Raw genomic sequence first — 113,688 nt, forward strand, 5'->3', positions numbered from 1 at the left:
GTGCACCCTGGCTGCGCTGGGCACGCTGATGAGTCTGCTGCCGGCGCAGGCGCTGGCCATTGAAGCCTCCGTCAGTGGTGTGTCGGGGGAGTTGAGCAGCAACGTGACCACCTGGCTGCAACCGGTGACGATTCCGAAAGGGGCGGAGACCGAGAGTTATGCCCCGGATGTGCGTCACCGGGTGACCGAGGCCCTTCGTGCGCTGGGGTACTATAACGCCGAAATTGCGCTGGCCTTCCGCAATCGGCAGCATGTTGATGTCACCATCAGGCGTGGCAAGCCGGTGCGCGTCAGGTCGCTTGATATCCGGATTCTGGGTGACGCTTCCACGGACGAAGCCTTTCAACAGGCGGTCGACAACAGTGCCCTGAGCCGCATGAAGGGCAAGGCACTGCATCATGCCGACTATGAAGCCCTGAAGTCACAACTGAGCTCACTGGCCCTGCAGAAGGGGTATTTCGATGCCGGCTACCGCGCCAGCCGCATCGAAGTTCGGCCCTGGGAGAACAGTGCCCGCATAACGCTGGTGTTCGACAGTGGCAGGCGCTACCGTTTCGGCCAGATCCAGTTCTCGGGAAGCCAGATTCGCACCAGCCGACTGCGCAACATGGCCCCCTTTGAGCCCGGCGACTTTTACGATGCCGGCAAGCTGGCCACTTATAACCAGCGCCTGAGCGCCTCGAACTGGTTTCGCAGTATCGGTGTGCAGCCACAGGTCGATCAGACCGGCAGGCAGGCGCCTTCCGGAGATGCTGAAGTAGCCGATCGTGCAGCTACCGGGAGATCGTCTGCGCGACGTGCTGACGGGCCGCCGGCGGATGGAGGGGGCGCAAGGCGCAACGAACCATCGCCGGCGTCCGATGTCTACCATGAGGTGGCCGCACAACAGCCACGGCAGGTGCCGATCAATGTGAATGTCATTCCGGCCGATCGCTACCAGTTCGAAACCGGTATCGGGTATGCCACCGACATAGGCCCCAGACTGCGCTTCTCGATGGATATGCCGTGGCTGAACGATCATGGCGACAGTCTGGTCAACGACCTGATCCTGTCCGGCCCGGAGCAGGAGTTCAGCGGCAAGTACAACATGCCACTGTCCAACCCCGAGCGTGGCAACTACAACATCCAGTACGGTTTCAGCAAAACCGACCAGGATACCAGTGATACCAACAGCTTCGAGAGTTCGGTGCAGTTCGGGCGGCAGTGGAACTTCGAAAACGACTGGACCCAGAACGCCTATCTTCGTACAACCTACGAGGATTTCAAACAGGGCAATGACAGTGGTACGGCGCTGCTGTTCGTACCCGGCATGAGCTGGAGCCATTCCCACACCGATGATCCTACCTTTCCGATGCATGGCAACCGCCAGGATCTTCTGATCGAGGTGTCGGACAAGCGCTGGGGGTCTGACGTTACCTTTGCCCGGACGCGTCTTGATGCCCAGTGGATCGACAGCATCGGCCGCAACAACCGTTTCGTGGTTCGCGGTTCGGCAGGCGCGACCGCCACTTCCGAGTTCCATCAGATGCCACCGTCGTTGCGCTTCTTTACCGGCGGGGATCGTAGCGTGCGGGGCTACTCCTACGAGAGCCTGTCGCCCGAGGACAGTGATGGTGATCAGCTCGGTGGGCGCCAGCTGCTGGTCGGTTCGCTCGAGTACCAGCGCCGTATCGTCGGCCAGTGGTGGGGCGCTACCTTCCTTGATGCAGGTAACGCCTTCAATGACTGGTGGCCCGAATCGCTGAAAAAGAGTGTCGGCGCCGGTGTGCGATGGATTTCACCGGTGGGGCCGATTCGACTGGACATCGCCCATCCGCTTGATGACGAGGAGGAGTCTTGGCGTCTGCATTTCGGCATCGGGCCAGAGTTCTGATGTGGCTACCGCGTTTCATCTTCTGGCTGGTGGCATGGCTGATCGCCGTCGTCATGATCGTATCGGGTCTGGCGCTCTCGCCATGGGGCACCCACTGGCTGCTTGATCAGGCCCAGTCACGCGATCTTGTCCGTTTCGATAGCGTTACGGGGGCCCCGCTGGATGATTTTCACATCCGTGGTCTGCATATCGCACTGCCCAGCCTGACGCTGGACGCTGCAGAGTTCGAACTGAGCTGGGCCAGTGATTGCCTCTATCGGGGGCGACTGTGCATTGATCAGCTTCAGACCAGAGGGGTTCGGGTCAAGCTGCACCAGAGCACGCAGCAGACGCCGCCCGAATCACCGGAAGCAGGCAGTGGCATGCCGCAGATTGCCACGCCTGTGCCGATTGAATTGCGTCATCTGGCGCTGGATGACGTGGCGGTTGTGCTGCCGGATGGCACCCGTGCGGGCTGGCAGAGCCTGCACGGCTCTGCCAGTTTCAGTGGCAACCAGCTGATGCTGGGCAGTACCCGCTGGCAGTCGCCCTGGGTCAGGCTACCGACGATTGCCACGCTGGATATTCCCGATCCGCTGGCCGGCGATGTGGACGTGCGTACGGCACGCCGGGTGACTGACCCCGATATCGTGACGCTGAAGGCCATCGAAGCGGCTCGTGAGGTGGGAGCTTCATCGTCCGATGGTCGGAGCGGTGGCATGATCGACCAGCTGGCCGAGCAGGCGGCACGTGCTTCGATCATCGAGCAGAGTGCACTGGCGCCGGGGATAATCGATCTGGAGACCTCTGAGGGGAGTCGATCGGCTACCCCGGAGAGTCCACTGCTGGCTGCCCTGCTGAAAGGCCAGGGGCCGGCCAACCCGCTGGCAGCCCTGATCGGACAGACCGATGAGCAGGGCCGGGTCGTCATGCCGACGGTTCATCTGCCCCTCGATGTCGAAATTCCCGATTTCGTCATCAATGATTTTCGCCTCACTGGCAGCACGCCGCTGCAGGTTGATCAGCTGCGTCTGTCAGCCCGTGCCCGGGATGATCATGTCGAGCTCTCCGAGCTGAGCATCGATTCTCCTGATGGCCGAGTGCGGCTGTCGGCGGCCGCTACCCTGTCGCAGGACTATCCACTCTCCCTGTCACTGGATGCCGATGTTCAGCGGGGCCCACTTGGCCGGGAGCAGGTCGCGCTCCGCGTGGATGGCTCGCTGAGTCAGCTGGCGCTGCAGCTCAAGGCCTCCGGGAGTATCAAAGCGACCCTGAACGCCAGCGCCGATGTACTGGCCCGCGAACTGCCACTGGAGCTGCATCTGGATTCGCCAGCGCTGCGCTGGCCCCTCGAGGGCAGTGACGCCACGGCCTATCAGCTGCGTGATCTCGATTTCGATGTGACCGGCAGCCTTGCCGATTACCAGCTGCAATTGAGCACCCGGGCACGCGGGCCAGCCTTCCACCCCCTGCAGCTCGCCCTGCAGGGCACGGGAGACATACGGCACTTTCAGTGGTCGACGCTGCGAGTGACCACGAGCCGCGGCGGGACGCTGAGCAGTAACGGCACGCTCAGCTGGGCACCGGATATCAAGGCCCGGCTTGAGCTGGCACTCGATCAGTTCCGTCTGCAGGAGGTAACCGATCAGGTCACGGGCACGCTCAATGGCAAACTCGCCGGGCGCTTTGAGAAATCCGGCAGTGACTGGTCGCTGGCTGTGCCGAATCTGGCCATCACGGGCACGCTGCAGGATCGCCAGCTGTCACTGCAGGCCCGGCTGGACGGTAACAGCGATATGGTCTGGCATATCCGACAGCTGGACCTGCGCCAGGGCCGCAACCGTATTCGGGCCAGTGGCGAGGTGACGGATCGCCTCGCGCTCGGTGCCGAGATCGATGCCCCACAGCTGCACACCATTCTGCCCCAGCTGGGCGGCAGCCTGAGCGGTCGCCTGCGACTGGATGGGACGCTCGAACAGCCCGATGCCGAGATTGACCTGAACGGTCGCAACGTTCACTACGCTGCCAATCGCGTCGGACAGCTTTCATTGCAGGCCGAGAGCAGCGGGCTTGAGGACCCTCGCGTTGATCTGGAGCTGGAGGCCAGTGCCATTGAAGCGGCCGGCCAGCAGATTCAACAACTGGGTGTGACACTGACCGGACGGCTCAGTCAGCATCAGCTGACGCTGGAGGCGGCCGGGGGGGAAGCCCTGCCGCTGCGAGAGGCGAGGTTGGCACTGAATGGCGGCTTTGACCGTGCCACGCAGCGTTACCGGGGGCAACTGACACGTCTGTCCGCGGACACTCGTCAGGCCGGTCTGCTGACGCTGGATGAGGCACTGGCATTCAGCGCCGATGCAGGTGCCGGTCGGATCACGGCGCAGCCGTTCTGCATTGTCCGCCAGCAGGGAGGGCGTCTGTGCTCGACCCGTGAGCTGCAGGCCAGTGCCGAGTCGGGCGAGGCGGCGCTTGCGCTGCAGGACATGCCTCTGGCACCGATCAACGAGTATCTGCCGGAACCATGGCAGCTCAGTGGCAGCAGCGATGCAAACCTCAATGCCGACTGGTCACAGGGAGGGGCACAGTGGCAGGCCGACCTGCAGCTGAACGGCAATGCTGCCATACAGGGCAGAGACGCCCGGGGTAACCCGCTCTCACTGCCACGGCTCGATCTGACCCTCGAAGCACAGGCTTCGCCCGATGCTGCCGAAGCACAGCTCGATCTGGCACTCAATGATGCCGGCACGCTACGTCTGCAGGCCCGGGTCGACAATCCGCTGGGCGACCGTCGGATCAGTGGTCGCCTGCAGGTCAATGATGTGATCCTGTCGCCCTATCGACCGCTGGCTGCGGGGCTGGAGCAGCTCAACGGTGCACTTGACGGTGATATCTCCCTCTCGGGGACCCTGCGCCAGCCGCTGCTGAATGGTAACCTGGTGCTTTCGAATGTACGTGCCAGTGGATCACAGCTTCCCGTCAGTCTGAATGACGCCCGGGTAGCACTGAACCTTCAGGGCAGTCAGGGGGCGCTCGAAGGGTATCTTGATGCCGGAGAGGCTCGCTGGACGCTGGCAGGTAACGCCAGCTGGCCCACCACCGCAGAGTGGCAGGCGCAGCTGGCGCTGAATGGCGGCAACTCCCCGCTTCAGATCGCGTTGCCGGAATATGGCCGGCTGCGGGTGGCGCCGCGCATCAATATCGCCGCTGACCCATCACGGCTCGACATCGGCGGGCGCATTCGGGTCCCATGGGCAAGGCTTGAAATCAGTCAGGTGCCGGCTTCGGCGATCAAGCCATCCTCCGATGCGGTCATCATTACGCGTGAAGAGGATGAGGCCGCCCGTCGCGGGGCAACCGGTGAAAACTCCGAAACGCCGGATTGGGCCACCACCGGCGCCCAGTCGCTGGAAGAGGCCGGCATGGCCGTCAACATCGATGTCGGCGTGGTCATCGGCGATGACGTCCATCTGGAGGCCTATGGTCTGGAAACCAATCTGGAAGGCACACTCAATGTGCGGCAGAATGCCGGAGCACTGCAGGTGTTCGGCGATGTCTCGCTGGTTGATGGCCGCTTCCGTTCCTTCAGTCAGGACCTGGTGATCCGTCAGGGCAAGGTCATCTTCAGTGGCCCGCCAGCACAGCCCTATCTGCAGTTCGAGGCCATTCGCAATCCGGAAAACACCGAGGACGATGTGATTGCCGGGCTTCGTGTCAACGGTGCGGCCACGGCCCCCGAGCTGCAGATCTTCTCCGAGCCGGCCATGGACGAATCCAGCGCGCTTTCGTACCTGCTGCGGGGGCGAGCGCCCGATGCCGAAGGAGGTTCCAGCAGCGATGCCCTGACCTCGGCACTGGTAGGACTGTCACTCTCGCGCAGTGGCAGGGCCATCGGTGCGCTGGGGGAAACCTTCGGCGTGCAGGACCTCTCGCTGGAGAGCAGTGGCAGCGGTGAAGACAGCCAGGTGATGGTCAGTGGTTATCTCTTTGACCGTCTCCGGATCAGCTATGGGGTGGGACTGTTTTCGCCCATTGCCGAGCTGACCCTGCGCTACAAGCTGGTACAGGATCTATATCTGCAGGCAGTCTCCGGGGCCAACCAGGCACTGGACCTTTTGTATACCTTCAGCCTCGGACATACCAGGGCGCGGGATATTCGACAACCTAACCACCAGGATTAGTCATTCTCCGGGAGGACCGAGTTATGCTGGGAAGAGAAAACACTCGATTGCCCGATGCCGATCAGGCACTTCCGGGCCGTGAACGGCCGGTCGAGATCAGCGGCGAACATCATGTCACGGGGCACGCCATCGTGCCGCCGTTCCCTGATGGCAGCGAGGAACTGGTGCTGGGCATGGGCTGCTTCTGGGGCGCCGAACGGTTGTTCTGGTCGCTCCCCGGAGTGCATGCCACTGCCGCGGGTTATGCCGGTGGTACCACGCCCAACCCCACCTACGAAGAGGTCTGCTCGGGCAGGACCGGGCATGCCGAAGTCGTGCGTATCATCTATGACCCGACCGTCATCGGTACCCCGGAGCTGTTGCGCCTGTTCTGGGAGTCGCATGATCCGACCCAGGGCATGCGTCAGGGCAATGATGTCGGCAGCCAGTACCGTTCGATGATCCTGACCACCAGCCCGGCCCAGCGTCAGCTGGTTGAACAGAGCCGGGATGAATACGCTCGGGCGCTTGAAGCCAGTGGTCGCGGCCCCGTCACCACCGAAATTGTCGATCTCGGCAGCTTCTATTACGCGGAGGAGTATCACCAGCAGTATCTGAGCAAGAATCCCGCCGGCTATTGCGGGCTGCGCGGCACCGGGGTCAGCTGCCCGATCTTCTGAATGGCGGCTGGGCTCGAGGAGTCCGCTCAGGCGCGGGGCATGCTGCGATCCAGCGCGGTCAGGGAGGGGACGCAGGACCAGGCCTTGAGCTGCTCGCTCACGCGCCGGGCCAGCCACGATCGCAGCAGGCCGCCGCGCCGCTCCACGAAGCCGACATGACCACCATGCTCGGCTATTTCGACCCGCACGCAGGTGGATGGCGTGGGCAGGCGGGTAAACATCTGGCGTGGCATGAAGGGATCATCCTCGGCATGCAGAACCAGGGTCGGCAGCTCGATCCGATCAAGCCAGCGTCCGGCCGAAGCCCGCTGATAGTAATCGGTGGCTGATTCAAAACCGTTCAGCGGGGCCGTGATCTCATTGTCCCACGCCCAGAAGGTATCCAGGCGGCGATGCCTGGAGTTGGCCAGCTCGACCGGAGAGGATTGGCTCGGTTCGAGAGACGTCAGCCTGTGCCTCAGTCTCGCCAGCATATGACGCTGATAGACCCGGGCAAAACCGATGTTCAGGGCATCGGCGGAGGCAGCCAGATCGAGGGGTGGGCAAATGGCAATGGCGCCCGCCAGATCCAGCCCATCGCCTCCCTGTTCGCCTGCCAGTTTCAGCAGCATGTTGCCACCCAGTGAAACGCCGATGGCGATCTTGAGTGCATTCGGATAGCGCCTGGCCAGCTGACTGATGACCCAGTAGGCGTCGGCTGTTTCACCGGCATGATACGTGCGAGGTCCGCGGTGGGGGACCTTGCCGCATCCCCGGAAATGCATGAGTACGGCGCGCCAGCCCATGCGGGTAACGCTCGACAACAGGGCCCGAATACGCGGAGAGCGTACCGAGGACGCCAGCCCGTGGAAGATGATGCAGATCGGTGCATGCGGGTCTGGCGGGGCAGGCAGCGCCCAGCTCAGTTCGACGAAGTCGCCGTCGGGCAGATTGATCAGCTCGGTTTCACTGCGCAGTGAGGCGCGCGGCATCAGCTGCGGCAGCAGGGTCTGAACATGCGGGTTGCTCAGACCATGAGGGGCGTGAAAATCGGCAGTGAACAGCATGTGGAATCCGGACGACTCTTCAGAGTACCCGATTGCGAAAGGACCCGAACGATTTATTCGTCATGCACCAGCCATGACAGCGATAACGCCTTCCGTTATCGCTGTCCGGCGCTCATGAATCAAGCCTGCCTTTGGTGAAGATCACTCGGTCAGACTCTCGATCTGCCACAACCGTGCCGCCTGCTGCTGATCATGCACGCTGCATTCCAGATCGTGAATGGAGCCATCCGCCAGGCTGTAGCACCAGCCGTGTACAGCGACCGACTGGCCTCGCTGCCAGGCACGCTGCAGGATGCGGGTAGAACACAGGCTGTGTACCTGGGCCTTGACGTTCAGTTCGCACATGCGATCGATACGCTCGTTCATGGGCAGCGGTGACAGCTGTTCATGATGGCGATGGTACAGCGCCCGTATCGAATGCAGCCAGTAGTCCACCAGGCCGTTATCCTGGTCATCGTCGGCCAGCGCGGCCCTTACGCCACCACAGCCGTAATGACCCACGATCATGATGTGACGGACCTTCAGCACATCAACGGCAAACTCCACCACGGAGAGGGCGTTCATGTCATTGTGGTGCAGAATGTTGGCGACATTGCGATGCACGAAGACCTCACCCGGTGGGAGGTCAATGATCTGGTTGGCCGGTACCCGACTGTCGGAGCAGCCGATCCAGAGATAGTCGGGGTTCTGCTGGCTCGACAGGCGACTGAAGAATTCGGGATCTTCGGCCTGCATGGCCTCGGACCAGCGGCGGTTCTGATCCAGCAGCTGTTGGATATCAGGGTCGTCGGAATGATGCATGGGACTGGAACTGTGCTCCGCTACGGCATATGACGTCAGCTACTATCATCCGACCGCATCGATGCGTCAAGGCTGCTCCCGCAACGCGGTGTGCCCTGATAAAATGGTTGTATTGTATTTTGTCTCCGTTTTTGAACGCGACGGAGGCACATCTGTCCATGACTGCATTCAATTTATAGCGGGAGATCAGCGTGTCGGATCATGATTTCGATCTGTTTGTCATCGGTGCGGGCTCCGGAGGAGTGCGTGCAGCCAGAACGGCGGCGCAGCGTGGCAGGCGTGTTGCCATTGCCGAGGATCGCAATCTGGGGGGCACCTGCGTCAATGTCGGCTGTGTCCCCAAGAAGCTGTACTCGCATGCTGCCCATTTTGCCGATGCTTTTCATGACAGCGCCGGCTTCGGCTGGCAGTTCGAGCAGCCCCCGAGCTTCCACTGGCCCACCCTGCGGGATAACAAGACCCGGGAGATCGAGCGTCTCAATGGCATCTACGAGAAACTGCTGGTCAATGCCGATGTCGAGCTGCTCCGGGGGCGGGCACAGATCGTCGGTGCACATGAGGTAGAGGTCAACGGCCAGCGCTACAGTGCCGAGCGGATCCTGATCGCCACCGGTGGCCAGCCCTGGATTCCGGAATTCGAAGGCCGCGATCATCTGCTGGATTCCGATCGCATCTTCAATCTCGAGCAATTCCCCAGGCGGTTTCTGGTGATGGGCGGCGGCTACATTGCTGTCGAGTTTGCCAGCATCTTCAACGGCCTCGGTGCCGAAACCCACCTGGCCTATCGCGGGCCGCTGTTCCTGCGTGGTTTCGATTACGAAATCCGCGAGTTCACCCGCGATGAAATGCTCAAGAAGGGCGTCAACCTGCACTTCGAGACCACCATCGAGCAGGTAGTGGCGCGTGATGATGTCTATGACGTGACGCTCAGCAATGGCGAAACCCTGGAGGTGGATGTCGTGCTCGGGGCCACGGGGCGCCGGCCGCGCTTCAACGGCCTCGGGCTGGAAAATGTCGAGGTGGAGTTCGAAACCAACGGCAAGCTGAAGATCGACGATCATTATCGGACCGCCACGCCCTCGATTCTGGCACTGGGCGATATTACCGAAGGGCCGGAGCTGACGCCGGTGGCGCTCGAGGACGCCATGCGTCTGGTCGAGCTGCATTTCGGGTCCGGGGAAGCCGAGCCCATCGACTATGACAGCGTCGCCACGGCGGTCTTCTGTCATCCCAACATTGGCACGGTAGGGCTGAGCGAAGAAGAAGCGCGTGAACAGCATGAGCAGATCCGCGTCTACACCACCAACTTCCGACCCATGCGCCACACCCTGTCCGGTAGCGATGAGCGCTGCCTGATGAAACTGGTGGTGGATGAGTCCAGTGACCGCGTGCTGGGGGCGCACATGGTCGGCGAGGAGGCCGGCGAGCTCATCCAGGGACTGGCCATTGCCGTGCGTGCCGGACTGACCAAGCGCGACTTCGATGCCACGGTGGGGGTTCATCCTACCAGTGCCGAGGAGTTCGTGACCCTGCGACAGGTCACCCGTACCTGACCCTCGCTGGATCGAACCCCGTGACAAGCAAGGCAGGGCGCATGGCGCCCTGCCTTTTTTGATGCCGAGTCATCGACCTGACACATGATGCCTGAATGATGTGCAGATCATGCGGGTTGCGCCACCCGGAAACGACTATAGTGTCATGTGGCCGGTCATTGAAAAGACTGTCCTGACAAAGTCTGCCAGAGCCTTTTATAAACATGCGTTATAAATTTCGCGGGTTCTGATAAGGCAGGGGTTTGCGCAATGTTCCGGGCGTTGTTATGGTTACTTACTAATTCGCCGATAGCGAAATGTTCATGAGTACACCCAATCAGACATTTACATCGTCCTCGGAGATGGCTCACCAGGTCATGGCCGAGTCCATGGTAGAGGGCGATATCCCGCTGTTCATCCGACCTCCCAGCACGGATGATGGCTGGGGCATTTATGAACTGATCAAGTCCTGCCCACCGCTGGACGTCAATTCGACCTATGCCTATCTGCTACTGGCCACCCAGTTCCGTGATCGCTGTGCAGTGGCCACCACCTCCGATGGTGAAATCGTCGGTTTTGTTTCCGGTTACGTCAAAACCAATGCACCGGATACCTATTTCCTGTGGCAGGTCGCCGTGGGTGAAAAGGCACGCGGCAAGGGCATGGCGCGGCGTCTGGTAGAGGCCGTACTCAAGCGCGAGCATCAGGCCGATGTGCGTCACCTCGAAACCACCATTACTCCGGATAACGAAGCTTCATGGGGACTGTTTCGCCGTCTTGCCACACGCTGGCAGGCGCCGCTCAACAGCCGGGAGTATTTCTCGGAAGAGCAGCTCGGGGGCGAGCACGATCCGGAGAATCTGGTCCGTATCGGGCCTTTCGATCCCCAAAACATCTGAAAACGGGAGCAGTGCGTCAATGGATACCCAGTTTTTCGAACATATTGAATCCGAGGTTCGTACCTATTCCCGATCCTTTCCGACCATCTTCGACCAGGCCAGGGGTGCCAAACTCTGGACCACGAATGGTACCGAGTACATTGACTTTCTCGCCGGCGCCGGCACGCTCAACTACGGTCACAACAATCCCAACCTGAAGGGCAAGCTGCTGGAGTACATCGAGCACGACGGTATTGTCCATGGGCTCGATTTCTGGACGGACGCCAAGCAGGATTTCTATCGGACCCTGGAGCGGCTGATCCTCGAGCCGCGTGGCCTGGATTACAAGATCCAGCTGCCGGGGCCGACGGGCACCAATGCGGTCGAAGCCGCCATTCGGCTGGCGCGCAAGGTCACCGGTCGCCACAACATTCTCTCCTTCACCAATGGCTTCCATGGGGTCACCATGGGCGCACTGGCTACCACCGGCAACGCCAAGTTCCGCAACAATCTTGGCGTGCCGGCGGTAGGGGCCCAGTTCATGCCTTATGACGGCTACATGGGCGAGGGCGTTGATACGCTCGATTACGTCGAGAAGGCGCTTGATGACGGCTCCAGCGGGCTGGATTATCCGGCTGCCGTGATCGTCGAGGTGGTGCAGGGCGAGGGCGGTATCAATACGGCGTCCAATGCCTGGCTCAAGCGGCTGTACGACATCTGCAAGCAGCGCGATATCCTGTTCATCGCCGATGATATCCAGGCAGGCTGCGGGCGGACCGGCAAGTTCTTCAGCTTCGAACATGCCGGCATCAAGCCGGACATGGTCACCAACTCGAAATCGCTCTCCGGCTACGGGTTGCCGTTTGCCATGCTGCTGATGCGGCGTGACCTGGATATCTGGCAGCCCGGCCAGTACAACGGCACCTTCCGGGGGCACAATCTGGCCATGGTGACTGCGGCCGAGGCGCTGCGCCAGTACTGGCGTACCGACGAATTCGAACGTGAAGTGCAGCGCAAGGGCGAGATCGTGCGCGAACGCTTTGCGCAAATGGCGGAGACCCTCAACCAGGCTGGGCACAATGCCAGCGAGCGTGGCCGTGGCCTGATGCGCGGGCTGGATGTCGATGATGGTGCACTGGCTGATCGCATCACCCATGGCGCCTTCGAGCGCGGACTGGTGATCGAGACCAGCGGGCAGGCCGGCGAAGTGGTCAAGTGTCTCTGCCCCCTGACCATTACCGATGAAGAGCTCAATACCGGCCTTGATATGCTCGAAGCCAGCGTCCGGGAAGTGGTCGCCGGCTGAGAAGGCAGGTAATTTCGGGCTGTTGAAGTGCCGGTCGCGCCCGGCACTTTTTTTCTGTTCGCAGCCAACCTGCGAACCTTTCATTCATGCAGTGATCGAGGAAGCAACATGATCGTGCGCAATCTGGAAGAGTGCCGCAAGACGGACCGTTTCGTCGAGGCAGAAAACGGTAACTGGGACAGTACCCGTCTGATGCTGGCCGATGACAACTGCGGCTTTTCCTTCAATATCACCCGGATTCATCCCGGCACCGAAACACATATCTATTACAAGCACCATATCGAAGCGGTTTTCTGCTATGAAGGCGAGGGTGAAGTGGAAACCATCGCCGATGGCAAGAAATACACCATTCGTGCCGGTGACATGTACCTGCTCGATCAGCATGACGAGCACTGGCTGCGCGGCAAGGAGCAGGGCATGACGGTGGCCTGTGTGTTCAATCCGGCGCTGACCGGTCGTGAAGTCCACCAGGCAGACGGCTCCTACGCACCGCCGCAGGATTGATCCGGCAAGCTTGCGAGGTCACGAATCAGGCCGCTTTCATGCGGCCTGATGTCGTCATGACAGGTCAGTTGCCGGGGGTGATCTGATGATCATCTTCATCGGCAAGGAATCCCGACATTTCCTGCTGAATGGTTTCACGCAGTTCGATCAGCCGCACGGCATAGTCGCGCATCGCCTGTTCCCGCTCGGTTCGCGGCTCCCAGCTCGGTACTTCAATCTTGTTGCCGTCTTCATCCAGCGCCACGAATACCACGATACAGTGTGTCGTCAGGCGGCTTTTGGCGCCACGTGGATTGCGTGCCCGTACATCGACACCGATATGCATGCTGCTGCGGCCGGTATAAAGAAGCTGGGCATGAACGTCGACAACATCACCGATGGCAATGGGGGAAAGAAAGCGAATGCCGCTGACATAAACGGTGACGCAGTAATGGCCGCTCCAGCCCGAGGCGCAGGTATAGCCGGCGTGATCAATCCAGCGCATGACGGTACCGCCGTGGACCTTGCCACCGAAATTGACTTCATTCGGTTCGGCAAGAAAGCGGAGAGTGATTTCATGGGAGGCTTCATCATTCCGCGACATACGGTTGCTCCTTGCGGGGTGATTAAACCTTCAGGGTAGATCATGGCTTCAGCGACACCGTAGCCGTGAACCGTGACGTGACAATGCTGGCAATCAGCGCCACACTACTCAATTTAACATAATATATATTATACGAAATAAAGGTTGGGGTTCGCGCTGGGCCCGATATTCCGGCTCATCACGAGCAGGATGTCGTTTCGAGCGCATCGAAGCCGGCGAATGGCTCCTGTATGATGAATCGCATCTTCGCCGCACAGGTAACGGGCGGCCATCTGCGATGAGTGACTATGAGCGATACGGATACCCTGGTTCGAGTGGCCGAGCAGCGTTGCCAGGCCAACGGCACCCGTTTTACGCCGATCCGGCGACGTGTCTTCGAGCTGATCAGCGAGAGCCCGGGCGGCCTCAAGGCCTACGAGCTGCTTGATCAGCTCTCCAGCGAGCACGCCTCCGCCCGTCCTCCCACTGTCTATCGGGCGCTCGAGTTTCTGAGCGAGCAGGGTCTGGTTCATCGGGTTGAATCGCGCAACGCCTATATCGCCTGCCCCTGCCCCGAGCACAGCCGCGGTTTTCAGCTGATGATCTGCCGCAACTGCGGCCGCGTGGAAGAACTGCACGAACAGGAGGTGGTCGATCTGCTCGAACGGATTGCCTCCCGCTACGCCTTTCGAATCGAGCGCCAGACCATCGAACTGTCGGGGCTGTGTCATGAGTGCCGGGATTGAGACCGCAAGTGCCGGATGCTGGGCACGCCCGCTGGTATGTTATAAAATAACCCCACGATGAGGAGAGTCGCGTGCTGGATCTGCTGATTACCAACGCCCGCGTGGTCAATGAAGGACGCATCCGCACACTGGATGTCGGCATTCGGGATGGGCGCATTGCGCGCATGGAATCGCAGCTCGATCAGCCCGCCCGGGAGACACTGGATGCGGCCGGCTGCCACCTGCTGCCGGGCATGATTGATGACCAGGTGCATTTTCGCGAACCGGGATTGACCCACAAGGCGGATATGGCCACCGAATCGGCTGCGGCGGTAGCCGGAGGGATCACCAGTTTCATGGAGATGCCCAACGTCAAGCCGCCTACCCTGGATGCGGCAACCCTCGAGGCCAAATACGAGCTTGCCCGGGGCCGGGCCTGGGCCAATTATGCCTTTTATCACGGTGCCAGCAACGATAACCTGGAAGCCATCAAGGCGCTCGATCCGGCCACGACCTGCGGTATCAAGATCTTCATGGGGGCCTCGACCGGCAACATGCTGGTGGACGCACCTCAAACGCTCGAATCCATTTTTGCCAATGCCGCCATACCGGTGGCAACGCACTGTGAGGATACGCCCATGGTGCAGGCGCGCGAGCAGGCGTATCGCGAGCGTTACGGCGAGGATCTGCCCTTTCGTCTGCATGGTGAAATCCGCTCGCGCGAGGCCTGCCTGACGAGTTCGCGCATGGCCGTGGACCTGGCACGCCGTCATGGGACCCGTCTGCATGTACTGCACCTGACCACGGCCGAGGAGCTGGCGCTGTTCGAGCCGGGCCCCGTGGCAAACAAGCAGATCACGGCCGAAGCCTGCGTGCACCACCTGTGGTTCAGCGACGAGGATTACGATCGGCTGGGCTCCTTCATCAAGTGCAACCCGGCGATCAAGACACCGGCCGATCGTGACGCCATCCGGGCGGCGGTCAACGAGGGCCGCATCGATATCGTGGCTACCGATCATGCCCCTCATACCCTGGCCGAGAAACAGAACCCCTACTTCTCGGCGCCTTCCGGCATGCCGCTGGTCCAGCATGCCATGCTGTCACTGCTGGAACAGGTGCAGCAGGGCCACTTCACGCTCGACACCGTGGTGGAACGAACCAGTCACAATGTGGCCCGCCGTTTCGAAGTAGCCGACCGCGGCTTCATCCGCGAGGGGTTCTTCGCCGATCTGGTGCTGGTCGACATGACGCGTGACACCCGGGTCGACAGGGAGACACTGCTTTACAAGTGCGGCTGGAGTCCGTTTGAGGGCACTGCATTCCGCTCTCGCATCGAAGCCACCCTCGTCAATGGGCAGCGGGTCTGGGATGGTCGACAGCTGAAGGGCGAGCCCGCCGGCCAGCGATTGACCTACCGGCGCGCCTGATTTTCTTCAACAGGCCACAAACCACAAGGCATGAGCGATGATGCCGGTCATCATCGACGGAGAGCAGCATGGAACCCGCCATAGATCTGGAGCATGTCGGTCTCACCCTGGAGGGTCAGTCGATTCTCGAGGATGTCTCGCTGCGCGTGCCTCATCAGCAATTCCTGGGGCTGATCGGCCCCAATGGCGGCGGCAAGAGCACCCTGCTGAGAATGATGCTGGGGCTGATGCGCCCTGATAGCGGTCGAATCCGCATGCTGGGGCGCTCCCCGCGCCATGCGGCCCGCTCGATCGGTTATGTGCCCCAGTTCACCCGCTTTACCCGCTCCTTTCCGATTTCGGTCGAGGATGTCGTGCTGATGGGTCGGCTCGGGAGCGGACGCTGGTGGGGGCCGTGGCGGCGTCAGGACCGGCGCGCCATCGACGGCGTGTTTGAAACCCTGGCAATCGAGGCGCTGCGTCATCGGCGTATCGAGGGGCTCTCCGGCGGCCAGATGCAGCGGGTGCTGATTGCACGAGCACTGGCCTGTCAGCCATCGATCCTGCTGCTGGATGAGCCGACGGCCAGCGTGGATACCGATGGTGAACGCGCCCTCTTCGACCTGTTCGCGCATCTGCGCTGCGACACGACCATCGTGCTGATCTCCCACGATCTCGGCTTCATCAGTGACCACGTGGACCGCGTGGTCTGTCTCAACCGTACCCTGATCGATCATGCCGCCGAACCCGTTACGGCCGATACCATCGCCCAGCTTTACGGTCAGCAGGTGCGCATGGTGCACCATCATCACTGAGTTTCCAGCATGAATTTCATTGCCGCCCTGCTCGAGCAGCCCTTTCTGCAACAGGCCCTGCTGGTCGGCCTGCTGGCCGGCATGGCCAGTGGTCTGATCGGCCCTTACGTGGTAGTCAAGCGTATCGGCTACATGGCCGGAGGTATTGCGCATACGGTACTGGCCGGGATGGGCGTGGCGTTTTTCCTGGGAAGCTCCCCCATGGTGGGCGCCTTCATCTGTGCCATCATCGCGGCACTGCTGATCGGTTGCATCAGCCTCAGTGGCATTGACCAGGAGGATACCCTGATCAGTGCCTTCTGGGCGGTCGGCATGGCCGTGGGACTTTTGTTCATCAGCCAGACGCCGGGCTATCGTACGGATCTGATGAGTCTGCTGTTCGGTAACCTGATGCTCTCGACCCGCACCATGGTGTTCGGTCTCGGTGGCATCGTTGCCGCGCTGGCAATCATTCTCGGGCTGATTCATCGGCCGCTGGTCGCGGTGATCTTTGACGAGGAGTTTACCCGGCTGCGGGGCGTCCCGACCCGGGCACTTTACCTGCTGCTGCTGTGTCTGGTCGCCGTTACCATCGTGGTGCTGCTGCAGGCGGTCGGGCTGATCATGGTCATCGCCCTGCTGACCCTGCCTGCCGCCCTTGCCGGTCATCATGTACGCTCACTGGTCGGCATGATGGTGATGGCCTCACTGATGAGCATGCTCTTTATCGGTGCCGGGCTGGGGGTGGCATGGCAGGCCGACCTGCCCGCCGGTGCCACCATTGTGCTGCTGACCGGCATAGGCTATATCATTTCGCTGACCGGTCATCGCCTGAACCGTCTGTTCAGGCGGCGACAGGCGGCATCCGGAACCGAGCGGAGTCATTCATGAGTCAGGCCAACGATACCTTCCGACAACTGGAAAAGGCCTCGCCGGGCACCCGGCAACCCCTGGACCGGCTGCTGGACGACATGACGTGGAACGAACAGGGGCTGATGCCCGCCATCGCCCAGCAGCACGACAGCGGCGAGGTGCTGATGATGGCATGGATGAATCGCGCCTCGCTGGAGGAGACGCTCGAGACCGGCCGGGTCTGCTACTGGTCGCGCTCACGCAATCGCCCCTGGCGCAAGGGAGAGTCCTCGGGACAGCAGCAGCAGCTGATCGAAGCCCGGCTCGACTGTGATGGTGACACCCTGCTGCTGCTGGTGGATCAGCTGGGAGCCGCCTGTCATACCGGTCGGCGCCACTGCTTCTATACCCGCCTGACCCGGGAACAGGGTGAGGTGATCAGTGCCCCGCTGGTGGATCCCGAGACGCTCTATGGCGCGTCGCAATAGGTCGTTTGGTAACAGGCCGTTCGGATATGACGTCAAGCTGATGCGGCGAGGCACCACGCTGCTCATGGTGGGTCTGCTGCGACTCTATCAGTATGGCATCAGCCCGTTGCTGGGCCCGCGCTGCCGCTTCTGGCCTTCATGCTCGCAGTATGCCATCGAGGCCCTGCAGACCCACGGTGTGCTGCGTGGCAGCTGGCTGGCGCTGCGCCGTATCATACGCTGCCATCCCTGGCACCCCGGTGGATTCGATCCGGTGCCGTCCTGCTGCAGGCAGCACCGTGACAAGTGACCGTGCAACCCGGTGTCAGGCGTAATGCCTGGCCGTGGCATAGATGCGATCGAGCATTGCATGCAGCCCGTTGCTGCGGGTCGATGAAAGGTGCTTGTCCAGCCCCAGCTCGGCCAGAAAATCGGGCGAGGTTTCGACGATCTCGCCGGGTGTGCGGTCATTGTAGATCCGCATCAGTACGGCGATCAGTCCCGAGACGATGGCGGCATCGGACGTGGCCTGAAAGTGCAGCTGCTCGCCCTGTGCTTCATGATGCATCCAGACCTTTGACTGACAGCCCTCGATCCGGGTGTGCTCTGTCTTCAGTTCATCCGGAAATGCCGGCAGCTGGCGGCCCATGTCGATGATGTACTGATAGCGATCCATCCAGTTGTCGAACATGTTGAACTCGTCAACCAGTTCCGCTTGCGCTTGTTGCAGGCTCATTCTGCCTCCTGAATCGATGTCTCCCTGATTATAACGTGCCATCGTCCGGCTCGTCGGCAGTGTTCGGCACTTTCGACGACAGGGTATGGCGCTGCATCTGGGCATGCCATTCGAGATCCTCTTCATGCAGATAGCGCGCGGTGGTCTCGAGTCGGGCATGGCGCGCAGTGCTGGCCAGATAGCGCAGCTCGACGCCCTGCTGGGCCTGGTGGGTAATCGCCGTATGGCGCAGCCAGTGTGGCGTGGCCTGGCGCAGCTGTTCGGCCATGCGCTGGCGCCCGGCGGCCGGCAGGCCACTGTCTGCATCGCTTTCCAGCGCCCGGGCCGCCTGACTGAAGGCCCCCCTGATCAACCGATAAAGCTGGTTGTCGGTAATGCCTCGCCGGCCATTGAGTGCTCGAATCAGGGGGGTGTCTTCTCCCGGTTGCGGCGTGCCTGACAGGCCCAGTGCTGATCGCCACTCGGTCAGCTCCCTGACCAGTGCCGGAGTTACCGGCACTCGACTGGTGCGCGCACCCTTGCCGGTCACCTGCCACCACCACTGCCCTTCCCGACAGAAGAAATCGTTCATCCGGGCCCGGGCCATTTCGCTGATGCGCGGTCCCAGCAGGTAGGCAAAGGCGAAGGTGAAGCGCAGGCGCGCCTGTTCAAAGCGCTGCCGCATGGTCTGCTCCGCCACGACTGTACTCAGATGCTGCCACAGCCACTGCCAGAGCGGCCGCTCCAGGTAGCGCTCCACCCGGCCATGACGATTGTCCATGCGCTGGCGTTTGTTACGCATCAGGCGAAAGGGGTTGTGGGTCAGCCAGCCGGCCTCGACCAGCCAGGCCATCATGCCCTGCAGGATGACCAGCGCCTGACGCCGGCTGGCCGCTGACAGGGGCTGACGAAACGGTCGCCAGGCGGGGCTCTGGCGCGGGCGTGGCGGGCCGACCCAGCGCTCCCGGGGCTGCGGGTCGGCGAGGAAGGCCTCGAAGTCATCGAGCTCGTCGCGACGCAGCTCATGCAGATGCCGGCCACGGCTGGCAAGCCACAGCAGCAGTCGTTCGCTCTCCTTGCGATAGTGGCGAAAGGTCTGCGGGCTGTGGCGATACTCGCCAAGCCACTGCGCCACCGCTTCGGCATCGCTGCCGGCCGCAATGAGCGCGTTACCGGGCGGCGATGCCGCCTCGCTCGGCTGACGCTCCAGGGCCTCTGTCAGTGTCACGAGTACTGTTTCGGTGTCACGCGTCATGGCGCTGCTGCCCTGCCCTCTCGGTCACGCTTTCATGTGTCGGATTGAACCCGGCTCGTAGGCATCTATTTCCCGTCTCGCCACCCGGTTACGGCATGATCCCGTCTGAGACCGGAATATTCAAGATAAGCCGCGTAATCATGAATTTTTCGGCTAATTGATAGTGTATCGTTATGTTTACGTAAAATGTAATATTGGCAGCAGGGAAAATTCGCACTATGCTGCTTCAGTCCTCTCGGAGGAGTGACAGGGATCATTCAGGCTACGGAAAGTGGCCACAGGGAACGGCGGAGGCGTCATGGCGCGTAATGGCGTGCAATACGAGGATGTTCAGCGAGCAATCGAAACGCTGATCCAGCGGGGAGACACCCCCAGCGTGCAACGCATACGTGAAGTGCTGGGAACCGGCAGCTTCACTACCATCAGCGATCATCTGCGGGAGTGGCGTACCCGGCGCGAGGAGAATCGGGATGCCCCCCTGCCCCAGGCCATCCCGGAGCGGCTTCAGGATGCCCTCTATGGCCTCTGGCAACAGGCGCAGGAGGAGGCGCATGAAGCCCTTGCCTTCTACCGCCGCCAGGCGGACGAGGATATTCAGCAGGGTCAGGAAGAGATGCGCCTGGCTCAGCGTCGCGCCGAGGATGCCGAACAGCGCCTGCAGGCGCTGGGTGAGCGTTTTGATGCCAATGAGGCGCGGCTGGAAGAGAAGACCACCGCCCTGGCACGCCAGGAGAGTGAGCTGACCCAGCTGCGTTCGCAGTGCGAGGAGCGTGATCAGCGTCTGTCAATGCGTGATGCCCAGATCGAGGCGCTCAGCGAAGAACGCGAGCGACAGGAGCGGGAACATCAGCAGGCACTCGAGAAGGCAGAGCAGAACCACCGCAAGCGGCTGGCCCAGGAGGAGAGCCGCCACGAGACGGCGGAAAACCGTCTGATGCAGCTGCTGGACAGCGCTCGTCACGAAAAGCAGGAAGCCGACAAGCAGGCTCGCCGGCGCCAGGAGCAGCTCGAGGAGCGCATCGAAAAGATGACGGCCCAGGTCGAAGAGCAGCGTCGTGCCCTGCAGGAAGAAGAGCGCAAGAGCCGCGACCTCTCTGCCCAGATCAAGCAGTCCGAAAAGGCGTTGCAGGAGAGTCACGCTCGCGAAGAGCGCCTGAATGGCGAGGTGACCGAAAACGAGCAGGAAATGACGCGACTGCGCACGGAAATCCGGGTGCTGCAGGAGCGCCTCTCCCGTGCCCCGATGCCGCCCTTCGTGTACTAGATCCGGACCGGCACGGCCGGCTTCGGACAGCACAGGTCGTGATCGAAAAAGAAAAAGGGGCCGGCTCATGATGAGCCGGCCCCTTTTTCATGGTGGCCGCTACCCTGCCACCGGATCCCGCCCGACTCAGTAGTAGGCGTTGGTCGTGTCGGTGTGGTCGGTCACATCCCGAATGGCCGTCAGCTCCGGGATCCGCTCGGTCAGGGTGCGCTCGACGCCCTGCTTGAGCGTGATATCCACGGCGGCACACCCCTGACAGCCGCCGCCGAACTGGAGCACGGCCACGTTGTCATCGGTCAGCTGAATCAGCCGGATTTCACCACCATGCGCGGCCAGCCCGGGGTTGATTTCACTGAACAGGATGTAGTTGACCCGATCCTCGAGTGGGCTGTCCTCGCTGACCTGCGGCATCTTGGCATTGGGCGCCTTGATGGTCAGCTGCCCGCCCATGCGGTCGGCATTGAAGTCGACCACGGCTTCTTCGAGAAACGGGGCACTGTTCTGCTCGATATAGACGTTGAAGCGCGACAGCTCGATGACCTCGTCGGTGGCCTCTTCCTCGCCGGGGCGGCAGTAGGCCAGACAGGTTTCGGCATAGGGCGTGCCGGGCTGGGTAATGAATACCCTGACGCCGATTCCCTCGACGTCCTGCTTGGACAGCAGCTCGGCGAGATACTCCTGAGCGCTGTCGGTAATTTCAATGATCTGACTCATTGCCGGCCTCGTGGAAAACGAAACTTTCCTCAATGGTAAGTCAATCGCGTTAGCGGTACAAATCCCAGGTAATTCACTCGGGATATGAAAAAACCGCAACCCGGCTCGGTCCATCCCCGCAACAACATCTGCTAAAGTCTACGCTCGGTTGCGGATCCCCACCGGGGTACGCCCGATTGTCCCGAAACCGGAGGAGTTGCTGCTGCCCATGAGTGTTGTCCCCGAATCGCTTTCGCAATCCCTGTCCCGGCGCATCCTGATCCTGGATGGCGGCATGGGTACCATGATTCAGAATCAGCGCTTTTCGGAAGCGGATTTCCGCGGCGAACGCTTCTCCGACTGGCAGACCGACCTTCAGGGCAACAATGACCTGCTGGTACTGACCCAGCCGGATGCCATCAGGCAGCTGCATCGGGAGTACCTCGAGGCGGGCGCCGACATCATCGAAACCAATACCTTCAACAGCACCCGGCTGTCGCAGTCCGACTATGCCATGGAGTCGCTGGTGCCCGAGCTCAATCGGGCGGCTGCCCGGCTGGCCCGCGACATCTGCGACGAGGTGGCCGAAGAAACCGGGGTGGCGCGTTACGTGGCAGGGGTGCTGGGGCCAACCAGTCGCACGGCCTCGCTCTCGCCGGACGTCAATGATCCCGCCAGGCGCAACATTACCTTCGATGAGCTGGTCGACAACTACCTCGAAGCGGCCGAAGCGCTGATCGAGGGCGGCAGTGACCTGATCCTGATCGAGACGATCTTCGATACGCTCAATGCCAAGGCGGCGATCTATGCGCTGGATGTGCTGTTCGAACGTCTCGGGCGCCGGATACCGCTGATGATCTCGGGGACCATCACCGATGCCTCGGGCCGCACGCTCTCCGGGCAGACCACCGAAGCCTTCTGGAACTCGGTGCGCCATGCGCAGCCGCTCTCCGTGGGCCTCAACTGCGCGCTGGGCGCGGAAGACCTGCGCCCCTACCTGGCCGAACTCGGACGCTGTGCCGATACCTTCATCAGTGCCCACCCCAACGCCGGTCTGCCCAACGAGTTCGGCGAGTACGACCAGGATCCCGACGAGATGGCCGCTATCGTCCGCGAGTTCGGCGAAGGCGGTCTGGTCAATATCATGGGCGGGTGCTGCGGTACCACGCCGGAGCACATTGCGGCCATCAGCAGGGCCATGTCGGGGCTGACACCGCGCGGGATTCCCGACATCGAACCGGCCTGCCGGCTCTCCGGGCTCGAGCCCTTCAATATCCGGCGTGACTCGCTGTTCGTCAATGTCGGGGAACGTACCAACGTCACCGGTTCGGCACGTTTCAAGCGACTGATCAAGGAAGAGGATTACACCACGGCGCTGGAAGTGGCCCTGGAGCAGGTCGAGAACGGTGCCCAGGTCATCGACATCAACATGGATGAGGGGATGCTCGACTCGCAGGAGGCGATGGTGCATTTTCTCAACCTGGTGGCCGGCGAGCCCGACATCTCGCGGGTACCGATCATGATCGACTCTTCCAAGTGGGAGATCGTCGAGGCCGGCCTCAAGTGCATCCAGGGAAAGGCCATCGTCAACTCGATCTCGCTCAAGGAGGGTGAAGAGCAGTTTCGCCACCAGGCCAACGAGTGCCGTCGGCACGGTGCCGCCATCGTGGTCATGGCCTTTGATGAGGAAGGCCAGGCGGATACCTTCGAGCGCAAGACCGAGATCAGCGAACGTGCCTACCGCCTGCTGGTCGACGATATCGGCTATCCGGCCGAGGACATCATCTTCGATCCCAACATCTTCGCCATTGCGACCGGGATCGAGGAGCACAACAACTACGCCGTCGATTTTATCGAGGCCACCCGCTGGATCACGACCCAACTCCCCCACGCCATGGTCTCCGGTGGGGTGTCCAATGTCTCTTTCTCGTTTCGCGGCAACAATACGGTACGCGAGGCGATTCACGCCGTCTTTCTCTACCACTCGGTGCACGCCGGACTGACCATGGGAATCGTCAATGCCGGGCAGCTGGCGGTCTATGATGATCTGCCGGAAGAGCTGCGCAATGCGGTCGAGGATGTGGTGCTCAACCGCCGTGATGATGCGACCGAACGGCTGCTCGACATCGCCGAGCAGTACCGGGGCGATGGCAGCAGCGGATCGAAGAAGGAAGATCTCGAGTGGCGCAGCTGGGAGGTCGAAAAGCGCATCGAGCATGCGCTGGTCAAGGGCATTACCCAGTACATTACCGAGGATACCGAGGAAGCCCGACAGCGCGCCGAGCGCCCCATCGAGGTCATCGAGGGGCCGCTGATGGATGGCATGAACGTGGTGGGCGATCTCTTCGGTGACGGCAAGATGTTCCTGCCCCAGGTGGTCAAGTCGGCCCGCGTCATGAAACAGGCGGTGGCGCACCTGATTCCCTGGATCGAAGCCGAAAAGAGCGAGGAGACCCAGAGCAAGGGGCGAATCGTGCTGGCCACGGTCAAGGGCGATGTGCACGACATCGGCAAGAACATCGTTGGTGTGGTACTGCAGTGCAACAACTACGAGGTCATCGATCTCGGGGTCATGGTGCCCACCGAGAAGATTCTCGCCACCGCCCGCGAACAGAACGCCGATATCATCGGTCTCTCCGGGCTGATTACGCCTTCGCTGGATGAAATGGTGGGTGTGGCGCAGGAGATGGAGCGTCAGGGGTTCGATGTGCCCCTGTTGATCGGCGGGGCCACGACTTCCAAGGCCCATACCGCGGTCAAGATCGAGCCGAACTACACGCATCCGGTGGTCTATGTCACGGATGCCTCCCGCGCGGTGGGGGTGGCCAGCCGGCTGCTGTCGGCCGGGCTGCGCGAGGCCTATGTGGCCGAGATTCGGGCCGACTACGACAAGGTGCGCGAACGGCACAGCAAGCGTCGCCCCAAGGCGGCCGACATGAGCTATGCCGAGGCCCGCGAGAAGGCCTTCGAAGGCGACTGGGACAATTACGTTCCGCCGCGACCGAACTTCACCGGACTCAGGGTGTTCGAAGACTATGATCTCGACGAGCTGGTCGAGCGCATCGACTGGACGCCCTTTTTCATGACCTGGCAGCTCTCGGGCAAGTTTCCGAAGATTCTCGAGGATGACGTGGTCGGGGAGGCGGCACGCAATCTCTACCACGATGCCCGAACGATGCTCGATCGGCTGGTGAACGAGCGACGCATCAATGCCCGGGGGGTCATCGGCTTCTGGCCGGCCAACACCGTCGATCAGGATACCATCGAGGTCTATGGCGATGACGAGCGTCGTGACGTGATCCATCGACTGCATCATGTCCGGCAGCAGAGCAGCAAGGGGCGCGATGGCGTCTGCTACAGCCTGGCGGATTTCGTGGCCCCGCTGGAGAGCCGGCGCGAGGACTGGATCGGTGCCTTTGCGGTCACCACCGGTCATGGCGCCGATGAGCTGGCTCGTGAATACGAGGCCGCCGGAGACGACTACAACGCCATCATGGTCAAGGCACTGGCCGATCGGCTGGCGGAGGCCTTTGCCGAGCGGCTCCATGAACGGGTGCGCAAGGAGTTCTGGGGGTATGCGCCCGAGGAAACGCTCGATAACGATGAGCTGATCGGTGAGAAGTATCAGGGTATCCGCCCGGCCCCCGGCTATCCGGCCTGCCCCGATCATACCGAGAAGACTACCCTGTTCGAGATGCTGGATGCCGAACACAATGCCGGCCTGACGCTGACCGAGAATTTCGCCATGTGGCCGGCCGCCGCCGTCTCCGGCTGGTACTTCTCCCATCCCGGCTCGAAGTACTTTGCCACCGGTCGCATTTCCCGCGATCAGGTCGAGGCGCTCGCCGCGCGCAAGGGGATGTCCCTGGCGACCCTGGAGCGCTGGCTCTCCTCCAACCTGTCCTATGATCCGCAGGCCGAAACGGCCTGACGGCCGGCAGGCTGGCACCCTTCATGAAGCCCGCCGACCTCAGGGTCGGCGGGCACTCCCGCAGGTGGCCGAAAATGGTGGCTGACCGGAGTGGGGCTCAGCCACTGCCCCGCTTCTGGTGCATCTCCCGATTGCGCTGCCGGGCGCGCTCCGACTTGCGCAGCATCACATAGGTAGCGCCAATGCTGCCGTGATGCGGCTGCGCACTGGTATAGGCCTGCACTTCATCGAACTGGGTCAGCCAGCGGGCCACATGCGATCGCACCACGTTGGAGTGGCTGTCATCGCTGCGGCCACGCCCGTGTACCACCATCACATTACGCAGCCCCTGCCGGTGAGACTCCCGGATGAAGCGAAAGAGTGCGCTGCGACACTCCCGCACCGGTCGGCGCTGCAGATGCAGACGTGACTCGATGGTGTATTCGCCGTGGCGCAACCGTTCAATGACACCGGTCTGAATGCCGTCGCGACGAAACTCGATGGGATCATTGGGGGGCAGCAGTTCCACGAAATCATCGGAAAGAAAGTTGCTCTCCTCCTCGCCGTCCTGGGCACGGCTGCGGCGGGCCAGCTGAGCCTCGGTCGGCTGTTCGGGTCGGGATGATGAATGAGCCTTGTCATGTCCCTTGCGCAGTGGCACGACATCCGCCATGGCTTCGGAAAACAGCTGCTCGTCGTCGCGTTCGGCAGTCATTACAGCGCCTCCTCAACGAAACCCGGGATTCCGGGAGCTGTTATGCTTGTTGCCCCCTGACCATTATGCCCAATCCGGTGACCGTTTTACGACCGCTCGCGTTCGGTCAGCTTGGCGCGATTCGGGCGTCCGGCTTTCGGCGACATCCAGTGCTCGGGGTCATGTGCGCCGAACAGCTCGCCCAGCGGATGGTCGAGGATGGCCTTCCGGGATTCGCAAGCCTTTTTCAGCGCTCCATGCACTTCCAGCAGCGGTTCGGGAGCCTGGTCATCATCGGGTACCGGATCAGGCATGCCAAGGTTGTACTCCCAGAGCGTCAGGGTGGAAAGCGAGTGCGCCAGCACCCAGTTGCCCTGCTCCGTGGGCGCCGCCCAGCCGGCCCTGGCAAAGATCGCCAGCAGCACTCGCGCTCTTCCTCCCAGCAGCCGGCGCAGAGTGGCAGCGCTGACGGCGCCCCGGCCCTCGCGATGCGCCCTGTCCAGAATCATCAAGACCCCCAGGCCCTGCCAGTACATCGGCCAGTGGCGCCATTCGGCACGCTGGGACTCTCCCAGCCAGGCGGCGACTTCGGCGCCCAGCAGTACAATGGCCCAGCAGAGATAGATCCAGAGCAGAAACAGCGGCACCGCTGCAAAGGCGCCGTAGATCACCTGATAGGATGGGAAGTTGGCGACATACAGTGAAAATCCCAGCTTGGCCAGCTCCAGCAGAGAGGAGACCAGCAGCGCCCCGCCGGCTGCATGGCGCATGCGCACCCGATAGTTGGGTACTGCCATGTAGAGAAAGAGAAACGCCAGAAAGCTCAGTACCGGCGGGAGCAGATGCAGCAGAAAGTCGCCACCGCCAAACCATGAAGCGGCATTGCTGACGAAGGTCAGTGAGGTCAGGTAGGAAGAGAGCACGAACCCCGTGCCTACCAGGATCGGGCCCAGTGTCAGTACCGCCCAGTACAGCAGAAAGCTGGCAATCCCCTTGCGATTGTCCGGTACCTGCCAGATGTTGTTGAACGCCTTTTCCACCGTGATCATCATCAACAGCGAGGTTACGAACAGGAACAGCACCCCTACCACGGTCAGATTGCGTGCCTGGGTAGTGAAATTGTTCAGCGTTTCGAGCACAACCTCACCGGTGGCCGGCACAAACTGCTGAAAGAGATACCCCTGCACCTTATCGCCGACGCCCCGGAATTCCGGAATGGCGGCCAGCATGGCGTAAAGCACGGTGGTCAGCGGGACCACGGCAAACAGCGTGGTATACGTCAGTGACGCCGCCGTCTTCTGTCCATCATGGCGGTTGAAACGCTCGATGAGCTTGCGCGTCACGGCAATCAGCCGGGTCAGGCGCGGTAACCCGGCAAGTTGTGGGATCTGCATAAGCCACTCTAGAATGAATTGTTCCGGGGTTGCCGGCGCCTGCTGCGCTTGCGCTACACCGGGCAACCCATGTTTCTGCTGGCAACAGCTTCACGGGTTTCGTCCAGTACTCATCCGTTGCAAGGAAACCTCATGGCTTCCCCTTATGTACTCGTTCTCTACTATTCACGTTCCGGTGCTACCCGTCAGCTCGCCGAGCAGATGGTCGCCGGCATCGAGGAAGTCGACGGCATCAGTGCCCGACTGCGAACCGTTCCTGCTGTGTCAACCGAATGTGAAGCCGTCGCCGGGGATATCCCTGCCGAAGGTCCCGTTTATGCTTCACTTGATGATCTTCGTTATTGTAGCGGGCTGGCGCTGGGCAGTCCGACCCGCTTTGGCAACATGGCGGCGGCGCTGAAGTATTTTCTCGATTCCACCAGTACCCTGTGGATGAACGGCGCGCTGATCGACAAGCCGGCCACTGCCTTCACCTCCACCTCCAGCATTCATGGCGGTCAGGAAAGCACCCTGCTTTCGATGGTCAATCCACTGCTGCACCATGGCATGGTATACGCCGGTATCCCCTACAGTGCCGATGAAATGTTCCAGACCACGACCGGTGGCACCCCCTATGGTGGCAGCCACTTTGCCGGCCCGAACAATGATCGTCCGCTGGATTCCGACGAGCAGGCCCTGATCCGTTTTCAGGGGCGTCGGCTGGGGCGCCTGGCCCTGGCCCTGGCCCTGGAATCCCTGCGTCATGCCTGAAACGGCCATTTCATGATCCCAACCATTCCGGTGCCTGGCATTCGACCCGCACTGCTGCGCATGGCCTGGCTGAGCTGGGGCACGCTGCTGCTGCTGGCGCTGGTACACGGCTGGATGCTGCATCACTCCCATCAGCTGCCTCTGCTGCCCATGCTGCTACGGTTGCTGCCGCTGCTGCTGATTGCGCCCGTGTTGCGTACCCGTAGAGCCAGGGGGTATCTCTGGCTGACGTTCATCGGGATACTGGGAGCTGCACAGGGGCTGGTACTGTCGAGGCTGTTCTCCTGGTGGTGGCTGGCGGGCCCGGAAATACTGGCCGGCCTGTGGCTGACCGTGACGGCACTGCTGATTGTCCGGCAGCTTCATCGGCAAGACCTCGATGGCATCTTTCGCGAACGGTAGTATGAGACGATCGGGCATCGACCATATCCATGACATCCGTGATGCAGATCATGCATCCCAAGCGAGCGAGGACAGGGCAACATGACCAGCGATATCGGCGACGTGCGTCGCGATTATCAGGGTGAGACACTGGACCCCACCACGACTCCGGAGACGCCTTTCCCGCTGTTTTCCGAATGGCTCAATGCGGCGCTGGAGAGCGATGGCAATGATGGCAATGTCATGACGCTGGCCACAGCCGACAGCAGCGGCATGCCCCATGCGCGGATCGTGCTGCTGAAGGGCTTCGATGAAACAGGTTTTGTTTTCTACACCAGCTATCAGAGTCAGAAAGGCAGCGAACTGGCCAATATGCCGCATGCGGCGCTGGTCTTCTGGTGGAGTACCCAGCAGCGTCAGGTGCGTATCGAGGGAAGCGTCGAGCAGATCGGCGCCGAACAGTCCGACCGCTACTTTCATTCACGCCCCAGAGCCAGCCAGCTGGGGGCCTGGATCTCTCAGCAGAGTGTCGAAATTCCCGATCGCCAGTGGCTTGAAGATCGTCGCCTGCGCTTCGAGAAGGCCTATGATCACGGCGAAGTGGAGCGCCCGGCGCACTGGGGCGGCTATCGGATACGGCCGGTCATGATCGAGTTCTGGCAGGGCCAGCCGAGCCGACTGCATGATCGGGTCCGCTACCGCTGGTTCGAGCGGGAACATCACTGGCAGAAGGTACGCCTCGCTCCCTGAACCTGCCGATATGAAAAAACCCGGCCATGCCGGGTTTTTCATGGCTACCTTCACTTTCAGCTGTTGCAGCCTTCGGTCCACTGACTGACCACATCCTCGTGATTGCTGACCCACTGTCTGGCGTTCTCGTAGGGGTCGCTGCCATCTTCCCGATTCATGAGCATGACCTCGCCCATCTGGTCCGGGGTCCAGTGGAAGTTGTCGAGAATGCAGTAGGCACCCGGCATCTCTTTCTCGAGCCCCTGGCGTGCGATGGTGTCGATCTCTTCGGCGCCCCCGAAGACCCCTTCGGGATCATTCAGATATTTGAGATCATAGCGCGAGAACATCCAGTGGGGTGTCCAGCCGGTGACGACAATGGGCTCCTCGTTCTTGATGGCACTGTCCAGCGCAGCCGTCATGGTCGCCCCACTGCCGGAGGTCAGGGACATGTTCGAGAGACCATAGGTGTCGATGGCATCCTCGGTCTTGGACATGATGCCGGCGCCGGGATCGATACCGGTAATCTTGTCATTGAACTCGTCGGCGTGCTCTTCGAGATCGCTGATCATCGAGACATCATCCACGTATTCGGGGACCACCAGACCCAGTTTGGTGCCCTCCAGATTGGCACCGAGGTTGTCCAGCCGATCCTTGAGCTTGCTGTAGTAATCGGCATGGGTGGTCGGCAGCCAGGCCGAAACCATGGCGTCGGCATCCCCATAGGCCACGGCCTGCCACATTGCGGCGGCAGAAAGGGAGGAGATGTCGACGTTGTAGCCCTGCTGCTCGAGTACGGCGCGGACCACATTGGTTGAGGCCACTTCCGAGGACCATTCCACATAGGCCAGGGTGATATCTCCCTTGTCACCCCCTTCCGAGGCCATGGCCGGCATGCCGGTCAGGCCGGCGCCGAGCACCATGCCGCCCAGGGCAGTGACCACGGCCTTGCGCAGTGTCGTGTTGCGTTCTTGTTGCATCATTGTGTTGTCCTCTCCTGCGTTACAGTTGTGTCATTGGCATGACACGCCCCGTGTTCCGGGAGCGCCCTTGGCGATGACCGACACCGCATGGCCCACCATCGGCGGAAACGGCCCGGCCTCGCCCGATCACTCCGGCTTGCCGCGCAGCGTCTGGGTCAGACGGTCAAGCAGCATGGCCAGAATGACCACCGCAATACCGGCTTCGAAACCGGCACCCGGCTGGAGTCGCTGAATGGCCCGCCAGACTTCACTGCCCAGACCATTGGCGCCGATCATGGCGGCGATGACCACCATCGACAGTGCCAGCATGATGGTCTGGTTGATGCCGGCCATGATGGTCGGCAGTGAAAGCGGCAGCTGGAGTTTGACCAGCTTCTGGGACTTGGTTGCACCATAGGCATCCGCGGCTTCCATGAGCTCAACCGGTACCTGGCGAATGCCCAGCGTGGTGAAACGGATGGCAGGTGGCATCGAGAAGATGACCGTGGCAAAGATGGCCGAAACCGAGCCGATGCCGAAGAAGGGAATGGCGGGGATCAGATAGACAAAGGCCGGCATGGTCTGCATGAAATCAAGTACCGGCATGATGATGCGATAGAACCGCTCCGATAGCGCGGCCAGTATGCCCAGTGGCAGCGCAATGATGACGGCCACGAACGTGGCGATCACCACCAGGGTGAAGGATTCGATCATCGGATCCCACAGCCCGAGATTCCAGATCAGTCCCAGCCCGAGGATGGAGAACATGGCCAGCCGTACGCCTGCCAGTCGCCAGCTCAGCAGGGCAATGGCAATGATCAGCACCCAGGGTGGCAGCCACATGAGGCCATCGTTGAGGCTGCTGATGCCCGTCTGGGTCACGGTCGAAATGCCGCGGGTGATATTGGAGTAATGCCCGGTCAGGAAGTCGAGCCCGGCCTCGATCCAGTTGCCCAGCGGGATGGATGGAATCGTGAAGTTCATGCCTTTTCTCCCTGCTGGGGTGCATCGGGCTGCGGCTGACCGACGGATCCGCTCTCCTGCTGTGATGATGAGGTTTCGGCCAGCTCGGCCAGTACCGATCCCTTGACCACCACGCCCTGGAGGCACCCTGCCTCATCGACGACGGCGATCGGATAGCTGCGCTGCTGAAACATCGCAAACAGGTTGTGCAGGGGCTCATCGGGTGCTGTCCTGGGAGAGTCGGTCACGATCAGCTCATCGATGCTCTCCTGCCCCTGGCGTGCCGCCCGATCAACGGCCTCGGCTTCCACGATGCCCATCAGGCGTCGGTCACGATCAATCACGTAGATCGAATCGAGGCCGTTCTCCCGCATGCGGTGCAGGGCGGTTCTTGGCCCCTCCCCGAGTCGCACCGTGGCCCGTACCGGATGCATGGCCGAGGACGCTGTCAGCACGCGGGACATGTCGACGCCTTCGATGAAGCGGCGGACATAATCATTGGCAGGCTGGGTCAGGATATGTTCGGGCGTACCGATCTGCACGATCTCGCCATCCTTGAGCAGGATGATGCGATCCCCGATGCTCAGGGCCTCGTCCAGATCATGGGTGATGAAAATGGTGGTCTTGCGCATGCGATGCTGGAGCTGCAGCAGCTCCTGCTGCATGTCATTGCGGATCAGCGGGTCGAGTGCCGAGAAGGCCTCGTCCATGAGCAGGACACTGGCGTCATTGGCGAGTGCCCGGGCCAGCCCCACGCGCTGCAGCATGCCGCCGGAAAGCTGTCGGGGCATGGCCTGTTCCCAGCCTTCCAGACCGACCTGTTTGAGCGCCTCGATGGCCCGCTGCTGGCGTTCCGCCTTTTCGACGCCGCGAATTTCCAGTCCGAACTCGGCATTGCCCAGCACGGTTCGATGCGGGAACAGGGCAAAATTCTGGAAAACCATCGAGAAATGACGGCGCCGGCACTGCAGCAGCGCCTTGTCATCCAGCTCGGGAATGTTTTCCCCATCGATGATGATCTGCCCTTCGGTCGGCTCGATCAGCCGGTTCAGACAACGGATCAGGGTCGATTTTCCCGATCCGGAAAGCCCCATGATGACCAGCAGCTCACCTTCGCGAACATCGAATTCGATATTGGAAAGGCCCAGTGTCTGACCGGTTTTTTCCCGGATTGCAGCGCGATCAAGCCCCTGGTCACGAAGCTCGAGCGCCTTTTTGGGGTGGTGCCCGAAGACCTTGCTCAGCCCGCGCACCTGAATCTTGACGGAATTGGTGTCACTCATGTGTTGTTCGATCCAGTCATCCCCTCGGGGTTGATGGTTACGACCGTGGCAGGGCATGGATCACACGGCGCGATACATAACGCATGCCTCTAGTCGTCTGTAATTCTTGATTATATTTCGTAATGGATCATACGTTGTCATCTTCTGATGATCAACGATAACACAGCATTATGTTATGACACGTTAACGGAGCGCTGCTGGACGTGATCCTTCCAGGGCTCAGTCGCGCAGGTTCTCGAGCCGATGACGCTGCCAGTCACTGCGAGGCTCATTGAGCCTCAGCGAAAGCTCCAGCATCTGCTCTTCGGGAATCAGACGCACCCGGAACCCGAGCTTTTCGACCAGACGGCGCATGCCCCGGTTGTCAGCGCGCACCTCACCGACCATTTCCAGCGTGCCCACGCTGCGACAGTAGTCGATCAGCTTTTTCATCAGCCGCTGGCCCAGCCCAACCCCCTGCAGGTCATCGCGAATGATGATGGCGAATTCGGTGCGAATGTTGTCGGGATCGTTCCATACCCGGCTGATGCCCAGCATATATTTCTCTCCCTGCGGGGCGTGATACTCCGCCAGGAAGGCCATCTGCCGGTCATAATTGAGCTGGGTCAGTTCGGCAAGCTCGCGCTCGCTCAGCGTCGCCTTGTGATGGAAGTAGCGGTAGCGGATACTCTGCTCGGAGAGATGGGTGTGAAATTCGCGAATCAGATCGGCATCCTCGCCGCGGACCGGGCGCAGCGTGACCGGCCAGCCATTGGCCAGCACGACCTGCTCACGAAGCTCTTCGGGGTACGGCATGATGGCATGATGCGCCGGTTCGCCGAGATCCAGGGCAAAGTCGACAGCCAGCAGTTGCTCGCGATTGAGCAGCAGCGGATTGATTTCCAGACCGCGCAGCTCCGGCAGATCGGTACACATCTGGGACAGTCGGGTCAGCAGTATGGCCAGCCGTTCGAAGTCCCGCTCCGGTTCGGGAGAGTGCTCGCGGATCAGGGTGGCGGCATGGGAAGAGTCGATCAGATGGTGGGCGAGGTTCATGTTCAGGGGTGGCAGGGCAATACAGCGATCACTCATGACATCGGCTCGATAGCCACCCAGTCCGAACACGATCACCGGTCCGAAAACCGCATCCCGGGTGATGCCGACAGCCAGTTGGAGGGATTGCTTGCCGCGCTGCATCGGCTGCATGCAGTAGCTGTAGATCCCTTCGCCGGGCATGGCAGCCTCGACCCGCTCCTTCAGTACCCGAATCCCTTCGGTGACAGCTTCGGGAGTATCAAGATCCTGCAGCAGATCCGGAGCCGGACGGTCCGGGCGTCGATCGGCACGGAAGGGCAGGCAGTTGCTGCGATGCACGGCCTTGAGTGCCACCGGGTGTTCGAGCTCGTAAAAGCGCCTTCTGCCCTCCTCGGCCGATTGCACATAGAGTGCGGGCGCCGTGGCAATCCCGTAGGCGCGCAGGGCCATGGCGGTCTCTTCATGGGTCAGGCGGTCCCGGCCACGCCGATGGGCATCATCGATCAGCTCATGACAGCGCTGTCGCACCATTTCTGAAGTATCGAACGCCAGCGCCGGTGGGGTCTGGTGCAGCAGTGACTGTACGCGCTGATACTCGATGTTCAGCATGAAGGCCCGCACGGCCTTTTCAGGAGAGACGTGGGTGGCCAGGCCCACGCGATGGCAGGCATCCCGTGCCGGGCGCGCGGTGGCCAGGCCCATCCAGCTGGTAAACAGGGTAACGGAGGTATGCCGCCAGAACTCGATGACGGCCTCGGCGAGTTCCACCGAAGGCGCCATGCGCGTCGGAGCGTGAATCAGTAGCACGGCATCCACCCCCTCATCGCCTGCCAGCAGTTCCAGGGCACGTACGAAACGCTGGGGTGTGGCATCGCTGCCCAGGTCAATCGGATTGCGTCCCGGCAGGCTGTGATCCAGCCCTTCCGCCCCGAGCAGCCTGCGGGTAGTGTCGCTGAACTCGGCCACCTTGCCACCCTGTTCAAACAGTCGATCCAGCGCCAGCATCGCCGGCCCCAGCCCGTTGGACAGAATCGCCAGACGCGGTCCACGGGGGCGGGCCCGCGGCCGGCTGAGCACTTCGAGTGCCTCGAACAGTTCATCACTGTCCGACACCCGCACTACCCCGGCTCTTGCCAGCGCGGCATCGAAGACCCGGTCCCGGTGCTCGATGCCCGGGGTAGCCACCATCGAAGCGGTCTCGGTCTGCGCCGTTCGGCCGCTCTTGATGGCCAGTACCAGCCGCCGGCGTGATGCTTCACGCAGCGCCGTCATGAAATGCATGGCGTCGAAGATATACTCGACATGAATGATCAGCGCCCGGGCACTGCCCTGATGATTATTGAGGTAATCGATCAGATCCGGCAGTCGCACATCGATGCTTTCGCCCAGCGTGACCAGATGGGAGAGCCCCAGTCCGCGACCCGCAGCCCAGTCGATCATGGCGCTGCCGAGCATGCCGGACTGGCCCAGATAAGCCACGCGCCCATGTTCGAGTGCAGTCGTGGCGTAGGTGGCATTGAAACGCCGGGCCGGTACAGCCAGACCCCGACACTCCGGCCCCAGCACGCGTACTCCAGCCTGCAGGGCAGCCTTCAGCAGACGCGGATAGCACTCCGGGTCATCCTCGCGTGGCGGTCCGGAAAACACCATGGCGGCTCGGATGCCGTGCTCGCCCAGCTGCGTCAGAATGGACTCGACTGCATCGATGGGGGCGCAGACAATCGCCAGGTCCGGGGTCTCCGGCAGCTGATCGAAAAAGGCGTGTGAGACGATGCCTTCAGGCAGCGCTGCCGGTTCCAGCGCCACGGCATCCATGCGGCCGGTAAAGCCCGCCTCGACCAGGTTGCGGATGATGGTGATGGCAGTAGCGTCATCCCCGGCCACCGGACCGACCACGACCAGTGAACGAGGTTCGAAGAAGTAGCGCAGGAACCGGGTGCCCATGCTCCCCTCCTACAGCGTTGAGCGGCATACTCTGCCAGTATGTCGGCATGAGCTGATGAGCACCACCCTGTTACGGCCCGTTCATACCGATCTGCCCCTGCATGCTGGTGCCGCCGGGGCATGGCGACGGAGGGAGAGAGCATGATCACGTCCTGGATCAGTGACCGTCAGCATGTCCGGCACCACATGGGCGCCGGACATCCCGAGAGCCCGGAGCGCCTGGCCGCCATCGAGCAGCGCCTCAATGCCAGTGGCGTGCTCCATCATGCCGTACAGTTCGCGGCACGTCCGGCTACCGATGAACAGATCCTGCAGGTACATTCGGCGCAGTACTGGCAGCAGTTGTTGCATCAGACACCTGCCGAAGAGGGCGAGCTGACAGCCCTGACCTCGGATACCCTGCTGACTCCCTGGAGTGTCGAGGCTGCCCGCATGGCGGCGGGTGCAGCCATTCGCGGCATCGATCAGCTCTATCGCGGACAGGCCGACAATGTCTTCTGTGCCGTCCGTCCGCCCGGCCATCATGCCGAGCGCAGCGGCGCCATGGGGTTCTGCCTGATCAACAATGTTGCCATTGCCGCAGCCCATGCCCGTCTCGTCTACGGGGTCGAACGCATTGCCATCCTCGATTTCGATGTCCATCAGTGCAACGGCACCATCGATATTTTCCGACACGACCCCGGGGTGCTGGTCTGCTCAAGCTTCCAGGAAGGTCTGTTCCCGCAGCGCTACCATCAGGCGCCCTCCGCGAACGTGATCAATACCCCGCTCGCGGAGGGCAGCAACGGTGATGCCCTGCTGGCCGCCATCGAGCGTGAATGGCTGCCGGCACTGGAGCGTCATCGCCCGCAACTGATCTGCATCAGTGCCGGTTTCGATGCCCATCGCGATGATCCACTGGGAGGGCTGAGCCTGAGCGGCACGGATTTTCATCGGATATCGCGTCTGCTGGTCTCGCTGGCCGGCGAGTACAGTGAGGGGCGCCTGCTATCGGTACTGGAAGGCGGCTACGAGATGAATGCGCTGGCCGAAGGGGTCGAAGCCCATCTGGCGGCGCTGCTGGACATGCCATGGTCGCCTGCAAGCTGAATGCCCCCGTCTCGGACGCTGGGCGACCTGACTCGAGTATGTCACGATGAAAGCATGTGTCCCTGATTGATAGCCTGATGAGCGATAGCAATGAATCGGCCATGCCGCCGGGGCTGATGACCGATCCCGACGGTCTCGTGGAGCCCCTGCGCCTGGGTGAACGGCTGCGCGCCATTCGTCGCGCACAGCGCTGGACACTGGAAGACGTGCGCCAGCGTACCGGCGTTGCACGCTCTACCCTTTCCAAGATCGAAAATGATCAGCTCTCGCCCACCTTTACGGTGGTACAGAAGCTGATCAATGGGCTCGACATCGATCTTCCCCAGCTGCTGCGACAGCCGCCCCGACCACCGCAGCGCACGGGGCGGCGCGATCTGGATCGTGCCGGTCAGGGTCGTCTTCATCCTACGCCGACCTATGAACATGAACTGCTGGCCGGCCGGCTGGAACACAAGCACATGGTGCCCTTCAAGACCGTGGTGCGGGCTCGTGAAATCAGTGAGTTTACCGACTGGGTCCGCCACGGCGGCGAGGAATTCCTGCTGATTCTGGAAGGAGCCATTCTGCTCTATAGCGAGGCGCATGAAACGCTGCAGCTCGACTGCGGCGACAGCCTTTATTTCGACAGCAGCGTGGGGCACGCCAAGGTCTCGATCAGTCCGCAGGATGCCGTCGTGCTTTCGGTCTGTACCGATGCCGACTGATCCGGCTCATGGCAGGCCGGTCCGGCTTGCCAGCCGGCTCATTGGTGCCACAATCCCGGACAGATTGCCGTATTCGGCTTCATCGCCACGGAGAAAGTCATGCAACATCTTGATAACGCTACCCGCACCGAAATAGAAGCGGCGGCCTTCCGTCAGCTACTGGCTCATCTGGATGCCAACAAGGATGTGCAGAACATCGACCTGATGATCCTGGCTGACTTCTGTCGCAACTGCCTTTCCAAATGGCTGGTGGCAGCAGCCGGCGAGCGCGGTATCGAACTCGAATATGAAACGGCGCGCGAGTATGTCTACGGCATGCCCTATCAGCAGTGGAAGTCGCTCTATCAGCAGCCGCCTTCCGAGGAGCAGCTGGCGGCGCTGAAAGCCCGTCAGGAAAGCCACGAGGAAAGCGGAGCGCATCAATGAGCGCCATCGAGGAGGGGTTCATACCACTGTCGGTGGCCGTATTGACCATCTCCGACACCCGCACCGTCGATACCGATCGTTCGGGCCGATTGCTGATCGATCGACTCGAAGGCGCAGGTCACCGGCTGGAAAAGCGCGAAATCATTCCTGACGATCCTTATCGCATTCGCGCCCGGGTCGCGGACTGGATCGCCGATCCGGCCGTCCAGGTCATTCTGACAACCGGCGGTACCGGCTATACCGGGCGGGACTCGACGCCCGAGGCTGTCAGTGTCCTGTTCGATCGCCCCATCGAGGGTTTCGGCGAGCTGTTTCGCCAGCTCTCGCGCGAGGATGTAGGCAGTTCGACGGTTCAGAGCCGGGCGCTGGCCGGCATGGCCAACGGCACGGTCATCTTCTGTCTGCCCGGGTCGACCGGGGCCTGCCGCACCGGCTGGGAACGCATTCTCCACGAGCAGCTCGACTCCCGGCATCAGCCGTGCAATTTCGCCAATCTGGTCATCCCGGGGCGCGAACAGCATGGCAGCTGAAGCGAGACATGAAGGATTGCACGATCCGGCCACGGCCCTGACAGCGCTGCTGGATGGGGTGATGGCTCTGGAGAGTGAATCGGTAGCGCTGACCCAGGCACACGGGCGTACCCTGGCCGATACGGTGACCGCACTGATGGATACCCCGCCGGCCGACAACAGTGCCATGGATGGCTATGCCATTCGAGCGGCCGATGCCGGACGCACCCTACCCGTCTCACAGCGCATTCCGGCCGGCCATGCGCCTGCGCCACTGGCTCCGGGGACCTGTGCCCGCATCTTCACTGGTGCAGTCATCCCCGAAGGGGCCGATAGCGTGGTGCGTCAGGAAGTGGTCGAGGAGAGCGCTGAAGGCGCCGCGATACCCGGGCCGGTGACGGCAGGCAACAGTGTGCGACGGCGCGGCCGGGAGATGCAGCGCGGGGCCACCCTGCTGGAAGCCGGCACACGCCTGAACGCAGCTGCCGTGGGCTTTCTGGCCAGCCAGGGGTACGACCGGGTGGCGGTTCGACGGCGACCGCGGGTCTCGCTGCTGGTCACCGGTGACGAGCTGGTAGAACCCGGCAGGCCGCTCTCGCCGGGGCAGATCTACAACTCCAACGCGCCGATGCTGGCCGCCCTGCTGTCCGAATTCGGGGCCGAGGTGGTGGCGAGCCGGCATGTGGCGGACAGCCTTGATGCCACCGTAGCCGCACTGGCTGACGCCGCCGAGGGGTCGGATGTCGTGGTCACCAGTGGCGGCGTCTCGATCGGCGAAGAGGATCATGTACGCAATGCCCTGCAGCAGTTGGGCACGCTCGATCTCTGGCGTCTGTCGATCAAGCCCGGCAAGCCGCTGGCCCTTGGGCGGATCAAACGGGGCAATGGTGGCGAAACCCGTTTCGTGGGTCTGGCCGGCAATCCGGTATCCAGCTATGTCGGGGCCTGGCTGTTTCTTCGCCCCCTGATGGGCGCCCTGCTGGCCCGGCCGGATCAGGCTGCGCTGCCGGCTCTGCGCGCGCGCGCGGGGTTCGAAACGAGCACCGAGCGGCGGGCCAACTACATGCGAGTCTCGCTGACGATCGAGGACGATCAGCTGGTGGCCCATGCCTTTGCCGACCAGGACTCCTCGGTGCTGCATTCCTGTGTTCAGGCTGATGGGCTGGCGGTGATTCCGGCCTGGCATGAGATCGCCCCGGGTGACATGATCGACGTCCTGCGCCTGCAGCCCTGAGCCGGCAGGCCCGAGCCTGTTTCGAAACGGAATGAGCAGTTCACGGAGTGAACCATGATGGCGGGAAGTCGGCGGCTGATGACGCTTGGTATACTGGGCATGATGGCGGCTGTGCCCGCACTGGCTGAAGAAAATGCACCCCAGGTGCGGGAGTGGTCCTGGTCCGGCGACACCGGACCGGAGCACTGGTCAACCATCAACCCGAATTATGAAACCTGCGGTACCGGCAGCAACCAGTCGCCGGTCGATCTCGGAGACTCCCTGAAAGTGGCCGGGCTTGCTGCCCCCGAGATCAGTTATGACCAGCCACTGCTGGTGGTCAGACGGGAAAGCACCGGCCTGATGATCGAAGGGCCGGCGGATAATACGGTTACCCTGCATGGCCATATCTATACGCTGGCGCGCATCGAGTTTCATGCCCCGGCTCAGCACAGCGTCGAGGGTGAGCGCGCTGCCATGGAGATCGATTTCATCCATACCGATGAAACCGAGCAGACCCTGGTCATGGCGGTGCTGGTCAGGGAGGGGGAAGCCTCGCAGGCCCTTGACCGGATCTGGAGTCGGGTGCCCGATGTCGATCGCTCGATGACTCTCAACGGGGAAATGCTGCCATCCCGGCTGCTGCCCCGGGAGCGAAATGGCTGGTCCTACAACGGTTCACTGACCACCCCACCGTGCAGCGAGGGGGTGCGCTGGTGGGTCATGAAATCGCCGATTCATGCTTCCCGGGCCCAGATCGAGCGCTATCGCCAGTGGTTTGACGTCGATACGGCTCGGCCGACCCAGCCGCTCAACGCGCGTTACGTGCTTGAGCAGCAGTAGTCACGCGGCATTCATCACGCAGGCTCAGCATATCCGGCCACAGGTCCCGAAAGGCAGCGGCCAGCGTGGCGCGATGGGCGCGAATCCAGGGCAGCAGCTGTGCCAGCCGATTGACGCCTGTCAGGCGCTCCCCCAGACCACTGATCGCCTGGCAGGTAAAATCGAAATCGGCATAGCTTGATAACCAGTCATGCCGGCGCAGCAGTGAAATGGTGGTCGCCACACGCGGCGGCACCTGCTGCTCCCCCTGTTCCAGCACCCGATAGCTGCGTTCGATCAGAGCCCTGCCGGCGGGTTCGGCAAGACAGTCTTGTGCCAGAAAATGGTCCCACAGCAGATCAAAGGCGATGCCGGCCACTCGCCGTTCCGGCCCCTCGATCCGGCGCCTGAGGGCAATCACGGTGGGATGATGGTCGATGGTGGCATCAACGCGCCGATGATGACGAATGCCCAGGGCAATATCCTGCGGCCATTCGTACAAGCGACTGCCGCGCACCCCATCGGCGATCAGATTACCGAAGAGAAAGCCGTCACTGCCCGGCTCGGCCAGTACCGCATGTGCCAGAAAATTCATGGCCTGTTCCAGGAGTGCCGTATCGTCATGCCGCTTCAACCATTATAGGCAGTTGGTCGGTTTCGGCAGTCCGGCCAGCCGTGCCACCACCCGTGCCGGACTCTCCGGAAACAGGGTCATCAGATAGACCGAGCGCCCCTGCTCCTCACCGAGTGACTGGCGCACCAGCTTGACCAGCGCTCGCATGGCGGGAGCCATTTCATAGCGTTCATAGAACGCCCGCACCAGCTCGATGATGGCCCAGTGCCGCTCATCCAGTGTACGGCCTTCGTGCTCGGCCAGTATCCGGGTAACCGCAGGCGTCCATTCGGCGGGATCGAGCAGATAGCCCTCTTCATCCAGCATGACGCAATGGTCCCCGATATCGAGCCGTCGATTGTCTTCCGTCATCGGTCAGAACCAGCTGATAATGTGTCGGCAGCGTTCAGTCAGCGCAACGAACCCCTTCATGTCGACCCGCTGTACATCCTGTGCGATTTCAAGCAGGTGCAGGCCGCGCGCCCGGAGATCCTCCTCGAGCACATGCAGGCGTTCACCCAGCGCAATCAGGCGTTCGGGGGGATGGGCAAGGCTTGTGACCCCATCCTCGATCAGCAGTACCTGATCATGCGCGCCCAGCGCACTCATCATATCTTCCCAGACCCGATGGCCATGAGTGGCGCGATTGAGCAGATGCAGACTGGCTTCGGCCGAAGGCGCGTGTTGCTCTGTCATGGACTCCCCGCTTGGCTAGAAATTCAGCACCAGATCACTCTGCGCGATCAATTCGGCCGGCTCCGCCGGCCCGGTGTCACAAGCCAGCTGCGAGCGGCGCAGGCCCAGATGTTCGAGTGACGCATCAGTCACGTGAAGCTGCTCGATATCATACATCGGCAGCACGTCGATCATGGCGCCGGTACCCTTCTGGCCGAGCGGCCCACTCTGCTGGGCAGGCAGCAGCGCCAGCACGCCCTCGCCCATGAACAGCAGCGAGATGGATTGCCCCAGTGCCGCGCCGACCAGCGCCGTCTCCAGGGCCTCACGGACCCAGCTCGAGCCGGTCGGCGAATGGCGAATGATGATCAGAAGCCGCTGTACATTTTCACTCATCGGAATCCACCTTCAGGGCGCAAAGGTCAGCAGCCGGTCATGGGTCAGGCCGGCCTCGATCAGCTGTCCCAGTCCGGTCAGTTCGAACGGCGCTTCAAGCGTATGAGCCTCCCGCTCATGGCGCTGCGCTTCGCGCTGATCCAGCAGGCCTCGCCTGAGTCCCGAGGCGACGCAGACCAGCAGCTGTGTCTGCTGCTGGTCATGCAGTTCACACCAGCGCTCGAGCAGGTGTGGCTCATCGCGCGGAGGGGTCATCAGCCGGGATGCATTATAGACCCCATCGTGATAGAAAAAGACCGTCCCCACCCGATGGCCACGCGCCGGCAGTGCCATGGCAAAGCGTAACGCAGAATGGGCGGCCTGTTGGCTGTAGGGGGCCCCCATCACCAGCAAGGCGTAATTCATCGGTAACGGCATCTCCTCATGCAATGGCCCCGCATCCTTGCAGATGCGGGGCCATCAGGTTACTCCGTTCGGCGCTTCCATGCAGCAGATCAGTCGTCGGACATGATCCCGAGAATCGACAACAGGCTGACGAAGAGGTTGTAGATCGCCACATACAGTGAAATGGTCGCGAGAATATAGTTGGTCTCACCACCATTCACGATACGGCTGGTTTCGAACAGGATCATTGCCGAGGCAAACAGCACGAAACCGGCCGAGACGGCCAGCGCCAGGGCAGTGATCTGGAAAATCATCGCAGCGACCATGGCCAGGATCAGCACGATGGCGCCGGCCATGATGAAATTGCCGAGGAAACTGAAATCCTTGCGCGTTACCAGCGCGACAGCGGAGAGCCCCACGAAGGTCAGCCCGGTCATGCCCAGTGCCATGCCGACGATCTGCCCGCCATTGGGCAGGGAAAGGTAGAGATTGAGCATCGGCCCGAGCGTAAAGCCCATGAAGGCCGTAAAGGCGAAGATGGCTGCCAGCCCGGCAGCGGAATCCTTGCACTTGTGGACCAGAAACATCAGCCCATAGGCGCCGATCAGGAAGATGAAGATATTCATCTGTCCGACACCCATCGCCATGGCGGTCCATGCCGACGCTGCCGAAACGAGCAGCGTCATCGACAGCAGCATGTAGGTATTGCGCAATACCTTGTTATTCGACAGCGAACCGGTATTCGTCTGCGAAATATCGTAGGTTCTGTTGGCCATTCTGGCTCTCTCCTGGGTACCCTGGTTCAGGCATTGGCGGAACACAGCATGCCCGCTTCGTTACGGACTCTGCAAGGAGCCGGCTTGACGGGACGCGGGTGGCTGGTATGATTGCTCGCCGTGAGCCGGAGGGATGGCAGAGTGGTCAATTGCACCGGTCTTGAAAACCGGCAGGGGTTAACGCCCCTCCAGGGTTCGAATCCCTGTCCCTCCGCCACCTGCTCTTCTTTCTCCCCATCGCCCGCCTGGCCGATGGGGTTGCAGCCGGCAACCGTTTCTTGCCGTGCCCTGCCATCCTTCTGCACCTCAAGCTGATTGATTTCACGCCTTCGGTCAACATGACATCAAGCTGCACCTAAGCTTGGCGATGTGGGCAATGGCCATTGCCGTCATGCTCATCAAGGAACCCCATGCTGACACTGGCATGCCGTTCTGCTCCGAAAGATGTATTTCCAGTTCCTGTCATCTGCCTGACACTCCGGAGTCATCTGCTTAAAAGCCTACAGTCACTGTAAAGGACATACTGATGCTGAGTAGGCAGTTCCATTGCGCAGGGTTCAGGGAGCTGCAGACATGATGTATCTGGCGGGTTATCTTCTTACAGTGTCCTTCATGGGTGTGTTCGTGCTGGGAGCACTCAAGGTGAGATCGGGAAGCGGCCATTACATGGAGGAGTAGGCTCACCTGCTCCAATCGGTTGCTGCAGGGGCCCGCTTTTGCTGATAGCGGGCCCCTGCCGTGATGAGCCAGCCACTGTTCAGCCGGCCACGATCTCGGTGTGACCACAGTTCCAGCAATGCCACTCATGACCATCCGCAGTGCGCGAAACGCAATCGTCCCAGCGGCAGGCCGGACAGCGCAGGGTGGCATCAAAGATGTCCTCGCAGCGGACGGCGTGGTAGTGGTCCGTGCTGACGAACGACGCTTCAGCTGTCGGCCGCGGCGGGAGGCGGGCTACACCATGCTCGGCCACGGCGCGGTCGTGGCCGGGTCTGGCGATGGTGTTTTCGCCCTGAAGAGTGATGTGACAAACGGAGTGGTCGGCTTGTTTTATATTTCAGACTGATACGTTAATAGTACTCAGCGATACACTGGCGACTTCCTGATAACTGATTTTGACATCAGCGAAGTCTTCCGGGTAACCCCGGCACCTTATATCAGAATATTTAGATAATATGAAATTTTTCCGGGTCCTGTTCCTGTTTCCGGGGTGCCCCGAACCGGCTCGCGACCCATGAGCATTGCAGGCCGATCGCGTCTTGCCTAACCTTCGGATGACCATTCGAGTCAGGGGATAGATCATGACAGGTGATAAAGGACGCGGCTTCACCCGTGGCAACATGAATCGCGAAGGCTTCCATGAGGAAGGTCGAATGTTCAGTCCCGGCGATCGCCCCGGACATGCCGGTGAGTTTCAGGAGTGTGATTCACAGGGTAATCTGCTTGATCAGGAACATCGTATCCAGCTCGACAGTGATGATGAGTCCCTTCCCGACACCTGGCACAAGAACAATCTCTGGAAGATGATGAACTGACTTCTGGCAAGGCAACCTGTACTTTTTCCGCGCCTCCGGCATATGCCGGAGGCGTCATATCGGGCCCCATCACGGAAGGAAACCAATGCGCCCCGCCCTGATGATTTCAGCCATGAGTCTGGCTCTGTTGAGCGGTTGTGCCGGCCTGGAGCATGACACCACGCATACTCCCTACGCCGAGCAGCCCCCCGTACAGGCCCGTGCCAGTGGCACGCTGAACTGTAACGACTGCCCTGCCCGGCCGGTAGAGCTGACGCTCTATTCGGCCACCCGCTTCGATCCCGAAAGCTTTCGGCTGACCCTGGCCGGTGCCGATGGCACTTCGGCCACCAATGCCGACTTCCAGCCTGCCAGTGGCAGTGTGTTTCGTATCAGTGGCGGACAGCAATATCCCGATCAACAGCTGCTGATGCTGGTGGAGCCCATCAATCAGCAGGTCATGATGCTGCTGCCCATGCAGGATCAGCGCTACCGGGTGCTGCGCTACAGGGGGCAATCCGTCACGGGCTCGTCGATGCTGACCCCCGTACAGGCGCGATCGGCCACACGCTAGACGCCGATTCTCGTCCGGTCACTTCACGCCGACAGCTGCATGGCCGTTTCAGCCATGCAGCCTGAGTCCGACACGCAGCACCCGGTTGCCCTCCACTTCCTGAACAATCCAGTGAATGCCGTGCCAGTCGATGTCATCGCCCACTACCGGATTACCGCCCACCCGTCTCGAAACGAACTCACCCAGCGTATGATCACGCTCGCCGGCTGACAGGGTCAGACCGTAGGCATCGGCGATATCCGCCATTGTGGCGCTGCCGTCGAGTGAAAAGGCGCCGTAGAAATCACGCTCCCGCTTGAGCTCGGCTTCGCCGTTGAATAGACGGTTGAGCGCAGGCAGATCGGCTGTTCTGCCGATCATGCAGGCAATGTCTCCGGCCTGGGGGCGCGTGCTGCCCTTGGGGTGAATCATGGTATGACCGCGAAACAGGGCAGCCATGGTGGAGCCCGAAGGGAAGCGCAGCATGCGCAGGGGGGTATTTTCCACCCGGTGGCTATCGATCCGATAGACAAACATCTCATAGTCGTCCTCGGGCAGAATGCCCAGCAGCCGACGTCTTGCCGGTGCCACCCCGGGAGGAAGTATGACCTTCAGTCGTCGTGCAACGGGTCCCAGCGTGGTTCCCTGCAGCATCAGTGAAATCAGCACCACAAAGAAGGCAATATTGAAATAGAGTGAGGCGTTCGAAACCCCGGCGATTACCGGGAAGATGGCCAGCACGATAGGCACCGCACCACGCAATCCCACCCAGGCAATGAAGAACAGTTCACGCCAGCGAAAACCGAAAAAGGGTCTCAGGCAGGCCAGTACGGCCAGCGGGCGAGCCACGAAAATCAGCGTCAGGGCCACCAGGATGCCCGGCACGGCATAATCGATCATCTCACTGGGGGTAACCAGCAATCCCAGCGTCAGAAACAGGCCGATCTGGCTGAGCCAGGCAAGCCCGTCATGTACCGGCAGGATGAACTCCAGATGCCGGCCGCGGGTGTTGCCGATCATCAGCCCGGCAAGATAAATGGCCAGAAAGCCACTTCCGCCCATCAGGTTGGTCACCGAAAACAGCACGAATCCCATGGCGGCCGTCAGCAGTGAATAGAGCCCGGGGGCGAGATCCAGCCACTTGAGCAGTCGCGCCAGCAGCAGCCCCCCTCCGATGCCGACCAGCAGTCCGACACCGAACTGGCCGACGAACAGCCAGAGGCTGTCGACCACACCCCTGCCGGTGCCGGTCAGCAGCTCTGACAGCAACAGGGTCAGGAAAATCGCCATCGGGTCATTGGTGCCTGATTCGATCTCAAGCGTGGCGCCTACACGTTCGTTGAGATGAATGCCCTGGCGACCCAGCATGGAAAAGACGGCGGCAGCATCGGTGGAGCCCACGATGGCACCGACCAGCAGTCCCTGCAGCAGGCTGAGATCGAAGGCCCACATCGCAATCAGACCAGTCAGGCCACTGGTGATGAACACCCCGAGCGTGGCCAATGACAGCGCCGGTCGAAGCCCGACCCGGAAGGTTTTCATGCGTGTGCGCAACCCCCCGTCGAGCAGGATCATGGCCAGAGCCATCTGTCCGATCAGATAGGCCTGCGAGTAATCCTGGAAATCGATGCCGCCTATACCATCGACACCGGCCAGCATGCCGATGCCCAGAAACAGGGGAAGCAGGGGCATGCCCATCCTGGCCGAGAGCCGGCTGGCCAGAATGCTCAGCGTCAGCAGTAGTCCACCGATCAGGAAAAGGCCGTTGAAATCACTCACGTATCAGTCTTTACCCCTCTGGATGGTTGACTGCCAATCATTGAGCCACCCGATGATCCAGCCAGTCAGGCTGATCGCGCATCACCGGCCATGACATCGGCCCCAGCACCTCAAGACACCACAGCACCGCTCGGTAATGCAGGCGTTGCCGGCTGATGCGGGGAACCGCCCCATGACACCGATAGGCCCTGCAGAAACGCTGACGCAACGTCTCGTCATCCAGCAACAGTTCCAGCAATGCCCAGTCAAACTCGATGGGAGCGACCACCAGGGCTTCCCAGTCACTCCAGAAACCGTCAGTGGCGCTTTCGAGATACTGATCGGCACGCAGGTCCGGCAGGCACCATACTGCCCGGTCAGGTAGCGCAACGGGTTCATCGGCCAGTTCGTGCATGGCCCGTGCATCCGACTGTCGCAGAAAGTTGCATACCCTGTCCGGCCATGCGGCCAGCTCGTGGCGTCCGGATAACGGGTGCCCGAACCAGTTGGCGGTCTCGCGGTGCAACAGGCCCACCTGGTGCCCGAGCCGTTCGGCAAACTGTCCCGTCCAGCTTGCCTGCTCGGCCTGTCGCCATGGCAGACTCCAGATCGGCGAGTGCTGCAGGCGCGCCAGAAAGGTCATGGGCATCGGCATCAGGGGTAGATCGGGCGGCAGCATGCCGGCCACCATGGGCAGTGTCTCGGCATGCGCCCAGCGATCAAACCCGAACAGCTGCCGGATACCCCGCCAGAAAGGGGATGTCACGTCGGTACGCGCCAGCTTGATCAGCTCCGGCGCTACGCCATCGCTTTTCCAGCACCAGTTGGAAGCATCTTCCCAGTCCAGTGACAGGGGATTCAGCTGCCGACCCAGCAGCATGGCAAGACGTCTGGTCAGCTCTTCATCGGGGAGCATGCGCAGCTTCCAAACTCACCGGATGGCTCTCTTCGTTTCGTTCGCTCGGTCATTAACATTACATGACTGGAAGCGCTGGGCGAAACGCTGCATGACATATACACTGCAGATTGTCTGGATGGGGGTGCCCTGCGATATACGCATATCAATGGGCTGAGAGTGGCAACACAACCCCTGGGTCCTGCAATGGACTCGCTACCTGATCCGGTTAATACCGGCGGAGGGAATTCCGGACCGTGCCGAGGCACGCCCTTCGCCTCGACATGGAGATTGTCGATGCCATCTACCCGGGCTGTTGCGGTTGATCCCCCGACCGTGCGGCTGGATGACGTCCACCTTGCCTATGATGATTCACCGCTGTTCGAGCAGCTCGAGCTGACCCTGCCCGCCGGCAGCTGGACCTGTCTGCTGGGGCGCAGTGGGTGTGGCAAGAGCACACTGCTGCGCCTGATTGCCGGTCTGGCAACCGGCGGCGAGTCGCGCTTCACGCTGAGTACCGATGACCAGTCTCCCCTGCGGCATCGCATTGCCTGGATGGCGCAGCAGGATCTGCTGCTGCCGTGGAGCCGGGTCATTGATAATGTCACCCTGGGCAGTCGATTGCGCGGCCAGACGACCGACCGGGAGCGTGCACACGAGCTGCTTGCTGCCGTGGGGCTGACACATGCCGCCCAGCGCCGGCCCGAGGCGCTTTCCGGTGGGCAGCGCTCGCGTATTGCCCTGGCGCGTACCCTTTATGAGGGCGCCAGTGTCGTATTGATGGATGAGCCCTTTGCTTCCCTGGATGCCATTACCCGACTGGAGCTACACGAGCTTGCCGCACGGCTGCTGGCCGGTCGCACGGTCATCATGGTCACCCATGATCCCGCCGAAGCCCTGCGTCTGGCGGATCGTCTGCTGGTCATGCACGGCCTGCCGGCGACCCTGTCGCTGCACGAGGCACCGTCCGGCACGCCTCCGCGGGATATCCATGATGCCGAACTGATCACTCATCAGCGTCAGCTGCTCGACCTGCTCAACGAGCAGACGGCTCCCACCGACATCGCCGTTGGGCAGCAATGAAGATCATGCAACGACTGACTGCAATGACGCCCGCCCTGCTGGGGATCGGACTGTTGCTGGCAGGCTGGCAGGGGGTGGTACTGCTGTTCGATCCGCCGCGCTATATCCTGCCCGGCCCCGCTCGGGTAGCGCTGGTTCTCTGGTCGCATCATTCGCTGCTGCTTCATCATGGACTGATCACACTGCTGGAGATCCTTGGCGGATTTGTGCTAGGGGTATCGCTGGGCGTGCTGACGGCCCTGGCCCTCTCCGTCTTTCCGACCCTAAGGCGCACCCTGCTGCCACTGCTGCTGGTGACCCAGGCGATTCCGGTCTTCGCCCTGGCCCCGATCCTGATGCTCTGGTTCGGCTATGGCATGCTGTCCAAGATCATCATGGCCATGCTGATCATCTACTTTCCCGTGGCTTCAACCAGCTACGACGGATTGCGCCAGACCCCGCCGGGCTGGCTGGAGCTCGCCACCACCATGGGGGCCACGCCCTTCAGGCGGCTCTGGTTCATTCGCATTCCGGCCGCCCTGCCCTCCTTCGCTTCGGGATTGCGCATGGCGGCCACGGCGGCGCCGATCGGAGCAGTGATCGGCGAATGGGTCGGTTCCAGTGCAGGGCTGGGCTATCTCATGCTCCAGGCCAACGGGCGCATGCAGACGGATCTGATGTTTGCTGCCCTGGTGGTGCTGGTGGCGTTTGCCGTGACCCTTTATTTCCTTGTCGACGGACTGTGTCGCCAGCTGCTGCCCTGGCAGCCGGACCGTCGCCATAACGATGATTGATCAATCCGGAGAATTGCCATGAATCAGTGGTTTTCCCCTTTCATGAGTCGACGCCGTTTCACCCAGCTGCTGGGACTCTCGCTGCTGGCGCCCGAGGTCTGGGCAGGTACCCAGCCGGACAGCGGCCAAGGTTCATCTGATGCCGGTGGCAACCCGTCCACCGCTGATGACAATGCCCTGTCGCCACCGCCCCTGGACAAGATGAGTGTCATGCTGGACTGGTACGTCAATCCCAGTCACGGCCCGCTGATCGTCGCCGCCCGGAAGGGCTTGTTCAAGGAGTATGGTCTTGATGTGGAACTCTCCACTCCTGCCGATCCCAGCGCACCCCCCAAGCTAGTGGCCGCCGGGCGCAGCGATCTGGCCGTCAGTTATCAGCCCCAGCTGCATCTGCAGGTGGATCAGGGGCTGCCACTGCGCCGGGTCGGCACTCTGATCGGTACGCCGCTGAATATCGTGATGACACGCGCCGACAGCGGGATCGAACAACTTTCCGACCTCAAGGGTAAAAGGATCGGCTATTCGGTCGGCGGCGTCGAGGAAGTGCTGCTGGAGGCCATGCTCAATCATGCTGACCTGACCCGGGAGGATGTGGAGCTGGTCAACGTCAACTTTTCCCTGACGCCTGCCTTGATCAGCGGTCGTGTCGATGCCGTAACGGGTGCCTTTCGCAACTTCGAACCTGCCCAGATGGCACAGGAGGGCGTCAAGGGGCATCCCTTCTATATCGAGGAAGAGGGTGTTCCCATCTATGATGAGCTGATTCTGGTCGCCAACGGTAATTCGCTGCCGGAGCAGCGCGATCGGATTTCCCGCTTCCTCAAGGCCGTGGAATTCGCCACCATGTGGATCATCAACCATCCTGAAGAGAGCTGGGAAGTCTTCCGATCGTGGGATGCCTCGCTCGATAACGAGGTCAATCGGCAGGCCTGGCGGGCCAGTCTGCCACGCTTTGCACTGCGACCTGCTGCCGTTGACGTTCGACGCTACCAGGAGTTCGGCCAGTTCCTGCAGGAGCGCGGCGCGATTGAACAGACGGCGTCACTCGATCAGCTTACGGTGGATGTCAACCGCACACCCGCCGAACAGGAGTGAGCGCGGCCGCCTCCGGGCAGCCGGTCCGGGGCAGCCAGCTTGTCTGCTGCCCCCGCGTCTTCTATGGTCTGCAGATCATACGGGGCATGAGATCAGCGAGACCGTCGCCCTGTCTTCCCCATGCTGGCCTGCATGCCTGGAGTGCGGGATATGGCAGCAGTAAGCCGGCAACCTGCGCGGATGTACGCATTCCTTATTATTCTACTCAACTTTTATGTGTTATTTTCTACTCTGGTTCGTGAATAACCCGAGAGTCGCGAGAGCCACATGAATCTAACGCCCCATCACGAACATTTCGAACGTGTTCGTCAGGACCATCAGCGCGAGCTGGTCGAGGATTATGTGGAAGAGATTGCTCATCTGCATCGCCACCTGGGTGAAGCACGTGCCAGTGATCTGGCCGAACGTTTCGGCGTCAGCCCCGCGGCCGTCTCCAAGGTCGTCTCTCGGCTCAAGCGGGATGGACTGGTCAATGCGCGCCCTTATCGGGGCATTTTCCTGACCGAGTCGGGAGAAGAGCTCGCTCAGAAGGTCGCTTCACGCCATCGGGTGGTGCTCGATACCCTGGTGGCGCTGGGCGTGCCTGATGCCGTGGCACGCGCCGATTCCGAAGGCATCGAGCACCACTGCAGCGATGAGACCGTAGCTGCCATGCACCGTTTCCTGCAGGAAAATCCCGAGCTGGCGGCTCGCGCCCGAGGCAATCGTGAAACCTCTGACCGCTGAACCGGCGCCGGCATGACGGGGCATGCCCCCGGCCATCCGGTGAGATGCATGGCCGGATGAGCCCGAATCTCCTGCGTACCGAAGTCGCTTTCGTCTGATGTCATCTGCTTCTGCCTCTCCTCATCTGCCGCTGGCTGATACGCCCCTGATCTTCCTCGATCTGGAGACCACCGGCACGCGCGCCACTCGCGATCGCATTACCGAGATTGCAGCCCTCAAGGTGCTGGATGGTGAAGTGGTGGATCGGTTCGTTACCCTGGTGGACCCCGGTGTGCTGATTCCGCAGGCCATCACCGGCCTGACAGGCATCAGTGATGAAACCGTGCAGGGTCAGCCGGCCTTCGAGACCATTGCCGATGAGTTCCGCCACTGGGCCGAGGGCGGCATTCTGGTGGCGCACAATGCCCGCTTCGATATCAGCTTTCTGCGTAACGAGTACCGTCGTCTCGGAGGCCGCTTTCATGCCCGGGTCATCTGTACACTCCGGCTTTCGCGTCAGCTGGAGCCCGGCTTTCATCACTATGGACTTGATGACCTGATTGCCCGTCATGGGCTCTCCTGTTCGGCACGCCATCGTGCCCGGGGAGACGCCGAGGCCCTGCTGACACTCTGGCAGCACTGGAGTCGCCATCATCAGACCGAAAGGATCGAGTCACTGGCACTTGCCCAGGAACGGAACAGCAGCCTGCCAGCCCATCTCGATCCCAATCTGCTTGATGAACTGCCCACCCGTCCGGGCGTCTACCTGTTCTATGGCCAGGACCGCATGCCGCTTTATATCGGCAAGAGCATCAATCTGCGCTCACGGGTACTGAGTCATTTCAACAGTGATCATCGTAATGACCGTGAAATGAAAATCATGCGTCAGCTCCATCATCTTGATTGGCATGAGACCTCAGGTGATCTGGGGGCGCAACTGCTCGAGTCGCACCTGGTCAAGCAGCTGTCTCCGATCTACAACCGGAAGCTTCGGCGTCAGTCCTCGCTGAAGACCTGGTGGTGGCGTACGGCTGCCGAGCGCCCCGAGCTGGCAGGGGCCGAAGCGCTCGGCCAGGCCAGTGACGGTACAGCATTCGGCATGTTTCGATCCCGTGGTGAGGCCACCAAGGCACTGCGGCAGATTGCCGAAGAGCATGGCCTCTGCCCCCGGGTGCTCGGTCTCGAAAGTGGTCGGGGGCGATGCTTTGCACATCAGCTCGGGCGCTGCAGCGGCGCCTGTTGCGGTGAGGAATCCATCGAGGTGCACTCCGAGAGAGCGCTGGCCGCCCTGGAGGGGCTGCGCGTCCGACACTGGCCCTGGCCCGGACGAGTGGCTTTTCGCGAGCATGATGACCAGGGCGTGCCGACCTATCATCTGGTGGACCAGTGGTGCTACCTGGGCAGCTTCAGCCATCTCATGGAGGCCCCGGAAAGTGGCACCCCCGTGAGCTTCGACGCTGATACCTATCGGATACTGCGCCGTTTCATGCCCGAATATGCCGACAGTGACGACATCATTGCTCTGGATTGAGCGGCCTACCCGGCGGTTTTCAGGAACCGGTCCACGGCCTGGCGAAAGGCTTCGGGCTGCTCGGCATGCAGCCAGTGCCCGGCACCGTTCAGGGTTTCGATACTCGCATGGGGCAGTACTGCCATGATGGCCTCATGGGTGCTGTCCGGTACGTAATCGGACCGATCGCCACGAAGCACCAGAGCGGGGCCCGGATAAGGTGCCTCTCCTGCCGGCGCTGCTGCCAGGGCAGCATAGTCGGCTTCAATCTGTTCCAGCCCTACTCGCCAGCCCAGCACCCCCCATTCGTCACGCACCAGATTGGTGGAGAGGAACTGGCGGATGGCGGGCGTCCCGATGGCGGTCGTCATGGCCTCATCGGCTTCGCGGCGCGACTCGGGCTGGGCATCTTCAGCGGCATGCATGGCCCTGAAGATGTCATCGTGACCGTGTTCATAGGCCACCGGCGCGATGTCGGCCACGATCAGGCCGGCAATTCGATCTGCCTGCTGGCGCGCCAGCGTCATGGCCAGCTTGCCCCCTATGGAGTGCCCCAGCAGGAAACACTCCCTGATATCCAGCTGATCCAGCACGGCCAGTACATCCTGCGCCATGGCATCGTAGCTCATGCCTTCCGCATGAGGAGAGCGTCCATGGTTGCGCAGATCCATGGCAATGACCCGATACTGCTCCTGCCAGACCCGAATGTGGGAGCGCCAGTTGTCCAGGCTTCCGAACAGACCATGGAGAATCACCAGTATCGGTCCATCGCCACCTGTATCCGTATGATGCAACTCAAGCGTCATGCCGTACTCCACTCCTGTCCTCTTGCGGGCACCGGTACTGCCAGAGTGTAACACCCCTGCTGGCACTCGACCTGCAGGCAGTGCCCAGCCTGTCCTGACACCCGCCCGGGCGAAGCGTTGGGCGAAGGCGAACAATCGCCTGAAAATGTGCTTCACAGCACCGTTGAAAGAGCGTTAATTCAGCTTATGGACAACCATTTTTGGTTTATTGATCATTCGGTGAACAACGGGTGTCGATACGGTCGCCCCGATCTTTCCCGAAAGGAGTCTTCATGAGCGCATGCACCACGTCACCGATGGCTGAGGCAGGGTGCGAGATGGTTATCGAGTCCGCTTCATTGCTCAAGGCCATGGCCAATGAGAATCGACTGCGCATTCTCTGTCTGCTGCGCAAGGGTGAGATGTCGGTTACCGAGCTCAACACCCAACTCGATCTCAGTCAGTCGGCACTCTCACAGCATCTGGCAGTACTGCGACGGGAAGAGCTGGTCAATACCCGCCGCGCTTCCCAGACCATCTATTATTCGCTGCGTGGCGAGCAGGCAGTGGCGGTCATCGATACGCTGGTCGGACTGCGTCGCTCCTGACCCCGACTACCGATATCGGGAATCAGGCACCGGTGTCGATTTCACCGGCCATTGATTATTGGCGATCCCAGCGGGATGCCGTGACTCGCTCTATGGCCCGATCGACGCCACGCTCGATGGCACTGCCTGCCGTTTGCCCCAGTCGCTGCATGACAGAACGCTTCGACCTGAGCGACACTTCCAGAATGCGAAGTTCATCGCCGTGGCTCTGAAGCCATGCTTCGCTGGTATTGACCTCATCGATCAGTCCGGTTTCGAGCGCCTGGGTGCCGAACCAGATATCACCATCGGCGACCTGTTCGATATCGAGGGCCGGGCGATGCTCGCTGACCCATGACTTGAACAGGTCATGGGTTTCCCGGAGATCCTCGAGGAACCTGGCCCTGCCCTCTTCGGTGTTTTCGCCCAGTACGGTCAGGGTGCGCTTGTAACGGCCGGCAGTCAGTACATCCACATCGATATCGTTGCGTTTCAGCAGGCGGTGAACATTGGGCACCTGTGCCACCACGCCGATGGAACCGATCACGGCGAAGGGTGCGGCTATCAGATGATCGGCACAGCAGGCCATCATGTAGCCACCACTGGCAGCGACCCGATCGACACAGATGGTCAGCCCGAGTCCGGCCTCTCTCAGACGATCAAGCTGGGCACTGGCCAGACCGTAGGAATGCACCAGCCCTCCACCGGATTCCAGGCGGATCATCACCTCATCACCGCTTTCGGCTGCCAGCAGAATGGCGGAAATCTCTTCGGTCAGGGAGGGAATGCGTGATGCCTTGAGATCACCGTGAAAATCCAGCACCCAGAGCGTGTTACGCTGATCGTTACTGCGATCACGCCGCTCGCGGCGTACCTGCTTGCGCCGCTGCTTCTGTCGACGGAGTCGCTGAGCACGGGAAAGACGTGCATCCTCGAGCGTTTCACGATGGCGACGCAGATGTGCCCGGCGGTCACGGACCTGCAGGTTCGTACCCTGTCGAGCGCCCCCATGGCTACGGGCTCGAACGATGATTGCCGCAATGGCGGCTATTGCCACGACCAGGGTAGCGACTTCAGCCAGAAACATTCCATATTCGTACAACCAGTCGCCCACGATATATCCTCATGATGTATGCAATATGTGAATAAGGCCCGAGCCCGGCTGTGCCGCCCCGGTTTCAGCGGGTATCCCGCCTCGAGTCTCGATCATCCGGAACCAGCCACGTACCTTTCATCATGTACGACAGCCAGCACCTGATTTCCGAACTCGGCGCCCGCTTCGACAGCACCAGTGCACATGGCCTTCATGCAGTGCTCCAGCTGGAGCTGGATGAGGGTGACATCTGGCACATGGTGATCGATGACGGACAACTCGACTTCATCCGCGGCCGAAACGAGTCGCCGGCTGCCGTCCTGTTTGCCAGCTCGGAAACGGTGGTGCAACTGATCCGTCATGAACTGAGCGGTATCCAGGCCATCATGTCAGGCCGGGTACGGGTCAGGGGCGACATCATGCTGGTGGCCCGGCTTTCCCGTCTGTTCGACAAGCCGGGCAATGGAAGGGACCCGGGCTAGCCCTGAAAGCCTGCCGTACTGTGCAGGAAATTATCGATCAGATGGCGAGAGATCGAATAGGAAGGTGGCAGGCCGGGCAGCTGCTCCGGCAGAAACCAGTCCGCAGCCTCGATCTCCACGCCATCGATCTCAAGCTCGCGGCTGGAGGCTTCCGCATAATAGCCCATCATGAAGGAGTGCGGCATCGGCCATGACTGACTGCGAAAGTAGCTGATGCGTCCGACGCACACACCCACCTCTTCGAATACCTCACGCCGCACCGCCTCTTCGGCCGATTCACCCGGCTCGATGAAGCCGGCCAGCGTACTGAAGCGACCCGAAGGAAACCGTGGGCTGCGTGCCAACAGCAGCTCCCGGCCGTGGGTCACCAGGGTGATGATACAGGGGGAAATGCGGGGATAGCTGCGATGCCCGCACTCCGGGCATTCCATGGCAAATTCGCCCCGACGGCGTTTCATGGCGGTCCCGCAGCGTCCGCAGAAACGGTGATCGCGGGCCCAGCGAGCCACCTGCAGTGCTGTCGACACCAGCGCAAAGGAAGGCTCGTCCAGCCGACCCAGCCAGTCACGCGCCGGTGGCCACGATTCACTGCCCTGCTCGACAACTACCGCCACCGGTACCTGATGCCAGTAGCCCAGTGCAATGGCCCCCTCCGGCCAACGTCCGGGTGACTGGAGAACACCATTGCGGCCGTTGTCGGCAATGCCCTGCTCATTGATACGAACCAGATAACCCTGCCGACAGTCGGTCAGGGATGCGATTTCACGAGTCAGCATGATCAGGAGCCCAGCTGGTCCCAGAGGCATTCTTCTCCATCTTCACGCAGTCGTGCCAGTGCCTGCTGATGAGCCTGCCATTCATCATCACCTGGCTTTACCACCTTCAGCGATGGGCGATCGCTTGCCAGCCGGCTGATCCCGCTGACCCCCGTGGCACTCTGCTGTTCACGGGAGTTCCGCGTGCCCAGTACCAGCGACGTCTGGCCACCGGTCATCGCCAGATAGACATCCGCCAGGATTTCAGCATCCAGCAGGGCGCCGTGCAGCTCACGACGACCATTGTCGATATCGTAACGCTTGCACAGTGCGTCCAGCGAGTTGCGCTGTCCCGGATGGCGTTCCCGCGCCAGTTTCAGGGTGTCCAGAATACTGCAGTTTTCGGCTACCGGGCCCAGGGCCGGTTGACTGCGTTCGGCGCTGAGCCAGACCAGCTCCTGGTCGATGAAGCCGACATCGAAAGGTGCGTTGTGAATCACCAGTTCGGCGCCGTCGATGAACGCCCAGAATTCATCCGCGATCTCGGCGAAGACCGGTTCATCGGCAACCCGCTCGTTGGTAATGCCGTGCACCCCGACAGCCTCGGCATCGATGGCTCGTTGGGGATTGATGTACTGGTGATAGTGACGCCCGGTCAGACGCCGGTTGATCAGCTCGACCCCCCCGATTTCGATCAGACGATGACCATCCCTTACCTCGATCCCGGTGGTTTCGGTATCAAGCACGATCTGTCTCATGGACTTGTCTTCTCCTTGAAAAGGGATTCAGGAAGCGGATTCGGCCGCAAGCGTATCCATCGCCTCATTGGCAAGACGGTCTGCCTGCTCGTTACCTTCATGACCGCTGTGCCCTTTCACCCAGTGCCATTCGATGCTGTGTCGCTGCGTCTGTGCCAGCAGGGCCTGCCAGAGCTCGGCATTCTTGACAGGCTTGCGGGCGGCCGTTTTCCAGCCATTTCTGATCCAGCCGTGAATCCAACGGGTAATACCGTTGCGCAGGTATTCCGAGTCTGTCCACAGAGCGACCCGACAGGGGCGGCTGAGAGCCTCCAGCGCCCGGATGGCAGCGGTCAGCTCCATGCGATTGTTGGTGGTATAAGGCTCATGGCCACTGAGCAGCCGTTCATGTTCCCCGTAATGCAATACGGCTCCCCAGCCCCCGATACCGGGATTGCCGCGACAGCCGCCATCGGTGTAGATCACGACTTCGGGGGTAGTATCCTTGCTCAAGAGTGCTCCCGTCTGACATGAGATATGAATTCTTTTGCCCGTCTGTCACGGGGATAACAATGTCGCTCATCATTGCAGGGCTGCCGGGCTGCAGATACGCCTCCGTGAAGCGAGCCCCCCGGCACCAGCAACCGCGGGGTGAAACGTGGTCTGACTGGTGTTACCCGCTGAATGCGCCGTTTGGCCCGGATCACGAAGCTCTGGCCGAGCGGCAGGTTCCAGCGTCGGCCCAGCGCTTCCATGGCATCATGCGGCAAGGAGGCCGAGGGGGGAGCAAAACCGCAGTAATCGATGTGTTCGATTTCGAAATCGACAAAGGTCAGCCAGTCACGCAGCCTCGAGACGCTGCGCCAGACGCCTCCCATGGGCCAACTGCCATATCGGCGAGCCAGCCAGTGACGGGCACAGGCACTGCCATACGGATGCCAGCCGATGATCAGCAGACGGCCGTTGTGATCGGTCACCCTGGCGGCTTCACGCAATAGATGGTGGGGCTCCGGAACCATCTCCAGAAGATGGTGGATCAGAACCAGTTCCATGCTTTCATCGGCAAGCGGAATGGCATCCGGAGCACAGACAAGCGTTGAGGCGTGCCGCACATCCTCGTGACGCGGTGCCCATTCCATGACATGCCCTACCGCTGAGAGATCAAGCAGTGAGCCACCGGCTGTCATCTCGAGTCCGTGACGTCCGGCAAGATTTTCCAGTACAGGACCCAGGCAGGCACGTTCGGCACGTACCAGTGCCTGGCCCGATGGTGACCCCAGATACTGCCTGGCGGCCCGTAGACGTTCGACCAGCCGGACTGCGTCACACTGCTGATTTGACATATCGAACTCATCCCAGCAAGGTTATCGCACCTTGCGCCGACGCCCGTCCCAGAGCCGCTGAAACGGGATTGACCATCTCAGGGTCGAGGGCGTGCCAGTGCGGCATATCACTTTTCCGAACCTGCAAGCGACTCTCGAGGGTGCCATGTTGACCGTCAAGCCGTTACCTGCATTCAAGGATAATTATATCTGGGTGCTTCAGCAGGATAATACCCCCGGTATCGTGGTGGTTGATCCCGGTGATGCAGAACCGGTCATCGAACGAGTCGAGCAACAGGGACTGACCGTTGCCACCATCCTGATCACCCATCATCACCCCGATCATACCGGTGGCCTGAAGGAGCTGGTGGAACGTTACTCGCCACGTGTTATCGGCCCCGACAACTCGCGCATCGAAGGCATCACTGAAACCGTGGGAGAAGGGGATACCTTCCGCCTGCTCGGGCGACAGTTCGAGGTCATGGAGACACCCGGGCATACGCTCGATCACATTACCTTCCTGACCCCCGGCACGCCACCACTGCTGTTTTGCGGTGACACCCTCTTCTGCGGGGGATGCGGCCGACTGTTCGAAGGTGAGCCGAACGACATGTTCAGGGCGCTGTCACGTTTTGCGGAACTCAGTGATGACACGCTTGTCTTCGGGGCACACGAATACACACTGGCCAATCTGAAATTCGCCCAGGCGGCCGAGCCCGAGAACGAGACCCGTGATGCCCTGCTTGAAGAGTGCCAGAAGGCTCGCTCCATGGATCGTCCCACGCTACCGAGCAATATCGGACGCGAAAAGGCGGTCAACCCCTTCATGAGGGTAGCTGAACCCGGAGTGCGCAAGGCCGCCCAGCAACAGGGCGATGCCAGTGATGAGCTCAGCACGTTCGCGACCCTGCGTGCCTGGAAGGACAGTTTCTGATCTCGAGCAGGCTACAGCCTGATGGCTGTTCATCCTGAGCACGCGTTCAGGCTGCTGTCGCATGCTCCGATGGACAGCGCCTCCTTGTGGAAAACAAGCAGTACGTTCGGCCGACATGGCGAGCGGCTGATTTATCGGATATGGCCGCCGTTGCAGGCTTCATTGCGCCCCCTGGAAGGACGTTGATTTCATGCCGCCCGAAAACAGTTCCCGGCCCCGAAGACGGGGTGCCGGTCTTGTTGCATTGACACTCTCCAGCCTCGTTCTTGCCCATCAGGCCCCGGCTTCCATGGAAACCGCCGACCCCACGGCCGGGACTCGGGACAGTACGAGCTTTTACAGCGCCCTGGCCCTGGATGCCCGATCCGAGGACTCCCTCTGGCAGCAGCTGCGAAGCGGTTTCACGCTTACCCATGAAACGGACAATCCCCGTGTTCGGAAATGGCTGGAGTGGTATGAGGCGCACCCTTCCTTTCTGACCGAAGCCAACACCAATGCCCGGCACTGGCTTGCCTGGGTAACGCAGCGAGTGAAGGCGCGCGGCATGCCGGCCGAGCTTGCCCTGTTACCCTTTGTCGAAAGCGCTTACGACCCGAGTGCTCACAACCCGGCCGGTTCGGCCGGCATGTGGCAGTTCATGCCAAAGACCGGGGCCGCCATGGGGCTGGCCCGCACGGGAAGCTATGATGGGCGTCTGAACGTGATCGCGGCCACGGATGCGGCACTCAGCTATCTGAATCAGCAGGCCCAGCGCTGGTACGACGGTGACTGGAAGCTGGCTCTGGCCGCCTACAATGCCGGCCCCGGCACCGTTAATGGTGCCATTCGGGAGGCGGAACGCCATCATCGGCCAACGGACTACTGGCATCTGGATCTGCCAACCGAAACCATGAACTATGTGCCTCAGCTGATGGCCCTGTCGGCTATCGTCTCCGACCCCGAGCGCTACGGTATAACGCTTCCCGATGTACCTGCCCGGCCCGAGTTTGCCCAGGTCAATACCAATGGCCAGATCAACCTTTCCCGGGCAGCACAGCTGGCGGATATTTCCGAGCAGCGCCTGAGGGCACTCAATCCCGCCTATAAGCGCGAGCTGACCCGTCCCGAGGGCAATCCTCCCCTGCTGATCCCGGCCGATCGTGTGGATACCTTCAGGCAACGGCTGGCACAGCTGACCCCCTCGGAACGGCTGGGATGGCATGAATATCGCGTCAGCTCGGGGGATACCCTGTCAGCCATTGCAGCGCGCCATGACAGCAGCGTGGGCCAGCTCAAGAGCCACAATCGCATGAGCAGCACTCGTCTTCAGGTGGGCCAGACGCTGATGGTGCCCGGCAAACCGTCCACCGGGCCGCAGGCTCCCCGTGAACGCACGATCCAGGTGCGTGAAGGAGAGAGCCTCTGGTCCATTGCCCAGCGCCATGATGTCGGAGTCGCCAGGCTGGCGCGCTGGAATGATCTCAGGCCGGATGCGACCCTGAAGCCGGGCCAGCAGCTTACCCTTTATTGATCATTACAGCGGAGCCTTCATGACCCAGACCTGGATTCCCGGCAAGGACGAAGCGCTGGAAGCCTCGATCGATAGGCTGCATCACTGTGTCAGTGAACTCGGTTTTCATATCGAGGAAGGACGCTGGCTCAACCCTGCCCCTCATGTCTGGTCGGTGCACATTCGCGATCGGGAGTGTCCTCAGGTCTTTGCCAATGGCAAGGGCAGTACTCATCAGGCCGCTCTCGCCAGCGCTTATGGAGAACTGCTCGAGCGTCTGTCCACGCGTTACCTGTGGGCAGATTTTTATCTGACGCCGGTGCTGAAACGCTTCGGTTTCATCCACCAGAGCGATGAGATCTGGTTCGATACCAGTCAGCGTGACGAGCATGCTTGGCCCGAGGCGCTACTGGATGACCATACGCTGAATCATTTTGATCCCGAGCGGGAGCTGACCCTCGGGGAGCTGCAGGATCTCAACGGCGGTGACAGCGGCCATGGCGTATGTGCACTGCCCTACTCCCGGATCAGTGATGGCAGGCAGGTCCTGATCCCGGTCAATATCATCGGCAACCTGTTTGTTTCCAATGGCATGTCGGCCGGGAACAATCGGGATGAAGCTCTGGTTCAGGGGCTTTCGGAAATATTCGAGCGTGGTATCAAGAATCGTATCATCAGCGATGCCATTACCCTGCCCGAAGTACCGGCCAGCGTGCTTGAACGCTATCCCGGGATTCAGGCCGGCATGTCGGCGCTTGAAGCTGCCGGGTTTACACTCAGGGCGCTGGATGGATCACTGGGTGGTCGTTATCCGGTAATGTGTATCGTGCTCCAGAACCCGGCTGATGGCGGGGTCTATGCGTCATTCGGTGCCCACCCCCGTTTCGGCGTGGCACTGGAGCGTGCCATGACCGAGCTGCTCCAGGGGCGTGCCCTGGACGAGCTGGAAGGCTTCCCGGCGCCCACGACGGATATGGACCTTGTCAATGAGCCCTATAACCTGGAGCTGCATTTCATTGACTCAAGTGGTTATGTCAGCTGGGCGCTGCTCGGGGATCGGCCCGATGTGGCATTTCATGACTGGGACGACCCGCGGGATAACGCCGCAACAAAGCAGGCGCTGATCGACCTTCTGGCCGAGGATGGTCACGAGGTTTACGTTGCCGAGCACACGGCACTTGGTGCCTATGCCTGTCGTATCCTCGTGCCGGGCTTTTCGGAGGTTTATCCCGCCGATGAGCTCAAATGGCACAACAACAATCAGGCGTTGTCTCATCGTGCCACGCTGTTCAACCTGCCCAGTGCCGGGCATCATGCATGGCAGCAGCTGCTTGAAACCCTGGAGCATCATGGGGTCAACGAGCAGCTCAGGGTGCTTGAGTGGGCCGGTATCGTGGGTGATCCGGGCACATCCTGGGCGCGCCTGAGGATCGGTGAACTCAAGCTGTGGCTGATGCTGGCACTGGAAGATACCGAGGGTGCAATGGCCCAGCTCTCCATGATTCTGGGTTCCGGTCACCTGTCACTTGATGAACGTACCCGGCTGCGTGCTCTGGAAGATGTCCTGTCACTGCTCAACGCCGATGCGGATCTCGAAGAGTTTCGCCGCGCTCTCAACGTCTACCATGGCGAAGCGCTGGTGGAAGAAGCCGAAGAGCTGGCGCAGGCACAGGTGCTCTTCCCTTCATTGCCCGCACTCGATCCCCGGTCTCCGACCGTCGCCCACGGTCGTCTGCTGGAGGCCTATGAAAAGGTCCTGCATGGTCAGCGCTGGTCCGGCCGGATACACCCGGCCGGGCGACCCTCATGACGACCAGCCCTGCTCGGGTGGATGCTGCAGCGAAAAACGATCGGCATCACGCCAGGCCGGAAAGCGTTCGCGATAACCCTGCAGTCCTTCCAGCCCGATGGTGCCGGTACGCACGAAGGGCACACTCTGTGGCTCATCGATCAGGGCCTCGCCGGTATAATCCAGCAGCATGGAATCCCCGCTGTAGTGCTGCCCCCTGGCGTCTTCCCCGGTACGATTCACTCCGATCACATAAGCCTGGTTCTCGATTGCCCGCGCTTGTAACAGGGTTCGCCACGCATTTCTTCTGGCGGAAGGCCAGTTGGCAACACACAGCAGTACATCATATTCATTATCGACATTGCGCTGCCATACCGGGAAACGCAGGTCATAACAGACACCAAGGAGGATGCGGAAACCGGCCAGCTCAATGACACGGCGCTGCTGCCCCGCGCCGTAACGCTCCTGCTCACCCGCCATGCGAAACAGATGCCACTTGTCATACCAGTCCAGCGAGCCATCCGGGCAGGCCCAGACAAGGCGATTGAAACAGCGTCCCTGATCCAGGATGGGCAGGCTCCCGGTGACCACGGCGCCACTGCGTTCGGCCAGACCACGCATCCATTGCACGGCATGACTCTCTGCCATGCTTTCGGCCAGATCCGGCATGTGCGAGGCAAAGCCGGTGGCAAACATTTCCGGCAGAACAATCAGATCAGTGGCGTGCACGTCACGCAACCACTCATCCAGCATGGTGCAATTGGCTCTGATACTGTCCCCACGCGGATCCGCCTGCACCAGCGTGATTCTCATTTCGCTCATGGCCAGCTCCTTGTATACCCTGTACGGCCGGCGAGACGCCCTTCTACCGCGCTGTATCGCTCGCCGACCTCAGCATAGAGCATTGCCCGACCCCATGATATGACAACAGCAGTGGCCTTGCGGGGCGGGCGGCAAAAATGCCAGTAATGCGCAAAGCAGCCAGGCAGGATTTGACGGTATGTCATACCCTTGGGGAAGCTATCAGGGAGGATAACATCATGGACATGAACCAGCTGGCCGTACTTGGCATCATCGCACTGGGGGCACTGGCCTATACGGGTGTAAAGCGCGTTATTCGCATGCGTGAAATGGGCTCCCCCGTCGACACGGAAGGAGAAGGCTGATTTTTCTCCTGCGTACTCACTGCAATGGCTCTTGAGATCCGTTCAGGGATGATCGATGGTGCCCCACTCTTCGGGGCATCGGGAGACGCAGGTGCAAAAAACGAAAGGTGCAATGACAGGGAAAGGATGATCAACTGATTCGGGCCGGAGATGGTCCGAATCGCCGTTTCAGGCAGGCGGGGTATACACCTGGCCAATATACCATGCACCAGCAGCGGCCATGATCATGATGACAATGCCGAGCAGGCAGAATGTATTGGCCCAGGGTCGCTGTCTCTTGCGTTTGACTATGCCGGCAACAATAAGCGCCATGCCGACTGATATGGTAATGGGCGAAAATGTTGCGAACCACAGCACCATATTCTCGAAACCCGACATGTGCTGCTCACTCTTCCAGCGTCTGGCATGAAAATTTACACGCCTCGACCGGTTGTGTTTCAACCGGCCAGCATGCCTGTTCCAGATGCAGCATAGCAGCTTGCCCAGATGGCAAAAACCCACACCGCTGATGAGATCCCTTTTCGGGATTCGATTCAGCGTGATGTTGCCCTGGTCGAACGTTTCAAGAGCATGTCGACTTCTTCAATGATCGTTTTATCCCGTTCCAGCTGAAAAATCCGGCACGGCAGCATATTTTCAGCATCTGACGCATTCGCCTTGTCGGGGTCAACCGTTATACGGCATCTTCAAAAAGTTTCCCCCAGGCTCGGTCATGCGCTGGCGTTTTGAAATGCATCATCCCCTCTCCCGGAGTAAACGAGATATCCTTGAAGCGGATCTGATTCTCTCCGATGTAAAAGTCAATTCGTGCAAAACCGAAACCTTCGGAAAGTCCGGCTGCGGCTTCAAGCGCATCATCCAGCATTGCAGGGCGCTGTCGATGAATACCCGAGGTAAAACGACTTTCGATTACTTCAATCGACTGCCAATCAGTGTCGTAATAGTCATGAAACGAGCCGGTTGCTCCTCTGTGTACAGCCTCGATATAAATGCGCGGCCCTGCCCCGTTACCGTGAAAGCAATAGAATCTGTATTCCTGCGCAGGCTCATCCATTGACTCCTGCGGTAATTGCTCGAAAATCAGCTGAGGATCGATTTTCTGGTAGTAGCGTATCCGCTCGAACAGATGAAAATCCGTGGCCAGCCACTTCTGACCCAGTAGATTCAGTAAATTGACAGGATAATCGGATTTATCCTCCACACACAGCTCGGCATTACTACCGTGGCTGGCCTTCATCAGGAAACGGTGCGGCAGCGCATGGTATTGTTCCCGATCAAGGACCTTGCAGATGAGATAACATTCCGGCAGAAACTGTTTCCCTATTTTTCTTCCGACATGCGCTCTGGCCTGCACCCTATCGGACAGGGCGGTAAAATCGGCATTGGGCATGATACGCCGTCGACATATCTTTTCATTGAAGGCGACAGGCTGTTTCAGATCGGGGAATTTGCCGAACTCCCTCCTGTAGGCCAGGCCTATATAACGAGCATCGGAAAGATGACGAACAGCAGCACTCCTGAAGCGCCCCATCAGATTGCTCAATAAAGGAGGTTTGGCTTCTGCCAACGGCATAATCGCTGTAGTATCCGCCATTCGAACTTCCCTGTATTCGATAAGAAATATCAACGGTGAACAATCTTTCATTACCTAATGTGACACAAGGTAAATGGACTATATATGCCGAATCGCTGATCGACTGCTCGCATGGCAAAATCCGCATCGTCAGCAGGACGATGCCGGCTGCCTGAGGGAGGCCGGCTCAATACCCGGGCCCTGTCGATGGGTCCGGGCCTTACCGGGCACCGGTGAAACCTGCACTGTACCGAAGGAGTAGTTCCCCCCGATGCAAATATATCAGCCTGCTGATTTTGCTTCGGTTTTACAGTCGATGTGATGTAAGCAGTGACTCATGCCGGGGCAGTGCATGGGGCCATGGTTGCGTGCAGTGCGGATTTTCAGTACGGTTGCGCCAACTTGAGCTAAAACGCCCCACCTCTCAGGCTGGGGCGTTTTTCGTTGTTGAACAGCGCAGTTTCAAGAAACAAATGATGAAATACGTCAGGAGTTCGGGATGATAAGACTGGAAAGAAACATTGTCGATCTGGCAAAGGACCATCTTCAGCGTCTGGAAAATCAGATTACTGCGGATAAGGACGAACAGGATATTTCAGATGCCAGAACAGCTTTTTCACAGCTTGCCACCCTGGCTGAACTAACAAGACAGAATGACACCGGCATGTCCGATGAATGTATTGGCATACTTGAAGAAATCGAGCGGCGTGCCAATGCTGTAGCTACAAGGCTACCCGGTATCATCGAGCGCTAATTCGACAAGGGCAAGCCGAAAACAACACCCGTGGTGCCTGGCAACTCAGGCACCTCTTCCCTTTATCCTGCCCAAGGCCCGACGTAGTCATAATGCACCAATTTTCGGTCGCGGTCGCTTCAGCTCTGATGAAGACTGTGTTTCAGCACTGTCTTATGCGTTTCACGACCCTGACGGGGGGCGGTCCTGCTTTTATCCGTTGCTGATTCTTTTTTCAACAATAACACTGCCATCAAAACTGACACGGTAGGTAGAAGAACCCTGCTTCCCATGAAAAGTGGTCTGATCATGGTCCGATGTCCTGGCGAAGGTCGCATGATCGGTTTCAATGGGTACTCCTCTGGCAGGGCCCCGCATCTGTTTCGCATAGTAGCGAACTTCCATATCAGCTCTCACCTTTCGCAATTGAGTTGCCCGCCGACCAGCGGTATAACACAATTTAACCATTTGTTACCCCTGCCAAAGCCAAGGAAAGGCGCTGCTGAAAGCCGTTTTCATCAGGATTGGCTTACCAGATATGCCATCCGAAAAGCCTGACAAAAGAGCATCGTTTCGGTTCGGGGGTGAAACTATCGGCAAGCCCCTACTGCTCAAGCGGTTTCGGCGTGCTACATGCAACCGAGAGTTGCATATCCCACGTGGCGAATGATGGGCAGGCCTCGAACGAGGAGAAATGATTCGGCAGTATATATGCCCGGCCTGAGGGGCTTTTGCTGTCCGGTCGCAGTCGGGCATGAAAAAAGCCACCTGAATGCCATGCATTCAGGTGGCTGATTTCGCTTTCTTCTTGGTCGGGGCGACTGGATTCGAACCAGCGACCTCAACAACCCCATTGTTGCGCGCTACCAAGCTGCGCTACGCCCCGTCAGCAATGTTCCGATCCAACTTCCGTGGAACGAGGCGTATCCTACAATACGGTCTTGCAGAATGAAAGGGGCATGAAAAAATTCTTCAGGCCGAACCAGTTACAACCTGATCCATCGAATCGCTCAATCTTTCAACGATCAGACGATTGGACAGAAAGACACCAATGTCAATATAGCGCACATTACCCAGCATTCGGGGACGCTCTACCGGCGTATGACCGACCACGACCCCGGTAATGTTGTGTACCGGCGTGGTATCACCAGCCTGAATCCGCTGACGTGACCAGACCAGCGCCTGACGATCACACTGCTCGATGGCGGCCCAGTCTTCGGGAGGTTCGGCATGCACGATACCAGCCTTGCGGCCATCCGATAGTGCCACTTCCATCGCCCAGGGCATCTGCATCATGCATTCAGCCAGTGTCGTGCGCAGCGCCACCCGGTCATGCTCCTTTGACCATGCCCCACCGTTGTGCAGCCACATCCCCCACTCGTTTTCGAACAGCGCCCTCTTGGCCATGAGTTCGTGGTTACCACGCACGGCGAAGAACCACGGCTCCAGTACCAGCTGCAGACATTCGAGCGAACGCGGCCCGCGATCAATCAGATCACCGACGCAGAACAGACGATCGGATTGACGGTTGAAACCAATATGCTCAAGGGTCGTCATGAGTACATCGTAATGGCCATGGATATCACCCACGACATAATCATCGCCGATGCGATTCTGCCCGAATCGCTCGATCATCAGTGCAACTCCCTTCTCAACGAAGTTATCGATAACATCCTTCTGACCTGTTCGGATCAATACCAGTGACGCGTTTACGCCAGGGAATGGCCAATCCGCAAGGGACCGAGACGGCAATTGTACGGAGTTTCAATCCCGATACGCCCTTCGAGCTGGCTACCGGAGGCAGCATCAGGATGGGCAGGAAAGCCGATACTCAAGAGTCTGAAACGTTACCCTTGATCACTCGGCAGGCAACCTGCCTGCCATCACGTACCGGGGCCTCGTAAAGCCCCGGTATCGGGCAGCTTACCAGCTGATGGCGCTGCGAAGATCATCGGGTGCCGGAACGCGACGGGCAAAAGCCTGTCCGTTTGCGGATTCCGGATCATAGGGATTGCTGGAAGCTATGTAGGCCGCCAGGATGCGATCCCCCTTGCGTGCCATGACCGGCGGCAGCGGCCTGGATTGTGACTTCAGCTGTTCCCACTGCTGCTGGGTATAGACTGCCAGCGCAGTCAGCGGCTGCGGAGCACCGTCCGATTCGTAGTTCTTGTAGTGAAACATGGCAACGTTCTCGGCCGGCAGGGTTTGCCCCATCCACTGGGCACTATCCTGCTCGATGACGTTGGTATCCCACTGCTCGGGGTAGGTCAGCGTATACCCCTCGGACGTATTGCGGTACTGCTGATGCTGCGGCGCCGTCATGGCAGCCGAGGCATTATCACCTTGCGTGGACTGATTGCTGTCGCTGGCGCAACCGCTCAGAGCCAGAATCGAACCAACGGCGAGTATCATTCCCGATCGCAATGGCCTTCCCTGCATGATTACTTCTCCTTGATGCACTGGAGTCGAATATTCACCCATGTATCCTAGTCAATGTCAGCCCATTCTGCCCATTATGAAAAAAGCTCGGATGTCAGCGGCATATCATTCGGTAGGTGTCGGCCAGCCGTTTTCACCGATCAGTGTTTCTAGGGAGCGTCGCTCATCCCACCCTTCATGCGCCAGCATCGGACCCTCATAGAAGGCTTCGACATGCCCCAGGCAGAGAATGGCGATCGGCTCCGCAGCGGCAGGCATGGCAAGCCTTTCTGCCACTGCTTCGGGATCGAATATGGAAACCCAGCCCATGCCGATGCCCTCTGCCCGCGCGGCAAGCCAGAGATTCTGGATCGCGCAGCTGGCCGAAGCCAGGTCCATGCGTGGCATGGTTCGTCGTCCGAATACATACGCCTGGCGCTGTTCGGTCAGTGCGACGACCCACAGCTCCGGACACTCCCGCATCCCCTCGACCTTGAGCCGGAGAAACTCGTTTGAACGCTCGCCCAGCGCCTCGGCAGTCCGCTGTCGTTCCTCTTCAACCAGTTCCGCCAGATCATGGCGCATGATGTCATCCGTGATACGGATGAAACGCCAGGGCTGCATGTAACCCACACTGGGCGCAGCATGAGCGGCTTCCAGCAGCCGCTGCATGATCTCGGAAGCGATCGGTTCGGGCAGAAAATGACGCATGTCGCGCCGCTCCCTGATGGCGCGATAGAGAGCGGCGCGCTCTTCGTCACTGTAACGATGCGAAGCAGTCATGGTCGGGTCAGCTCCAGAGCGTTGAACAGTCGCTGTCGGGCAGGCGTATCCTCCTCACGCAACAGCCCGAAGCGCAGGCAGCCACGCTGTTCATCAAGCGGCCACAGGCGCACGAGTACTTTCTGCGATCTCAATGCCTCCTGGCGTGCCACGGCCTGATCCAGGGATAACGTGATGGTCACGAAAAGCGGAGTCACTGCCAGGGCCTGAATCGGATCCGGCTCGAAGGCCTGCTGCAACAGCCTTGCATATGCCTTGCTCCAGCGCTCAAGCCTCGAACGCATGCCCTGCTGCCATTCACCATCGGCCAGGGCTCGTGCACCGATCCTTTGGGCCAGCGCCCCTACATGCCAGGGGCCACCTCTTGCTTTCAGTTCAGCCATCATGGCGCCCCGCCCCAGCACTGCGCCCAGGCGCAGGCCGGGCAGCCCGAAAAACTTGCCGAACGAGCGTAATACCATCGCATTGTCAGGCAGCTGACCGGTCATCGACAATTCGGGCTCGGCATCGGCAAAGGCCTCATCAATGATCAGCGTGATCCCGGCTTCAGCCAGTCGCCCCGCGACCCTTCGCAGGACGTCAGGTGAGTAACGGTCGCCGGTGGGGTTATTGGGATTGATTACCACCACGGCGCGTAGTTCGCTGTCAGCGGCGAGTTCATCAACCACCTCTTCCAGCGCGTCGGCCGGATAACCCACACAGGCATGCCCCTTGCGATGCCAGCACCAGCCATGTTCCCGATAACCAATGATCGGCAGGGCCACCCGGCCGGGCGGAAAGCAGTGCGGCAACTGCTCGATGGCCCACTGGGAGCCGGGAACCATCATCGGTTCGACGACCTCGCGATCCGCCCCGGCCTGCTCGCTCAGATAGTACTGCCGGGCTGCGGCCAGCAGGGGCTCTTCTTCGTCAGGCAGTGTTCGAAGCGCCTCGAGATCCTCGGCTCTGCAGGGATAATGCCAGGGATTGACACCGGTGGACAGATCAAGCCAGCCGCCGGACTGTTCGCTTGCACGAGGTCGACTGCCGCCATGTCTCGGCGGCCCTTCCCCGAAGGTCAGCGGTATAATGCGAAAAACGTTCGACATGAGTCAGCTCATGACTTTTAGCAGGAGCAGCACGAGGCACCATAGCACCACCGCGCGATTGATCAGCCGGCAGGCCAGGTCGAGTGTCCGTGCATTTGGTGCACCTCCGGCACCCAGCACCGGTCGCGCCTGCCAGTGTCCGTGGTAGCGCCCCGGCCCACCGAGCCTGACATCAAGAGCACCTGCTCCGGCCGCCATGACCGGCCCGGCGTTGGGACTCTTCCACTGCCTACCCTGCTGACGCCAGCAGCTCAGGGCCTGGCGCACCCGCTGCGGATGCAGTGCACAAAGCGCATAGCTCAGTGCACACAGGCGTGCCGGAAAAAAGTTCATGACATCGTCGGCACGCGCCGCGAGTCGGCCGAACTCATTATAGCGCTTGCTGCGATAACCCCACATGGCGTCCAGGGTGTTCACGATACGATAGCCTACAACCCCGGGTATGCCTGCCACGGCGAACCAGAACAGGGTTGCGAAGACAGCGTCACTGCCATTTTCCAGTACGGATTCGGTCGCAGCCAGAGCAATACCGCGCTCATCCAGCGTTTTTGTCTCCCGGCTGACAATCATTGCCAGCTGCTCTCTGGCCGTTGTCAGATCACCAGTGTGGAGCGGCTTTGCCACTCGGCGGGCATGCAGCAGCAGGCTCTGCCAGCCCAGTGCCATATAAAGCACCAGTGCCTGAACCACGACTGCCAGCCAGTCGGCAGTCATGGATAACAGCAGGGTCGTCAGCCCGGCCAGAGTCATGCCGGGCACCATGACCGCAAGCCAGGCAAGGCTGCCTCTGAACAGGTTCGAGTGGCGCTCCGACTGTTGTGTGTGGAGCCTGTCTTCAATAATGCTGATATATCGACCGAGCCCGATCAGAGGATGCCATCGTCCTGGCTCTCCCAGTATTCTGTCCAAGGTCAGTGCAGCGGTGATTGATATAATCATTAAGGGTAGATAACGGTATAATATTTCAATACGAATTCAGGCTCGGCAGCGTCATGGAGGCCCCGGGGACTCCCAGAAACAGCAGCTGCGCCAGCGGTGCTTCCCCGGGCAGCAGCTCCACGCGCAGGCGCATCACGCCTGAATGCGCCACTTCAAGCCGATGCAGATGCATCGCTTGTCGAGTCTCCATTTTCAGAGCTTTGGCCAACCAGGTCTTGATCACGCCACCATGGGTGACTATCAGCTGATGCTGAACCGGAGCAGCCAGACAGTGCTGCCAGGCCCGTTCGACTCGGGTCTCGAAGGCATCGAGCGGTTCACCACCGGGTGGCGCGGCCCGAGCCGGGTCGCGCCAGAAGGCGGCCAGAGCTTCCGGCTCCCGGTCGGCCAGCTCCCTGAGTGACCTGCCCTCCCACTCACCGAAGTGCATTTCCATGAGATCGTCATCGATCCTGCACTCGAGCCCCCACTGCTCGGCCAGTTCGACCGCAACCGAGCGACAGCGCGTCAAGGGAGACGAAAGCAGCCGATCCGGTTTGGGCAATCGAGCGCCACTGGCGTGCATGGCGGCCCTGCCATCGCAGGTCAGCTCGACATCCTGCTGTCCACGCAGGCCCCGGGCCCCTTCGCACTCACCGTGGCGCAGGCAATCAATGATCAGTGAGCGATAGCCGCTCGAAGCGACGGAGTCGTGAGAGGTCATGAGGAGCACGCCCCCTTGAGGCACTGGGGCAAACCGGCGGTAACCCACCAGACACGCGAGGCACGGGCGGCCAGCGCCTGGTGCAACCGCCCCGCTTCATCGACAAAACGCCGGGACAGCGGCTCGAGCGGCGTAATCCCCTGCCCGACCTCATTGCTGACCAGCAATATGCGACCCGCCGGCGGTGACTCCAGCAGTTCCAGCAGCCGCAAAAGCTCACTCTCCCAGGCCTCCGCCTCTTCGGCCAGCAGCGCATTGGTAAGCCAGAGCGTGAGACAGTCCACCAATATCAGTCCATTCGGTTCATCAAGCTGTGACAGCGTTTCGGCCAGAGCCAGAGGGCTCTCCTGTAATCGCCAGTGCGCCGGGCGGCGCGCGCGATGCGTTTCAATCCGCTCGCGCATCTCTTCGTCAAGCGCTCTGGCAGTGGCCACATAGGTCACCACGCCCTCGTGATCCAGCGCGAGTCGCTCGGCAAAGGCGCTCTTGCCACTACGCGCCCCTCCCAGAATCAATTCCAGCATGAAGATGTCACTCAGCCTTGTCCGAACCAGGCAATCGAGACTGCCAATATCAGCAATTCACCGAACTGCTGAGCAGCCCCCAGCGTATCGCCGGTGTATCCCCCCAGCCGTTTCATCAACCATAACCGCATCAGCCAGCCGAGCAGCACCAGGGTCAGCAGTAACACCATCACCAGCGTCAGCGGTAGCAATAATCCGGCCACGATCAGCACCGTGGCCAGCATAACGGTACGGTCCGCATTCGACTGGTAACCGGTCAGTGATTCAATGCGGCTGCTGTCCTGAGCATCCTGACGCCGATATGGCAGGCATCCCATCAATCCGCCGGCCAGAGCTCGACTCAGGCAGTGACTGACAATCAGTAAGATAACGGTATAATCAGTACTGCTCAAAAGCGTGAATCGGGCCAGCAGCACCAACCCCAGGCCGAGCACCCCATAGCTGCCGACCCGACTGTCCTTCATGATGGAAAGCCGCTGTTCGATGCTCCAGCCGCCACCAAAACCATCCAGCGTATCCGCCAGCCCATCCTCGTGCAGGGCCCCGGTCAGCAGGGTCGTCAGCGCCATTGCCACGACCACTGCAACGGGCGGCTGCCAGAACTGCATCCCCAGGAGGTAACCGAGCGCTGCGATGCCCCCCACCAGCACCCCCGTCAGCGGGAACCAGCGCTGGCAGGCACTCAGGCTTTCCTGGTCGAAAGGCGTGGCAGCCGGCACCGGCAGTCGCGTCATGAAAGCCAGCGCCGTCAGCATCAACCACCCCTGACGGCGCCAGCCCTGCGGTTGCTCAACCGCCATCACACCACCACGCCGGCCTGTTCGAAACTGGCCATATCGTTGTAGAACCCCAAGGCCGAACGCAGCAGTGGCAGTGCCAGAGCGGCACCGGCGCCCTCGCCCATGCGCAGCTCCAGTGACAGCAGCGGCTGCGCCTGCAGGTATTCCAGCAGCGCGGCATGTCCCTGCTCGCCTGAGCAGTGTGCAAATATCAGATAGTGCCGGGCTGCCGGCTCGATCCGACAGGCCACCAGCGCTGCTACCGTGGTAATGAAACCATCCACCAGCACCCCCATGCCTCGTTCGGCAGCGGCCAGCACGGCACCGGTCATGCCGACAATCTCGAACCCGCCCAGCGCCGCCAGAGCACGCCTCGGGTCACCGGAAGCATCGGCGTGCAGTTGCAGCGCCAAGCGCACGATCTCCTGCTTGTGGAGCAGCGCCTTGTCATCGATCCCGCTGCCGCGACCAATGCACGCCTGCACTGGCAATCCGGTCAGCGCTGCCATCAGTGCCGAGGCCGATGTGGTATTGCCAATGCCCATTTCACCCAGCCCGATCAGGTTGCACCCCGCATCATTGAGATCACTGACCAGCTGGCGGGCATTGGCCATTCCCCGGGCTACCGCCGAGTCGGGCATTGCCGCCTCCCGATGGAGAGGGGCCGTACCGGCACCGAGGCGATGATCGATCAGCATCGGATGCGTCGGTAGAGGTTCGAGCATGCCGCAATCCACGACCCGCAGTGCCATGTCTGACTGTCTGCAGAAGGCATTGATGGAGGCGCCCCCCTCCAGAAAGTTACGCACCATCTGTCCGGTCACGGCACTGCCGGCAATCGACACCCCTTCACCGGCCACGCCATGGTCACCGGCAAAAACCAGCATGGTGGGCTGTTGCAACTGCGGGCGCTCGTTGCCATACAGGCGGGCCAGCTGCAGGGCCAGGGCTTCCAGCCGCCCCAGGGCGCCGGGGGGTTTGGTGCGCGAGTCAATACGGGCACGAATGACCTCATCCCGGTCATGGGCGGGTTCGGCGATCGAAAAATGCGGCATTGCAACTGCATCGGTCATGAAGAGCAGAACATCCTCTTGAGCGGAAAATCATCATGCCCGGGGTCAGGCAACCGAACACCATCATGCCATGAAACGCCTCGTCCGGGCTCGCCGATGGCCGTTTGACTCCCCCCGGGTTCGATTCTACGATGGCCCGACCCGTCAGGGTGCCCCCGCACCACGCTTGTGCCGGGGATAATCGGGAAAGTGATGCAACTTCACTGCTGTCCCCGCAACGGTGATCGAGTCGGAGACGAGGCATCGGTTCGATGCAGCCACTGAAACCCGCGGTTTCGGGAAGGCTCGTTTCAACATGGCCACCGGCCATCACTCGTCAGCCCGGAGACCGGCCCTGACGGCATGCCGGGCGGCTGCGTCACACCATAGGCGCATCGCCTCATCCGGACCGTCCTGAAGAACCCATCAGACCTCTTCTCCGACGCTTCGGCAACGTACGGGTCGATACGCAGGGCATCAACCATGTTTCCATTTACCGCCGTTGTGGGCCACGACCGGCTCAAGACCGCGCTCATCCTGGCCACACTGGACCCGCGTCTGGGTGGCGTGCTGATCAGCGGGCCCCGCGGCACCGCCAAATCCACGCTGGCCCGAGGCCTTGCCGAGCTGCTGCCGGAGCAGGATGCCCGGCTGGTCACCCTGCCGCTGGGGACCAGCGAGGAACAGCTGATCGGCACGCTGGATCTAGAACAGGCGCTGGGCAACGGCAGCCTGGCCTTCCAGCCCGGCCTGCTGCATCGTGCCCATCACGGCGCGCTCTACATTGACGAAGTCAATCTGCTCCCCGACACGCTGGTCGATCAGCTGCTCGATGTTGCTGCCAGTGGCATCAACCGGATCGAACGAGACGGCATCAGTCATGAGCATCCGGCGGACTTCCTGCTGATCGGCACCATGAATCCCGAGGAAGGCGAGCTCCGCCCTCAGCTGACCGATCGCTTCGGGCTCTTCATGATGCTGGATGATACCTTCGATGCCGAGCAGCGCATGACCATCGTCGAGCGCCGCCTCGCCTATGACCGCAATCCCGACGCCTTTCGAGCCGAATGGCAGCCCCGCCAGCAGGCGCTTCGCACACGGCTTGACGAGGCTCGTTCCCGTCTGCCGACCGTGCAGCTGCCGGCCATGCTGGCCCGGGAAATTGCCGAACGCTGTATGCAGGCCGGCGTGGAGGGCGTGCGTGCCGATCTCTGCTGGCAGCGCGCCGCGCTGGCACATGCGGCCTGGCAGCAGCGCAGCATGGTCGAGCAATCGGATCTCGACGCAGTCCAGGCGCTGGTACTCGATCATCGCCGGACACGCCCGCCCGAGTCCTCGGCTTCCAACCCGCCCGATGAGGGCTCCTCCACGCATTCAGCAGGCGGCGCCCCGGAGCGTCAGCGACCGACGGTCGAGCGACCCGATCTGGACCAGCAACAGAGTCGGAACACCGACGCCTCCGGCGCTGACCATCCGCAGGAGCATCAGGCGCAGGCACCCTCGCAGGGCGATGATTCCGGCCACGCCGGTGACCATGGCAGGCTCGAGGCTCCCGCCACGCCCACTCGCGTTGCCATGGCGGAAATACAGTGGCCTTCAGCGCCCCGCCGGACAGCACCACACCACGCAGGCAAACCACCTGCCGCGGATCGGCACGGTGCCCATGCCGGCCCGAGCGCGACTCGGCACGGGGTCGAGACGCCACGGTGCAGCTCTTTTGACAGGCCTCGCATTCACTGGCCACGCACGCTCATGAGTGCCGTTCGTCGGCAGCGCCCGCTGTCCGAGAGCCTTCATCATCATCCGCCCCGGACGAACTCGAGTACGCTGCAGTGCCTGCTGGTCGACACTTCCGCTTCCGGCATCGATGCTCACGGGGCCACGCCGATCATCGCGGTACTGCAATCACTGCTCGAGCGTGCCTACCGATCGCGACACGAGGTCATGGTGCTGGGATTCGGCGGCAATGGCTGTCACTGGCTGCTCGAGCCCCAGCGCGCACCACGCAACCCGTCTCCCTTGCTGTCACGGCTGCATTTCGGCGGAGGCACGCCCCTGCGCGAAGCACTGGCAACGGCACAGCAGAGACTGGCACGGATGGCGCAGCGTTCGCCGGCACGCCACCTTCAGAGCTGGCTGATTACCGACGGCCGCTCGCGCGACACCATTGACGCACTGGCCTGGCCCGGTCAGCTGACCGTGCTGGATACCGAACAGGCCCGGGTGCCGCTGGGCCACTGCCGCCATATCGCTGCCACCCTGAAGGCCGAATACATCACCACCCGGGCGCTGTCAGCCGGCAGCGCCACTAACGCCTTTATCCCATCCTCGGAGCGCCATCCATGAGCCAGCCATCAGACGAGTCGGCGCGTCATCAACGACGCATGGCGCGCAAGAAACAGGTGGTCGATGAGCGCATCGCCGCTGCCAGCGAAGAGCGTGGCGTACTGATCCTGATGAAGGGCAATGGCAAGGGCAAGAGCAGCTCCGGCTTCGGTACCATGGCTCGCGCACTGGGTCACGGGCAGCGCTGCGGGGTCATCCAGTTCATCAAGGGGCGCCGCGAAACCGGCGAGTATCGCTTTTTCCGGGAGCATGAACAGGTCGATTTCCATGTCATGGGCCACGGCTTCAGCTGGGAGACCCGTGACCTGGAACAGGACCGTGCCGCCGCCGGGCAGGCGTGGCAACTCGCCGAGCAGCTGCTGAGCGATGCGCGCTACGACTTCCTGCTCTTCGATGAACTCTCCTACATGCTCAAGTACGGCCATCTCGAAGCAGAGCGCGTTGCCTACGCCATCGCCGAACGGCCGCGCCATCAGAACGTGATCGTGACCGGGCGCACCATGGCGCGTGAACTGCAGGCGATCGCCGATACCATCAGCGTCATCCACGATGAACAGCACGCCTTTCGCCTTGGCGTAAAGGCCCAGGCCGGCATCGAATACTGAAACTGCCGGACAGGGAGAGCGTCATGACAGCTTTGCATACTGAAACGCGTCACTGCCCGGCCCTGCTGGTGGGCGCCATGGCCTCCGGTCAGGGCAAGACCACGGTCACGGCTGCACTGGCGCGCTACCATCGCCGTCAGGGGCGACAGGTCGCGGTATTCAAGACCGGGCCGGACTACCTTGATCCGCAGATCCTGGCAATGGCCGCCGAATCGCCGGTAGAGCCGCTCGATCTCTGGATGGCCGGTGAGGCCTGGTGTCGTCAGCAGCTTTATCAGGCCGCCGGCTGGGCCGATCTGATTCTGATCGAAGGCGCCATGGGGCTGTTTGACGGAACACCGTCCAGCGGCGATCTGGCAGCCCGTTTCGGTATCCCGGTCACCTGTGTCCTCAACGCCCGCGGCATGGCACAGACCGCTTCTGCCATCGCCCTGGGACTGGCACGCTATCGTGACGACATTCGCTTTCACGGCCTGATCGCCAACGCCGTCGGCAGCGAGCGCCATCGTCAGCTGATCGCCGACAGCCTGCCGGCCGACATCCCCCTGCTCGCGACCCTGCCCCGCCGCAATGAACTGGCTCTGCCCTCGCGCCATCTCGGCCTGATCCAGACCGGCGAAACGCCTGAGCGCGATGCCGAGCTGTGCCGTCAGCTGGATGCTGCCGCAGACACCCTGACCGACAGTCCCCTGATCGAACTGCCGCCAGCGGTTGGCTTTACACCCGGCGAAACGGAGATTCCCGAACCGGCGCTTGCCGGGCGTCGCATCGCCATTGCCCGGGATGCCGCCTTTACCTTCCACTACGCCGCCAATCTGCGACTGCTCGAAGCGATGGGCGCAGAACTGCAGTTCTTTTCACCGCTGGCCGATGCCGCCCTGCCCGACGGGAGCGATGCCATCTGGCTCCCCGGCGGCTACCCGGAACTGCACGCCGCCGAACTGGCGGCCAATCGCACCATGATCGATTCGCTGCACGCCGCCTGGCAGCGTGGGCTGCCCATGCTGGCCGAGTGCGGGGGCATGCTTTATCTCCAGCAATACCTGACCGATCTCGATGGCGCCACGCACACCATGGCCGGACTGCTGCCGGGCCGTGGCGAGATGCGCACCAAACGTGGCTGTCAGGGCATGCAGAGCGCGCCCCTGCCGGAGGGCACCCTGCGCGGTCACGCTCACCACCATGCCCGTAGCCATGACACACTGGCTCCACTCGCCCACGGCATTCGTTCGAGTCATACCGCGCCCGGCGAGGCGATCTATCGACACGGGTCACTCACCGCCAGCTTCCTGCATCTGTTTTTTCCGTCGAATCCGAACGCCCTGGCGCAGCTGCTGACTTCGATCCAGTCCCCGACGGAACACGCCCGAACCGGGGAGCTTCATGGGACGACACCGTGACGGCAGTACTCGGCATGGGCTGCCGACGCGGCTGCACGGTCGAAGCGCTCGAATCGCTGATGCTGGCCTGCCTGGCGCGCCATGGCTGGCCCGTGGCGAGAGTGGCGGCACTGGCCACGCTGAACGACAAGTGTCGCGAACCCGGTCTGCGGCAGCTGGCAGCCCGCTACCGCTGGCCGCTGCTGGGATTCGAACGCGAGCAGCTCGACAGCTGGCGTCAGGCCATCAGTCGGCCGAGTACGGCAGCCGCCAGACACATGGCCGTGACCAGCGTGGCCGAAGCCGCAGCGCTGGCCGGCTGCAGACAGCTCGACGATAGCGGCCACGTCACCCTGCTGGGGCCACGTCAGCAGAGTGACAGGGCCACCGCAGCCCTCGCCGCTACCGTTTTTCGACCCCTTACCGAATCATCATGAGGATTTGCAATGCCACAGCTCGACAAGATTCCCGCCACGGTCGTCACCGGCTTTCTCGGCAGTGGCAAGACCACCCTGCTGACCCACCTGTTGCGCCACGCCGGCAACAAGCGGATTGCCGTCATTGTCAATGAATTCGGTGAACTGGATGTCGATGCTGAACTGGTCCGGGGCTGCCGGCTGGAAGGCTGCGAGGACAACCCGGCAAGGGAAGTGGATAACGGTATATTCGAACTCGCCAACGGCTGTATCTGCTGCACCGTCGAGGAGGAGTTCCTGCCGGTCATGCAGCAGCTGGTCGAACGGCGTGACGAGATCGATCATATCCTGATCGAAACCTCCGGCCTGGCCCTGCCCAAGCCGCTGGTGCAGGCCTTCAACTGGCCGGATATCAAGCGCTTCTGCACCGTCGACAGCGTGATTACGGTGGTCGATGGCCCGGCCCTGGCCGAGGGCCGGGTCGCCCATGACCCCTCGCGCATCGAGACCCAGCGGCTGGCCGACAGCAGCCTCGATCACGATCCCACCCTGCAGGAGCTGCTGGACGATCAGCTCGCCTCGGCGGATCTGGTGGTGATTGCCAAGAGCGATCAGCTCGGTGAAGCTGGCCTGCAGCAGGTCGAAACCTGGCTGTACGAACAGCTGCCCGAGCGGGTCAAGACACTTCGAGCCGCCAACGGCGAGGTCGAGCCGGCCGTGCTGCTGGGCATGGGCGCCGAATCGGAAAACCGCATCGAGACCCTGAAGACCCATCATGATCATCACCATGAACAGGGTGAGGAGCACCATCACGCGCATGATGACTTCGACAACTGCGTGCTTCATCTTGGCGCCGTCGACACGACCCGCCTGCTGGAAGCGCTGAAGGATCAGATCGCCCGCCAGACCATCTACCGCATCAAGGGCTTTGCCGATGTCGGCAAGCCGATGCGCCAGATCGTGCACGGGGTGGGCAACCGGCTCTCCCATCACTTCGATCGTCTCTGGCGGGAGGATGATCTGCGTCGTACCCGACTGGTGGTGATCGGCAAGCAGCTGGATGCCGGCGCACTGGAGCAGGCCGTGGCCACCGCAGCGCTGGACGACACCGCCATCCAGCACGAGCGGCAGGCCTGAGCCATGCACCTGCTGGCCTCACAGCCGGGCGGTTTCAGCGACGACGAGGGCATTATCGACCTCGGTCAGACGCCCGGCGAGCTGGTGATCCTGTCGGCCGCGGACAGTGTGCTGGCCCTGCTGGCCGAGCGGGCCGAGGCACTGCCGGACGATTACCCTTCGGTACGGCTGGCCAACTGGCTCAATCTCAAGCGCCCGGCCGCGCTGGATCTCTATCGTGACCGGGTGGCCGACCGCAGGGGATCGCAGGCCCCGCAGGGCACCCGGCTGATGGTGCTGTCACTGCTGGGCGGTGAAAGCTACTGGCAGTATGGGCTGGAGCAGTGTCAGGCGTGGGCGCGGGAAACGAACGGCACGCTGATCGTGGTGCCCGGCGAGGACTACGAGGATGACACCCTGCTGAACGCCGGTAACGTGGATTACGCCACCGCCAGGCGGGTCTGGCGCTATCTGCGCGAAGGCGGCCGGCACAATATCGATCAGCTCTACCGCTACCTGGCAAGTCTGGCCTTCGACCATGCCGATGAGGCCCTGCCGCCGAGTCGTACCCCGCGAGCCCTGCTCTATCAGCCGCAGGCGATCGGTGCCGTGGCCACCCTCGATGAGTGGCGCCAGCGCTGGCGAGCGGATGCCCCGGTGGCCGTGCTGGTGTTCTACCGCGCTCATCTGCAGGACGCCAACGTGGCGATGTTCGACGACCTGATCGAGACCATGCTCGCGGGCGGCCTCAATCCGCTGCCGATCGCGGTCGCCTCGCTCAAGGAATCCCTCTGTCTGGAGACCGTCAATGAGCTGATCGAGCAGGCCGATGCCGACATCATGCTCAACGCCACCGGCTTTGCCCTCTCCGGGACGGTCAACGCCTCGCTCTCCTCGACGCCGAGCGACTATCATCACCCCTTTCAGCGCGAGCTGCCGATCCTGCAGGTGATTCTCGCCAGCAACAGCGAAGCGGACTGGCGCGAGCAGTCCAATGGGCTGCGTTCACGCGACATCGCCATGCACATTGCGCTGCCGGAACTCGATGGTCGCATCATCACCCGGGCCATCGGCTTCAAGTCGGGCGAGCGCTACAGCACTCGCACCCAGCATCAGGTGATCCGTTACGAACTCAACACCGAGCGCGCCCGGTTCGTCGTCGAGCTGGCAAGACGCTGGGCCGGACTGAGGCGTACCCCCGCCAGCCAAAAACGGATTGCGCTGATCCTGGCCAACTATCCTTCCAGTGATGGCCGCATTGGCAACGGTGTGGGGCTGGATACACCGGCCAGCACGCTGAACATCCTGCACGCCCTGAAGGAGGCCGGTTATCCGGTGGGCGACACCCTGCCACGCGATGCCACCGCGCTGATCGAGTGGCTGCAGGCCAGCGTGACCAATGATCCGGCCAGCTGGCGGACCCGCCCGGCGGCACAGAGCCTGGATCTGGCGACCTATCGACGCTGGTTTGCCACCCTGCCCGAGCAGTGTCAGCAGGCCGTACTGGTGCGCTGGGGCGAGCCCGAGCAGGACCCGCGCTGCCGCCAGGGCCGACTGATGATCGCCGGCATGCGACTGGGCGAGACCTTCATCGGTGTTCAGCCCGAGCGGGGCTACGATGTGGATGAAGTGGGCAGCTATCACGCCGGCGATCTGGTACCGACCCACGCCTATCTCGCCTTCTACTGCTGGCTGCGGGAAGTCTACGGGGTGGACGGCGTGGTACACGTCGGCAAGCATGGCAATCTCGAGTGGCTGCCAGGCAAGAGCACCGCACTCTCCGAAACCTGCTGGCCGGACATTGCTCTCGGGCCGATGCCCCACCTCTATCCCTTCATCGTCAACGATCCCGGTGAAGGGGCCCAGGCCAAGCGACGCAGTCAGGCAGTGATCATTGATCACCTGATGCCGCCGATGACCCGTGCCGGCGTTCATGGCGAGCTGGCCGAACTCGAACGGCTCACCGATGAATACTATCAGGCGCTGGGGCTGGACCAGCGCCGCGAGCAGTGGCTGCGCCGGGCCATCGTCGAGCAGCTGCAGCATTCCGAGCTGTTGGCCGAACTCGAGGCGATGCCTGCCAGCGACGGCCGGGACGGTGCGCTGGAAGCGACCCTTGATGAAGAAACCCGGCTGCTCAACCGCCTCGATGGCTACCTCTGCGAGATCAAGGAAGCCCAGATTCGTAACGGCCTGCATCGTCTCGGTCAGTTGCCCGATGCGGACCGGCTGACCGATACACTGCTGTCACTGATGCGCCTGCCCCGGGGCGAGGCCCCCGAGGACGCCGGTATCCTGCATGCCCTGCGCGATGATCTGGCACTCGATGACGAGTTTGATCCGCTCGACAGTGATGCCGGTGCCTGGCCGGGACCATACCCCGATCTGTTACAGCAGGTGCTGCCGGACCGCCCCTGGCAGACGCGTCCCCATACCCGGGAGCGGCTGGAAGCGCTGGCTGGCCAGCTGGTCGAGAACCATCTGGTCCAAGGCGTTTCCCTGACCGAGCTGCCCGCCCGGCTCGAACGTACCCGAGCCCTGCTCGAAAGCGCGCAGCGTACCCTGCTGCCCGTATTGCACCGGAGTGTCGCTAACGAGCTCTCTGCGCTGCTCGATGGACTCGCGGGTCGCTTTGTCGCCCCCGGCCCGAGCGGTGCACCCACCCGCGGCCGGCTGGATGTGCTGCCCACGGGGCGCAATTTCTATGCGGTCGACAGTCGCGCCATTCCTTCCCGAACGGCCTGGCAGCTGGGTCAGCAATCGGCCGAAGCGCTGATCGAACGCCATCTCCAGGAACACGGCGATTATCCCGGGTCGATCGGCCTGTCGGTGTGGGGCACTGCCACCATGCGAACCGGGGGCGATGACATCGCGCAGGCAATGGCCCTGATGGGGGTGCGCCCGGTATGGGCCACCGGATCCCAGCGCGTGGTGGATTTCGAGGTGATTCCGCTCTTTCTGCTCGGCCGGCCAAGGGTGGATGTCACCCTGCGCGTCTCGGGTTTCTTCCGGGATGCCTTCCCCAACCTGATCCGGCTGTTCGACGCGGCGGTACAGAAGCTTGCCGAACTTACGGAACCCGGCGACAACCCCATCAGACGCCATGTCGAAGAGCAGCAGCAGGCGCTGATGACAGAGGGCCATGACCGGGAGAATGCCCGACTCGAAGCCGGCTACCGTGTTTTCGGTGCCCGCCCGGACAGCTATGGCGCCGGGCTGCAATCCATGCTGGATGAGGGCCATTGGGAGAGCAGTGACGATCTGGCGCGGGCCTGGATCGACCAGACCAGCTTCGCCTATGGTCAGACCGGTTTCGGCACCCCTGCCGGCCGTGCCCTTGCCCGCCAGCTCGGCCAGCTCGATGCCGTGCTGCACAACCAGGACAATCGCGAGCACGATCTGCTCGACTCCGGCGACTACGCCCGCTTCCAGGGCGGCATGGCCAATGCGGTACGCAGCCTGCGCGGTGAAGCCCCCGGCATTTATCACGGGGATCATGCCAATCCGGCCCGGCCGAAGGTACGGACCCTCAAGGAGGAGCTCAACCGGGTCGTGCGTGCCCGGGTGACCAACCCGAAGTGGATCGCCGGCATGCAGCGCCACGGCTACAAGGGAGCCTTCGAAATGGCAGCCAGCGTGGATTACCTGTTCGCCTATGACGCCACGACCGGCCTGATCGATGATCACCAGTATGCCAACGTCACCGATGCTCTGGCGCTGGAGCCGGAAAACCGGGCCTTCATGGCCGAACACAATCCACGCGCGCTGAAGGATATGGGTGAGCGCCTGCTGGAAGCCATTCAGCGCGGGCTCTGGGCCTCACCAGGTGAGTACCGGCAACAGCTGGAAGCGTTGCTGCTCGATCTGGACGCCCGCGAGGAGCAGGCCGCCTCATGACCTCTACCTACGGTACCCCCCGCCACCGTTTCAGGGCCGATCGCACCCTGATGATCCAAGGCACGACCTCGGACGCCGGCAAGAGCGCACTGGCCACGGCCCTGTGCCGCCTGCTCGCCAGGCGGGGCCATCGCGTGGCCCCCTTCAAGCCACAGAACATGGCGCTCAACAGCGCCGTGACCATTGATGGCGGTGAAATCGGTCGCGCCCAGGCGGTGCAGGCCATGGCTGCCGGCATCGAGGCTCGGGTGGATTTCAATCCGATCCTGCTCAAGCCCACCTCAGATCAGGGCTCGCAGGTCATTGTCGGGGGGCAGGCGATCGGCACCATGCGGGCCGCCGAGTACTACCGTCACAAGCCGGCGCTGCTCGACGAGGTCATTGCGGCCCACGACCGCCTCAGCGACGAGTTCGATCATGTCATCGTCGAAGGTGCCGGCAGTGCGGCAGAGATCAATCTGCGTGCCCACGATCTTGCCAACATGGGGTTTGCCGAAGCCATCGACTGCCCGGTGATACTGATTGCCGACATCGATCGCGGCGGCGTCTTCGCCCACCTGGTCGGCACCCTGGCAGTGCTGCCCGAGACCGAACGCGAGCGCATCGTCGGCTTTGTCATCAACCGCTTTCGAGGTGACCCGGCCCTGCTCCGGTCCGGGCTGGAATGGCTGGAACACGAAACCGGTCGCCCGGTGCTGGGCGTGCTGCCCTGGCTCGAGAATCTGCATGTCGAAGCCGAGGACAGCCTCTCCCGCGCCGAGGACTCACACCACGAGAGTGCCCGGCTGAAGGTGGTGGTGCCGCTGCTGCCCCGGCTGAGCAATCACACCGATTTCGACGCCCTGCGCCTGCACCCCGATATCAGCCTGAAGTTCTGTCACACGCCAGAGCCCGGCGATCTGATCATTCTGCCGGGCAGCAAGCACGTGCGCGCCGATCTCGACTGGCTGCGCGCCCGGGGCTGGGAAACGGCCATCAGTCGTCATCTGCGCTACGGCGGTCGGGTGATGGGCATCTGCGGCGGTTATCAGATGCTGGGACATCGCATCATTGATCCGGATGGCGTCGAGGGGGAAGCCGGCGAAAGTGACGGACTGGGCTGGCTGGATCTCACCACCACGCTCAAGGCCGATAAGCAGCTGCGACGCGTCACCGGCCATTGCCTGCTCGGCGGGGCGCCCGGCACCCCCCTGACCGGTTACGAGATCCATGTCGGCGAGAGCCGCGGCACCGGACTGCGTGATGATATCTTCCTGCTCGAGGATGGTCGCCGGGACGGTGCGCTCAGTGCCGATGGCCGCATTCTCGGCACCTATCTGCACGGCATCTTCGATCGCCGGGAAACCCTCGAATGCCTGCTGGAGTGGGCAGGACTGAAGCAGCCGCAGCCCTTTGATTATGATGCCTTTCGACTGGCCGAAATCGATCGCCTGGCCGATGCCGTAGAGGAGAGCCTGGATATCGGTCAGCTGATCCCCGGGGCACGCCCTCCGCAACGGCCATGAAATCGTTCAGCCCATTGCCCGGATGCGACCTTTTCATCAGCGAAACCCAACTTTGCGGATAGCTGGCGACTGCCCGACAGTGTTCTAAACTCGAACCATTGCAGCCCCTGATAACCAGAAAAGAAAGGGTAACCCCATGGCCATGGAACAGGTGAAAGGTCTCGTGGATGCCGATTATGCCCGTGCGTTGAAGGCAATGGCCAAACGCAAGGGCATATCGGAGGAAGAACTGGTTGGACGCGCCGTCACCCACATGGTGCACTTCGAACTGCAGCTGAGCAGCCGCGTGCGCCGGCATGCACCGGATTCCGACGAGCTCGGCAATCGCATGGTCTGAGTACATCAAACGGCACGTTCACTGACCGGGCCCGCGGCTCACACCGCGAGCCAGCCACGATCAGAAGGTTTCCCAGTCATCCGATTCGACAGCAACGGGCTCGGCACGCCCGGACTCCTGCCCCTGCCCGTCTTCCCGAGCGCCGGATCGACGAGAGCCTGCAGCCCTGTCGAGCCCTGCTGCCTTCTCGGAGCGTCCATGCCGTTCGCCAGCCGCTGACTCGCTTCGACCGGCTGCAGTACCCGAGGATCCGGGGCGTGATGCTTCAACCATCACCGGAACCACACCCTCCGCCAGCCGGAAGGAAGCCACGGCTTCGTGCAACCTGCCCGCCTGGGTCTGCAGGTCCTGGGCCGCGGCCGCCGACTCCTCGACCAGTGCCGCATTGTTCTGCGTAACCTGATCCATCTGGGATATGGCCTGATTGACCTGTTCGATACCGTTGGACTGCTCGCCCGATGCCTGCGAGATCTCCTCGAGCAGCTGACTGACGTTGCGTACCTGCTGAACCACCTCGTTCATGGACCCCTTCGTGCGCTCGACCACGGTCATCCCTTCTGCGGTACGACTGCCCGCATCGGTCACCAGCGTCTTGATCTCCTTGGCGGCATCGGCACTGCGACTGGCCAGTTGCCGGACTTCTCCGGCCACCACGGCAAAGCCACGACCGTGCTCACCGGCCCGAGCGGCTTCCACCGAAGCGTTCAGCGCCAGCAGGTTGGTCTGAAAGGCAATGCCATCAATCACCTCGATGATGTCGGTGATCCGCTTCGAGCTTTCATCGATGCCCTGCATGGTGGTTACCATTTCCTCGACATCCTGACCGCTGCGCCCTACCGACTGCGAAGCAGTCAGCGCCATGGTATGCGCCTGCTCGGCATTCTGGGCATTCTGACGCACTGTGGCCGTCATCTGCTCCATGCTGGCCGCGGTCTCCTCAAGCGAGGCAGCCTGCTGCTCGGTCCGACCGGAGAGATCGTTACTGCCGGCGGCAATCTCGCTGGAGCGCGAGCCCACCAGCTCACTGCTCTCCCGAATGGTACCGACAGTCCGGACCAGACTGCCCTGCATGCGGCGCAATCCTTCGAAGAGCTGACCGATCTCGTTGCGACTGCCCTCCCGGATGTGGTGTGCGAGATCACCACGGGCGATGTGATCAAGATGGGCAACGGCCTCGCCCAGCGGGCGGGTAATCACCCGGGCGAACAGCATGCGAATGGCAAGCACGATGCCAAGAATCACCATGGCAATGATGGCCATGGTCCAGTTGATGGCCGTCTGTCGGCTTTCGGCAGCCTGGTCCAGCGCCGCGGAGATCCGGTTGCGATGAGCAATCAGGGCATCCACCGAGTCTTCGAAGCGGGCATCCATCTTCGGTACCACGGTACGAGCCACTTCCCGGTAGCGCTCCAGATCTCCCGCTCGCAGAGCGGTAAACAGTGGCTCGAGCCCCTGTTCGATATATTCGTTCTGGCGTTGCTGAAAGGTTTCTGCCAGCGCCGTTTCAGTCCCTTCCTGATTCCCTGACTGATAGTTCGCCATGCTCGCCTGCGCCTTGCCCAGGGTTTCACGCGCCTGATCCAGCCACTCATTCACCTGCTGCTGACTGCTGCCATCGGCAGCATCACGCTGGGCATTGGTCAGTCGCACACGTGTGGTACGCAGATGATTGATGCTGTCGGCAATATCCAGTGTGGTCTGGATCTCGTCATGCGTTCGATCCAGTGACCGGTTGGTCACATGAAGACTGTAGACCCCGTAACCGATAGAGCCGACGAAAAGTGCTGCAAGTAACGCAAGTCCTGCCGTCAGCAGCGTCATTACCCTGATGTTTTTAAGCATTCTCAACCGTGACCATAACCGATGAAATCAATGGCACCGGTTAAACCGATGCCCGGCCTGCTCGGGTCATGCCGAGCACACAGGCATATCGGCAGGTATTACATCGCGGTTTATTAAGATCAGCTGAACACCAGCGATAGTCCTGTCATGGCCCTCGGCTGAACTGCCGACAGGCCCGGGGGCCAACCACCCCGGGTCTCACCCGGGAAATGCCCCCTGACAAGCCGTTGACGATGAGATGCCTGACGATGCTCCACCCTGACATGAGCGGGTCAGCTACCGGCAGCCATTCGTGCTGGTGGTGATAGCACAACTGCATGACAGCAGGACAAGAGGCCTGTTGCCTCATCACGCGAACAGGCATCGACCAATGGGCGTAACGTCCTTCAATGGTCTGACGGATGAGCCCGCCAACCGTGGTGGGAATGCAGGAGCAGAAACCTTGTGCGCCACCTGCCGGAAGGCAGGCGGCACGGAACAACGTGATGCTATACCGGCAAACGGCTTCAGGAGCGTAACCGGAAATGCCCCGGGAGCGGCATGGCCTTCTGGTGTTATCCGGCCTGCCGGCGACGAAGTCGCGGACTGAGCAGTTCACCGGCGAAGACACAACCCAGCAGTACTGCCAGCAGCCAGGGCCACTGGGAGCCCATGTCGAGCTCGGCGATCCCCAGCGCATCGATGAAGACCACCACGATTGCCAACGGTGTCACATAACGAATCATGAACAGCCACAGGGCATAGCGTACCCCGGCAAGCCCCAGCTCATCGCGCATGACATTACTCTTGAGGAAGAAACCGGCCAGCAGCGACAGGCCCAGCCCTCCCAGCGGCATCATCCAGCGCGAGGTCAGGTAGTCGAGCCAGTCAAAGAAGTTGCGACCGGCCACCGTCCACTCCGCGGTAACGTTGAATGAGAGCACCACCAGCAGACTGACCAGCCACAGCACGACACCGGTGCTCCAGGCTGCGCGTGCGCGGGAGATGCCTCGGCTCTGCTGCAGCCAGGCCACCGTGGCCTCGATCATCGAGATCGCCGAAGTGAGCGCGGCCATGGTCAGCATGATGAAGAAAATGACTTCCAGCACCGTGCCCAGCGGCATCTGCTGGAAGGCCAGCGGCAGGCTCATGAAGATCAGCCCGGGACCACTGGCCGGGTCCAGGCCATTGGCAAAGATGATCGGGAAAATGGCAAGCCCGGCCATGAGCGCCACAACGGTATCGCAGATCGCAACGGTAAAGGTCGTCCTTGCGATCGACTTGCCCGCCGGCAGATAGGCGCCGTATGCCATGATGGCGCCGGCGGCAAGCGAAAGAGTGAAGAAGGCATGCCCCATGGCCGCCAGCAGCCCCGCGCCGGAGAGCTGGTCGAACTCGAAACCGAACAGGAAATCCACCGCGCGGCCGAATCCGCCGGAAAACATGCCGTAGATGATCAGCACCGCCAGCATGAGCACCATGCCCGGCATCATCCAGCGCACGCTGCGCTCGATCCCTTCCTGAACGCCCTTGCCGACGATCCCCATGGTGACCACGGTGACCAGGGTACTCCAGAAGCCCAGATTGAGCGGATTTGCGTTATTGGCGCCGAATATGCCGGCCATGCCCTCGACGCTCGCGGCATCCAGTCCACCGGTAACGGCCTTCCACAGATAGGAGATCGACCAGCCGGCCACCACCACATAAAAACAGAGGATCATGAAACCGCAGATCATCGACATCCAGCCGAGCACTCGCCAGAAAGAGGCGCCACCGGACTCCGCGACCACCCGGCGCACGGCTTCCACGGGACTGCCCCGGCCCCGGCGCCCGAAGGCAATCTCCGTCATCATCAGTGGAATGCCGATGGCGGCAATACAGAGCAGATAAACCAGCACAAAGGCGCCACCGCCATACTCACCGGTCATGTAGGGGAATTTCCAGATATTGCCGAGTCCTACCGCCGAACCGGTCGCGGCCAGCACAAAGCCCCAGCGTCCTGCCCAGAGCGGGCCGGAAGAGTTGTTTGTCGTCATGAGGGTACCCTGATTGTTATGGGTCCATGGAAATCAGACCTTGCAAGAACGCCGCCTGCTCGGCTGTTCGTGATTCCGTTCAACATTGAAGCTGACGGACCACCGAAGAATCGAAGCCGCGGATTATAACTTACCGATCCACGCCAGTGCGCGCAGACCCTTCACGGAGCCAGACCGATCCGATCACGGGGAACACTCGGCATACTCGGCCCCGGGCCGGCAGGCCCCGGCTGCGACAGGCCTTCATGACCGCTATCAGCGCCCGGCCGGTCGCACCAGGGCAACACCCGCCGCGGCGATGCCCATGCCCAGCCAGGCCATGGGCGGCATCGCCTCATCCAGCATCAGCCACGCCAGCAGCGACGCACAGGGCGGCACCAGATAGAACAGTGCCGAAACCCTGGAAGCCTCGCCCAGACGGATCATGGCCAGCAGCAGGGTAATCGCGATCAAGGAGTTGCCGATCACCAGATAAGCCAGCGAGGCCACCACCACGCCATTGAAATCGGCATGCAGCTGGCCGAAGATCACGGCCAGCGGCAGGGTCGTGATCAGCCCAGTGGTGTACTGGATCAGGTTGGCCGTCACCGGATGCTGGCTGACCCCGAAGCGTTTCTCGTAAAGCGTGGCCCCGCTCATCCCCAGCAGCGCCAGAAAGGCGCAGAGCAGACCGATCGCACTGGTCGCTTCCACCGCCGTGCGCCCCACCACCACGATGAGCGCACCGACCAGTCCCAGTACAAACCCCAGCCAGCGGCGAAGGCCGATCACCTCGCCCACCAGCGCCGGAGCCGCCAGCGCCACCAGTATCGGCTGCAGCGATACGATCAACGCGACCGTACCCGCCGAAGCATGAAAGGCGAAGGCACTCCAGGAGAAGCCGAAATAGAGGGTCTGGATCAGAAAGCCGGTGACCACCAGATGGCCCCAGTCGGCGGGCCGCTTCGGCAGTGGCGGACGCAGCCACAGGGCCAGCGGCAACAGCACGATCAGCACGCATACAAAGCGCAGCGCCAGCAACAGCATGGGGTCGACATAACCGGTGGCGATCCTCGCCACCGGGAACCCCAGCGACCACAGCAGCAGGAAGATCGCGGGCGCCAGTGGCAGCCAGCGCGGGGCGCTTTCGTTCGCAGCCTCGTGTTCGGGCGCGACACCACTGGATGAGGCAGATGATGAATTTCCGGCAGACACGTGGTGAGTCCTGAATCGGGTGCCAACAAGCCATTGACGGTCAGTGCCCCCGGTGGGCTCCGGGTCAGGGGATAAGCAGGGAAGCCGTAACACCACCGAATCCGCCCGCTTCCCCGGCCAGCCGCCCCGCTATCATACTGACCGGGCTCAGTCCGGCAGCAGGAAATTGCCCTGCCGGCCATCGCCCAGACTCGAGTCCACTACCGAATCATCCTTGAGCGAGACACCCGACAGCTGACGCTTGTCCGCCTCCTTCAACAGATACATCAGCAGTTCGGATGCTGCCTGAAAGGATTGCCCGTTGGGCCGGATATTGGACAGACAGTTGCGCTCGCTGTCGCGTCGGCCGGGTCGGGGCCCCCAGGTAAAGTAGATGCCGAGACTGTCCGGCGAGCTCAGACCGGGACGCTCACCGATCAGCACGATGCTCATGCGACCCCCCAGCGCCTCGCCGATCGGATCCCCGATCGCAACCCGCGCCTGCTCGACCAGTGCTACCGGTCCGATCTGCCAGCCCTGCTGCTCGATCATCGGCAACAGGGCCTGCAGCAACGGCACACTGTTTTCGTGAATGGCCCGGGCCGATAGGCCATCCGCCACCACGATCGAGAGATCGCATTGCGCCACGTTCATCGCCTGGAGCGCTTCCCGGGACGGCTCATCGAGCTGTCGGCCCAGATCGGGGCGCCGCAGATACTCATTGCGATCGGCAGCGGCACTGTGCAGGCGCATGACGCTGTCGCAACAGGTGGCCAGCTGGTCCACCATCCGCTCGGTATCCAGTGGCAGATGCACGGCATCCCGGGCCTGGGCGTGGGCCAGCTGAAACTGCAGGTGGGCATCGGTGGGCAGACTGCTGCCGGCACGCCCGAGCCCGATTCGGGCCTCGGTATGTTCCCGCAGTACCTGCCAGGGATTGCTGATGACGCCCGGGGTGATGGTGCTGTTATCGTTGTTCATGATCATGCGACTCCCATTCAGCTGGCACGGGCCAGTGCATGACGAAAGGCCTCCGGCAACTGCCGACCGACCCCGATGCGGCCCTGGCCATCCACGATCGACATGCGCTCCAGCCAGGCCTGAAATTCCGGAGCCGGTTTCAGCCCCAGCACATCGCGGACATAAAGCGCATCATGAAAGGAGGTGGTCTGGTAGTTGAGCATGATGTCATCCGAACCGGGGATGCCCATCACGTAGTTGCAGCCGGCCGCCCCCAGCAGGGTCAGCAGCATGTCCATGTCATCCTGATCGGCTTCGGCGTGATTGGTATAGCAGACATCACAGCCCATCGGGACACCCAGCAGCTTGCCGCAGAAGTGATCTTCCAGCCCGGCACGAATGATCTGCTTGCCATCGAACAGGTACTCCGGACCGATGAAGCCGACCACCGTATTGACCAGCAATGGCGAGAACTCGCGCGCCACAGCATAGCTGCGCGCCTCCAGGGTCTGCTGATCGACGCCCTGATGGGCATCCGCCGAAAGCGCACTGCCCTGCCCGGTCTCGAAATACATGACGTTCTGGCCGACCGTGCCCCGCGCCAGCGACCGAGCGGCATCATGGCCTTCACGCAGCAGGTCGAGACTGATCCCGAACCCCTCGTTGGCAGCCTGCGTGCCGGCGATCGACTGAAACACCAGATCGGTCGGCGCGCCGCGGTTGATGGCCTCGATGGCGGTTGTGACATGCGTGAGCACGCAACTCTGGGTGGGAATTTCATAGCGGCTGATGATCTCGTCGAGCATCTTCAGCAGGGTGGTGACCGACCCGGTATTGTCGGTGGCCGGATTGATACCGATCACCGCATCCCCATTACCGTAGAGCAGGCCATCGAGGATGCTGGCCGCAATGCCGGTAGGATTATCGGTAGGATGGTTGGGCTGCAGTCGGGTGGCAAGTCGCCCCTCCAGCCCGATGGTGTTGCGAAACTGCGTCACCACCCGGCACTTGTGCCCCACCAGCACCAGATCCTGCAGACGCATGAGCTTGGCCACTGCCGCGACCATCTCCGGGGTCAGACCGGGTGCGACAGCACGCAGGGCGGCACTGTCGACTTCATGGGCCAGCAACCAGTTGCGGAATTCGCCGACCGTCAGATGCGCAATCGGCTCGAAGGCGGCCCGATCGTGACGGTCGATGATCAGCCGGGTCACCTCATCCTTTTCGTAGGGTATGACGGTTTCCTCGAGGAATCGCTGCAGTGGCACTTCTGCCAGTGCCAGCTGCGCGGCCACGCGCTCCTCGGCCGTAGCCGCAGCAATGCCCGCCAGCTCATCACCGGAACGGCGCGGCGTGGCACGGGCCAACAGCTCGCGCAGTCCTTCAAAGCGATAGCGACGACCCGAGATATCACACTGATAGGTGCTCATGACTGTTATCCTTGTACTCGGTGGCCTCTTTCTGCCTATCTGAGCACCCGCCAGACGGAAAGCGCAATAGCCTGCCGCCCTGCCCCCCCCTGCACGACCGGTTACGGAATCCTCATGATCGTCACCCTGAGCATCATCGTTCTCACCTGCCTTGTCTCCATCGCCGCCCTGCGCAACTTCCGGCTGCTCGACCGGCTGCTGTTCTGGCCCCCCGGCATCGCGCGCGGCCAGCTCTACCGTTTCGTGACACATGGCTTCGTTCATGCTGATGGTCAGCATCTGCTGTTCAACATGATCACGCTGTATTTCTTCGGCAGGGCCATCGAACCGTTCTTCAGTCAGTATCTGGGCACGATGGGCTATGCGGGGTTCTACCTGGGAGGGCTGATTGTCGCCATTCTGCCCGGTTACTGGCAGCATCGCCGGGATGATCGCTATCGCAGTCTGGGAGCTTCAGGGGCGGTTTCGGCAGTGCTGTTCGCCTTCATCCTGATCCAGCCCTGGGCCACGCTCTATGTGCTGGTGATCCCGGTCCCGGCCATCATTTATGCGATCGCCTACACGCTCTGGTCGATTTATGCAGGACGCCGCGGGGGGGGACAACATCAATCACAGCAACCACCTGTGGGGCGCTGCCTATGGCGTTATCTTCGTGCTGGCGATGGAGCCACGCCTGCTGGAGGTATTCGTGAACCGGCTGCTGTCACCCGGCCTCGGCTGAATCGGGTCCAGCAGAGGGATGGCCGGCCACCGAGGGCTCAGGGCGCAAGCGGTTCATCCATTCGATCATTGCCGTTGCGCCCCGGTTCGGATCCCAGTCCGCCGGGCGAGATATCATCGGTGGAATTGACGCTGCCGTTATTGATCGGCAGGTTCAGATCGCTGGTGGCATCCAGCGGTGGCTGATGCTCCACGATGTCATTATCGGGAGAAGGCGAATTGCTGGCATGGCGATAGAGGCAGCTCTGGATGTCATCGGCCGTCTGCTGCAGCACCTGCCAGGTCTGCATCGGAGCCGCCGTGTCCCAGGCCCCCACCGGACTGAAGGCCTCACCGCCCGAAGCACGACCGATGCGATCGAAATAGTAATAATTGGACGTTGATCCCAGCTGCAGTTTCAGCCGAAAGGCCACCGGAGGCTGGCTGCCCTTCGCCACGCCGGTCATGACGGTACTGCCCTGACTGTTCTCTTCACTTACCGGCTGGCTGCCGGTATTCGCGGCGTCGATCTCGCCGGCCAGTTCGAGTGGTGCCACTGTAATGCGACGATGTTCGACCGAGGTCTGCATGCACTGCTGCAGCTGACTCTGCTCTACCTTTGTCCATGGCTTGCGAAACCAGACAGAGCCGATGTAACTGCCCGATTCCGCCTGAACGGGATTGATCGAGTCATGCGAGACAACCTCCGGCGCGAGTACATGCTGAGGCGCTGTGGAACAGGCGGATAACAGTGTCGCGGCGGCAACACTCCAGGCAATCTTTTTCATGATGTTTCCCAGATGATCATGGCTGACTGTGTGGCAGGACCGGATCTCACTCGGTTCCATGTTGCCCATTGTAGGGGGCGAAACGCCTCATGCGTTAATATTGATCGTCATGAGCAACATGATCGCCATCTCGGCGGGACTGGCACAGCATCCGAGGCATGAAAATGAGAATCTGGTGGCGTTGTCGACGCTTGCAGCGACAACATGAAGTCGATCACTGTCGGGCGAATTCCTCATTACCGGAATTCAAACGGCAACGGTGTATCGAATTCTCTGCGTTTGGCCCGTGTCTCATCGGGCCCTTTTTCCTGCCGATCTGCATCGACGACAAGCCATCACGGCACCGGTTCGACACACCACTTCACCCTACCAGTGACCGAAAGAATCAGTCCGCCAGTGAAATGCCCATGCCACGGGCGAGCCATTGCGTCTTGAGACAGGCATCCGCCAGCGGAGTCGGCCGGATCGCGGCCATGACAGCACCATAAGTGGCCAGAAACTCGCCACACTCCCGGCAGATCACCTCATCCCACTCCACGGCATCCTCCGCGACATGCAGGCTGTTGCTTCCACAGCGATGACAGGTCATATCCAGCATGAGACGCTCCTTGTCCAGCGACTATCCATACCCCGTCCACCACGGAATCGGCGAGTGCTTCTGACAGGGGCTGACGTTCATGCAGCATGCCGCCGGAGTGCGCCGGATCATTCCCTGCCAGACAGCGGACATGCTCGTCAAAGCGCGTGACAGGATGGTGACACCGTCATGACCGGGCCTGCCGGAACCTATCGACAAAAGCAGTGTATAACCGTTATCGGAGGTCAGCTCGCCGGGGTGGCCGACCGTGGGGTTGATCAGCGAAGATGGGCGTCATAAACCTGCATGAACGGAAAGACGAGCATATGGATGCGACCGATCTCTTGAACGAATATCGCAACTGGCAGCGTTTCAGTCGCCAGGAGAGCCTTGACCGGGAGCATCGCGGCGCCGTGCGCAAGCTTGCCCAGTCGGGCGCCATGGCCAGTCGGATGGCCGAATCCTACCGCAGCATGGCATCACGCGGCGCCTCCGAGAGCGCCTGCTATCGTACGCTGTTCAAGCGCCGCATGGACGAAGACACCGACCTGACCTGCGAAGGCTGGCTGTTCGTGCGCCGAGTGCTCAGTGAAGGGGGCACCACCCGGGTCAGAGCCACCCTGCTGGAAAGCTTCACGCTGCCCAGTGGCACCATTGCGCCGGGCACGCTGGAGCCCCAGGGCATTACCCTGGAAATATATGATGAGCTTCTGGTGAGCCAGAACATGCAGGTGGGCTGCCGGGTCGATCGCCGTGACGACGAAAATGACACCCGTTTCCTGACCTTCGTCGACAGCGTACGCGGTGATCTCAAGGCCTATCTCTGATTCAGCCCGACCCCGGGCTTGTTCCGCCCGGCAGGGAAGCTTCAAAACCGATCATGTCAGCACTGTTGATGGTAACCCCATCAGCCTGCAAGGAGCCTTTACGAATGGATACCCAACCCGAATCCTATACCAACCTGCCGCTGCATACCCTCGATGGTGTACGCGACATCCGGCGGCCGGATACGCGCGCCGCTTCGGCTTCGCTCGACATGGACAGTCCGGCCATTGCTCTGCTGACCGATTTCAGCGAAGTCCGGGCCCATACCATTGCGGCCGGCGCCAGCGCCTCTCAGGCCCACGAAACCATGAAGAACAACGGCATACACATGCTGCTGGTGCTGGATGATGATGGCCATTTTGCCGGTATCGTCAGTGCCCGCATCCTGTTTGGCGGACGCGCCATCACGCTGGCCATGCAGCAATACGAGGTCAACCGCGAAGATGTAACCGTCGAGATGATCCGCACCCCTCGCGAAGAGCTGCACGCCATCGAATACAGGCGACTGGAGCGTGCCACGCTTGGCGATCTGGTACAGACCCTGCGAACTTCCGGAGATCGGCATGTGTTGATCACCGATGGCGACTGCGACACCAGCGATTGCCGCATCCGTGGCGTGGTGTCAGCCTCGGATGTCAGCCATGCACTGGGCATCAATCTCGACCATCCGCCCGAAGCCCACAGCTTTTCAGCCATTCGTTCGGTCGTGCTGGGCCACGATCTCTGATCGCGCTGACCAATGCCGGCATGCACTGTCGGTTGTCCCTGTTCCGCCCTGACAACCGACGGTGATCCGATCACCCTGATGTGCTGTTGAAATGACTCGCATACTGATGATTTACACGGGGGGCACCATTGGCATGCGCCCCGGCCACCGGGGGCTGGAGCCCGGTCACGATTTCGAGCAGCGGGCCCGAGTGCAGCTGGATCGCCTGCCGGCCGAGCGCCGAGCGGCGCTTCCCCGTTTTCACTGCCTCGCCTATCGGGATCCGATCGATTCCAGCAATACCCGTCCGGAACACTGGGCCCGTATCGCCCATGATGTCCTTGCCCATCAGCATGAATATGATGGCTTCGTGATCCTGCACGGGACCGACACCCTGGCCTGGACCGCCGCCAGCCTGAGCTGGCAGCTTGCAGGCCTGAACAAGCCGATCATCGTGAGCGGCGCTCAGCAACCGCTGGAAGTCGAAAGCGGTGATGCGCTCGCCAATCTCGAACAGGCCCTGCGGTTTGCCGCCTGCCCCGGGCTTGCCGAGGTCGCCGTAGCCTTCGGTGGTCGGCTGCTGCGTGGCGATGCGGCCCGCAAGTGGGACACCCATGCGCATCAGGGATTTGCCAGTCCCAATGCGAACTGGCTGGGTGAGTGGCTTGATCATGCGCCGGTGCTGCATGTCACTCGCTCCCGACCGCCGGAAGGTGTTTGCCGGCCCATGCCCTGGCCACTCGAAGCTCCCCCCAGGGTGGCGCGCCTGGCACTATGGCCCGGCATCGACTCGGACATGATGGCCCGCCTGCTGACTCCGGAACTTCAGGGACTGGTGCTGGAAGTCTGGGGCAGTGGCAATGTGCCCGAGGATCCGGCACTGCTTGCGCTGCTCTCGACCGCCACCCGGCGCGGCTGCCTGATCGTGGCCATCAGCCAGTGCCCGCACGGCAGTCTCGCAATGACCAGTTACGCTACAGGCCACGCCCTTCGAACCGCAGGGGTCATTGATGGGGGCGCCATGACGCCGGAAGCGGTCTTTACGCGTCTGAGCCATCTGCTGAGTCTGGGGCTGAGCCCACAGCAGTGCCGTCATCACCTCGTGCCGTAATCATTCTGTATTATTGTTGAAAGATAACGGTATAAACCCGACAGTGATCCTGTTGATGATGACTGTCGCCCGCGCCGTTTCGGCGTTACAATGCCGACCAGTCTCGCCCGGACCGGATCCCGGGCGTCGATACTCATCGGCAAAAGAAATTCTCCGTCATGACACAACCCAGTACGACTCCCCGCGCCGTGGTGATCTACTCCGGCGGCATGGACTCCCTCACCGTGCTGCATAATGCGCTCGAAGCAGGCTTTGAGGTACATGCCCTGTCGTTTCACTACGGCCAGCGTCACGCACGCGAACTCGATGCGGCGCGTCGGGTCTGCGAACAGCTGAATATTGCCCATCAGGTCATCGATATTCGTGCCATCCATTCGCTGATCGGCAATTCCGCCCTGACCGACAGCGAACGGGAGATGCCGCGCGCCGATTACGCTGAAGACAACATGCAGGATACCGTGGTCCCCAACCGCAACATGATCCTGCTGTCGCTGGCGATCGGCCATGCCGTCAACACCGGCGCCCGGGTCTGCTACTACGGCGCTCACGGTGGCGACCACGCCATCTATCCCGATTGTCGGCCGGAATTCGTCGAACGCATGAATGACGTGGCCGCCATCGCCAATTATGAGCCGGTCGAGGTGCGCACCCCCTGGCTGCATGCCGACAAGAGCGACATCCTGGCGGACGGCGTACGCATGGGCATTGATTATGCCGCAAGCTGGACCTGCTATATCGGCGATGAACTGGCCTGCGGCGAGTGCGGCAGCTGTCGCGAACGGCTCAAGGCATTTCAGGCGCTCGGCATGACCGATCCGCTGCCCTATCGGCAACGCACGCCCTCAGCCACCGATTCGCAGACGGATTGATCGATGTACGCCATCAAGGAAGCCTTTTATACCCTTCAGGGTGAAGGGGCACAGGCGGGCCGCCCTTCGGCCTTCTGTCGCTTTGCCGGCTGCAATCTCTGGTCGGGCCGGGAAAAGGACCGCGAACGCAGCATCTGTCGTTTCTGCGATACCGATTTCGTGGGCACCGACGGCCAGAACGGCGGGCGCTTTGACACTGCACGGGCGCTTGCCGAACATCTGCTGGCGCTCTGGCCCGAGGCCCGCCCGGATTACACGGGGGGGACGCCCTATGTGGTCTTTACCGGTGGGGAGCCCCTGTTACAGCTCGATCCCGACCTGATCGAGGCCATGCATGCCTGCGGCTTCGAAATCGGGGTCGAAACCAACGGTACCCTGACAGCGCCCGAAGGCATCGACTGGCTCTGCGTCAGTCCCAAGGGGGTCGCCGAACTCAAACAGCAGAGTGGCCAGGAACTCAAGCTCGTGTATCCGCAGGAAGAGGCTCATCCGAGCCGCTTCGAGCATCTCGACTTCGAGCACTTCTACCTGCAGCCCATGGATCTGGCCCCCCGCGGCGAGCAGGGCAATACCATGGCGGCGACCGTGGACTACTGCATGACCCACCCTCAGTGGCGGCTGTCACTGCAGATTCACAAGATTGCGGGAATTGACTGATGACACTGTTTGTCAACGATCTGACCAACCTCGACGTCTCCCTGCTCTGCCCTCAGCGGGGCATGATGGGGGCCAGCTGGCAAGTCAACCTGACGCTTGACGGGGAGCTCGGTGACGACGGAATGCTGTTTGATTTCGGCGAAGTCAAACCATGGGTCAAGTCCCGCATCGACAGTGAATCCGATCATACCCTGCTGGTACCTTCCAGAGCCGATTGGGTCAGCGTGACCGAATGCGCCGAAGGCCTCTGCGTCCGCACCTCCAAGCCCTGGGGGATGGAGATCCGTGCCCCCCGGCAGGCCTTTACCCTGCTGCCCTGGGACACCATTACCCTGGAACGCCTGAACGAGCGGCTCTCCCTTGAGCTGATGAAACGCCCACCGGCCCGGGTCAGTGATATTCGGGTGGAACTCGACGAGGAATGGATCGACGGCGCCGCCTTTACGTACAGTCACGGGCTCAGGCGTCATGCCGGCAACTGTCAGCGCATCGCCCATGGCCACCGCTCGCGTCTGCTGGTCTGGCGCAACGGTCAGCTCGATGAACCGCTGGCCGAAGCCTGGGCCAATCGACTGCAGCATATCTATCTGGCCGATCGCAATGACCGCATGAGCACGGCTTCTGCCGATGAGTGCGCCTTCGGCTATGAAGCCCCCCAGGGGCGCTTTCGCATTCAGCTGCCCGCCGAGCGGGTCATGACCCTGCCGACCACCACCACCGTGGAGCTGATCGCCCGCTGGCTGGCGGAGACCATTGCCCGCGAGGCCGGTGGACATATCCGGGTTCAGGCCTTTGAAGGCATTGGCAAGGGCGCGGTGGCCGAAGCACACGGCTGAAGCGGGTCTTGTCTTCCATAGGTAATCATCGGAGCCAACATGAGTGAGCTGATTGCCAGCGACGATTGCCGACCCGGGTGCGGTGCCTGCTGCATCGCCCCTTCGATCTCCTCTCCGATCCCCGGCCAGCCGCATGGCAAGCCGGCCGGGGTTCGCTGCATCCAGCTGGATGACAACAATCTCTGCCGGCTGTTCGGTCATCCCGAACGGCCGGCAGTCTGTCGGGCCTTCGATTACGACAGCGCCCTCTGCGGCGATCACCGCGACCAGGCGCTTGCCAGACTGAGCGAACTGGAAAACGACAGCCTGTCCGGCTGACTCGTCCGGTTCACGCCTCGTCAGCCCCTTCGAGCCTGACCAGCATCTTGCCGGTATTGCCTCCCTCGAACAGGGAAAGGAAAGCATCCGGGGTCTGTTTCAGCCCCTCGAACACGGTTTCCTCGTAATCGATCTCGCCGCGCTCGACCCGTGGACCGACTTCGCTGACGAACTGCGCATAATGTTCCATGTGCTCCAGCACAATGAACCCCTGCATGCGCAGTCGACGCAGCAGGATATGCGTGATATTGGAGGGCCCCGGCGCCGGCTCGGCATCGTTGTAGTGGGCAATCATGCCGCATACGGCAATACGGCCGAAGGGATTGATGACATTCAGCGCAGCTTCCAGCATTGCACCACCAACGTTTTCATAATAAACGTCGATGCCCTCGGGGGCCGCCTGCTGCAGATCGCGGGTCAGGGCCTCGACCGACTGGCGATGATTGACCGCGCGAATACCATGCGCTTCCAGCCACTCCCGCTTGGCCGAACTGCCGGCCGTACCGACCACGTCACACCCCTTGAGATGTGCCAGCTGTGCAGCCAGTGATCCCACTGCCCCACTGGCTGCCGATACCAGCACGCGATCACCGGACTGAAGGCCGGCAATGTGCTCCAGCCCCAGCCACGCTGTCATGCCGGGCATGCCCAGCACCCCCAGGAAAGCCTGTTCGGGCACATCATGTTGCGGGAGATGCTGAATCTGATCACCCGGCAGCTGAGCCACGTCACGCCAGCCCCCCATGTGAATGACCCGATCCCCGACGCCGAAACCATCATGGCGTGACTCGATGACTTCCCCCAGGGCCCCGCCTTCAAGCGGCTCCTCGAGCTCGAAAGGCTCGATATAGGTACTCACACCATCCATTCGGCCCCGCATGTAAGGGTCCACCGACAGCCAGCGATTGCGAATGCGTACCTCACCGGATTCCAGCGCCGGCAGTGTCGAACTGCGAAGCTCGAACAGCTCCTTCTCAGGCAGACCGCTCGGGCGACGGGTCTGCACATAGTAACGACTTTCGGTCATGGGATGCTCCGAATATTGATAACATTCAATATTTACAGCGTAGCACTCTCGCGCCGGATCGCTCCAGCGCTCCGTGCCCTGATCCATTGTCACGACAAAAAAAGGCGCTGCCCGAAGGGCAGCGCCTGAGTGGTCACATGACTCGATCAGCGACGCCTGATCTCGGCTTCCTGACGAAGGGTGGATGTCAGACCATCGATGGCGGTCTGTACCTCGAGATTGCGCAGCCCCGATCGAACCTGAGCGCCGGCCTGATCGCTGTCGGACTGACCGACCTCCTGAAGCGCGATAATGACCTGATCCTCGCCATTGCTGACATGGGTGAAGGTCGCCCCTTCCTGCTCCGGTCTGGGCATCGCGAACGCGGCCTCGATGATGGCCGGATCAAGCGCATTGCCGGAGCGTCGGGTAACGCTGTCAGCCTGCTGCCAGCTCAGCTGAACGCTCTGCCCGTTACGCAGTTGCTGCACGAGCTCCTCGGCTCGTTCGGCCAGCTGCCGCTGGCGCTCGTGCCGGGTCACGGCCTGACGCACCTGATCACGCACCTGCTCGAAAGGCAGGGTCGTGGCCTCACGATGCTCGCTGACCCGCAGCACCAGCCGACGATCATCACCCAGCTCGATCACTTCGCTGTTGTAGCCATTGTGCAGCACATCATCGCTGAAGGCAGCCTTCATGACACCGGGCTGTGAAAACAGCTGATCTTCCGTGTCCTGTGACAGCCAGTCGCTCTGACGCAACTGCAGGTTCAGGGACCGGGCGACACTTTCCAGATCTTCGGCCGAGAAACTCTGATCCTTGAGCTGCTGAACGCGATCCTCGAACTTCGAGCCGACAGCATCCTCGCGCGCCTGCTCGGCAAGCTGGTCACGCATCTTCTCGAAGGGGGGGATATCCACCCCGATCACCCGAATCAGATGAAGTGCATTATCCAGCTCGATCGGCTGGGCCGTCTGCCCGACTTCCAGATCACTGACGGTCTGATCGAACTTCTCGCCGAAGATGCCTTCCGTTACCACACCCAGGTCACCTCCCTGCTCCGCCGAGGACGGATCATCGGAGTACTCTCGGGCAAGTGCTGCGAAATCACCGCCATCGCCAAGCTTCGAACGAATCATCTGCATCCGCTGGCGCGCTTCTTCCTCACTGCGCTGCTGGCCATAACTGACCACGATATCCGAAACATGACGGGGTGCCTGAGCCCGACGCTGTTGATAGAGCTGACGCAGTTCCTGATCGTCCACATCAACGTTTCGGGCCATCTGCCGGCGATCCAGGATCACGTAATTGAGCCTGACCTGTTCGGGCCGCTGATAATCGGACTGATGCGACTGATACCACTGCTCAAGCTGGGCCTCGGAGATCGAGGGCGCTTCGATCGAGTCAGCCGTCAGCGTGGCATGGCGGAAGGTCCGTGTCTGGTGAATCAGGCTTGCCATGCGCTGCTGCTCTTCCGGCAGCACGAAACTGCCGGCCGCAAGCCCCTGCTGCAATTGGCGAATCAGCATGTCATCCTGCAACTGACCCCGGAACGACTGCGGTGTGTAACCGGCACTTGCCAGCCGACGCTGATAGATATCGCTGGAAAAATGCCCCTGCTCGTTCTGGAACTCGCCACGTCCCACGATCAGCTGATCCATCTGCTGTTTGGAGAACGTCATGCCGCCCTCATGCGCATACTGGCGCAGCAGGGTTCGGGTCACCATCTGATCCAGAATGCCCGAGCGCGCCTCACGCTGCTGATCCGGGGGCACCTGCCCGCTGCGCACGGCACGCTGCAACTGGGTCTGCAGCTCACCCTCGCTGATGCTTTCGCCATTCACGGTGGCAGCATCATTGCTGTTACTGGTAAAAGCGCCCACGATCGACTCGACACCGAAAAATGCAAAGGTCAGTGCGATCAATCCCACGATCACCTTTACTGTCCAGCCGTGAGCACGATCTCGAATCTTTTGCAGCATGCAGACCCCTGCCTTTTCAACGTGGCTTACCGTGACGACGCATTATACCCATCACAGCGGCCACGACGACCCGTAGCCGAGATGAAGTTCGAACGCGATGGTAGGAACAAACAAAAAGCGCACCGCGAAAACGATGCGCTTTATCTACGGGATCAATCGATCATGCAATCGCTGATACCCGAGTAACGTTGTCTTAGTTGACAGCGTCCTTGAGTGCCTTGCCTGCCTTGAAGCTGGGCACCTTTGCCGCATCAATCTGAATGGACTGCCCGGTCTGAGGGTTACGACCGGTGCGTGCAGCACGCTCCTTGACGGAAAAGGTGCCGAACCCCACCAGCGCCACGGAATCACCCTTGCGGAGACTATCCGTGACAGAGTCGATCATCGCATCAAGGGCACGCGAGGCTGCGGCCTTGGGAATATCCGCAGACGCGGCGATGGCTTCGATCAGCTCGGATTTATTCACTTTTCACCCCTTGGCTGTAACAGAAAATGCCTGATTCGATTTCGGAAAACCGGGAAGAATTACGCGATCAGACGACCGGCCTTTTATAGCAATGTGCCATATTTAGCGTCAAGTTACTTTTGGCGCCAGCGCCCGTCATGCCTGACCTTGGCATCAAACATGACGGGCAATTCGTCTCAATGTGTGCTGGCAACCGTTCGCGACTGTGACAGATCTTCCGTGTGACCTTCCTCGATATCCATCTCCTGCTTTTCAAGGAGTATTGCATCCAGGACTTCGTCTATCCAGCGAACAGGCCGGACGTCCAGCGCTTCCTTGATCGAATCAGGTACTTCCTTGAGATCGCGCCGGTTTTCCTCCGGAATCAGGACGGTTTTTATACCACCGCGCCGGGCAGCCAGCAATTTTTCCTTGAGCCCGCCGATCGGCATGACCTCGCCACGCAGGTTGATCTCGCCAGTCATGGCGATATCACAGCGTACCGCCCGACCGGTATAGGCGGACACCATGGCAGTGACCATTGCCACCCCGGCGCTCGGGCCATCCTTGGGCGTTGCCCCTTCGGGCATGTGGATGTGAATGTCCTCCTTTTCGAAACGCTCGGGATCAATGTTTAGCTGAGCAGCCCGCGAACGCACCACGGTATGTGAAGCGCTCACGGACTCCTTCATGACATCGCCAAGCGAGCCGGTCTTGTGTATGCGCCCCTTGCCGGGCGTCACGACCGATTCGATGTTGAGTATTTCACCACCCACGGAGGTCCAGGCAAGACCGGTCACACGACCAATCTGGTGCTCGCGATCCGCCAGGCCATAATTGTAGCGGCGTACACCGGCATACTGCTCGATATCCTCGCCACTCAGCGTCTGGGCGGATTGCGCAGCGCTCTGCTGTTCGTGCTCGATGCGCTCACGCAGGACCTTGCGCGCCACCTTGGCGATCTGCCGCTCCAGTTCGCGGACGCCAGCCTCGCGCGTATAGTACCGAATCAGCTCCAGCAGTGCATCGTCACTGAAGGTCAGCTCATCCTGCTTAAGACCATTGGCCTTGAGCTGCTTGGGTGCCAGATAGCGGCGGGCAATGCCGAGCTTTTCATCCTCGGTGTAGCCCGGAATCCGAATGATCTCCATCCGGTCCATCAGCGGTTCCGGAATGTTCATCGAGTTGGCGGTACAGATGAACATGACATCGGACAGATCGTAGTCCAGCTCGAGATAGTGATCGCTGAACTTGTCGTTCTGCTCCGGATCGAGCACCTCGAGCAGCGCCGAGGAGGGATCACCCCGATGATCCATGCCGACCTTGTCCACTTCATCAAGCAGAAACAGCGGGTTGCGCACGCCGGTCTTGCTCATGCGCTGCAGCAGCTTACCCGGCATGGAGCCGATATAGGTGCGCCGATGGCCGCGAATCTCGGATTCGTCACGCACCCCGCCCAGTGCCAGTCGGGTATACTTGCGATTGGTGGCTCGCGCAATCGACTGCCCCAGCGAGGTCTTGCCAACCCCGGGTGGGCCGACCAGACAGAGCACCGGCCCCTTGAGCTTGCGTACCCGCTTCTGTACGGCCAGATATTCGAGAATGCGCTTCTTGACCTCTTCGAGGCCGTAGTGATCCTCCTCGAGCACCCGGTCGGCGTAGCTGATGTCATGGCGTACCCGGGTACGTTTCTTCCACGGCATCGCCAGCACCCAGTCCAGGTACGAGCGGACCACGGTCGCCTCGGCCGAGGTCGGTGCCATCATCTTGAGCTTGTTCAGCTCCTGACGCGCCTTTTCTTCCGCCTCCTGGGGCATGCCGGAGTCGGCAATCTTCTGCTCATACTGCTCGGCCTCGTTCGGCGCGTTCTCGAGCTCGCCCATCTCCTTCTGGATGGCCTTCATCTGCTCGTTGAGGTAGTACTCGCGCTGGGACTTCTCCATCTGCTCCTTGACCCGGGAGCGGATACGCTTTTCCACCTGAAGCAGATCGATCTCGGCTTCGATCAGCTCCATCAGCCGCTCGATGCGATCGCGCACACGATCCATTTCCAGCAACGACTGCTTGTCGGCAATCTCGAGCGAGAGATGAGCGCTGATGGTATCCACCAGACGGCTCGGATCCTCGATCCCCTGCAGCGAGTTCAGTACCTCATTGGGTACCTTCTTGGAGAGCTTGACATACTGCTCGAACTGATTGAGCAGTACACGCACCAGCGAGTCCTGCTCCCGCTCGGTGAGAGGCTGGCTGGCACGGGAGGATACGGTGGCAACCGGATAGCCGGTATCGTCGGGCGAGTCGATCCGGTTGATATCCGCCCGCGAGCTGCCTTCGATCAGAACCTTGACGGTTCCATCGGGCAGCTTGAGCAGTTGCATGATCTCCGCGATGGTACCGATCTCGAACAGGTCCCCGGCTGCGGGATCATCCTGGCCGGCTTCACGCTGGGCGACCAGCAGCACACGCTTGTCGGCCTCCATGGCCGCCTCGAGCGCATGAATCGATTTTTCACGGCCCACGAACAGCGGAATGACCATCTGCGGGTAGACCACCACGTCCCGCAGCGGCAGCAGCGGAATGGTCAAAGTTTCAGGGGAGTCCTGCGCCATCGCAACTAATCCTCGACGATTCAATGGGTAGGCCGCATGCGATGCGGCACGGATACCCAGTGGATGAGGGTGGGGACCCCGTATTACAACCGAACATGAAGGCAACGGATGATTCACTCATCATCCGTTGCCTCCGGCCATCGGATGAAGGATCAGCCGTCCTTGCCTGCAACCCTCTTGCTCTCTTCCTGATTGGAATAGATCAGCAGGGGTTCGCTGTCACCGGCGACCACCGACTCATCGATAACCACCTTGGAGACGTTCTCGGTCGAAGGGATCTCGTACATGGTATTGAGCAGGATGGACTCCAGGATGGAACGCAGCCCACGCGCACCTGCTCGCCGTACAATGGCCTTGTTGGCCACCGCGCGCAGCGCATCTTCCCTGAAGTCCAGTTCGACACCTTCCATGTCGAACAGACGTTCGTACTGACGAATCAGGGAGTTCTTCGGCTCTGTCAGGATCTGGATCAGCGCGTCTTCGTCCAGCTCGTTGAGCGTGGCCACGACCGGCAGGCGACCGACGAATTCGGGAATCAGCCCGAACTTGACCAGATCCTCGGTTTCGACGCCGGCCAGTACCTCGCCCACGCCCTTGTCGGTTTCCTGGCTCTTGACCGTGGCATTGAAGCCGATGCCGCCGCGCTCGGCGCGATCCCGGATGACCTTGTCCAGCCCCGCAAACGCACCACCGACAATGAACAGCATGTTGCTGGTGTCTACCTGCAGGAACTCCTGCTGGGGATGCTTGCGACCGCCCTGGGGAGGCACGGAGGCCGTGGTCCCTTCAATCAGCTTGAGCAGCGCCTGCTGTACACCCTCGCCGGAAACATCCCGGGTGATCGAGGGATTTTCGGACTTGCGTGCAATCTTGTCGATTTCGTCTATGTAGACGATGCCACGCTGAGCCTTTTCGACATCGTAATCACACTTCTGAAGCAGCTTCTGGATGATGTTTTCAACATCCTCGCCCACATAGCCGGCTTCGGTCAGCGTGGTGGCATCAGCAATGGTAAAGGGTACGTTGAGCAGTCGCGCCATGGTTTCGGCAAGCAGCGTCTTGCCACTGCCGGTAGGCCCGATCAGCAGGATATTACTCTTGCCGAGCTCGACCGTCTCGTCCTTTTCCTTCTTCTCGTCGGCACGCAGCCGCTTGTAATGATTGTAAACAGCCACGGAGAGCACCATCTTGGCGCGATCCTGACCGATCACGTAATCATCAAGGGTATTGCGAATCTCGTGAGGCGTAGGCAGACGCTCCTCGCCGTCACTGGTATCCGCTTCCAGCACTTCCTCGCGAATGATGTCATTGCACAGATCGACACACTCGTCGCAGATGTAGACGGACGGACCCGCAATCAGCTTGCGTACCTCGTTCTGATTCTTGCCACAGAACGAGCAGTACAGCAGCTTGCCGTTTTCGTCCTTGCCTTTGCCGTCAGCCATTCGCGTACCTCTTGGTAACAGCGGCCGGTATTACCGACCGCCGGTCATTGCCATGTACAGAATTTACGCTATCAAGTTGTCGGACGCTTATCCAGCACGTCATCAACAAGCCCGTATTCGACCGCCTGACTGCCACTCATGAAGTTGTCACGGTCGGTATCACGGGCGATTTTCTCGTAATCCTGTCCGGTATGGTATGCCAGAATTTCGTTGAGCCGCTTGCGGATATTGAGAATCTCACGGGTGTGGATTTCGATATCGCTGGCCTGGCCCTGATAACCCCCCAGCGGCTGGTGAATCATCATGCGCGAATGCGGCAGGCAGAAGCGCTTGCCACTCTCGCCGCCGGCCAGCAGCAGCGCGCCCATGCTGGCAGCCTGCCCGATGCAGACCGTGGACACGTTGGGCCGAATGAACTGCATGGTGTCATAGATGGACATGCCGGCCGTGACCGAGCCCCCGGGCGAGTTGATATAGAGATGGATATCCTTGTCCGGATTCTCCGACTCCAGATACAGAAGCTGTGCAACGATCAGGTTGGCCGTGTAGTCTTCCACCGGGCCGACCATGAAGACCACCCGCTCCTTGAGCAGGCGCGAATAGATGTCGTAGGCACGCTCACCCCGAGCATTCTGCTCCACGACCATCGGCACCAGTCCGCCGGCATTGGTGATATCAAAATCGTCTTGCATGAAGGCCTACCTCGTCCAGTGATTAGAAACCCGGCGTGAAGCCGGGTTCATTGTGTCTGCGAGTCAGGGGCGAAGCAGCACGGCTTCAGGCGTTTTCGGTACCGCCTTCCTCGGCTGCCTGCTCTTCGCTCCCCGGCTGCTGCTGAGCGGCCTGCAGTGCCTCCTGATAGGACATCGGCACTTCGGTGACCTGTGCCTGGGACAGCAGGACATCCACGGCCTTGTTTTCAAGCACAGCAGACTTGACCTGATTTTTCAGCTGCTCATTGCCCATGTAGTGATCCACGACCTGCGAGGGCTGCTCGTACTGGCCGGCCTGCTCCTCGATATAGGCGCGAATCTCGTCGTCACTGGCATCCAGCTCGTGCCGGCTGACCACTTCGGAAAGCAGCAGTCCGACCACCACCCGGCTGCGAGCCTGCTCGGCAAACAGCTCATCGGGCAGCTGAGAGACATCAAAGTCCTCGCCCAGCCCGAACTGCTGGGCCGCCTGCTTCTTGAGGCCCTCGGTTTCCTGCTGGATCAGTCCATTGGGTACGGTGACCTCATTGGCCTGCTTCAGTGCTTCGATGACCTGCTGCTTGACGCTGTTTTCGACCGCATTGTCCAGCTCGCGCTGCATGTTGCGCTGCACTTCGATACGGAACTGCTCAAGGTCACCATCCTCGACACCGAACTGGCTGGTGAAGTCGGCATCCAGCTCCGGCAGCTGCTGGGCCTCGACCTTGTGAATCCGGGTCTTGAAGGTGGCTTCCTTCCCGGCCAGATGCTCGGCCTGGTAATCCTCGGGGAAGGTGACCACCACCTCCGGCGCCTCGCCGGCACTGACGCCCTTGAGCTGCTCCTCGAAACCGGGGATGAAACTGTTGGAACCCAGCACCAGCTGATGGCCCTCGGCACTGCCGCCTTCAAAGGCCTCACCCTCGATGAAACCTTCGAAATCGAGGGTCACCTGATCACCCTCTTCCGCCGGACGCTGCACTTCCTCGTACTGCGCATTCTGCTTGCGCAGGGTTTCGATCATTTCATCGACGTCTTCACTGGTAATTTCGGCCTGAGGACGCTCGACTTCAGTCCCGTTGAGCTCGTTGAGCTCGATTTCGGGATAGATCTCGATGGTGGCCACGAACTCCAGGTCGCGTCCGGACTCGTTGACGGTCGGCTCGATGGAAGGCTGCCCCGCCGGATTCAGGGAGTTTTCGGTAATGGCACGGACGTAGTTCTGACGCATCAGCTCGTCGACGACTTCATTACGCACTTCCTGGCCGAAGCGCTGCCGCACGACACTCATGGGGACCTTGCCAGGCCGGAAGCCGTTCAGACGGACACGCTTGGCGGTATCCCGCAGTCGATCGTTAACGGTTTGATCGACTTCCTCAGCCGGGACCTGGACGGAAACACGGCGTTCGATCGGCGAAGTCGTCTCGACGGAAACTTGCATGAATGATCCTCTACCCACAGGCGGTGGTGTGCGTCAATGAAAAACGTAAAGGCAAAGATTCTAAGAAGCGCAGCCAGCCCTGGCAAGCGCGTAGAGCCTTAATATGGCGTGAATGGTGCAATTTCAAGGGCTGAAAGGGGTTTCGTCGGGTTCCGGGATGACCAGCCTGCGCAAACGGCAGGACAGCGAGCTGGTGCGAAGGGGATCATCCGGACAGAAAAAAGGCAGGAAAGCCGAACGGCTTCCTGCCTTGCGAAAAAAGCGTCGAACGCTGTCTATCTGGGGTGGATGATGGGGATCGAACCCACGACCACCGGAGCCACAATCCGGGGCTCTACCACTGAGCTACATCCACCATAAACTGTTGCTCTGCCGGACGGTTGTTACAGTATTCCTGAGCTGGTACGCCCAGCAGGACTTGAACCTGCAACCTACGGCTTAGAAGGCCGTTGCTCTATCCGGTTGAGCTATGGGCGCATTCTACTTGCCGGTCCTTGTTGCGTCAACATGCTGATCCAGAAAACCTCGTTGGAAATCAGCATATTGGTCGGGGTAGAGGGATTTGAACCCCCGACATCCTGCTCCCAAAGCAGGCGCGCTACCAGACTGCGCTATACCCCGGAACGTCGGCCGTCGATCGACAGATTTTCAATGCGAGGCGCATTCTACCGAACCAGCGCCGCGGGTCAAGCCCGTCGCAGTGAATAGCGCCATTGACTGCCTTCCGGGGCGTGAGACAATTGCGCGCCCTGAAACCGCTCTTCCTGTAACAGTGCAAGGAACCAGGCTGATGACCGCTCAATTGATCGACGGCAAGGCAGTTGCCTCCCGGGTACGCGAACGTGTGGCACAGGAGGTCGCCAGCCGCAGGGATAACGGACAGCGCCCACCGGGCCTGGCGGTCGTGCTGGTAGGTACCGATCCGGCTTCACAGGTCTATGTACGCAACAAGCACCGCGCCTGTGAACAGGCCGGCATCCGCAGCCTTCAGCACGAGTTGCCGGTCGATACCTCCCAGCAGGCTCTGGAGCAATTGATCGATGAGCTCAATGCCGACTCGACCATTGATGGCATTCTGTTACAGCTACCCCTGCCCGAGCATCTAGATGCCCGCCCTATCCTCGAACGGATTCATCCCGACAAGGATGTCGATGGCTTTCACCCCTACAACCTGGGTCGGCTTGCTCAGCGGCTGCCCACCCTGCGCCCCTGTACCCCCAAGGGCATCATCACGCTGCTGCAGGAGTCCAACCTCTCCATCCGCGGTCTGGACGCCACCATCGTGGGGGCCTCCAATATCGTCGGCCGCCCGATGTCACTCGAACTGCTGCTGGCAGGCTGCACCACCACCATCTGCCATCGCTTCACGCGCAATCTCGAGCAGCACATCCGTAATGCCGAGCTGCTGATCGTGGCGGTCGGCAACCCCGGGCTGGTACGCGGCGACTGGATTCGCGAAGGCGCCATCGTCATTGACGTCGGTATCACCCGCACGGCGGAAGGCAGACTGATCGGCGATGTCGAATTCGAAACGGCTGCGGCACGCGCCAGCTACATGACGCCGGTGCCCGGCGGAGTCGGCCCGATGACGGTCGCCTCGCTACTGGAGAACACCCTGTTTGCCGCCGAACAGCATGACCCGCGCCCCTGATCCTGCCTGCCCTGGATGCTGAAACGGCGCCCCCTTCCAACGTGACGCCGTTTCAGTCAGCCCGCTTGTCGACCGGGCGCGTCCATGCCTCTCAATGCTCGATGAACCAGCGCGTGCCCTCGCGGGAATCCTTGAGCACGATGCCCTGCTCCGCCAGCTCGTCGCGAATGCGATCGGCCTCGGCGAAATCCCTGTTGCGCCGCGCCGCATTGCGGGCCTCGATCAGGGCATTGATGTCACTTTCCGCTAGCGGCAGCTCATCGGCCATCCCGGCATTCAAAAACTCTGCCGGTTCACGCTCGAGCAACCCCAGGATAGCCCCCAGCCGACGCAGCTCGAACGCCAGTGCACCAGCCTCGGCGCTGCGCCCTTCACGCTGGGCGCGATTGAGCTCCCGAACGAGATCGAACAGCACCGCCAGCGCTTCGGGCGTATTGAAGTCGTCGGCCATGGCTGCATGAAAGCGCGCTGCCCAGTCGCCGGTCACTGCCCCCGCCACCGACTCGACCCCGTCCAGAGCGTTATAGAAACGCTCCAGCGATCGTCGCGCCTCATCCAGGGTGTCGGGCGCGTAATTGATCGGGGTGCGATAGTGGCTGGCCACCAGCAGGTAGCGCACGACCTCCGGGTCATGACTCTGGAGTACATCCCGAATGGTGAAGAAGTTGCCCAGGGATTTGGACATCTTCTCCTGATTGACCCGCAGCGCACCGGCATGCATCCAGGTATTGACGTAGGGCTGGCCGGTCGCTGCCTCGCTCTGGGCAATCTCGTTCTCATGATGCGGAAAGGTCAGATCGGGGCCACCGCCATGAATATCGAAGGTATCCCCCAAACAGCAGGTCGACATCGCCGAGCACTCGATATGCCAGCCGGGACGCCCCTCGCCCCAGGGGGAAGACCAGCTGGGCTCATCGGCACGGGCGGCCTTCCATAGCACGAAATCGAGCGGGTCCTCCTTGGCGGTGTCGACTTCCACCCGGGCGCCGGCCCGCATCTGGTCGGGATCACGGTTGTTGAGCCTGCCGTAGTGGTCGAAGCGCCGCACCCGATAGTAGACATCCCCGTTGTCGGCGCGATAGGCATAGCCCTTGTCGATCAGCACCCCGATCATGGCGGTGATGTCATCGACATGCCGGGTTGCCCGCGGCTCACGATCGGGTGGCAGAATGCCCAGCGCCCGCTCGTCCTCGTGCATGGCCTCGATCATGCGCTCCGTCAGGGCATCGATCGACTCGCCGTTTTGTCGCGCCCGCTCGAGGATCTTGTCATC

Annotated in this window: 108 protein-coding genes, 5 tRNA genes and 1 riboswitch (2 of these 114 running past the window's edge); of the genes, 57 read left to right on the plus strand and 56 right to left on the minus strand. The window is 61.4% G+C overall.

All coding sequences use genetic code 11. From position 1 onward, the window contains the following. The 3 genes in view from tamA to msrA are tightly spaced (at most 23 nt apart) and all read left to right on the plus strand, a layout consistent with a single transcriptional unit that may run on beyond the window. On the plus strand, positions 1–1,873 hold the 3' portion of the coding sequence (tamA, locus tag C7446_RS05600; RefSeq protein ID WP_245977712.1) for an autotransporter assembly complex protein TamA. It extends 26 nt beyond the left edge of the window; the window shows 1,873 of its 1,899 coding nt (coding positions 27–1,899); its start codon lies beyond the left edge, outside the window; its stop codon occupies positions 1,871–1,873. Beyond that, entirely contained in the window at positions 1,873–6,030 is a 4,158-nt protein-coding gene (gene tamB, locus C7446_RS05605; RefSeq protein ID WP_121172118.1) for an autotransporter assembly complex protein TamB, read from the plus strand. Before tamA ends, tamB begins: the two co-directional genes overlap by 1 nt. A gap of 23 nt (positions 6,031–6,053) precedes the next feature. Next, positions 6,054–6,689 carry a peptide-methionine (S)-S-oxide reductase MsrA gene (gene msrA, locus C7446_RS05610; RefSeq protein WP_121172119.1) on the plus strand — a complete coding sequence of 212 codons (636 nt, stop codon included), beginning with the start codon at positions 6,054–6,056 and terminating at the stop codon, positions 6,687–6,689. Positions 6,690–6,715: 26 nt separating this feature from the next. On the opposite strand, the gene C7446_RS05615 is transcribed toward msrA, so the two are convergent. Together C7446_RS05615 and can are read right to left on the minus strand one after the other, a co-directional pair. Then, positions 6,716–7,735 (minus strand): hydrolase, encoded by a 1,020-nt coding sequence (locus tag C7446_RS05615; protein ID WP_121172120.1) that lies wholly within the window; start codon positions 7,733–7,735, stop codon positions 6,716–6,718. Positions 7,736–7,876: 141 nt separating this feature from the next. Next, on the minus strand, positions 7,877–8,536 hold the full coding sequence (gene can / locus C7446_RS05620; RefSeq protein ID WP_121172121.1) for a carbonate dehydratase: 660 nt from the start codon (positions 8,534–8,536) through the stop codon (positions 7,877–7,879). A gap of 191 nt (positions 8,537–8,727) precedes the next feature. Between can and gorA the strand changes: the two genes are divergently transcribed. The 4 genes from gorA to C7446_RS05640 all read left to right on the plus strand — a co-directional run bounded on the left by gorA (position 8,728) and on the right by C7446_RS05640 (position 12,756). Beyond that, positions 8,728–10,089: a glutathione-disulfide reductase gene (gene gorA, locus C7446_RS05625; RefSeq protein ID WP_121172122.1), complete on the plus strand. Its 1,362-nt coding sequence runs from the start codon at positions 8,728–8,730 to the stop codon at positions 10,087–10,089. A gap of 302 nt (positions 10,090–10,391) precedes the next feature. Further along, a complete protein-coding gene (gene ectA, locus C7446_RS05630; RefSeq protein WP_121172350.1) occupies positions 10,392–10,967 on the plus strand; it encodes a diaminobutyrate acetyltransferase in 576 nt (191 codons plus the stop codon). Between the two features lie 19 nt (positions 10,968–10,986). Then, positions 10,987–12,252: a diaminobutyrate--2-oxoglutarate transaminase gene (ectB, locus tag C7446_RS05635; protein ID WP_121172123.1), complete on the plus strand. Its 1,266-nt coding sequence runs from the start codon at positions 10,987–10,989 to the stop codon at positions 12,250–12,252. 108 nt (positions 12,253–12,360) lie between these two features. After that, positions 12,361–12,756: an ectoine synthase gene (locus tag C7446_RS05640; RefSeq protein ID WP_121172124.1), complete on the plus strand. Its 396-nt coding sequence runs from the start codon at positions 12,361–12,363 to the stop codon at positions 12,754–12,756. A 64-nt stretch (positions 12,757–12,820) separates the two neighbouring features. Here the strand turns inward: C7446_RS05640 and C7446_RS05645 are convergent, their stop codons facing one another. After that, positions 12,821–13,339, minus strand: a complete 519-nt coding sequence (locus C7446_RS05645) for an acyl-CoA thioesterase (protein WP_121172125.1) — start codon at positions 13,337–13,339, stop codon at positions 12,821–12,823. Between the two features lie 287 nt (positions 13,340–13,626). Here C7446_RS05645 and C7446_RS05650 point away from each other — a divergent pair, with 287 nt between their 5' ends. The 6 genes from C7446_RS05650 (at position 13,627) to yidD (ending at position 17,872) form a co-directional block, all read left to right on the plus strand. Next, a complete protein-coding gene (locus C7446_RS05650) occupies positions 13,627–14,064 on the plus strand; it encodes a Fur family transcriptional regulator (protein ID WP_121172126.1) in 438 nt (145 codons plus the stop codon). A 71-nt stretch (positions 14,065–14,135) separates the two neighbouring features. After that, positions 14,136–15,470, plus strand: coding sequence for a dihydroorotase (locus C7446_RS05655; RefSeq protein ID WP_121172127.1), 1,335 nt, complete (start codon positions 14,136–14,138; stop codon positions 15,468–15,470). Between the two features lie 68 nt (positions 15,471–15,538). Next, positions 15,539–16,264, plus strand: a complete 726-nt coding sequence (locus C7446_RS05660; protein WP_121172128.1) for a metal ABC transporter ATP-binding protein — start codon at positions 15,539–15,541, stop codon at positions 16,262–16,264. Between the two features lie 9 nt (positions 16,265–16,273). Next, on the plus strand, positions 16,274–17,134 hold the full coding sequence (locus tag C7446_RS05665; RefSeq protein WP_121172129.1) for a metal ABC transporter permease: 861 nt from the start codon (positions 16,274–16,276) through the stop codon (positions 17,132–17,134). Continuing rightward, a complete protein-coding gene (gene hisI, locus C7446_RS05670; RefSeq protein ID WP_121172130.1) occupies positions 17,131–17,583 on the plus strand; it encodes a phosphoribosyl-AMP cyclohydrolase in 453 nt (150 codons plus the stop codon). Before C7446_RS05665 ends, hisI begins: the two co-directional genes overlap by 4 nt. A gap of 40 nt (positions 17,584–17,623) precedes the next feature. Next, on the plus strand, positions 17,624–17,872 hold the full coding sequence (gene yidD, locus C7446_RS05675; protein WP_121172131.1) for a membrane protein insertion efficiency factor YidD: 249 nt from the start codon (positions 17,624–17,626) through the stop codon (positions 17,870–17,872). A gap of 15 nt (positions 17,873–17,887) precedes the next feature. On the opposite strand, the gene C7446_RS05680 is transcribed toward yidD, so the two are convergent. After that, a complete protein-coding gene (locus C7446_RS05680) occupies positions 17,888–18,298 on the minus strand; it encodes a SufE family protein (RefSeq protein ID WP_121172132.1) in 411 nt (136 codons plus the stop codon). 28 nt (positions 18,299–18,326) lie between these two features. Next, positions 18,327–19,532 carry a tyrosine-type recombinase/integrase gene (locus C7446_RS05685; RefSeq protein ID WP_121172133.1) on the minus strand — a complete coding sequence of 402 codons (1,206 nt, stop codon included), beginning with the start codon at positions 19,530–19,532 and terminating at the stop codon, positions 18,327–18,329. Positions 19,533–19,830: 298 nt separating this feature from the next. Here C7446_RS05685 and C7446_RS05690 point away from each other — a divergent pair, with 298 nt between their 5' ends. Further along, entirely contained in the window at positions 19,831–20,796 is a 966-nt protein-coding gene (locus C7446_RS05690; RefSeq protein ID WP_121172134.1) for a DNA-binding protein, read from the plus strand. Positions 20,797–20,922: 126 nt separating this feature from the next. Here C7446_RS05690 and nfuA read toward each other — a convergent pair whose 3' ends face one another. After that, positions 20,923–21,510 (minus strand): Fe-S biogenesis protein NfuA, encoded by a 588-nt coding sequence (nfuA, locus tag C7446_RS05695; protein ID WP_121172135.1) that lies wholly within the window; start codon positions 21,508–21,510, stop codon positions 20,923–20,925. Positions 21,511–21,718: 208 nt separating this feature from the next. Between nfuA and metH the strand changes: the two genes are divergently transcribed. Further along, on the plus strand, positions 21,719–25,420 hold the full coding sequence (gene metH / locus C7446_RS05700; RefSeq protein ID WP_121172351.1) for a methionine synthase: 3,702 nt from the start codon (positions 21,719–21,721) through the stop codon (positions 25,418–25,420). 97 nt (positions 25,421–25,517) lie between these two features. On the opposite strand, the gene smrA is transcribed toward metH, so the two are convergent. Both smrA and C7446_RS05710 read right to left on the minus strand, forming a co-directional pair. Further along, positions 25,518–26,114, minus strand: coding sequence for a DNA endonuclease SmrA (gene smrA / locus C7446_RS05705; RefSeq protein WP_121172136.1), 597 nt, complete (start codon positions 26,112–26,114; stop codon positions 25,518–25,520). 86 nt (positions 26,115–26,200) lie between these two features. After that, positions 26,201–27,487 carry a YihY family inner membrane protein gene (locus tag C7446_RS05710; RefSeq protein ID WP_121172137.1) on the minus strand — a complete coding sequence of 429 codons (1,287 nt, stop codon included), beginning with the start codon at positions 27,485–27,487 and terminating at the stop codon, positions 26,201–26,203. Between the two features lie 132 nt (positions 27,488–27,619). Here C7446_RS05710 and wrbA point away from each other — a divergent pair, with 132 nt between their 5' ends. The 3 genes from wrbA (at position 27,620) to pdxH (ending at position 29,368) form a co-directional block, all read left to right on the plus strand. After that, on the plus strand, positions 27,620–28,237 hold the full coding sequence (gene wrbA / locus C7446_RS05715; protein ID WP_121172138.1) for an NAD(P)H:quinone oxidoreductase: 618 nt from the start codon (positions 27,620–27,622) through the stop codon (positions 28,235–28,237). 12 nt (positions 28,238–28,249) lie between these two features. Further along, a complete protein-coding gene (locus C7446_RS05720; RefSeq protein WP_121172139.1) occupies positions 28,250–28,639 on the plus strand; it encodes a hypothetical protein in 390 nt (129 codons plus the stop codon). Positions 28,640–28,720: 81 nt separating this feature from the next. Continuing rightward, complete coding sequence (pdxH, locus tag C7446_RS05725) at positions 28,721–29,368, plus strand: pyridoxamine 5'-phosphate oxidase (RefSeq protein ID WP_121172140.1); 648 nt, start codon at positions 28,721–28,723, stop codon at positions 29,366–29,368. Between the two features lie 56 nt (positions 29,369–29,424). Here the strand turns inward: pdxH and C7446_RS05730 are convergent, their stop codons facing one another. From C7446_RS05730 to C7446_RS05745, 4 genes are all read right to left on the minus strand, one after another. Beyond that, complete coding sequence (locus C7446_RS05730; RefSeq protein WP_121172141.1) at positions 29,425–30,330, minus strand: glycine betaine ABC transporter substrate-binding protein; 906 nt, start codon at positions 30,328–30,330, stop codon at positions 29,425–29,427. Between the two features lie 126 nt (positions 30,331–30,456). Then, entirely contained in the window at positions 30,457–31,293 is an 837-nt protein-coding gene (locus C7446_RS05735; protein WP_121172142.1) for an ABC transporter permease, read from the minus strand. Further along, positions 31,290–32,555 carry a quaternary amine ABC transporter ATP-binding protein gene (locus C7446_RS05740; RefSeq protein WP_121172143.1) on the minus strand — a complete coding sequence of 422 codons (1,266 nt, stop codon included), beginning with the start codon at positions 32,553–32,555 and terminating at the stop codon, positions 31,290–31,292. Before C7446_RS05740 ends, C7446_RS05735 begins: the two co-directional genes overlap by 4 nt. Positions 32,556–32,774: 219 nt before the next feature. Beyond that, complete coding sequence (locus tag C7446_RS05745; protein ID WP_121172144.1) at positions 32,775–35,513, minus strand: bifunctional acetate--CoA ligase family protein/GNAT family N-acetyltransferase; 2,739 nt, start codon at positions 35,511–35,513, stop codon at positions 32,775–32,777. 141 nt (positions 35,514–35,654) lie between these two features. On the opposite strand from C7446_RS05745, the gene C7446_RS05750 reads away from it, so the two are divergent. The 6 genes from C7446_RS05750 (at position 35,655) to C7446_RS05775 (ending at position 40,297) form a co-directional block, all read left to right on the plus strand. After that, positions 35,655–36,602 carry a histone deacetylase family protein gene (locus tag C7446_RS05750; protein WP_121172145.1) on the plus strand — a complete coding sequence of 316 codons (948 nt, stop codon included), beginning with the start codon at positions 35,655–35,657 and terminating at the stop codon, positions 36,600–36,602. Between the two features lie 77 nt (positions 36,603–36,679). Beyond that, positions 36,680–37,306, plus strand: a complete 627-nt coding sequence (locus C7446_RS05755; RefSeq protein WP_121172146.1) for a helix-turn-helix domain-containing protein — start codon at positions 36,680–36,682, stop codon at positions 37,304–37,306. Between the two features lie 99 nt (positions 37,307–37,405). Continuing rightward, positions 37,406–37,732, plus strand: coding sequence for a DUF1244 domain-containing protein (locus C7446_RS05760; protein WP_121172147.1), 327 nt, complete (start codon positions 37,406–37,408; stop codon positions 37,730–37,732). Next, positions 37,729–38,262, plus strand: a complete 534-nt coding sequence (moaB, locus tag C7446_RS05765; RefSeq protein WP_211327867.1) for a molybdenum cofactor biosynthesis protein B — start codon at positions 37,729–37,731, stop codon at positions 38,260–38,262. Before C7446_RS05760 ends, moaB begins: the two co-directional genes overlap by 4 nt. Next, positions 38,252–39,475 (plus strand): molybdopterin molybdotransferase MoeA, encoded by a 1,224-nt coding sequence (locus tag C7446_RS05770; protein ID WP_121172148.1) that lies wholly within the window; start codon positions 38,252–38,254, stop codon positions 39,473–39,475. The genes moaB and C7446_RS05770 overlap by 11 nt, the downstream gene beginning before the upstream one ends. Before the next feature lie 54 nt (positions 39,476–39,529). Beyond that, complete coding sequence (locus C7446_RS05775; RefSeq protein ID WP_121172149.1) at positions 39,530–40,297, plus strand: carbonic anhydrase; 768 nt, start codon at positions 39,530–39,532, stop codon at positions 40,295–40,297. Here C7446_RS05775 and C7446_RS05780 read toward each other — a convergent pair. The 6 genes from C7446_RS05780 to C7446_RS05805 form a co-directional block, all read right to left on the minus strand. Further along, positions 40,266–40,871: an acyl carrier protein phosphodiesterase gene (locus C7446_RS05780; protein WP_121172150.1), complete on the minus strand. Its 606-nt coding sequence runs from the start codon at positions 40,869–40,871 to the stop codon at positions 40,266–40,268. The genes C7446_RS05775 and C7446_RS05780 overlap by 32 nt on opposite strands. 42 nt (positions 40,872–40,913) lie before the next feature. Next, entirely contained in the window at positions 40,914–41,261 is a 348-nt protein-coding gene (locus C7446_RS05785; protein WP_121172151.1) for a TusE/DsrC/DsvC family sulfur relay protein, read from the minus strand. A 3-nt stretch (positions 41,262–41,264) separates the two neighbouring features. Continuing rightward, positions 41,265–41,585 (minus strand): sulfurtransferase complex subunit TusB, encoded by a 321-nt coding sequence (tusB, locus tag C7446_RS05790; RefSeq protein ID WP_121172152.1) that lies wholly within the window; start codon positions 41,583–41,585, stop codon positions 41,265–41,267. Between the two features lie 15 nt (positions 41,586–41,600). Then, positions 41,601–41,960, minus strand: a complete 360-nt coding sequence (gene tusC, locus C7446_RS05795) for a sulfurtransferase complex subunit TusC (RefSeq protein ID WP_121172153.1) — start codon at positions 41,958–41,960, stop codon at positions 41,601–41,603. Between the two features lie 12 nt (positions 41,961–41,972). After that, on the minus strand, positions 41,973–42,365 hold the full coding sequence (gene tusD / locus C7446_RS05800; protein ID WP_121172154.1) for a sulfurtransferase complex subunit TusD: 393 nt from the start codon (positions 42,363–42,365) through the stop codon (positions 41,973–41,975). An 89-nt stretch (positions 42,366–42,454) separates the two neighbouring features. Beyond that, positions 42,455–43,120: a Bax inhibitor-1/YccA family protein gene (locus C7446_RS05805; RefSeq protein ID WP_121172155.1), complete on the minus strand. Its 666-nt coding sequence runs from the start codon at positions 43,118–43,120 to the stop codon at positions 42,455–42,457. Between the two features lie 127 nt (positions 43,121–43,247). Here C7446_RS05805 and C7446_RS05810 point away from each other — a divergent pair. The 4 genes from C7446_RS05810 (at position 43,248) to C7446_RS05820 (ending at position 45,208) form a co-directional block, all read left to right on the plus strand. Further along, positions 43,248–43,337, plus strand: a tRNA-Ser gene (locus C7446_RS05810). A gap of 588 nt (positions 43,338–43,925) precedes the next feature. Next, positions 43,926–44,186: a hypothetical protein gene (locus tag C7446_RS05815; RefSeq protein WP_121172156.1), complete on the plus strand. Its 261-nt coding sequence runs from the start codon at positions 43,926–43,928 to the stop codon at positions 44,184–44,186. A gap of 235 nt (positions 44,187–44,421) precedes the next feature. After that, complete coding sequence (locus C7446_RS16275) at positions 44,422–44,655, plus strand: hypothetical protein (RefSeq protein ID WP_147408730.1); 234 nt, start codon at positions 44,422–44,424, stop codon at positions 44,653–44,655. A 112-nt stretch (positions 44,656–44,767) separates the two neighbouring features. Further along, positions 44,768–45,208 carry a hypothetical protein gene (locus tag C7446_RS05820; protein WP_147408731.1) on the plus strand — a complete coding sequence of 147 codons (441 nt, stop codon included), beginning with the start codon at positions 44,768–44,770 and terminating at the stop codon, positions 45,206–45,208. A gap of 48 nt (positions 45,209–45,256) precedes the next feature. Here the strand turns inward: C7446_RS05820 and C7446_RS05825 are convergent, their stop codons facing one another. Together C7446_RS05825 and C7446_RS05830 are read right to left on the minus strand one after the other, a co-directional pair. Next, entirely contained in the window at positions 45,257–46,966 is a 1,710-nt protein-coding gene (locus C7446_RS05825) for a potassium/proton antiporter (protein WP_121172158.1), read from the minus strand. Between the two features lie 37 nt (positions 46,967–47,003). Next, the gene (locus C7446_RS05830) at positions 47,004–47,861 is read right to left on the minus strand and encodes a hypothetical protein (protein WP_121172159.1); all 858 of its coding nucleotides are present in this window, start codon (positions 47,859–47,861) and stop codon (positions 47,004–47,006) included. Positions 47,862–48,137: 276 nt separating this feature from the next. Here C7446_RS05830 and C7446_RS05835 point away from each other — a divergent pair, with 276 nt between their 5' ends. From C7446_RS05835 to C7446_RS05855, 5 genes are all read left to right on the plus strand, one after another. Then, the gene (locus C7446_RS05835) at positions 48,138–48,923 is read left to right on the plus strand and encodes an ABC transporter ATP-binding protein (RefSeq protein ID WP_121172160.1); all 786 of its coding nucleotides are present in this window, start codon (positions 48,138–48,140) and stop codon (positions 48,921–48,923) included. 5 nt (positions 48,924–48,928) lie between these two features. Further along, positions 48,929–49,696: an ABC transporter permease gene (locus C7446_RS05840; protein WP_121172353.1), complete on the plus strand. Its 768-nt coding sequence runs from the start codon at positions 48,929–48,931 to the stop codon at positions 49,694–49,696. Positions 49,697–49,714: 18 nt separating this feature from the next. Then, on the plus strand, positions 49,715–50,791 hold the full coding sequence (locus C7446_RS05845; RefSeq protein ID WP_245977713.1) for an ABC transporter substrate-binding protein: 1,077 nt from the start codon (positions 49,715–49,717) through the stop codon (positions 50,789–50,791). A 267-nt stretch (positions 50,792–51,058) separates the two neighbouring features. After that, a complete protein-coding gene (gene mntR / locus C7446_RS05850) occupies positions 51,059–51,517 on the plus strand; it encodes a manganese-binding transcriptional regulator MntR (protein WP_070977432.1) in 459 nt (152 codons plus the stop codon). A gap of 97 nt (positions 51,518–51,614) precedes the next feature. After that, positions 51,615–53,027: a 3'-5' exonuclease family protein gene (locus C7446_RS05855; RefSeq protein WP_121172161.1), complete on the plus strand. Its 1,413-nt coding sequence runs from the start codon at positions 51,615–51,617 to the stop codon at positions 53,025–53,027. Positions 53,028–53,032: 5 nt separating this feature from the next. Here C7446_RS05855 and C7446_RS05860 read toward each other — a convergent pair whose 3' ends face one another. After that, on the minus strand, positions 53,033–53,812 hold the full coding sequence (locus tag C7446_RS05860) for an alpha/beta fold hydrolase (protein WP_121172162.1): 780 nt from the start codon (positions 53,810–53,812) through the stop codon (positions 53,033–53,035). Between the two features lie 272 nt (positions 53,813–54,084). Between C7446_RS05860 and C7446_RS05865 the strand changes: the two genes are divergently transcribed. Continuing rightward, positions 54,085–54,399, plus strand: coding sequence for an ArsR/SmtB family transcription factor (locus C7446_RS05865; protein ID WP_121172163.1), 315 nt, complete (start codon positions 54,085–54,087; stop codon positions 54,397–54,399). A 55-nt stretch (positions 54,400–54,454) separates the two neighbouring features. Here the strand turns inward: C7446_RS05865 and sohB are convergent, their stop codons facing one another. Continuing rightward, complete coding sequence (sohB, locus tag C7446_RS05870) at positions 54,455–55,492, minus strand: protease SohB (RefSeq protein ID WP_121172164.1); 1,038 nt, start codon at positions 55,490–55,492, stop codon at positions 54,455–54,457. Positions 55,493–55,614: 122 nt separating this feature from the next. Here sohB and C7446_RS05875 point away from each other — a divergent pair, with 122 nt between their 5' ends. Next, positions 55,615–55,953 carry an SCP2 sterol-binding domain-containing protein gene (locus tag C7446_RS05875; protein ID WP_121172165.1) on the plus strand — a complete coding sequence of 113 codons (339 nt, stop codon included), beginning with the start codon at positions 55,615–55,617 and terminating at the stop codon, positions 55,951–55,953. Here C7446_RS05875 and nudC read toward each other — a convergent pair. From nudC to C7446_RS05895, 4 genes are read right to left on the minus strand one after another with little or no spacing between them, the layout of a single operon-like run. Then, positions 55,950–56,729: an NAD(+) diphosphatase gene (gene nudC / locus C7446_RS05880; RefSeq protein ID WP_121172166.1), complete on the minus strand. Its 780-nt coding sequence runs from the start codon at positions 56,727–56,729 to the stop codon at positions 55,950–55,952. The two genes, C7446_RS05875 and nudC, sit on opposite strands and share 4 nt — an antisense overlap. Positions 56,730–56,731: 2 nt before the next feature. After that, complete coding sequence (gene dnaQ / locus C7446_RS05885) at positions 56,732–57,466, minus strand: DNA polymerase III subunit epsilon (protein ID WP_121172167.1); 735 nt, start codon at positions 57,464–57,466, stop codon at positions 56,732–56,734. Positions 57,467–57,493: 27 nt separating this feature from the next. Beyond that, positions 57,494–57,958 (minus strand): ribonuclease HI, encoded by a 465-nt coding sequence (rnhA, locus tag C7446_RS05890; RefSeq protein WP_121172168.1) that lies wholly within the window; start codon positions 57,956–57,958, stop codon positions 57,494–57,496. After that, on the minus strand, positions 57,955–58,788 hold the full coding sequence (locus C7446_RS05895; RefSeq protein ID WP_121172169.1) for a methyltransferase domain-containing protein: 834 nt from the start codon (positions 58,786–58,788) through the stop codon (positions 57,955–57,957). Before C7446_RS05895 ends, rnhA begins: the two co-directional genes overlap by 4 nt. 145 nt (positions 58,789–58,933) lie before the next feature. On the opposite strand from C7446_RS05895, the gene gloB reads away from it, so the two are divergent. The 3 genes from gloB to ycaO all read left to right on the plus strand — a co-directional run bounded on the left by gloB (position 58,934) and on the right by ycaO (position 63,000). Then, a complete protein-coding gene (gene gloB, locus C7446_RS05900; protein ID WP_121172170.1) occupies positions 58,934–59,701 on the plus strand; it encodes a hydroxyacylglutathione hydrolase in 768 nt (255 codons plus the stop codon). A gap of 289 nt (positions 59,702–59,990) precedes the next feature. Beyond that, complete coding sequence (locus C7446_RS05905) at positions 59,991–61,211, plus strand: LysM peptidoglycan-binding domain-containing protein (RefSeq protein WP_170150010.1); 1,221 nt, start codon at positions 59,991–59,993, stop codon at positions 61,209–61,211. A gap of 19 nt (positions 61,212–61,230) precedes the next feature. Further along, the gene (ycaO, locus tag C7446_RS05910) at positions 61,231–63,000 is read left to right on the plus strand and encodes a 30S ribosomal protein S12 methylthiotransferase accessory factor YcaO (protein ID WP_121172172.1); all 1,770 of its coding nucleotides are present in this window, start codon (positions 61,231–61,233) and stop codon (positions 62,998–63,000) included. Here ycaO and C7446_RS05915 read toward each other — a convergent pair. After that, complete coding sequence (locus tag C7446_RS05915; RefSeq protein WP_121172173.1) at positions 62,995–63,801, minus strand: amidohydrolase; 807 nt, start codon at positions 63,799–63,801, stop codon at positions 62,995–62,997. The genes ycaO and C7446_RS05915 overlap by 6 nt on opposite strands. Positions 63,802–64,019: 218 nt before the next feature. On the opposite strand from C7446_RS05915, the gene C7446_RS16760 reads away from it, so the two are divergent. Next, complete coding sequence (locus C7446_RS16760) at positions 64,020–64,145, plus strand: hypothetical protein (protein WP_281272340.1); 126 nt, start codon at positions 64,020–64,022, stop codon at positions 64,143–64,145. Positions 64,146–64,313: 168 nt separating this feature from the next. Here the strand turns inward: C7446_RS16760 and C7446_RS05925 are convergent, their stop codons facing one another. Together C7446_RS05925 and C7446_RS05930 are read right to left on the minus strand one after the other, a co-directional pair. Next, complete coding sequence (locus tag C7446_RS05925) at positions 64,314–64,523, minus strand: hypothetical protein (RefSeq protein WP_121172175.1); 210 nt, start codon at positions 64,521–64,523, stop codon at positions 64,314–64,316. A gap of 295 nt (positions 64,524–64,818) precedes the next feature. Further along, the gene (locus C7446_RS05930; protein WP_170150011.1) at positions 64,819–65,739 is read right to left on the minus strand and encodes an ATP-grasp fold amidoligase family protein; all 921 of its coding nucleotides are present in this window, start codon (positions 65,737–65,739) and stop codon (positions 64,819–64,821) included. A gap of 478 nt (positions 65,740–66,217) precedes the next feature. Here C7446_RS05930 and C7446_RS05935 point away from each other — a divergent pair, with 478 nt between their 5' ends. Beyond that, entirely contained in the window at positions 66,218–66,472 is a 255-nt protein-coding gene (locus C7446_RS05935; RefSeq protein WP_121172177.1) for a hypothetical protein, read from the plus strand. Positions 66,473–67,260: 788 nt separating this feature from the next. Here C7446_RS05935 and C7446_RS05940 read toward each other — a convergent pair. The 10 genes from C7446_RS05940 to cobT all read right to left on the minus strand — a co-directional run bounded on the left by C7446_RS05940 (position 67,261) and on the right by cobT (position 74,758). Further along, a tRNA-Pro gene (locus C7446_RS05940) sits at positions 67,261–67,337 on the minus strand. A gap of 86 nt (positions 67,338–67,423) precedes the next feature. Beyond that, on the minus strand, positions 67,424–68,086 hold the full coding sequence (locus tag C7446_RS05945) for a metallophosphoesterase (RefSeq protein ID WP_121172178.1): 663 nt from the start codon (positions 68,084–68,086) through the stop codon (positions 67,424–67,426). Positions 68,087–68,374: 288 nt separating this feature from the next. After that, positions 68,375–68,863 carry a hypothetical protein gene (locus tag C7446_RS05950; RefSeq protein WP_121172179.1) on the minus strand — a complete coding sequence of 163 codons (489 nt, stop codon included), beginning with the start codon at positions 68,861–68,863 and terminating at the stop codon, positions 68,375–68,377. Positions 68,864–68,995: 132 nt separating this feature from the next. Then, entirely contained in the window at positions 68,996–69,652 is a 657-nt protein-coding gene (gene bluB, locus C7446_RS05955; protein ID WP_121172180.1) for a 5,6-dimethylbenzimidazole synthase, read from the minus strand. Continuing rightward, positions 69,649–70,740, minus strand: a complete 1,092-nt coding sequence (locus C7446_RS05960; RefSeq protein ID WP_121172181.1) for an aminotransferase class I/II-fold pyridoxal phosphate-dependent enzyme — start codon at positions 70,738–70,740, stop codon at positions 69,649–69,651. Before C7446_RS05960 ends, bluB begins: the two co-directional genes overlap by 4 nt. 3 nt (positions 70,741–70,743) lie before the next feature. Further along, positions 70,744–71,679 (minus strand): adenosylcobinamide-phosphate synthase CbiB, encoded by a 936-nt coding sequence (gene cbiB / locus C7446_RS05965; protein WP_121172182.1) that lies wholly within the window; start codon positions 71,677–71,679, stop codon positions 70,744–70,746. 25 nt (positions 71,680–71,704) lie between these two features. Continuing rightward, positions 71,705–72,382 carry an alpha-ribazole phosphatase family protein gene (gene cobC, locus C7446_RS05970; RefSeq protein WP_121172183.1) on the minus strand — a complete coding sequence of 226 codons (678 nt, stop codon included), beginning with the start codon at positions 72,380–72,382 and terminating at the stop codon, positions 71,705–71,707. Continuing rightward, positions 72,379–72,906, minus strand: coding sequence for a bifunctional adenosylcobinamide kinase/adenosylcobinamide-phosphate guanylyltransferase (gene cobU, locus C7446_RS05975; protein ID WP_121172184.1), 528 nt, complete (start codon positions 72,904–72,906; stop codon positions 72,379–72,381). The genes cobC and cobU overlap by 4 nt, the downstream gene beginning before the upstream one ends. A gap of 11 nt (positions 72,907–72,917) precedes the next feature. Then, on the minus strand, positions 72,918–73,706 hold the full coding sequence (gene cobS, locus C7446_RS05980) for an adenosylcobinamide-GDP ribazoletransferase (RefSeq protein ID WP_121172185.1): 789 nt from the start codon (positions 73,704–73,706) through the stop codon (positions 72,918–72,920). Continuing rightward, positions 73,706–74,758 carry a nicotinate-nucleotide--dimethylbenzimidazole phosphoribosyltransferase gene (cobT, locus tag C7446_RS05985; protein WP_245977714.1) on the minus strand — a complete coding sequence of 351 codons (1,053 nt, stop codon included), beginning with the start codon at positions 74,756–74,758 and terminating at the stop codon, positions 73,706–73,708. The genes cobS and cobT overlap by 1 nt, the downstream gene beginning before the upstream one ends. 130 nt (positions 74,759–74,888) lie before the next feature. Continuing rightward, a riboswitch (cobalamin riboswitch) is annotated at positions 74,889–75,109 on the plus strand. Between the two features lie 111 nt (positions 75,110–75,220). On the opposite strand from cobT, the gene C7446_RS05990 reads away from it, so the two are divergent. The 8 genes from C7446_RS05990 to C7446_RS06025 all read left to right on the plus strand — a co-directional run bounded on the left by C7446_RS05990 (position 75,221) and on the right by C7446_RS06025 (position 86,338). Beyond that, positions 75,221–77,083, plus strand: coding sequence for an AAA family ATPase (locus C7446_RS05990; protein ID WP_121172187.1), 1,863 nt, complete (start codon positions 75,221–75,223; stop codon positions 77,081–77,083). After that, complete coding sequence (cobO, locus tag C7446_RS05995) at positions 77,080–77,688, plus strand: cob(I)yrinic acid a,c-diamide adenosyltransferase (RefSeq protein ID WP_121172188.1); 609 nt, start codon at positions 77,080–77,082, stop codon at positions 77,686–77,688. The genes C7446_RS05990 and cobO overlap by 4 nt, the downstream gene beginning before the upstream one ends. 23 nt (positions 77,689–77,711) lie before the next feature. After that, a complete protein-coding gene (locus C7446_RS06000) occupies positions 77,712–79,088 on the plus strand; it encodes a cobyrinic acid a,c-diamide synthase CobB (RefSeq protein ID WP_121172189.1) in 1,377 nt (458 codons plus the stop codon). Further along, a complete protein-coding gene (locus tag C7446_RS06005; protein WP_147408732.1) occupies positions 79,085–79,504 on the plus strand; it encodes a cobalamin biosynthesis protein in 420 nt (139 codons plus the stop codon). Before C7446_RS06000 ends, C7446_RS06005 begins: the two co-directional genes overlap by 4 nt. A gap of 9 nt (positions 79,505–79,513) precedes the next feature. Then, complete coding sequence (gene cobW / locus C7446_RS06010; RefSeq protein WP_121172191.1) at positions 79,514–80,620, plus strand: cobalamin biosynthesis protein CobW; 1,107 nt, start codon at positions 79,514–79,516, stop codon at positions 80,618–80,620. Between the two features lie 3 nt (positions 80,621–80,623). Then, positions 80,624–84,496: a cobaltochelatase subunit CobN gene (gene cobN, locus C7446_RS06015; RefSeq protein ID WP_121172192.1), complete on the plus strand. Its 3,873-nt coding sequence runs from the start codon at positions 80,624–80,626 to the stop codon at positions 84,494–84,496. Continuing rightward, positions 84,493–86,001, plus strand: a complete 1,509-nt coding sequence (locus C7446_RS06020; protein ID WP_121172193.1) for a cobyric acid synthase — start codon at positions 84,493–84,495, stop codon at positions 85,999–86,001. The genes cobN and C7446_RS06020 overlap by 4 nt, the downstream gene beginning before the upstream one ends. A gap of 136 nt (positions 86,002–86,137) precedes the next feature. Beyond that, the gene (locus tag C7446_RS06025; RefSeq protein WP_121172194.1) at positions 86,138–86,338 is read left to right on the plus strand and encodes a hypothetical protein; all 201 of its coding nucleotides are present in this window, start codon (positions 86,138–86,140) and stop codon (positions 86,336–86,338) included. Between the two features lie 60 nt (positions 86,339–86,398). On the opposite strand, the gene C7446_RS06030 is transcribed toward C7446_RS06025, so the two are convergent. The 5 genes from C7446_RS06030 to C7446_RS06050 all read right to left on the minus strand — a co-directional run bounded on the left by C7446_RS06030 (position 86,399) and on the right by C7446_RS06050 (position 93,758). Continuing rightward, entirely contained in the window at positions 86,399–88,180 is a 1,782-nt protein-coding gene (locus C7446_RS06030) for a methyl-accepting chemotaxis protein (RefSeq protein ID WP_121172195.1), read from the minus strand. A gap of 554 nt (positions 88,181–88,734) precedes the next feature. Next, positions 88,735–90,195 carry a sodium-dependent transporter gene (locus tag C7446_RS06035; RefSeq protein WP_121172196.1) on the minus strand — a complete coding sequence of 487 codons (1,461 nt, stop codon included), beginning with the start codon at positions 90,193–90,195 and terminating at the stop codon, positions 88,735–88,737. A gap of 255 nt (positions 90,196–90,450) precedes the next feature. Beyond that, positions 90,451–91,389, minus strand: coding sequence for a DMT family transporter (locus C7446_RS06040; protein WP_245977715.1), 939 nt, complete (start codon positions 91,387–91,389; stop codon positions 90,451–90,453). A gap of 147 nt (positions 91,390–91,536) precedes the next feature. Beyond that, entirely contained in the window at positions 91,537–92,349 is an 813-nt protein-coding gene (gene eutC, locus C7446_RS06045; protein ID WP_121172356.1) for an ethanolamine ammonia-lyase subunit EutC, read from the minus strand. A gap of 17 nt (positions 92,350–92,366) precedes the next feature. Then, positions 92,367–93,758, minus strand: coding sequence for an ethanolamine ammonia-lyase subunit EutB (locus C7446_RS06050; protein ID WP_121172197.1), 1,392 nt, complete (start codon positions 93,756–93,758; stop codon positions 92,367–92,369). Positions 93,759–93,872: 114 nt separating this feature from the next. Between C7446_RS06050 and C7446_RS06055 the strand changes: the two genes are divergently transcribed. Further along, positions 93,873–94,664, plus strand: a complete 792-nt coding sequence (locus C7446_RS06055; protein WP_245977717.1) for a rhomboid family intramembrane serine protease — start codon at positions 93,873–93,875, stop codon at positions 94,662–94,664. Positions 94,665–95,630: 966 nt separating this feature from the next. Here the strand turns inward: C7446_RS06055 and C7446_RS06065 are convergent. Continuing rightward, entirely contained in the window at positions 95,631–95,843 is a 213-nt protein-coding gene (locus C7446_RS06065; protein WP_121172199.1) for a hypothetical protein, read from the minus strand. Positions 95,844–96,148: 305 nt separating this feature from the next. Here C7446_RS06065 and C7446_RS06070 point away from each other — a divergent pair, with 305 nt between their 5' ends. The 7 genes from C7446_RS06070 to C7446_RS06100 all read left to right on the plus strand — a co-directional run bounded on the left by C7446_RS06070 (position 96,149) and on the right by C7446_RS06100 (position 101,144). Further along, positions 96,149–96,649 carry a hypothetical protein gene (locus C7446_RS06070; RefSeq protein ID WP_121172200.1) on the plus strand — a complete coding sequence of 167 codons (501 nt, stop codon included), beginning with the start codon at positions 96,149–96,151 and terminating at the stop codon, positions 96,647–96,649. A gap of 104 nt (positions 96,650–96,753) precedes the next feature. Further along, positions 96,754–97,374, plus strand: a complete 621-nt coding sequence (locus C7446_RS06075) for a CBS domain-containing protein (protein ID WP_121172201.1) — start codon at positions 96,754–96,756, stop codon at positions 97,372–97,374. 106 nt (positions 97,375–97,480) lie between these two features. Continuing rightward, a complete protein-coding gene (locus C7446_RS06080) occupies positions 97,481–98,464 on the plus strand; it encodes an asparaginase (RefSeq protein ID WP_245977718.1) in 984 nt (327 codons plus the stop codon). Positions 98,465–98,622: 158 nt separating this feature from the next. Beyond that, positions 98,623–99,333: a 7-cyano-7-deazaguanine synthase QueC gene (gene queC / locus C7446_RS06085; RefSeq protein ID WP_121172203.1), complete on the plus strand. Its 711-nt coding sequence runs from the start codon at positions 98,623–98,625 to the stop codon at positions 99,331–99,333. A 3-nt stretch (positions 99,334–99,336) separates the two neighbouring features. Further along, positions 99,337–99,990, plus strand: coding sequence for a 7-carboxy-7-deazaguanine synthase (queE, locus tag C7446_RS06090; protein WP_121172204.1), 654 nt, complete (start codon positions 99,337–99,339; stop codon positions 99,988–99,990). Continuing rightward, on the plus strand, positions 99,990–100,826 hold the full coding sequence (locus tag C7446_RS06095) for a 6-carboxytetrahydropterin synthase (protein ID WP_121172205.1): 837 nt from the start codon (positions 99,990–99,992) through the stop codon (positions 100,824–100,826). Before queE ends, C7446_RS06095 begins: the two co-directional genes overlap by 1 nt. A 39-nt stretch (positions 100,827–100,865) precedes the next feature. Further along, positions 100,866–101,144 carry a YkgJ family cysteine cluster protein gene (locus C7446_RS06100; protein ID WP_121172206.1) on the plus strand — a complete coding sequence of 93 codons (279 nt, stop codon included), beginning with the start codon at positions 100,866–100,868 and terminating at the stop codon, positions 101,142–101,144. A gap of 10 nt (positions 101,145–101,154) precedes the next feature. Here the strand turns inward: C7446_RS06100 and C7446_RS06105 are convergent, their stop codons facing one another. The 10 genes from C7446_RS06105 to C7446_RS06150 form a co-directional block, all read right to left on the minus strand. Continuing rightward, the gene (locus C7446_RS06105; protein ID WP_121172207.1) at positions 101,155–102,171 is read right to left on the minus strand and encodes an NADP-dependent oxidoreductase; all 1,017 of its coding nucleotides are present in this window, start codon (positions 102,169–102,171) and stop codon (positions 101,155–101,157) included. A 146-nt stretch (positions 102,172–102,317) separates the two neighbouring features. Further along, on the minus strand, positions 102,318–104,132 hold the full coding sequence (locus tag C7446_RS06110) for a SurA N-terminal domain-containing protein (protein ID WP_121172208.1): 1,815 nt from the start codon (positions 104,130–104,132) through the stop codon (positions 102,318–102,320). Positions 104,133–104,325: 193 nt separating this feature from the next. Further along, positions 104,326–104,598 carry a nucleoid-associated protein HU-beta gene (gene hupB / locus C7446_RS06115; protein WP_070977389.1) on the minus strand — a complete coding sequence of 91 codons (273 nt, stop codon included), beginning with the start codon at positions 104,596–104,598 and terminating at the stop codon, positions 104,326–104,328. 176 nt (positions 104,599–104,774) lie between these two features. Next, entirely contained in the window at positions 104,775–107,186 is a 2,412-nt protein-coding gene (gene lon, locus C7446_RS06120; RefSeq protein WP_121172209.1) for an endopeptidase La, read from the minus strand. A 152-nt stretch (positions 107,187–107,338) separates the two neighbouring features. Beyond that, positions 107,339–108,631, minus strand: coding sequence for an ATP-dependent Clp protease ATP-binding subunit ClpX (clpX, locus tag C7446_RS06125; protein ID WP_121172210.1), 1,293 nt, complete (start codon positions 108,629–108,631; stop codon positions 107,339–107,341). Between the two features lie 71 nt (positions 108,632–108,702). After that, entirely contained in the window at positions 108,703–109,323 is a 621-nt protein-coding gene (gene clpP, locus C7446_RS06130; protein WP_121172211.1) for an ATP-dependent Clp endopeptidase proteolytic subunit ClpP, read from the minus strand. An 85-nt stretch (positions 109,324–109,408) separates the two neighbouring features. Next, a complete protein-coding gene (tig, locus tag C7446_RS06135) occupies positions 109,409–110,764 on the minus strand; it encodes a trigger factor (protein ID WP_121172212.1) in 1,356 nt (451 codons plus the stop codon). A gap of 280 nt (positions 110,765–111,044) precedes the next feature. Next, positions 111,045–111,119, minus strand: a tRNA-His gene (locus tag C7446_RS06140). 45 nt (positions 111,120–111,164) lie between these two features. After that, positions 111,165–111,241 (minus strand) — tRNA-Arg (locus tag C7446_RS06145). A 67-nt stretch (positions 111,242–111,308) separates the two neighbouring features. Next, positions 111,309–111,385: transfer RNA gene (locus C7446_RS06150), tRNA-Pro, on the minus strand. Between the two features lie 169 nt (positions 111,386–111,554). Between C7446_RS06150 and folD the strand changes: the two genes are divergently transcribed. Then, on the plus strand, positions 111,555–112,415 hold the full coding sequence (folD, locus tag C7446_RS06155) for a bifunctional methylenetetrahydrofolate dehydrogenase/methenyltetrahydrofolate cyclohydrolase FolD (RefSeq protein ID WP_121172213.1): 861 nt from the start codon (positions 111,555–111,557) through the stop codon (positions 112,413–112,415). 91 nt (positions 112,416–112,506) lie between these two features. Here folD and cysS read toward each other — a convergent pair whose 3' ends face one another. Further along, positions 112,507–113,688 carry the 3' portion of a cysteine--tRNA ligase gene (cysS, locus tag C7446_RS06160; protein ID WP_211327873.1) on the minus strand. 207 nt of this gene lie beyond the right edge of the window, so only the last 1,182 of its 1,389 coding nucleotides appear in the window; its start codon lies beyond the right edge, outside the window — the gene reads right to left on this strand; it ends in the stop codon at positions 112,507–112,509.

The sequence above is a fragment of the Kushneria sinocarnis genome (genome assembly GCF_003633775.1).
Classification (GTDB): Bacteria; Pseudomonadota; Gammaproteobacteria; order Pseudomonadales; family Halomonadaceae; genus Kushneria; species Kushneria sinocarnis.

What these genes read in the sequence shown, in the direction of transcription:
- tamB (WP_121172118.1), top strand. Translation starts at nt 1,873, where the DNA reads ATGTGGCTACCGCGTTTCATCTTCTGGCTGGTGGCATGGCTGATCGCC.
- msrA (WP_121172119.1), top strand. Translation starts at nt 6,054, where the DNA reads ATGCTGGGAAGAGAAAACACTCGATTGCCCGATGCCGATCAGGCACTT.
- C7446_RS05615 (WP_121172120.1), bottom strand. Translation starts at nt 7,735, where the DNA reads ATGCTGTTCACTGCCGATTTTCACGCCCCTCATGGTCTGAGCAACCCG.
- can (WP_121172121.1), bottom strand. Translation starts at nt 8,536, where the DNA reads ATGCATCATTCCGACGACCCTGATATCCAACAGCTGCTGGATCAGAAC.
- ectA (WP_121172350.1), top strand. Translation starts at nt 10,392, where the DNA reads ATGAGTACACCCAATCAGACATTTACATCGTCCTCGGAGATGGCTCAC.
- ectB (WP_121172123.1), top strand. Translation starts at nt 10,987, where the DNA reads ATGGATACCCAGTTTTTCGAACATATTGAATCCGAGGTTCGTACCTAT.
- C7446_RS05640 (WP_121172124.1), top strand. Translation starts at nt 12,361, where the DNA reads ATGATCGTGCGCAATCTGGAAGAGTGCCGCAAGACGGACCGTTTCGTC.
- C7446_RS05645 (WP_121172125.1), bottom strand. Translation starts at nt 13,339, where the DNA reads ATGTCGCGGAATGATGAAGCCTCCCATGAAATCACTCTCCGCTTTCTT.
- C7446_RS05650 (WP_121172126.1), top strand. Translation starts at nt 13,627, where the DNA reads ATGAGCGATACGGATACCCTGGTTCGAGTGGCCGAGCAGCGTTGCCAG.
- C7446_RS05660 (WP_121172128.1), top strand. Translation starts at nt 15,539, where the DNA reads ATGGAACCCGCCATAGATCTGGAGCATGTCGGTCTCACCCTGGAGGGT.
- C7446_RS05665 (WP_121172129.1), top strand. Translation starts at nt 16,274, where the DNA reads ATGAATTTCATTGCCGCCCTGCTCGAGCAGCCCTTTCTGCAACAGGCC.
- hisI (WP_121172130.1), top strand. Translation starts at nt 17,131, where the DNA reads ATGAGTCAGGCCAACGATACCTTCCGACAACTGGAAAAGGCCTCGCCG.
- yidD (WP_121172131.1), top strand. Translation starts at nt 17,624, where the DNA reads ATGCGGCGAGGCACCACGCTGCTCATGGTGGGTCTGCTGCGACTCTAT.
- C7446_RS05680 (WP_121172132.1), bottom strand. Translation starts at nt 18,298, where the DNA reads ATGAGCCTGCAACAAGCGCAAGCGGAACTGGTTGACGAGTTCAACATG.
- C7446_RS05685 (WP_121172133.1), bottom strand. Translation starts at nt 19,532, where the DNA reads ATGACGCGTGACACCGAAACAGTACTCGTGACACTGACAGAGGCCCTG.
- C7446_RS05690 (WP_121172134.1), top strand. Translation starts at nt 19,831, where the DNA reads ATGGCGCGTAATGGCGTGCAATACGAGGATGTTCAGCGAGCAATCGAA.
- nfuA (WP_121172135.1), bottom strand. Translation starts at nt 21,510, where the DNA reads ATGAGTCAGATCATTGAAATTACCGACAGCGCTCAGGAGTATCTCGCC.
- metH (WP_121172351.1), top strand. Translation starts at nt 21,719, where the DNA reads ATGAGTGTTGTCCCCGAATCGCTTTCGCAATCCCTGTCCCGGCGCATC.
- smrA (WP_121172136.1), bottom strand. Translation starts at nt 26,114, where the DNA reads ATGACTGCCGAACGCGACGACGAGCAGCTGTTTTCCGAAGCCATGGCG.
- C7446_RS05710 (WP_121172137.1), bottom strand. Translation starts at nt 27,487, where the DNA reads ATGCAGATCCCACAACTTGCCGGGTTACCGCGCCTGACCCGGCTGATT.
- wrbA (WP_121172138.1), top strand. Translation starts at nt 27,620, where the DNA reads ATGGCTTCCCCTTATGTACTCGTTCTCTACTATTCACGTTCCGGTGCT.
- C7446_RS05720 (WP_121172139.1), top strand. Translation starts at nt 28,250, where the DNA reads ATGATCCCAACCATTCCGGTGCCTGGCATTCGACCCGCACTGCTGCGC.
- pdxH (WP_121172140.1), top strand. Translation starts at nt 28,721, where the DNA reads ATGACCAGCGATATCGGCGACGTGCGTCGCGATTATCAGGGTGAGACA.
- C7446_RS05730 (WP_121172141.1), bottom strand. Translation starts at nt 30,330, where the DNA reads ATGATGCAACAAGAACGCAACACGACACTGCGCAAGGCCGTGGTCACT.
- C7446_RS05735 (WP_121172142.1), bottom strand. Translation starts at nt 31,293, where the DNA reads ATGAACTTCACGATTCCATCCATCCCGCTGGGCAACTGGATCGAGGCC.
- C7446_RS05740 (WP_121172143.1), bottom strand. Translation starts at nt 32,555, where the DNA reads ATGAGTGACACCAATTCCGTCAAGATTCAGGTGCGCGGGCTGAGCAAG.
- C7446_RS05745 (WP_121172144.1), bottom strand. Translation starts at nt 35,513, where the DNA reads ATGGGCACCCGGTTCCTGCGCTACTTCTTCGAACCTCGTTCACTGGTC.
- C7446_RS05750 (WP_121172145.1), top strand. Translation starts at nt 35,655, where the DNA reads ATGATCACGTCCTGGATCAGTGACCGTCAGCATGTCCGGCACCACATG.
- C7446_RS05755 (WP_121172146.1), top strand. Translation starts at nt 36,680, where the DNA reads ATGAGCGATAGCAATGAATCGGCCATGCCGCCGGGGCTGATGACCGAT.
- C7446_RS05760 (WP_121172147.1), top strand. Translation starts at nt 37,406, where the DNA reads ATGCAACATCTTGATAACGCTACCCGCACCGAAATAGAAGCGGCGGCC.
- moaB (WP_211327867.1), top strand. Translation starts at nt 37,729, where the DNA reads ATGAGCGCCATCGAGGAGGGGTTCATACCACTGTCGGTGGCCGTATTG.
- C7446_RS05770 (WP_121172148.1), top strand. Translation starts at nt 38,252, where the DNA reads ATGGCAGCTGAAGCGAGACATGAAGGATTGCACGATCCGGCCACGGCC.
- C7446_RS05775 (WP_121172149.1), top strand. Translation starts at nt 39,530, where the DNA reads ATGATGGCGGGAAGTCGGCGGCTGATGACGCTTGGTATACTGGGCATG.
- C7446_RS05780 (WP_121172150.1), bottom strand. Translation starts at nt 40,871, where the DNA reads ATGAATTTTCTGGCACATGCGGTACTGGCCGAGCCGGGCAGTGACGGC.
- C7446_RS05785 (WP_121172151.1), bottom strand. Translation starts at nt 41,261, where the DNA reads ATGACGGAAGACAATCGACGGCTCGATATCGGGGACCATTGCGTCATG.
- tusB (WP_121172152.1), bottom strand. Translation starts at nt 41,585, where the DNA reads ATGACAGAGCAACACGCGCCTTCGGCCGAAGCCAGTCTGCATCTGCTC.
- tusC (WP_121172153.1), bottom strand. Translation starts at nt 41,960, where the DNA reads ATGAGTGAAAATGTACAGCGGCTTCTGATCATCATTCGCCATTCGCCG.
- tusD (WP_121172154.1), bottom strand. Translation starts at nt 42,365, where the DNA reads ATGAATTACGCCTTGCTGGTGATGGGGGCCCCCTACAGCCAACAGGCC.
- C7446_RS05805 (WP_121172155.1), bottom strand. Translation starts at nt 43,120, where the DNA reads ATGGCCAACAGAACCTACGATATTTCGCAGACGAATACCGGTTCGCTG.
- C7446_RS05815 (WP_121172156.1), top strand. Translation starts at nt 43,926, where the DNA reads ATGACCATCCGCAGTGCGCGAAACGCAATCGTCCCAGCGGCAGGCCGG.
- C7446_RS16275 (WP_147408730.1), top strand. Translation starts at nt 44,422, where the DNA reads ATGACAGGTGATAAAGGACGCGGCTTCACCCGTGGCAACATGAATCGC.
- C7446_RS05820 (WP_147408731.1), top strand. Translation starts at nt 44,768, where the DNA reads ATGAGTCTGGCTCTGTTGAGCGGTTGTGCCGGCCTGGAGCATGACACC.
- C7446_RS05830 (WP_121172159.1), bottom strand. Translation starts at nt 47,861, where the DNA reads ATGCTCCCCGATGAAGAGCTGACCAGACGTCTTGCCATGCTGCTGGGT.
- C7446_RS05835 (WP_121172160.1), top strand. Translation starts at nt 48,138, where the DNA reads ATGCCATCTACCCGGGCTGTTGCGGTTGATCCCCCGACCGTGCGGCTG.
- C7446_RS05840 (WP_121172353.1), top strand. Translation starts at nt 48,929, where the DNA reads ATGCAACGACTGACTGCAATGACGCCCGCCCTGCTGGGGATCGGACTG.
- C7446_RS05845 (WP_245977713.1), top strand. Translation starts at nt 49,715, where the DNA reads ATGAATCAGTGGTTTTCCCCTTTCATGAGTCGACGCCGTTTCACCCAG.
- mntR (WP_070977432.1), top strand. Translation starts at nt 51,059, where the DNA reads ATGAATCTAACGCCCCATCACGAACATTTCGAACGTGTTCGTCAGGAC.
- C7446_RS05855 (WP_121172161.1), top strand. Translation starts at nt 51,615, where the DNA reads ATGTCATCTGCTTCTGCCTCTCCTCATCTGCCGCTGGCTGATACGCCC.
- C7446_RS05860 (WP_121172162.1), bottom strand. Translation starts at nt 53,812, where the DNA reads ATGACGCTTGAGTTGCATCATACGGATACAGGTGGCGATGGACCGATA.
- C7446_RS05865 (WP_121172163.1), top strand. Translation starts at nt 54,085, where the DNA reads ATGAGCGCATGCACCACGTCACCGATGGCTGAGGCAGGGTGCGAGATG.
- C7446_RS05875 (WP_121172165.1), top strand. Translation starts at nt 55,615, where the DNA reads ATGTACGACAGCCAGCACCTGATTTCCGAACTCGGCGCCCGCTTCGAC.
- nudC (WP_121172166.1), bottom strand. Translation starts at nt 56,729, where the DNA reads ATGCTGACTCGTGAAATCGCATCCCTGACCGACTGTCGGCAGGGTTAT.
- dnaQ (WP_121172167.1), bottom strand. Translation starts at nt 57,466, where the DNA reads ATGAGACAGATCGTGCTTGATACCGAAACCACCGGGATCGAGGTAAGG.
- C7446_RS05895 (WP_121172169.1), bottom strand. Translation starts at nt 58,788, where the DNA reads ATGTCAAATCAGCAGTGTGACGCAGTCCGGCTGGTCGAACGTCTACGG.
- gloB (WP_121172170.1), top strand. Translation starts at nt 58,934, where the DNA reads ATGTTGACCGTCAAGCCGTTACCTGCATTCAAGGATAATTATATCTGG.
- C7446_RS05905 (WP_170150010.1), top strand. Translation starts at nt 59,991, where the DNA reads ATGGAAACCGCCGACCCCACGGCCGGGACTCGGGACAGTACGAGCTTT.
- ycaO (WP_121172172.1), top strand. Translation starts at nt 61,231, where the DNA reads ATGACCCAGACCTGGATTCCCGGCAAGGACGAAGCGCTGGAAGCCTCG.
- C7446_RS05915 (WP_121172173.1), bottom strand. Translation starts at nt 63,801, where the DNA reads ATGAGCGAAATGAGAATCACGCTGGTGCAGGCGGATCCGCGTGGGGAC.
- C7446_RS16760 (WP_281272340.1), top strand. Translation starts at nt 64,020, where the DNA reads ATGGACATGAACCAGCTGGCCGTACTTGGCATCATCGCACTGGGGGCA.
- C7446_RS05925 (WP_121172175.1), bottom strand. Translation starts at nt 64,523, where the DNA reads ATGTCGGGTTTCGAGAATATGGTGCTGTGGTTCGCAACATTTTCGCCC.
- C7446_RS05930 (WP_170150011.1), bottom strand. Translation starts at nt 65,739, where the DNA reads ATGGCGGATACTACAGCGATTATGCCGTTGGCAGAAGCCAAACCTCCT.
- C7446_RS05935 (WP_121172177.1), top strand. Translation starts at nt 66,218, where the DNA reads ATGATAAGACTGGAAAGAAACATTGTCGATCTGGCAAAGGACCATCTT.
- C7446_RS05945 (WP_121172178.1), bottom strand. Translation starts at nt 68,086, where the DNA reads ATGATCGAGCGATTCGGGCAGAATCGCATCGGCGATGATTATGTCGTG.
- C7446_RS05950 (WP_121172179.1), bottom strand. Translation starts at nt 68,863, where the DNA reads ATGATACTCGCCGTTGGTTCGATTCTGGCTCTGAGCGGTTGCGCCAGC.
- bluB (WP_121172180.1), bottom strand. Translation starts at nt 69,652, where the DNA reads ATGACTGCTTCGCATCGTTACAGTGACGAAGAGCGCGCCGCTCTCTAT.
- C7446_RS05960 (WP_121172181.1), bottom strand. Translation starts at nt 70,740, where the DNA reads ATGTCGAACGTTTTTCGCATTATACCGCTGACCTTCGGGGAAGGGCCG.
- cbiB (WP_121172182.1), bottom strand. Translation starts at nt 71,679, where the DNA reads ATGATTATATCAATCACCGCTGCACTGACCTTGGACAGAATACTGGGA.
- cobC (WP_121172183.1), bottom strand. Translation starts at nt 72,382, where the DNA reads ATGACCTCTCACGACTCCGTCGCTTCGAGCGGCTATCGCTCACTGATC.
- cobU (WP_121172184.1), bottom strand. Translation starts at nt 72,906, where the DNA reads ATGCTGGAATTGATTCTGGGAGGGGCGCGTAGTGGCAAGAGCGCCTTT.
- cobS (WP_121172185.1), bottom strand. Translation starts at nt 73,706, where the DNA reads ATGGCGGTTGAGCAACCGCAGGGCTGGCGCCGTCAGGGGTGGTTGATG.
- cobT (WP_245977714.1), bottom strand. Translation starts at nt 74,758, where the DNA reads ATGACCGATGCAGTTGCAATGCCGCATTTTTCGATCGCCGAACCCGCC.
- C7446_RS05990 (WP_121172187.1), top strand. Translation starts at nt 75,221, where the DNA reads ATGTTTCCATTTACCGCCGTTGTGGGCCACGACCGGCTCAAGACCGCG.
- cobO (WP_121172188.1), top strand. Translation starts at nt 77,080, where the DNA reads ATGAGCCAGCCATCAGACGAGTCGGCGCGTCATCAACGACGCATGGCG.
- C7446_RS06000 (WP_121172189.1), top strand. Translation starts at nt 77,712, where the DNA reads ATGACAGCTTTGCATACTGAAACGCGTCACTGCCCGGCCCTGCTGGTG.
- cobW (WP_121172191.1), top strand. Translation starts at nt 79,514, where the DNA reads ATGCCACAGCTCGACAAGATTCCCGCCACGGTCGTCACCGGCTTTCTC.
- cobN (WP_121172192.1), top strand. Translation starts at nt 80,624, where the DNA reads ATGCACCTGCTGGCCTCACAGCCGGGCGGTTTCAGCGACGACGAGGGC.
- C7446_RS06020 (WP_121172193.1), top strand. Translation starts at nt 84,493, where the DNA reads ATGACCTCTACCTACGGTACCCCCCGCCACCGTTTCAGGGCCGATCGC.
- C7446_RS06025 (WP_121172194.1), top strand. Translation starts at nt 86,138, where the DNA reads ATGGCCATGGAACAGGTGAAAGGTCTCGTGGATGCCGATTATGCCCGT.
- C7446_RS06030 (WP_121172195.1), bottom strand. Translation starts at nt 88,180, where the DNA reads ATGCTTAAAAACATCAGGGTAATGACGCTGCTGACGGCAGGACTTGCG.
- C7446_RS06035 (WP_121172196.1), bottom strand. Translation starts at nt 90,195, where the DNA reads ATGACGACAAACAACTCTTCCGGCCCGCTCTGGGCAGGACGCTGGGGC.
- eutC (WP_121172356.1), bottom strand. Translation starts at nt 92,349, where the DNA reads ATGAACAACGATAACAGCACCATCACCCCGGGCGTCATCAGCAATCCC.
- C7446_RS06050 (WP_121172197.1), bottom strand. Translation starts at nt 93,758, where the DNA reads ATGAGCACCTATCAGTGTGATATCTCGGGTCGTCGCTATCGCTTTGAA.
- C7446_RS06055 (WP_245977717.1), top strand. Translation starts at nt 93,873, where the DNA reads ATGATCGTCACCCTGAGCATCATCGTTCTCACCTGCCTTGTCTCCATC.
- C7446_RS06065 (WP_121172199.1), bottom strand. Translation starts at nt 95,843, where the DNA reads ATGCTGGATATGACCTGTCATCGCTGTGGAAGCAACAGCCTGCATGTC.
- C7446_RS06070 (WP_121172200.1), top strand. Translation starts at nt 96,149, where the DNA reads ATGGATGCGACCGATCTCTTGAACGAATATCGCAACTGGCAGCGTTTC.
- C7446_RS06075 (WP_121172201.1), top strand. Translation starts at nt 96,754, where the DNA reads ATGGATACCCAACCCGAATCCTATACCAACCTGCCGCTGCATACCCTC.
- C7446_RS06080 (WP_245977718.1), top strand. Translation starts at nt 97,481, where the DNA reads ATGATTTACACGGGGGGCACCATTGGCATGCGCCCCGGCCACCGGGGG.
- queC (WP_121172203.1), top strand. Translation starts at nt 98,623, where the DNA reads ATGACACAACCCAGTACGACTCCCCGCGCCGTGGTGATCTACTCCGGC.
- queE (WP_121172204.1), top strand. Translation starts at nt 99,337, where the DNA reads ATGTACGCCATCAAGGAAGCCTTTTATACCCTTCAGGGTGAAGGGGCA.
- C7446_RS06095 (WP_121172205.1), top strand. Translation starts at nt 99,990, where the DNA reads ATGACACTGTTTGTCAACGATCTGACCAACCTCGACGTCTCCCTGCTC.
- C7446_RS06100 (WP_121172206.1), top strand. Translation starts at nt 100,866, where the DNA reads ATGAGTGAGCTGATTGCCAGCGACGATTGCCGACCCGGGTGCGGTGCC.
- C7446_RS06105 (WP_121172207.1), bottom strand. Translation starts at nt 102,171, where the DNA reads ATGACCGAAAGTCGTTACTATGTGCAGACCCGTCGCCCGAGCGGTCTG.
- C7446_RS06110 (WP_121172208.1), bottom strand. Translation starts at nt 104,132, where the DNA reads ATGCTGCAAAAGATTCGAGATCGTGCTCACGGCTGGACAGTAAAGGTG.
- lon (WP_121172209.1), bottom strand. Translation starts at nt 107,186, where the DNA reads ATGGCGCAGGACTCCCCTGAAACTTTGACCATTCCGCTGCTGCCGCTG.
- clpX (WP_121172210.1), bottom strand. Translation starts at nt 108,631, where the DNA reads ATGGCTGACGGCAAAGGCAAGGACGAAAACGGCAAGCTGCTGTACTGC.
- clpP (WP_121172211.1), bottom strand. Translation starts at nt 109,323, where the DNA reads ATGCAAGACGATTTTGATATCACCAATGCCGGCGGACTGGTGCCGATG.
- tig (WP_121172212.1), bottom strand. Translation starts at nt 110,764, where the DNA reads ATGCAAGTTTCCGTCGAGACGACTTCGCCGATCGAACGCCGTGTTTCC.
- folD (WP_121172213.1), top strand. Translation starts at nt 111,555, where the DNA reads ATGACCGCTCAATTGATCGACGGCAAGGCAGTTGCCTCCCGGGTACGC.